Origin of the sequence: Pantoea sp. BS_8 (genome assembly GCF_041954965.1) — a bacterium.
Taxonomy (GTDB): Bacteria; Pseudomonadota; Gammaproteobacteria; order Enterobacterales; family Enterobacteriaceae; genus Pantoea; species Pantoea stewartii.
The window spans coordinates 1-115,343 of record NZ_JAVAXU010000007.1 but is presented as its reverse complement, the minus strand read 5'-3'; the positions used below and the strand labels follow the sequence as shown (position 1 = coordinate 115,343).

Here is a 115,343-nt window from a genome sequence, read left to right as displayed (position 1 = left end):
AACGTCTGCGTGTTCGGGGCGCTTTGCAGGTAATCCTCTTTACGCACCCAGGCTTTCCGCCACCGAAAAATCTGGCTGCTTTGCATGCTTTTTCAAAACCTTATGTTTAATAGGGCATTGATTACGCTTTTACCGATCATGAATTTAACTATAATGATACGACTGCTTACGCGGCACGTGCCGACATTGTCGTGCTGCTCAAACACTAAATGGAGAGGAAGAACATGAGTTATTCACTGCCATCCCTGCCTTACGCTTACGACGCACTGGAACCGCATTTTGACAAGCAGACGATGGAAATCCATCACACCAAACACCACCAGACTTATGTCAACAACGCCAATGCGGCGCTGGAAGGGACTGAATTTGCCGATCTGCCTGTCGATGAACTGATCACCAAACTGGATCAGCTGCCAGCAGATAAAAAAGGCCCGCTGCGCAATAACGCGGGTGGTCACGCTAACCACAGCCTGTTCTGGAAAGGCCTGAAAACCGGCACCACGCTGCAGGGCGAGCTGAAAGCCGCGATTGAAAAAGATTTCGGCAGCGTAGAAAAATTCCAGGAAGAGTTTGAAAAAGCGGCAGCGACCCGTTTCGGCTCCGGTTGGGCCTGGCTGGTTAAGAAAGGTGACAAACTGGCCGTGGTTTCAACCGCTAACCAGGACAACCCTCTGATGGGCGAAGCGATCGCTGGCGTATCGGGTTACCCTATCATCGGTCTGGATGTGTGGGAACACGCCTACTACCTGAAGTATCAAAACAAACGTCCGGATTACATCAAAGCTTTCTGGAACGTGGTTAACTGGGACGAGGCGGCAGCGCGCTTCGCATCCGCTAAGTAAGCGCTAAGCGCCACACGTACTTTCAACCGGCAGAATGGCTCTGCCGGTTTTTTTACGCCCGCAGGATGCTGTTCTTCCACCCTGCAACTTCTCAATGGTGCCTGCTCTGGCATTTTATTACCTTCAAACTACCTGCACACATGCAGTCGGGCTTAAGGGCCTAAACGAAAATTAAACGAAGCGTCAGTTTACCCCGCTAAATTTTTAACAATTTGAGTCATTAACCTGCCGTTGATGCCGGTCGTTTTATCATCAGTGTCATTATCAGACCAATAAGAATGTCGGCTATGTCTATTTATACTACACACGATGTGATGGCGGATTCATACGCCAGTTTATTTTTTCAATTACTTAGCGGAAAGTACGTCCCCAACAAAATCTGGCGGAGCCGGCGATTCCGGCTTAAATTTGCTTTAAGAACCCTTATTGCACCTGTTACGACTTTGCGTTATTTACAGCAACTTTCTGCGTTACCAAAAATCACCCAGTTAATGCACGTACAGGGGCTGTTACCCGCGAAGCTTCATCGCCCCTATCTGCGTGCGGGAATGAGCGTCGCGCAACGGGCGCAGGCGATTCTTGATCACTATAATCTGATGAACAACCTGGCGAATTTATCGCTTCGCCAGATTTTGCAAAGTGGTGAAGAGACTGTTCTGGCCAGACTTGTGGGTAAAAACGACGAAGACTTTGTTATTGCCTGCCGTTCTGGCTTTTACGATCGTGAGGGTGAAGTCACCTTAGTGCTGCGTTATCAGGGCGAGGGAATTGCCTCTCTGTCATTCACGATTTTGAATGAAGATAATGAACGCACCTTAGTGATTGGAGGATTACAGGGACCGCGAAAAACCATTAGTAATGAGGTGATTCGCGACGCAACGAAAGCGGCACATGGTTTATTTCCTAAGCGCTTGCTTATGGAGGTGGTCTTTATTTTGTCGCAGCAGTGTGATGTCAAAAAAATAGCCGCAGTAGGCGATGAAACGCATGTTTTTCGTAGTCTGCGTTATCGCCACAGTAAAAGCGATAAATTCTGTGCCAGCTACAGTGAATTCTGGCTGACGCTGAATGGTCAGGCCCGCGCTGACGGCATGTTTGCACTGCCGCTGATGTTGCCACGAAAAACGCTTGAGGAAATTGCCAGCAAGAAGCGGGCCGAATACCGCCGTCGTTATACGCTGCTGGATACGCTGGCAGAGCAGGTGAACACGGCTACTGGCCAGCATGCGGTGGATCAGGCGGCTGCCTGATCGCACACATCAAAAGGCGCTTTTGGCAAAGCCTGTCATGACCTGCAGGTTCATTTCTCGTCCCAGCGCGGTCATAGGGTGCACGACAACCAGGCCGCGTACACTTTTCTTTAAGGCACCCAGATTGGCCTGTTCTTTTTTGGTAATTTCGCGGCTGAACGGCAGTTTCTGCAGTTTTTGAGCTTCCTGGCTCAATTTGGCGTCGCGCTGATTGCGCAGACGTTCAATTTCCGTCACCAGCGTTTCTTTCTCTTTTAAAAGCGCGCCCAGCTTTTCAGCATCACCCGCTTCCAGTAGCTGAGGCTCTTTACGGTTCAGCGCGTCCAGTTGATCGCTGAGGCGTTTAATTTCGTTCTTTTCTTGCTCTTTCATGACAACAACTCGTTGAGGAAAACAGGCTAAGGATACACCAAATTCACGACAGATTCTCGGGAGAAGGGTGAAAGAGGGAGCGGTTCAGGCTCCCCGCAGGATTTAGCTGGATGCCTTCTTAAACGCCTGTTTCAGGCTGATACGGGAAATGAGTTCTGTCAGAGAAAGGACCATCGTGGAGCGCACCATTTGCAGGTAGCGTTGCTGCTGCATCGCCTGTAAGGCGGGATCGTCTGCCTGTAAGGTGGGAACCGGCGGCCAGGCTGAGACGCAATGCAATTCACCGAAAGGACCCAGAATTTCATCATCGGTAAAACGATAATCGCCCGCGTCGTGATTCAGCTCTTCGCGCAGGGCCAGCAGCAGTTCACAATCTTCATATTCATGACGACTAATCACCCCAAGGCCATAAATCAGCTTAAGCCTGACCGACAGCTCGCCGAGCGGGCCGTCGCCCAGCAACAGGGGCTCCACGGCGTATTTCACGGCGTAGTCATCTTTACGGAATACTTGTAACACCAGCACATTAACGGCTTCGGCCAGCAGTTCAACTGCGGCGAACAGAAAGCTCCGCACCGATCGCCCCGCGTTCAGACGTTCAAGCACACGATTTTCAAAAGCCTGCTTTTCTTCCATTATGGCCTGCGTCAATGTCGTACTGCTGTCGGAGGCGACGTCATCGCCCCCGATCTGGATTGCTAACATGGCGTTATTATGCCATGGCGTGCCAGGCGCTAACGGCTTCTTTTACAATCTCACTGTCAGCCTCCAGGCCAGATACCTGAGCCAGGGTTGCCTGTGGCCCTTTTTCCGCCAGCAGTGCAGCCAGCTCTTGCGCCTGCGGATCCTGGTCGCTGTGGTAGTGCATGGCGGCCGCAATCCCTTTCACCAAATTGGCATGCGGCAATCCGTATTCCAGTGTGCCCAGCGTTGGTTTAATCAGGCGATCGCCCGCACTTAACTTACGAAGTGGCTGCCGACCCACGCGTTCAACATCATCTTTTAAGTAAGGATTTTCAAAGCGGCCCAGGATTTTCTGGATATAGGCAGCATGTTTATCGGCGTCGAACCCATAACGTTTGATGAGCACCGCGCCACTCTCTTCCATGGCACCCTGAACGACGGCGCGAATACCCTCATCAAGAATGGCATCGCGGATGGTCTGGTGGCCAGCCCGTTGTCCCAGGTAGGCCGTAATCGCGTGGCCGGTGTTGAGTGTAAAAAGCTTACGCTCAACAAAGGCCATCAGGTTGTCAGTCAGTTCCATGCCCGGAATGGTGGGCAGATCGCCCTTAAACTGGGTCTTATCTACAATCCATTCGCTGAAGGTTTCCACGGTGACTTCCAGCGGATCCTCACTGCCAGCTTCAGAAGGCGGTACAATACGATCAACCGCAGAATCGACAAAGCCAACATGCGCCTCAAGCCAGGCGTGATACTGGGACGGTAGTGCCTGGAGCACATGCTGTTTGAGCTGACTGGTACCGCGAACCATATTTTCACAGGCGATAATATTTAGCGGCTGAACATTGCCGTTATCACTGCGTTTGGCCAGACCTTTGGCGACGCTGGTGGCGATGCGTTCCAGGATTTGCGGGCCAACCGCAGTGGTAACGAGATCAACTTCAGCGATCAGAGGGATAATATCGTCGCTGGTACTGTTAACGGCACTGACGCCTGTAACGATATCGACGTTGGCCTGTTCACCGACGACATGCACAGGATATTCATGACGTGCATTCAGGGCATCCAGTACCGTCTGATTCACATCTGCAAAAACCAGCTCAATACCTGCGTCTGCCAGCAGTTTACCAATAAAACCGCGACCAATATTACCCGCTCCAAAATGTAACGCTTTCATAATTTTGACCCATATCAAATGACAACGGGGCGGGCATGTCCGCCCCAACAAAGTGGGACGGGCATAACCGCCCCAGGGAAAATGTCGGACCGAATCAGGCTAACGCTGGCTTGCCTGATAACAGATCCAGCACATCTTGAACGCTGTTGGTATGAGCCAGTTTTTCAATGACCTGCTCATCGTCAAGTGCGTTGGTCAGGCTGGTGATCACCTGAATATGCTCGTTATTGCGGGCGGCGATACCAATGACCAGGCGCGCCACCTCATCGGGTTCATCACCAAACTGCACGCCAGCAGGGTACTGGCAGAAAACCACACCGGTTTTCAGCACACGGTCTTTAGCCTCAACCGTGCCGTGCGGGACCGCGATCGATTCGCCAAGGTATGTCGGCGTCAGCTTTTCCCGCTCCAGCATCGCATCAACGTACTCGGGCTGAACATAACCCCCTTTCACCAACTGCTCACCCGCAAAGCGGATGGCCTGCTCTTTATTACTGGCATTCAGTCCCAGGAACACATTGCTCGCCCCCAGTTTAAACAGGTTGGCACTGCCGTCATCATAGCTGTCACCCAATGTTTTCTGTACGACTTCCCGGTTCGCTTCACTCCGGTTTGCCGCCGCCAGGCGCTGGGTCAGCGTGCTGTACAGAGCACTGTCCAGAAAGTTATTCAGTGAAATGTGTTGGGCATGAGGAGCCTGACGAATGGCGCGTTCGGTCAAATCGCGATGCGTAATGACTAAGTCAACATCACCCGGCAGCGCGTTAATGGCGCTGTTGGTTACCGACACATGCGTTAAGCCTGCATCCTGAACTTTCTTACGCAGTACGCCTGCCCCCATAGCGCTTGACCCCATGCCGGCATCACAAGCCACGATGATTTTACGCACATGATTCAGGTCAACGCTCATCGCATCGCTGGCAATCGCGGCACCTGACACCGCCTGCCCTTTTGACTCAGCTTTCATGTCATGCATGCGCTGCGTAGCCGCTTCGATATCATCGTCTTCTTTCACTTTGCTGGTTTTGAGCAAAATAGCAGAGACCACGAAGGAAACAGCAAAAGCAGCGAAGACGGCGGCAATATTCGCAAAATAAGCGCCTTTTGGCGTCATGGCTAATACTGCCAGAATAGAACCCGGTGAGGCAGGAGAAACCAGGCCGCCATGCAGAACCGTCAGAGTAAACACGCCGGTCATACCGCCGAGGATCACGGCCAGCAGCAGCCGTGGTGCCATCAGGACATAAGGGAAGTAGATTTCGTGAATACCGCCCAGGAAGTGGATGATAGCCGCACCGCCGGCAGACTGCTTCGCACTACCACGACCAAAGAACATATAGGCCATCAGTACGCCCATACCCGGGCCTGGGTTGGCTTCAATCAGGAAGAAGATTGACTTACCGGCTTCGCTTGCCTGTTGAATCCCCAACGGTGAGAAGATGCCGTGGTTAATAGCATTATTAAGAAACAGGATTTTCGCCGGTTCGACAAAGACAGACGTCAATGGCAGCAGGTTATTTTGCACCATCAAATTGACGCCAGCGGACAGGATATGTGACAAACCTTCAACAAGGGGACCAATCGCCAGGAAGGCCAGCAACGCCAACAACATGCCGATGATCCCGGCAGAGAAGTTGTTAACCAGCATTTCGAAGCCGCTTTTGATTTTGCCGTCAACCATGCGGTCAAATGACTTAATTGCCCAGCCACCAAGCGGGCCTGCGATCATCGAGCCGAGGAACATCGGCATATCAGCACCGACAATCACGCCCATTGTCGTGATGGCACCCACCACACCGCCGCGATCGCCTCCCACCAGACGTCCACCTGTAAAGCCAATTAGCAATGGCAGCAGGTAAGTGATCATCGGGGCGACAAGTTTCGCCAGTGTTGCGTTTGGAATCCAGCCCGTTGGAATAAACAGCGCGGTGATAATACCCCAGGCGATAAACGCGCCGATGTTAGGCATCACCATATTACTCAAAAAGCGACCAAAGCTTTGAACTTTGACCTTTACTGATGAGGACATAAGCCCACCCCTTGTTGAGACGCGCTGCAACAGGAGCGCGCGTTTGTTTTTGTTTAGCCACTACGGCGATGCGCCGTCAGTATTACTGTATGCAGGCGGACTTTATCACGCGAATATTGGCCTGCGTAGTGGGTGACCTCATGAGTGATGCAGGTCACATTTATGACGGGGTGACAGGGGTGCTTTAAGTGATTTAGATCACAAAATAAGGGTCATACGGGAAAGTTATGACTAATCTTTGACCGTTTCTTTTTACTTTAAGTGATATTTATCACACTTTTATCATGCTGCTTTGTTTATAAAATGTGATTAAAGTCACAACTTAATTTAATAAAAAACGGGCCAGATCACATTTTGATCTGGCCCGTTTTTATGAAGCGCAAGCGCGTGGTGAAGTGATTATGAGGTGGACAGTCGCTAATCTGTCCGTGTGAAATTTATTGTCCCGTGCCCTGAACGGCATTCTTGGCCTGAGTCAGTGCCTGGACATTCGCTGATAAACTGGTCATCAGGCTGTTGTACTGGGTAGCCTGTTCCTGAGTAGGGAACTGGACTCCGCCATTATTAAAACTGACGCGTGTCCCCTGTGCCTGAAGAAATTCACCAGTTTTAACCGCATCCTGACTAAGCGCCTGGAGTTTAGGTAACAATGGGATCAACTGAGCGGCAGGCTGAGTGACGACCTTGTCATAGGCGGTATCGAAAACCTTTTTCAGATCGTCAGACTGTTTCAGACCGGCTTTGCTCTTATCCGCCTGCATTTTGGCGCTTTCGAGTTGTTGGGTGGCGACGGTCAGGGCGCTGGTGGCCTGAGCCAGAGAATCCCGGCGACTCAGGTAGTCCTGCGGCACGCGAATAGCAGAAAGCTCATCCACGACCGGGCGCATGCCCTGATCGACCGTCTTATTCACCTGTTGTGAGAAACCATACAAAATCGCGTAATCCCCAGCAAAGGGACCAAAACTCTGTTTCTGGTTTTCACTCAGACTCGGCAGATGTTCACCGCTACGCATAACGGTATTTTGCATGAAATCGATAAACGCTTTGCGTTGTTCGCCTTCTTTATCACCACACGCGGTGAGTTGCAGAACGATAAGCACGCCAGCCAGCATAATGCCGCTGCGTGCCAGGACGCGGGAAATTCCTGAAGCCATGGGTTCAACTCCTGTCAGTAAAACTGGCTGATGTCCGGGTAAGCAGTGGCCTAAAGAATAGAACAAACGTTAATGGCCACACAATGTGAAAGCGCGCTGTCAGGCCATTATGGGTAAGAAAAAAGAGGTTAAACGTAAAATCAGGGCCTCATCCGTTTACAAAGCCTGTTAAAGAGCAGTGAAAAAGCTTTTTTCCATACCCGATAAGGGGCGGCTCGTGCTGTAAAGGCAGTAAGAATAAACCCGGATCGGGGCCTGTTCAGACGCCCTTTGTTAAGCCTGCCCGGACCGCGCTCACTGCCTGAGCATCCCGTACCGGGTGCAGGCTGTATTAACAACTATCCTCTAAATGCCCTTTCATTGTTCAGTTGCCTTAAAGTAGTGCAACCCGTTGCTCTGGCTCGCTATGGGAAGGGCCTGTCCAGATGACAGAGCAGGATTAATCGTACTGGTGATTGCCTGATGACCGTTATGTCTTTGGGCGCTGGCGGCACGACAGCCACGGCATCGCCAGTGCGTAGCTTGATAAATTGCTGGTACTGACCGTTTTGTTGTAGAAAATCGAAAGATCTGGCGCATATTTTGCAAATTCTTTTGTTGTAAGCGCGTGCGGGGTTCTGACGATTTATTCACCGAAGAGGGTGAAGAAAAAAAGATCGGAACGCGAAGTGGATGCCGTATCAACAAAATCAATTGCATCAAACGGTTAGGGTTTTTAGCCTTTTTTCAGAATTGTAAAGTTAAAAAAAATGTTTAATTTGCACTGCAAATTGTCAGGTCTCTATCCATACTTAGTCTCCCGGCATATGTTGCATTGCGTTGTCATGTTTAAGCAGCGGTGCAGTACAGGCTGTGTCCCATAAGATTTTCATCATAAATACAAACTCTTATGGGATGCAGCTTGCTTAGTCCGGTTTCTGAACCTGATTTCAGGTTCGTGTACCTTCTTTCACGTGATTCATAGTGAGTTTTAAGGAGTTCTCTATGGAGTTAAAAGATCCTATGTTTGAATTGCTCAGCAGCCTTGAGCAGATTGTTTTGACACGTGATAACAGCCCTGTTGCGCTGCAAACTCAGCGTCAACCTGCAATGCCAGAGCCGCAACGTCTGCGCGAAATGGCGGGAATGCAGGTCGATGAGTTTGCAAAAATCATGGGTGTTAGCGTTTCTTCGGTTAAAAGTTGGGAAGCACAGCGTACGCGCCCTTCAGCAACGGCACAGAAATTGATGAAATTACTTCACGCCAATCCGTATCTTGGACGTCAGCTGCTTGATTAAGTTTTAAAACCCACCCGTTTACAGGTGAGGCCGGTCACAAGGGTGGCCGGCTGTTTAGCCTCCAGCACACAACGCCATCCGTATTTCCTGCCAGTGTCTTATCAGGCAAGCTTCGGTAACACGTCCAGTACGTTACCTACCCAGCAGACAATCACAACGACACCAAAAATGATGACCATGGCGGGAATGATTCTGCCACCCCACACGGTAAAAATTTGGTCGGGAAAGCGTCTCCGGGACTGCATTGCCAGTAGGGCAGGCACGATGACGGCCCACACTGTTGCGCATAAGCCTGCGCCGCCAATGCCATAGAGAAAGCCATTTGGAAAGATCAGGTACAAAAGGCTGGGGGGAAGAAAGGTGAGCAGCACCGTTTTGCCTCGCCCAACGGCGGTATTTTCTATGTTAAACAAGTCCGCCAGATAATCGAATAACCCCAACGTGACGCCAAAAAAAGAGCTGGCAACGGCAAGATTAGAAAAAACCAGCAGGAAAAAGGCAATAACTCTGTCGGGATGGGTGCCCATAAACGACTTCACCAGGGCGTCAACATTGCCCCCCGACGCAATAATGCCTTTAAAACTTTCGCGCGGGATATTGCCCATAGTGCAATACAACCAGAAAAGATAGACAAACAGCGCCAGTAAGGAGCCCATAACCAGGCTTTTCACCAGCTTGTCTTTCTGCTTGCCATAACAAATTATCAGGCTGGGAATATTGCCATGAAAACCAAATGAAGCAAGGCAGACAGGGATAGCCATAAAGATACAGGCGAAGTAAGAATGCGTGTCACTGAGGCTGCTGGCATCGCTGAGAATGGCATAGTCAACCTCAAAAAATAATGAACCGAAAACAATGATAAAGGCGAGGATTTTAACGCCGAGAAAGAGGGATGTAATCCGGCTTGTTGCCAGTGAGCTTATCCACAGCACGCCAGCAACACCTGCCGCGGTGCCGATGCCAACGACGCGGGCAGGCAAAGTCAGGCCCGTGTGAGCGGACAGCGTTTCGCTGATAATCGCACCATTGGCTGAGATATAGGCGTACGTCAGAATATACAGCACAAACGCAACGGTAATGCCGCTAACTACATTCCATTTTTGACCCAGTAGATCTTTGGTTAATGTATTAAAGCTTGAGCCTGGTGGGTAATTTAAATTGGCCTCCAGCAATAACAGACCGGAATGCAGCATGGAAAACCAGGCGATCACCAGGATAAAAGTGCCCCAGAAAAACCAGGCGCCGGCCAGATCGACGGGCAGTGCAAACATGCCGCCACCGATGACCGTGCCGGCAATAACCATCACGCCCCAAAAGGCGGAATGTTTTTGATGTGGATGATCGTCCATGGTGTCCTCTCAATACGGTATCTCATGTTTATCATTTTTATTGTTGTGAGGTTAACAGAGCGATGCGGCAGAGCGGCTGTCGCTGACAGCCGCTCACTTTACAGGTATGACGGTTAAATCTCTTTAAGTTTTGCAGTGAAGTGGCGCAATACCTCAGGCTCATAGATGAAGGTTAAGCCTTTTATGTTGGCCGCATTCTCTTTCACATGCCCGAATGCTTCAATGATGAAATCCATGTGCGTTTGCTTGTAGGTGGCCCTGGGAAGGGTCAGACGCAGCAATTCAGCCGGGCAGGGCAACTGTTTACCCGTTTTCGGATCGCGACCTAACAAAAATGATCCAATCTCTACCGCCCGAATGCCTGCCACCTTATACAGCTCACAGGCCAGGGCCTGAGCCGGAAACTGATCGGCGGGAATATGAGGCAATAATTTACCGGCGTCGACAAAAGCAGCATGCCCTCCAGCCTGCTGACAGATCACGCCTATGGATTCCAGCCCGTCTACCAGGTACTGAATCTGGCTGATGCGATAGGCCAGCCAGTCCTGACGCATCCCGTCGTAAAGCCCTACTGACAGCCGTTCCATCGCACCGCCTTCTAAGCCGCCATAGGTGGGAAAACCTTCCTGCACGACGCACAGTGTTCGGCAATCTGTATAGACGTCAAAGAAGCGGTCGTCCTTGAAGGAGAGCAAACCGCCCATTGGCACCATGGCATCTTTTTTGGCCGACATCGCCAGCATGTCGGCATATTGATAGCTTTCCCGGGTAATCGCGTCGATTGTCCAGCCCTGGTACTCTTTTTCACGTTGCTGGATAAAGTAGGCATTTTCAGCGAAACGGGCTGAATCCATGACCACAAGAATGTCATATTGCTTTGCGATTTGGTACATGGCTTTTAAGTTGGCCAGGGAGACAGGTTGTCCTCCAGCCGAGTTGCAGGTGATCGTCGCCACAATGTAAGGCACGTGACGGGCACCCACTTCCTTTATACCGTCTTCCAGACGTTGCAGGTCGAAATTGCCTTTAAAATCATGACGTAATGCGGTATCGAAAGCCTCTTTGATATAAACGTTTCGGACAGTGCAGCCGTTAATCTGGCTATGTCCTTGCGTGGTGTCGAAGAAGTAGTTAGAAAAAGCCACCATTTTGGTTCTGTCGAGGCCTTTTTCCTTTTCACGTTTTTTAATTAATACCGGGATATAAATTTGCTCTGCACCCCGGCCCTGATGAGTCGGAATGGTATATTCATACCCAAAGATGGCTTTCACGGCATCGGCTAATGCATAGTAACTGCGGCTTCCACTGTATGATTCGTCGCCCCGCATCATGGCTGCCTGCATGTTTTGTGTCACTGCGCCGGTGCCGCTGTCCGTGAGGAGATCAATAAAAACGTCTTCACTGTCCAGTAAAAAAGGATTCATACCCGCTTTTATTATCGCCGCCTCGCGATATTCGCGGCTCGTCCGTTTAACGGGTTCAATAACACGAATGCGAAAAGGTTCCGGTAAATGTTTAAAGTTATTCATTGCTCTTCCTTTTATTCAGGCATGCCGGTGCCGTGACTTTTGCAAATAAATAAAAATCAGGCGTGGCCATTCTTTTAAATTTAAATGTCCATGAATTTCGCTGAGACGGCAGGGTACGTAGCCTGTAAAAAGAGCGAGAAAAGCGATACAACAGGACGACACTATTTGTGCAGTCTTAATGAAATCAGGATGCGCGTGCGTGCACCCGCGACACCGGAGGTATAAGCCAGCGAGTGCTCAGAACGGTAAAAGGAAAGGATTAAGGGCGATGATTGACGATAATATTGTCAAGGTTAAACCATTTAGATAACAGGGCAGGATTGTTTAAGATAATCATAATGTTTCAACTCTCATTAAACATCATATTACCCTATTCTATTATCTTTATAAGTCCATCGTTTTTGTAGGCTATCGTGATTATTATCACAGTAATAAAAGTGTGCTCGTTAAAGGTAGATTATTACTGATTTAACCTGGATTTGGATCTCTTTCAAAAGCCTATTGCTGGCCCTGTCGTCGTTATTATTACACCGTTACGTTTCCACGGCGTCTGCCATCAGGAAAAAACAGCGGCGTACTCGCAGCACAGGGATTCGGACGACAGGCCCGGTGACGCATTTCGGGAACCGGAACAGCCAGCGCTGCGTCCAGATTCGACTATGGCTGGCGTTTACCTGCTGTGAGAAAGATACTCAGTCAGCGTCAACGTAACCCGCCGTACCGCGCTGCCTGCTTTATAAACCAGTTCTCGGGCACGCTGTACGGTGCCTGACTTAGCTGTGCAATGCCCTTTTCAATATTTGTCGAGGCCTGATGCCAGAGTACTTCACTGCCTTCTTTGAGCAGGCCAATCTGAATTTTCTTTTCAATCAGGTAAACGCGGGCGAAGTGCGGATCGAAGCGGACGATGGCCCGTGTGTTATCAATAATATCGGCCAGCTTAATAGTTTGCGCTTCAGGACTGGCCTGGGCAGTATGACGGAAATGCGCCATTTTTCTGGCTGCCCGATTTTTTGCCTGCGCGGGGGCGGTATCGGTCAGCATTTCAACCAGTCGGGCCACTTCCGGGCCGAAATGATTTTCAATATCGTTGAGTGTCGTCGCCGTATCTTCTACAGTATCGTGCAGCCAGGCAGCGGCCAGCATAACCGGGTCATCGGTTACGCTTCTGACCAACTCCACCACGGCTGTCGGATGAACAATATAGGGCTCATCGGTATATTTACGCCGCTGTCCTGATTCAGCATGGACCTGCGTGGCATAGCGTCGTGCCTGTTCTTCCAAAGAATCCTGCATGCACTACCCCCGGCTGTCATAAATTGCTTGCAATTAACTAGTGTGCTATCTATATTACTTCCATGAACAGTTATCAAGATGACAAAAAAGTGAAAGCAGCGCCACTGTTGCTCGATCAGCAACTTTGCTTCGCACTTTATTCCGCCAATCTGGCGATGCATAAAGTCTATCGCAAGTTACTTAGCCAGATGGATATTACCTATCCGCAATATCTGGTCATGCTGGTGCTGTGGCAACAGGATTCACTCACGGTGTCAGAAATAGGCGAACGGCTTTTTCTGGATTCAGCGACGCTGACGCCGCTGTTGAAACGTCTGGAAAATGCGGGCTTAATCAACCGTCAGCGTTCCCGTCAGGATGAACGTCAGGTGGTGGTCAGCTTAACGGATGCCGGGTGGGCTTTGCGTCAGAAGGCTGAAAGTATTCCTGATGACATTCAGTGTGCGTCAGACTGTAGCGAGGACGAGATGTATGCGCTTAAGCTACAGCTCAACCAGTTACGTGACAAACTGATGGCTCCGCGCTAAATTTTCTAATGAGTACAGGCAGTAAATTAACCTTCACTGTTCGACTACGTTGTGATGAGTAGCGAGCGATTAAATAGTGCAATGGAGAAAAGCGATGTCTTTAGAACAAGTGGTTTACCGTGCAAAAGCTAAAGCTACCGGTGGTCGTGATGGCCGCGCAACGTCTTCTGACGGCGTGCTGGATGTCAAACTGGGTGTGCCAAAAGAGATGGGCGGCGCAGGTGGCGAAGTCACTAACCCAGAGCAGCTTTTTGCAGCGGGATACTCAGCTTGCTTCCTGGGTGCGATGAAATTTGTTGCTGGCCGCGACAAGATTGCGATGCCAAAAGATGCATGGATTGAAGGTGAAGTCGGAATTGGTCCAATCCCAAATGGTTTTGGTATCGAAGCGACGCTGAATATCCACTTGCCTGACATGGATGAAGCAGAAGCACAGAAGCTGGTTGACGCCGCGCACATCGTGTGTCCTTACTCAAATGCCACACGTAACAATATTGACGTAACACTGAACATTATTCGCTAAGCGATCAAGGGCCTGGTTCCGGGCCCTTCCTTACTTTCTCTTCTGGCCCACTTCCCGGATCGTGCTGAACAGGATTATTTTCTGGTTTATAGCGTGGCCGCGTGCTTAACTGTGCCGCTTTATATCAGGGCATGTCAAAACGCTCAGAATTCTCTTCTTATTTAACCGGCTTGCTTAATTCGCGAACTCTGCAGAAATATGGCAGTCAGATTAACGTTTGGTTAAGCGCTTAGTCCGGGGAAACTCCATTTTTCATGAATTATATAAAATCATTAACACAGCAAAAGCTGTCGCTCTTGCTGGCTTTGTATCTCGGTATACTGCTGAATTTGCCGATTTTTTATCGCCGCTTTGCGGGACTGTTGACAACCTCAACCGTGACAGCCTGGCTCACCGCGCTTACAGAGGTTGTGGCTATCGTACTGTTAACGTTTTTCCTGATGCGGCTGTTATCGCTGGGTGGAAGAGTGTTTTACCGTATTCTGGCCACGTTGATCGTGCTGATTTCTGTCGCCGCCGCCTATTACATGGCCTTTTTTAATGTGGTTATCGGCTATGGCATTGTTGCATCCGTGATGACAACCGATACCGATCTGTCTAAAGAGGTCGTGGGCTATCACTTCATTTTGTGGATGGTCCTGGCCAGTGCGCTGCCGTTGTTCTTCATCTGGCGTAACAGTCTTAGCATGACGCTCAATGAGCAACTGCGCACACCAGGACAGCGTCTTAAGCCCACGCTTATCCTGCTGGCTTGCGTCGCCCTCGTCTGGCTGCCCATCCGCTACCTTGATAAGTTGCAAAAAAACAATGAGGAAGTGACCAATATCGATCTGCCCAGTTATGGCGGCGTAGTTGCGCACTCCTATTTACCCTCTAACTGGCTGGCCGCGCTGGGCCTGTTTACCTGGACGAAAGTCGACGAAACGCTGGAAAACCATGAACTGCTGGATCCTGCCCAAAAGTTTACCTATGTTGCGCCGCCGGGCTTAGATGATACTTACGTTGTATTTGTTATCGGCGAAACCACGCGCTGGGACCATATGGGATTGCTGGGCTACGAGCGTAATACCACGCCGAAGCTTTCTCAGGAGAAGAATCTGGTCGCATTCCGCGGTGAATCCTGTGATACCGCGACCAAGCTGTCTTTACGTTGTATGTTTGTACGTGAAGGCGGCACCATGGATAATCCTGGCCGGACGTTAAAAGAGCAAAATGTTTTCGCGGTAATGAAAGAGCTAGGCTTCACCTCAGAGCTGTTTGCGATGCAGAGTGAAGTCTGGTTCTACGATAACATCAACGCTAATAACTTCTCTTTCCGTGAGCAGATCGGTTCAGAACCACGCAATCAGGGCAAGTCAGTGGATGATATGCTGCTTGTACCTGAGCTGCAGGCATCATTGCAGCGTTATCCAAAAGGTAAGCATCTGGTTGTGTTACATACCAAAGGTTCCCATTACCTCTATTCGCAACGGTATCCGCGCAGTTTTGCGCGTTACCAGCCTGAATGCATGGGCGTGGATGAAACCTGTAGCAAAGCGCAGTTGATTAATGCCTATGATAATTCGGTACTCTACGTCGACAGCATGCTGGACAGCGTATTGGATCAGCTGCGTGATAAGAAAGTGATTGTTTTCTATGCCTCTGATCATGGTGAATCGATTAGCGACAATATGCATTTGCACGGCACGCCGCGTGAGATGGCACCACCAGAGCAGTTCCGCGTGCCGATGATGGTCTGGGCATCGGACAAATACCTGGCGGACTCTACGAATCGCGAAAACTTTGAACGACTGCAGGCGCAACAGCGTACGGGCAAAACCCATCGTCATGTTGAGCTGTTTGATACGATTCTGGGCTGCCTGGGTTATACCTCGCCCGATGGTGGAATTAAGCAGGCGAACAACTGGTGTCAGGCACCAGCCAGAACGGCGACTAAAACGCTGTAATCACACAGGGATTTTGGATTGATAACGCCGAGAAGCCGCTGACCGCCTGCTTTCCAGGCGATTGGCCTTAAAAGCGCAAAAAGCGGTTGACGCTTATCAGGGGGAGCAGTAACATGCGCCCCCATCGGCGAGTAGCGCAGCTTGGTAGCGCAACTGGTTTGGGACCAGTGGGTCGGAGGTTCGAATCCTCTCTCGCCGACCATATTTAAGAAACCTGTCTGCAAAGACAGGTTTTTTTTCGCCTGAATAAAAGAGGATGAGAACCTCCGGAGGCGGTTTGCGCCGGGCGAAGCGAGACAACGTTGCGAACGCAACGGCCCGAAGGGGGCTTACGCAGTAAGCCTAATCCTCTCTCGCCGACCCTGTTTAAGAAACCTGTCTGCAAAGACAGGTTTTTTTTCGCCTGAATAAAAGAGGATGGGAACCTCAGGAGGCGGTTTGCGCCGGGCGAAGCGAGACAACGTTGCGAACGCAACGGCCCGAAGGGGGCTTACGCAGTAAGCCTAATCCTCTCTCGCCGACCCTGTTTAAGAAACCTGTCTGCAAAGACAGGTTTTTTTTCGCCTGAATAAAAGAGGATGAGAACCTCCGGAGGCGGTTTGCGCCGGGCGAAGCGAGACAACGTTGCGAACGCAACGGCCTGAAGGGGGCTTACGCAGTAAGCCTAATCCTCTCTCGCCGACCCTGTTTAAGCAACCTGTCTGCAAAGACAGGTTTTTTTCGCCTGAATAAAAGCGGGGGAGAACCGCCGAAGGCAGCTTGCGCCGTGCACGCGCAGGGTTTCGTTAATAAAGGGGGCCATCTTTACTCTTTCTGTTTATTTTTTAACCCAATGATAAAACAGCTTTTTTGCTGCGGCCTGACATAGTCATCGTCACCTGTGTTTATGACGGGGCTTATAACGTGTTGTGAAAATTACGTCATCACAGCAAGCCTTTATGGGTTTGTTATTAGAAAATCTCATGTCAGTAATTTTGTGAAAAACCAATAACACATCCTTGCAGCGCAATTTCATGACAGACCGCTATTTTGCCGTCTCAATGCGATGCAGGCCTTGTTGTCTGAGGGATGCTGGCAGGCGAAATATAAGTTTTGGTTATACTGTAAAAAAGCAAAATGTTAAATTTTTGCGGGAAAATATCAGCATTTTCCGCTGTATGAACGTCATAACGCACAGGGAATCGTTCAGATATCCAACATTTGGCGCTAAATGATGTACGATTTTATTTAGTGGTAATGACTGCTTAACGATGACTGTGGTAGCAGAATGCGTGGAAATAAAGCCACGCCACTGTGCAATATAGGGCGTTAGCGCGCGCAGGGTTTTTTTTATCGTTGCTTGCTATTCCTCACACTCTGTGTAAATAACTAACCGTTGTATTGACGTTCTTTGCAACTGTTGACAAATTGATGCGTCAATAACGGTGCAGATACAGATTTTTCTGATGGGTACTTATCAATCAGCATTATCAAAACAAAAATATCTCACTCTTATCACCCGATCAGGGTGGACCGCCTGAACCGCATAAAAAAACCAGAGGTCGGGCAATGCACACAACAACACATCACAATGGAGCAAAAGCATGATCAACTCCCTGGCCAAATCCAGGATGCTGAAGGTCGGTCTGAGCCTCGTCGCCATGACCGTAGCCGCAGGTGTTCAGGCGAAAACCCTGGTTTATTGTTCTGAAGGTTCTCCGGAAGGGTTTAACCCGCAACTCTTTACGTCGGGTACGACGTACGATGCCAGCTCTGTTCCAATCTATAACCGTCTGGTTGAATTCAAAACGGGTACGACCGAACTGGTACCCGGACTGGCTGAAAAGTGGGACGTCAGCGCTGATGGCAAAACGTATACCTTCCATTTACGCAACGGCGTGAAATGGCAAACGACTAAAGATTTCAAACCTACGCGTGAATTTAACGCGGATGACGTCGTGTTTTCTTTTGAGCGTCAGTTAGACAAAAACAACAAGTACCACAACGTCTCTGGCGGCAGCTACGAGTACTTTGAAGGTATGGATATGCCAAAGCTGATCAGCAAAATCGAAAAAGTAGACGATCATACCGTTCGCTTTGTGCTGACGCGTCCTGAAGCGCCTTTCCTGGCTGATCTGGGCATGGATTTCGCCTCCATCATGTCCAAAGAATACGCTGACAACATGCTGAAAGCCGGCACGCCTGAAAAAATTGACCTGAATCCAGTGGGCACCGGGCCGTTTGTGCTTCAGCAGTACCAGAAAGACTCACGTATCCTGTACAAAGCCAACCCGGATTACTGGGGAACCAAGCCAAAAATCGATCGTCTGGTTTTCTCGATTACCCCCGATGCGTCAGTACGTTACGCCAAGCTGCAGAAAGGCGAATGTCAGATCATGCCGTATCCGAATCCGGCTGATATCGCCAGCATGAAGAAAGACAGCAAAATTAACCTGATGGAGCAGCCAGGTCTGAACGTCGGTTACCTGTCATTCAATACCGAGAAAAAACCGCTGGATAACGTGAAAGTGCGTCAGGCACTGACCATGGCGGTAAACAAGAAAGCCATCATTGATGCGGTTTATCAGGGCGCCGGCCAGCCAGCGAAAAACCTGATTCCACCGACAATGTGGAGCTATAACAACGATGTTAAAGACTATGCCTACGATCCAGAGAAAGCCAAAGCGTTGCTGAAAGAAGCCGGTATGCCGGATGGTTTCTCTATCGATCTGTGGGCAATGCCGGTTCAGCGTCCTTATAACCCGAACGCGCGCCGTATGGCAGAGATGATTCAGGCTGACTGGGCGAAAATTGGCGTGAAAGCCAAGATTGTCACCTATGAATGGGGCGAGTACCTGAAACGTGCCAAAGCGGGTGAGCACCAGACGGTCATGATGGGCTGGACTGGCGATAATGGGGATCCCGATAACTTCTTCGCAACGCTGTTCAGCTGTGCGGCGGCGAAAGACGGCTCTAACTATTCGCGCTGGTGCTACAAGCCGTTTGAAGATTTGATTCAGCCAGCACGTGCGGAATCCGATCACAACAAACGTATTGAGTACTACAAGCAGGCTCAGGTTGTAATGCATGACCAGGCGCCTGCGCTGATCATCGCTCACTCAACCGTTTATGAGCCTGTAAGCAAGAAAGTTACTGGTTATGTCGTTGATCCATTAGGTAAACATCACTTCGATACCGTCGATATTCAGGAATAACCTTTCGGATTACTGCAGTCAGGGCCGGTTTTACCGGCCCTCAGGCGACCGTGTCAGGTCGCCTGTTATCTGCTCTTTTTTTTCCGGCTAATTACTTTTACAAAAAGAAGCGCTTCCTGCGTCGCGTTCTGCTGTCGCGGGATGCGGTTAATGAGCAATGTTATCTCTGGCCAGGGCCAGAGGAAAACGACTGAGAATTACGCCTATGCTGCAGTTCATACTCCGGCGTCTGGGGCTTGTCATCCCAACGTTCATCGGTATTACATTATTGACCTTCGCGTTTGTGCATATGATCCCGGGCGATCCGGTGCTGATCATGGCAGGTGAACGCGGTATCTCCCCTGAGCGCCATGCTGAGTTAATGGCGATGATGGGGCTCGATCAGCCGCTGTGGAAACAGTATCTGCACTATATCAACGGTGTGCTGCACGGTGATTTAGGTATTTCACTGAAGAGCCGCATTCCTGTATGGACTGAATTCGTCCCGCGCTTTAAAGCCACCCTGGAACTGGGGATCTGCGCCATGATGTTTGCCGTCGCCGTGGGGATTCCGGTTGGCGTTCTGGCCGCAGTAAAACGTGGTTCTGTATTCGATCACACCGCGGTCGGGATTTCCCTGACCGGCTACTCGATGCCGATTTTCTGGTGGGGCATCATGTTGATTATGCTGGTGTCGGTCCAGCTCAATCTCACACCGGTTTCAGGTCGCGTGGCAGATACGGTGTTTCTGGACGACAGCCATCCGTTGACCGGTTTTATGCTGATTGACACGTTCATCTGGGGCGAGCCTGGCGACTTCAAAGATGCCGTCATGCATATGATTCTGCCCGCGATTGTGCTGGGCACCATTCCGCTGGCCGTCATCGTGCGCATGACGCGCTCTTCTATGCTGGAAGTGCTGGGTGAAGACTATATCCGCACCGCCCGGGCGAAAGGCCTGACGCGTATGCGCGTCATCGTCGTTCACGCTCTGCGTAATGCGATGTTGCCGGTTGTGACGGTCATCGGTTTGCAGGTGGGCACCTTGCTGGCTGGGGCCATCCTGACCGAAACCATCTTCTCCTGGCCGGGTTTGGGGCGCTGGCTGATCGAAGCGCTGCAACGCCGTGATTATCCGGTCGTGCAGGGCGGTGTGCTGCTGACGGCTATCCTGATTATCCTGGTCAACCTGTTGGTTGATCTGCTGTATGGCGTGGTGAACCCGCGCATACGTCATAAGAAATAAGGGGGCATCATGTCTGTCGTTGATCCCGCGAGTGTGAATGTCGCACCTAAGCCGATGACCCCGATTCAGGAGTTCTGGCACTACTTTAAACGTAACAAAGGCGCGGTTATCGGGCTGGTTTACATCATTCTGATGCTGTTGATTGCCATTTTTGCCGAGGTGCTGGCACCGCACGGCCCGGCGGAGCAGTTCCGTGATGCCCTGCTGCATCCACCTGTGTGGCAGGAGGGAGGAAGCTGGAGCTATATCCTGGGCACCGACGATGTGGGGCGCGATATCCTCTCGCGTTTGATGTACGGCGCGCGCCTCTCCTTGCTGGTGGGCTGCATGGTCGTTGTGTTGTCGCTGATTTTTGGCGTGATTTTCGGCCTGCTGGCGGGCTATATCGGTGGAGCGGTTGATGCCACGATTATGCGTCTGGTCGACATTATGCTGGCGCTGCCTAGCCTGCTGTTAGCCCTTGTTCTGGTCGCCATTTTTGGTCCGTCGATCGTCAATGCTTCTATTGCTCTGACCTTTGTCGCGCTGCCGCACTATATCCGTCTGACACGCGCGGCGGTACTGGTTGAGGTCAATCGTGACTATGTGACGGCCTCAGGTGTCGCCGGTGCCGGTATGCTGCGTCAGATGTTTGTGAACATTCTGCCTAACTGCCTGGCCCCGTTAATTGTTCAGGCCTCGTTAGGGTTTTCCAACGCCATTCTTGATATGGCGGCGTTGGGCTTTCTCGGTATGGGTGCGCAACCGCCTACGCCGGAGTGGGGCACTATGCTCTCCGACGTATTGCAGTACGCGCAAAGTGCCTGGTGGGTGGTGACGTTCCCCGGATTAGTCATTCTGCTGACCGTGCTGGCATTTAACCTGATGGGCGATGGTTTGCGTGATGCACTCGACCCGAAACTCAAGCAGTAAAGAGGCACCGAGATGGCGTTATTAAATGTAGATAAGTTATCGGTGCATTTCGGCGACGATAAGGCACCGTTCCGCGCAGTAGACCGCATCAGTTATCAGGTTGAACAGGGCCAGGTGGTGGGCATTGTCGGTGAGTCGGGTTCGGGTAAATCCGTCAGTTCTCTGGCTATCATGGGGTTGATCGATTTCCCCGGTAAGGTGATGGCGGAAAAACTCGAATTCAACCAACGCGATCTAAAGCGTATCTCTGAAAAAGAACGCCGTCAGCTGGTGGGCGCCGAAGTGGCCATGATTTTTCAGGATCCGATGACCAGCCTGAACCCCTGCTATACCGTGGGTTACCAAATCATGGAAGCCATTAAGGTCCATCAGGGCGGTAATAAAAGTACCCGCCGCCAGCGGGCGATTGATCTACTGAATCAGGTGGGGATTCCCGATCCGGCCTCGCGGCTGGATGTGTATCCGCATCAACTGTCTGGTGGGATGAGCCAGCGCGTGATGATCGCGATGGCGATCGCCTGTCGTCCAAAGCTGCTGATTGCCGATGAACCGACGACCGCGCTGGACGTAACGATTCAGGCGCAGATCATTGAACTGCTGCTGGACCTGCAAAAGCAGGAAAACATGGCGCTGATCCTGATCACACACGACCTGGCACTGGTGGCAGAAGCGGCCCACCATATCATTGTGATGTATGCCGGCCAGGTAGTAGAGAGCGGCAAAGCGTCCGATATCTTTAAAGCCCCCCGTCATCCTTACACGCAGGCGTTATTGCGTGCGCTGCCAGAATTCGCGGCCGATAAAGCACGCCTGGCCTCATTGCCGGGGGTGGTGCCAGGCAAATACGATCGTCCAATGGGCTGTCTGCTGAATCCACGCTGCCCTTATGCTAACGATCGCTGCCGTAAAGAAGAACCTGAACTGCGGACGATTCCGGGACGTCAGTCCAAATGTCACTATCCGCTGGACGATGCCGGGAGACCAACCTATGAGTCCTGAGAAAACGAAGCACGACTATCTGCTGCAGGCTATTGACCTGAAAAAACACTATCCGGTGAAAAAAGGCTTATTTGGTCAGGAGCGGCTGGTCAAAGCGCTGGATGGTGTCTCTTTTAACCTGGAGCGCGGAAAAACACTGGCCGTGGTGGGGGAGTCAGGCTGCGGCAAATCCACGTTAGGTCGTTTACTGACTATGATTGAAACGCCGACGGAAGGGCAGCTTTACTGGCATGGTCAGGATTTATTAAAACACGATCCGCAGGCGCAAAAGCTGCGTCGACAGAAAATTCAGATCGTGTTTCAAAATCCCTATGGTTCGCTAAACCCGCGTAAAAAAGTCAGCCAGATTCTGGAAGAGCCGCTGATCATTAACACTTCGCTCACTAAAGCCGAGCGGCGTGAAAAAACGCTGGAAATGATGGCCAAAGTCGGTCTGAAAACCGAGCACTATGACCGTTATCCCCATATGTTTTCCGGAGGACAACGTCAGCGTATTGCGATTGCGCGTGGCCTGATGCTCGATCCGGATGTCTTAATCGCAGATGAACCGGTTTCGGCGTTGGACGTGTCAGTGCGTGCGCAGGTGCTTAACCTGATGATGGATCTGCAGCAAGACATGGGGCTGTCTTATGTCTTCATCTCTCACGATCTGTCGGTGGTTGAACACATTGCAGATGACGTGATGGTGATGTACCTGGGACGCTGCGTTGAAAAGGGCAGTAAAGAGGCGATTTTTGCTCATCCCCGCCATCCTTACACCCAGGCGCTTCTGTCGGCCACGCCACGTCTGAATCCTGACGATCGTCGTGAACGTATCAAGCTGACCGGTGAACTCCCCAGCCCGCTCAATCCGCCTCCGGGTTGCGCGTTCAATGCGCGCTGCCGTCGCCGTTTTGGCACCTGTGTTCAGTTGCAGCCGAAACTGAAACAGTACGGTGAGCAGCAGATAGCCTGCTTTGCGGTTGATCAGGATGAAAACCAACTGATTGCGTCAGGTGATGTGACGCGCTAGAGATGTCCTGTCATGCGGAATCCTTGTAGGTAAACGACAGGTGATTCCGCTTGACTGTAGAAGCCCGCAACGCTGTCGTTACCTTCCTGGCGTCACTCATCGCCAAAAGCACCGCTGGTTAGTGGCACGTTCTTCCTCTGCCCGTTCGCGGCATTCATAAATCCTGGGATGTGACGTGCCGCCGGATTTGAAGAATACAGGTTTTGTTGGCCACGCATTCGCGTAGTAATACTTTACCAACCATAATTCAATATTCTCACAACCCTTAAGCACCAATGTCAGAATGCTGTAAAAACGACAGTACACGAGACAGCTTTTTTTTGCTTTCCAATACAAGGAGTTGTGTTAGCCATGCTCCCCGGGTTAGTAGATACTTAGATCTTAATCATTGAGGCTGATATTTTACTTAAGGCTGTCTCAATAATTTTACGAAATATATGTGAGTTAGTGCTCATTTTTTGCTAAACACAACTAATTAGCATTAATCTTTCTTATTTAATCTGTTGGTTTTGTAATCAGAATTATCTCACTGTGTTCAAATTATTATGATATATTCCTGGAAAAATTCTCCCTATGTTTTAGGTTGTGGTGTATGAAGAATTACGACGACTTACAGCGTTTTAAGGAAAAGACAAAAACGCTCGATATCGCCTTTCAGGATATGTCAGGCCAATCGCAGGAAGCGGCGGAGAAAAGTAAATGGTCTCTCATTCGTCAACTGGCGAGTGACGATCAGCAAATGCCGTTTAGTGGTGGCCAGCGTATTGATTTACCCCAGCCACAACCGATTCAGGGTGATGAGTTTAGTCTGGACATGGGTTCAGCGTTAACTCAGAGCGCGCAGGTGTCGACGCCTGCATCTGCCTCTTCCCGTTCCCTCATAAACAGCCTGTCAGCCAGCGAGCCGCTTCCTGACGTGACTGAGCCTGCTTCACACGCTTCCTCTTCCCTGTTCCCGACATCCTCAGCAACGCCTCAGGCCGGGGTCGCTGTACAGAAGACGCATGCGCCGGTAACGGCACCTGACACTGCCCCCTCAATCCCGGCACGTCCTGAAGCAGAGAACGGTCGCTTCAGCGATCTGTTCCGTGCGCGTAACAGCGCGTCAGAGAATTTACCTAAAGAAACGTTATTAAAACCGTTACTGGAGAAGATTGCCTTATGCCGTTAGTTTGTGTGTGCTCGCCCAAAGGTGGGGTGGGAAAAACTACGTTGGCAGCCAATCTGGCCTGGAGTCTGGCCCGATCGGGTAGCAAGGTATTGGCAATTGATTTTGATGTACAGAATGCATTGCGTCTTCATTTCGGCGTTCCCCTGAATGACGGACGGGGTTTCGTTGCTCGCTCAGAAGAGCAGGCTGACTGGAGCCAGTCTATTTTGACGACCGGAGGGAACATTTTTGTTCTGCCTTACGGCAATGTTACCGAAGCCCAGCGTGAGCGGTTCGAAGAGAATCTGACTAAAGACCCGCATTTTCTCAAGCGAGGCCTTGATACGTTACTGAACTATCCCGGCCTGGTGATGGTAGCGGACTTTCCTCCCGGACCCGGACCTGCGCTTAAAGCCATCAGGGCGTTAGCCGATATGCATTTGGTCGTTATGTTGGCGGATACCGCCTCCGTGTCACTGTTACCCCATATTGAAGAAAACCGCCTGATTGGGCAGCCGCTGAACAGCCGGCACGGTCACTATTTTGTCCTCAACCAGTGCGACAATCGCCGGAATATCAATCGCGATGTGACCGCTTTTCTTCAGCAACGGCTGGGCGATACGCTCCTGGGGCAGATTCATCGTGATGAAAGTGTGGGTGAGGCCAACGCCTCGCAGCAATCCGTTTATGATTTCAGCCCTGCCTCTGCTGCTGCCTTTGATATCGAACTGATCACCAAGCGTGTCGCCAGTATTCTGAATATCACGGTGGGGAATGGCGAAGTTCAGGCGCAAATTAACACCGGTAACTACTAAATGTAATGACCTGCTCCGGCAGGTTAAAAAAAACAGCTCTTTCAGGGTGGGTCATGGGTAAACTTGGGTTTTACCTGCTGCTGCTGGTGCTTGCACCTGTTGCTGCGGTGATTATTATCACGCCGATGGATAGTCAAAAACAGTATATTTTTGGCTTGATTAGCATTGGTATGGTGTTTTTATTGGGGTTCAGTAAAAGCCGTAAAATAACGGTAGTGATGGTTATTCTTTCTGCCCTGATGTCATCCCGCTATATATGGTGGCGGACGACGGAAACACTGTATTTTAATTCTGAAATCGAAGCGATTCTTGGCATTGGCTTATATATTGCGGAACTGTATGTCTGGCTGATCCTTATACTCGGCTTCCTGCAAACCACATGGCCATTAAAGCGAACGATTGAACCCCTGCCGGAGGACACCAGCCTGTGGCCAACGGTTGATGTCTATATCCCCACGTATAATGAAAGTCTTGATGTCGTACGTGACACTGTTCTGGCCGCACAGTGCATTGACTATCCGCGTGACAAGATAAAGGTTTACCTGCTTGACGATGGAAAACGCCGGGAGTTTGCTGTATTCGCGGCCGACGTGGGTGTGGGCTACATCACGCGCGACGATAACAGCCATGCCAAAGCCGGTAATCTTAATCACGCAATGAAGATCACAAAAGGTGAACTGATTTGCGTGTTTGACTGCGACCACGTAGCGACCCGCACATTTTTACAGGCAACGGTGGGCCCGTTCCTGAAAGATCCTAAGCTGGCGCTGTTACAGACGCCGCACTATTTTTATTCGCCCGATCCGTTTGAACGCAATCTGCGCGCAGCGCGCAGTATTCCTAATGAGGGTGCGCTGTTCTATGGTCCGGTGCAGCAGGGTAATGACAACTGGAACGCGACTTTCTTCTGCGGTTCCTGTGCCGTCATTCGTCGTTCTGCGCTGGAAGAGATTGGCGGTTTCGCCGTCGAAACGGTGACCGAAGATGCCCATACGGCGTTGAAAATGCAGCGTCGTGGGTGGGGATCGGCCTTTCTGGCCATTCCTCTGGCTGCAGGTCTGGCGACTGAACGTCTGGGCCTGCACGTAATACAACGTACCCGCTGGGCCCGCGGAATGACGCAGATTTTCCGCGTCGATAACCCACTTTTGGGTCGTGGCTTAAAGTGGCAACAGCGGCTTTGCTATCTCAATGCCATGCTGCATTTCCAGTTTGGTCTGCCGCGCGTCATCTTCCTGACCGCGCCGCTGGCTTATCTGTTGTTCAATCTGAATATTATCCATTCGTCAGCATCGCTTATTTTTGCTTATGTCCTGCCTCATCTGGTGCTGTCGTTGTCGGTAAACTCGCGTATGAATGGCCGTTTCCGCTACACCTTCTGGGGGGAAATTTATGAAACCGTCATGTGTTTCCACCTGGTGATTCCGACGATTTTGACATTGCTGTCACCTAAGCATGGCAAATTTAACGTAACGGACAAAGGCGGCGTACTGGATCAGGGCTTCTTCGATTTCCATATTGTTCGCCCGCACGTCATCGTTGCGCTATTGCTCAGCATTGGCATCGTAGCGGGTATCGTGCGTGCGACGATGCATGACTATTTTGGTGTCGATCCTTACGTGATTGCCCTTAACGTAGGCTGGGCGATCTTCAGCTTAATTATTTTAATGGCCGCGATTGCGGTCGCGCGTGAAACCAAGCAGGTACGAAAAACGATTCGTATCGAGGTGCAAATTCCGGCCATTATTCATTACGCCAGCGGTATTTCCTCGCGCACTATGACCAGCGATCTCTCAATGGGAGGCGCGCATCTGGACGCACCGGATAACCGTCATGAGCATGACACGATTGAAGAGATCGATCTGTTGCTGAAATCCGGCACGATTACTATCCCGGCAAGCAAAATTTCCGGCGATGAAGAGAGCATTCGTCTCAGCTTTGGCGCAATGCCGCTGTCGCGTCGTCGCGAACTGGTGCGTGTGGTACTGGCGCGAGCGGATGCATGGATTCAGCCTGAATATAAGCAAGATAATCCCCTTACTTCTTTGGGTACCATTATTCGTACTGTTTTCGAACTGTTCTGGCTGACCTGGTTAGATCGCCGTGAGAAACGTAAAGGCGGAGCGCAAAACGTGGCGGTGAAAGAGGACAGTGCAGTATGAGAATGTTGATACAGTCGATGCTTGCAGGGTCGCTTTCGGCTGCATTGTGGGCTCTGCCGGCGTCGGCAGAGGCGCCCGTTGCCGGTAATAACGCCAGCCTTACTGCGGTAAATAACGGCCAGACCACGGACAGCAATGCGGTGTTAAACAACAGCGCGGCACCGGAAAGTGGCGCGGTGCCGAATAACAGCGCAGTAATCAACAACAGCCCTGCGACAGGTAGCAGTGCTGCCCCGATCATGAGGACTGCAGCGGATGGTAATACCACCCTCAACAACAGCGCCGCACCTGGCAGCAACACAGTAATCAACAACAGCCCTGCGACAGGTAGTAGTGCTGCCCCGATCATGAGGACTGCAACGGATGGTAATACCATCCTCAACAACAGCGCCGCACCTGGCAGCAACGCAGTGATCAACAACAGCCCTGTGCCAGATAGCAGTGCTGCCCCGATCATGAGGACTGCACCGGATAGCAATACCACACCAAACAACAGCCCAGCGCCAGACAGCAATGCCGGGCTGAATAACAGCGCAGCCCCAGCAGCCAGCACCGGGGCAGAGAACCCTGCGGTATCAACCTCAACTCATGAGGCGGCTTCCGGATCGGCGATGCCGAATGGCGGGACAGCCGCTGCGCCGTCTGCCAGCAGCCCTGCTACCGTCACCCATGACAGCAGCGCGCTGTCGAGCGTACCGCCACCGGCGGGGCTTGATAACGCAGAACCGGCCCTGGAAGCGGCGGCGGGTGCAACCCCTTATGCACCGGGTCAGGCTACGGCGACCGCGATGGCCAGCAGCATGCTCAATCAGCCCGTCAGCAGCACGCTGAGCGTGGCGCAAATGGGGCAGCGACAGGGGATTACGCTGACCGGTGGTCAACTGCAATCGGGTATCCTGTTTACGTTGCCAGGCGATGAGGTAGTGACCAACGCACGCCTTAACCTGTCGCTGCGCGTTTCCCAGGCGCTGGCGGCACGTAATACCTCTCTGCAGTTAATGTTAAACGGCCAACCGCTCGGTACGCTGCCGTTAGGTTCGGGCGACAGTGATGAAAGCGATTACCAGCTGGACATTCCGGCGGCCATGATCGTGTCCAACAACAACCTGAGTTTTAAAATTAACGACGCCGATAAGCTGTTGTGCGAAAAAGACAGTGCGGAACAGTATCAGGTGACTATTCTGCCCAAAACGATGTTGAGCCTTGAAGGCCAGCAGTTAAATATTGGTACCAGCCTGCGTAACTTCCCGCGGCCATTTATTGACCCGCAACGTATGACCGCAGCGGATGTCACGTTCGCCTTTACCAACAGCGTCTCACCCGACACGGTCACTGCGGCAGTGCTGGTGGCATCCTGGTTGGGCATTCAAAGTGATTACCGCGGCATCAGCTTCCCGGTCGTCCGCGGTACGCTGCCGGAAAAAAACGGCATCTTGTTTGGTCATCCCGGTGACAAGATTGGCACACTGACCTTTCCTGCCGGTTCAGGGCCCACCCTGCAAATGGTCGATAATCCAGGCAATCCGGTATATAAGCTGCTGCTGGTGAGCGGCGCAGACGAAAATCAGTTGCGCCAGGCCGCGAATCGTCTGACAACCCAGCCCCTGACTACCGATGGCAGCATGTTACAGGTTAAGCCGCAATCCATTGCCAGTCGCAGTCCTTACGATGCGCCTCGCTGGATCAATACGCTCCATCCTGTCCGTCTGGGTCAGCTGTTGCGCAAAGATCAAAGCCTTACCGCGACCGGTATCTGGCACGATGCGATGCGGGTTAATTTCCGCGCAGCACCCGATCTGTTTTTGTGGGATGGGGATACGGTTCCGCTCCATTTGCATTACCGCTTTCCGTCAGAGACCTGGATTGATGAGAAAAACTCACTGCTCAATGTCACCCTGAACGGAACCTTCCTGCGTAATCTGACCGTCAATAAAGAGGGGCTTCTGGAAAACGTCTGGCACCGCCTGGGTGGCGATGCGCGTCAGGAGCATTACCAGATTAACCTCGATCCCTATCTGATTTATGGCGATAACCAGCTGGCGCTCTATTTTAATATTAAGCCCAAGGCGGATGCGCCCTGCGGCGTGTTACTCAACAACAATATTAAGAGCCGAATTGAAGAGGACTCCTGGATCGATCTGAGTCACACGCGGCACTTTAGCATGTTGCCTAACCTGTCCTATTTTGTGGGCGCTTCGTTTCCGTTTTCCCGTCTGGCGGACTTTTCACAAACCACACTACTGCTGCCCGGGCAGCCCAGCGATGCGGAAATTTCCACGCTGTTAAATCTGTCCGCTCGCGCGGGAAATGCGACGGGTGTTGTCCTGGCACAGAATCAGGTGTTGTTTGGTCTGCCAAACGGCGGCAATAACCTGGCACGGGTTCAGCAAACGGATTTACTGGCCGTGAGCACGACCGGAAACAGCGCATTCAATCAGGCAATGCTCGAAAACTCGCCTTATGACGCTAACGGCAGCGCGCTGGGTGTGAAAGAACCGACCACGCTTGAAAAACTGCGTAGCTGGCTGATGGGTGACTGGTATCGTCAACCACTGGATGCCGATCGCTATTTCTCTTCGAATGAGTCCTGGCGTGGTTTTCTGAGTTACCGCTCGACATGGAACCCGGATCGTCTGGTCGTGATGGCGGTTGCTACCAGTGACGACCAGTTGCTGAGATTACATGGTGACCTCAGCTCTGCCCGCATTAATGCGGCGGTAAGAGGCGATACTGCCATTATTACCGATGAGAATGGCATCCGAAGCTTCCGGGTTGGGCCGCAGTTTCCCAGTGGGGAAATGCCGTGGTACATGATGGTGGTATGGTATGCCAACCAGCACTCGGTATTAATGGCGCTGGCTGCACTGCTGTTTTCCGCCGTGGTGGGCAGTGCCGCGTGGGCCATGTTGAAACGACATGCCTCGCGTCGACTGCAGGCAAATGATAATCGCGATGCCGGTAAGAAGTAAGGGCCATAATAATGAATAAAAACCAAATCAGTGCCGGGATCTGTCGCGCGTTAGTGCTGGGCGGGACAATCGCCTTATCTCTGCCGCTTCAGGCAGCGGAGAGCAGCAATCCTGCGCTGCAGGCGTTATTTGATCAGGCAACCTACTGGCATCAAAAAGCGCACGATGATCTGGCGAAGGCGTCCCTGCAGAAAGTGTTAATGGTGGAGCCTGATAACACCCAGGCACTTTACCTGCTGGCGCTCTATTCTCAGCAAAGTGGCGATAATGCGGGCGCGATGCAGTATCGCGCGCGTCTCAGCCAGGTTTCGCCCAACGATCCGCACCTGGCTGAACTGGATAACGCTCGCCAGCTGCAAAGCATTCCTCAGGCACAGCTCTCCCTGGCTCGCCAGCAGGCGCGGAGTGGCAATATCGCGGCGGCCTTGCAAACCTGGCGCAATACCTTTAGCGGCAATGAGCCGCCCCCCAGCGTTGCTGCGGAATATTACCTGACCATGGCGGGTGACCGTGCCCTGCTGCCGCAGGCGATTGAAGCATTGCGCCAGTTTTCGGCTCAGCATCCGCAGGATATGGGGGCCAGACTGGCGCTGGGAAAAGCACTGACATATCAGGATTCAACCCGACGTGAAGGGATTGAGCTGCTCAGTACACTGGCCAGCGGCAATCAGGATGCCGATCGCTCTCTTCGCCAGGCACTTTTATGGCTGGGGCCCCAGGCTTCAGATGCGCCGCTTTACCAAACCTGGCAGCAGCGTCATCCCCAGGATACTGCGGTGATGGACTATTACCGTAAAAATGTCGGCGGCGCGGAGAAGGGGGCAGGTTTTAGCGCGCTGAACAGCGGTGATGTGAACAGCGCAGAAACCAGTTTTGGCAAAGTGCTGCAGGCGAACCCCCAGGATGCGGATGCGCTGGCTGGCATGGGTTATGTGGCTCAACGAGAAGGCCGTTATCAGGAGGCGGCGGACTACTTGCAGCGCGCGGCACAACTGGGCGGCGATCAGAGCGCCGATCGGCAGAAGCAGGCTGCTGATGCGCGTTTTTATGCCCAGTTAGCCAACGCCCAACAGGCATTTAAAAACGGTGACAGTGCGCAGGCACTGGCACTCAGCGCCCCCCTTACTCAGGCGGAAGGCGAAAAAGGCGTGGCAGCAGGCTTATTCCGCGCTGATGTGTTACGTCGAAGCAATCAACCTGAGCAGGCTGAGCAGGCTTATCGCACGATCTTAAAAAACGATCCGGATAACCGCAATGCGCGCGAAGGGCTGTTCTATGTGTTACGCCAGCAGAATCGCACTGCGGAGGCCAATACATTACTGGCTTCGCTGCCAGAAAGCGTCAGACAAAGTGTGGCGCCGCGTGGCAGCAGCGTCGATCCTGTTCGCCAGTTGGCGAAGCGGCAGGTAGCAGCGGGCAACATCAGTGCGGCTATCGCCACCTTGCAGCAGGGCATTCAGCGCTATCCGCAGGATGGCTGGTTACGCCTTGATTTGGCGCGACTTTATCGGCAGCAAGGTGATTCAATCCAGGCGGCGAGCGTGATGCAGCCAGTGATGCGCGACGGCGCCAGCACGGCTGAGCTTTATGCCGGTGCGTTAAACGCCAGCGAAAGTGGTGCCTGGCAGCAGGCAAGCGCATTGCTGTCCCGTATTCCCGCCAGTGCACAAACGCGTGATATGCGAGAACTGGCACAGCGGGTAAATTTTAATCTGCAAATGGCCACGGCCGATCAGTATCTGGCTCAAGGATCTGATGCGGCAGCGGCGAATACGTTAAAAGCCCTTGCCGTCAACCCGCCGGATAATCCGGTTGATGCGGGAAATCTGGCACAGAAACTGGCAAAAGCCGGCGATCTTGCCGGTGCCGTAGCGGTCGTGCGTGGCAATATGCAACGGGGTGTTCAGGGCAATGCCGGTGACTATGCTGCACAGGTGGCCGTGCTGAACCAGGCCGGACTTGAGAGTGAAGCACAACGTTTTCTGAGCACGCCTGCGCTGCAGGCACGCAGTACGCCTAAGCAACTGGCCGACTTGCGTGAAGGCTATTTGATTAACGAGGTGGATCGTCTGCGTCAGCAGAAACAGTACGCCGCCGCGTACGATAAGTTAATTGGCGCGCTGCAGCGCGATCCACAAAACCGCGATTTAATGTTTGCCATGGCCCGTCTCTATCAGGACGGCAAAATGAATAAAGACGCGGGCGTCGTCTATGACTACTTAATGACGCAGGATACGCCGTCGCAGGACGCGCGCGTTGGCGCGATCAATGTTGCCCTGGCGCAAAACGATGTGCAGCGTGCCAATGAACTGGCCCGTGGCCTGACGCCCGACCCGACGCCGCAACGTCAGTTGCTCCTCGCGCAGGTGGCAGAAGCCAATGGCGACCATAGCCAGGCCATGCGTTATCTGCGAACGGCGCGGGGACAAATTATCGGTCTGCAAGGTGCGCAGCCCGGCACCACGCCAACCATCGGCGGACTGGCACTCGCCGACAACCCATTTGTGAACCGCAGCACCTCGCCTGTTGGGCGCACGCCGTCGACGTATGGCACGGTATTACCCTGGCAGGTTGCGCCGGCCTCATCAGGCACATCGCCGGATGCCACCGTGGCCAGTACGACGAATGTTCCCTCTCAGCAGGCTCAGACGTTACATGATATTGATGCCATGATGGAAACCCTCCAGGAAAAAACGGGCACCTGGGCACAGGGCACGGTACAGGTACGCGGACGTGACGGTGAGTCGGGCCTGAGTCAGCTGACGGAAGCGAAAGCTCCACTCACTTTCTCAACTGTGCCGTTCGGCGACGCACGGTTCGACTTTACCATGACGCCAGTGTCACTGACGGCGGGCAGCGCTGCGGGCGATGCATGGCGGCGTTTCGGCACCAACGCGCTGGAACAAGGCAAAGTGGTGGCGGCCAATGGCGCAAAAGTGGACGATGTGCCGACGGCCTCGACCAATTCGCAAACGGCCTCTGGGGTTGAGCTAAGCCTGGCGCTTAAGGGCGACAGCTACAAAGTGGATTTAGGCAGTACGCCGCTGGGCCAGGACCTGAATACGCTGGTCGGTGGTGTGCAGTGGTCGCCCAAAATCACGGACTTCCTGACGCTTATCCTGACCGGGGAACGGCGTGCGATTACTGACAGTCTGCTGTCCTATGTCGGGACTGAAGATAAATCCAGCGGCAAGCGTTGGGGGAACGTCACCAAAAACGGCGGTAATGCCTTACTGAGCTACGATAATGGCGACGCCGGCATGTATGTCGGGGCTGGCGCTTACAGCTATGTAGGTGAAAACGTAGCCAGTAACAACAACCTGCAAGCCAATGCGGGCGTCTATGTTCGTCCATTCCATGCTGACGATCGTGAACTTAAAGTCGGTATGAGTTTATCGTGGATGGATTTCTCAAAAAATCTCAGCTACTTCAGCTACGGACAGGGTGGCTATTTTAGCCCGCAGGATTATGCGTCCATCTCCTTCCCGATCGACTTCACGCGCACCTTCGATGACCTGAAGGTGAATATTGGCGGCGCGTTGGGTTACCAGAGTTACAGCCAGGATAAGAGTGCGTACTTCCCGAACGATCCGTCCCGTCAGGCACAGCTGGAAGCGCTGGCCGCCAACGGGCATGTCAAAAGCGCCTTCTACGAGGGCAACAGTAAAAACGGTGTAGGTTACAACCTGCATGCAGGTGCCGATTATAAAATCGATAAAGATGTCACGATTGGCGGGCAACTGGGTTATGACACCTTTGGTGATTATAACGAAAGCAGCGCGCAGCTCTATTTCCGCTACCTGTTCGGAGACAACTAATGAGTGAAGCTTTGAGTGGGCCGAGCCACCCACATCAGCCTGGCTGGTTTGATCTGGTCAGCGTTCTGGTCGAAGGCATGATTGCCAACGCGGGCCAGGAGCAGGCCACGGCTTTTTTATATAACATGGGTGAATCACTTGCGGCACGTTATGCGTTGCCCGCAGCCCGTACCGTGCAGGATCTGGAGCGTGAATGTAACCTGCAACTGGCCCGCTTCAACTGGGGGTTTGTTCAGTTACAGCCGCAGGATAGTGCCATTTTAATTAAGCACCACGCTGCACCCGCAGGCGACAGTTATCAGCCTGCCGCCGACTGGCAGACGGCATTTGCTGCCATTCTCGCAGGGCTTTTCTCCGGCTGGCTTCAGGGACAGGGCGGCAGTAAAGCCGTACCGGTGACGCTGGAGCTTAATGACGGCAATACGTTGCATTTCCGATATCAATAAGGTGCTCTGATGAGACTTAAGTCAGTGTGGTCAGGAATTCTGGTCTGTTTTATGGTGATGTTTTTTAGTGCTCAGGCGATGGCCAACGGGTGGGATACCTACAAAAGCCGCTTCCTGCAGTCAGACGGGCGCATTATTGATACGGGAAATAATAATGTCAGCCATACCGAAGGGCAGGGTTACGGCATGTTGCTGGCGGTCGCCTACGATGACCGCGCGGCTTTTGACCGGCTCTGGAAATGGACGCGCACCACGTTGCGAAATCCGCAAAACGATCTGTTCTACTGGCGCTATATTCCCGGAGCACAGGACCCGGTAGCGGATAAAAACAATGCTTCTGATGGCGATGTGTTAATTGCCTGGGCGTTACAGCGTGCGGCGCAAAAGTGGAACGTCGCAGATTACCAACAGGAATCAGACCGCATTCAGCGTGCCATTGTAAAACTGGATGTGGCGAATTTCGGCGGTTACACCGTGTTGATGCCCGGTGCGCAGGGTTTCAACAAAAACAGCTATGTGGTGCTGAACCCGTCTTATTTTCTGTTTGTTGCCTGGCAGGAGTTTGGCCAGCGCAGCCATCTACAGGTATGGAATAAGCTGATTGACGGTGGAATGGCCTTGCTGGGCAAAATGCATTTCGGCAACAGCGACCTGCCGCTGGACTGGGTAGCGCTGAATGCGGATGGTTCCGTTGCGCCAGCAGTGGGCTATTCAAACCGATTCAGTTATGACGCGATTCGCGTCCCGCTCAACATCTGGTGGTACGATCCGCAAAGCCTGGCGCTGGGCCCCTTTCAGCGCCTCTGGCAAGGTTATAGTCGCACGAATACGCCAGCCTGGTTTGATGTTCTGGCCAATACGGCGGCCCCTTATAATATGGACGGCGGCTTACTGGCGGTACGGGATTTGGTGTTGAACCAAACCGGCTACCTGAGCGACAAGCTGTCGCCCGGGCAGAACTACTTTTCTGCCAGCCTCCAGTTGCTGACCTGGACAGCCTGGCAGGAGAAGCACTAAGCGCCTGATGCCCGCTCTGCGGCATGCTGTTCCGGCATGCCGCTTTTCTTATGGTCACTGACGTGACCGCAATTCCGATTCGTCTGCTTCCGCCCCCTTAAGCCACAAATACATCTTGCGATAGGATATACTTGACGCGCTTTTCTTTTCTGATGTCTACGCTCGTCACGAGCCGGGAGTGAATTTTTGCGCGTAAGCCGATCGCTGACGATAAAACAGATGGCGACAGTCTCGCTGATTGCGACAGTGACCATCAGCATTTTTATCGTTATCCAACTGTTTCATTTTGTGCAACAGCGCAGAATCGACTACGCCCAGCAGATGGAGAATATCGCGCATACCGTGCGTCAGCCGCTGTCTGAAGCGGTGCTGAAAGCGGACATCCCTCAGGCTGAACGCATTCTTAATTCGTTAAAACCCGCCGGGATTTTGTCGCGTGCTGATGTGGTGCTGCCGAATGCGTTCCAGGCGCTGCATGCGAACTTCGAAAACGAAAAACCCGTTCCCAGACTGATCGCCAGGATCTTTGAACTGCCGGTGCAAATCACCTTACCGCTCTACTCTGTTGAGCATACCGGTTTACCGAAGCCGCTGGCTTATCTGGTACTGCAGGCGAATTCATTTCGTGTTTACCAGTTTATTCTGAGCACGTTCTCCACGATGATCATCACCTATTTGCTGCTGGCACTCATCCTGGCCGTTTCAATTAGCTGGTGTATAAACCGGTTGGTGGTGCATCCGCTGCGCCGTATCTCCCGTGAAATACAGGAACTGCCACCGCAGGCGATTCTGACCCACAAACTGTCTGTGCCAGCCGATCACCGTGACGATGAAATCGGTATGTTGATTCGCAGCTATAACCGCAACCAGCAGGTGCTTGAGTCCATTCATGATCAGATGAGTCGGTTAACAACGCATTTCGACGTCACCGATCTGCCGAATCGGGCGCTGTTTTTAGCTTTACTGGAACAGTTTATCCGCGCTCGTCGCCATGCTTTTAGTGTGATGGTGATACGCATCGAAACCCTGCAGGAAGCGAATGGTGTACTCAGTGATGAACAGCGCGATACGTTGATGCTGACGCTGGCCGAGAAAATTCGCAGCACCATTGATGATCAGACATTGCTGGCACAGACTGCTACCAGTGATTTTGTCTTACTGATGAAATCAGCCAGCAACCCCTTTCGCGCGATGCGACTGGCCCGCAATCTGATGATTCGCCTTAATCAGCCTGTCACGCTGCATCAGCTACAACTGCGACCCAATGCCAGTATCGGTCTGGCGTTAAGCGAAGAAGACGAAACGACGGGGGCTAATGAGATGCTGGATCGTGCGACCTCCGCAATGATGTCAGCCCGTCGTCAGGGCAAAAATCAGATCCTGTTTTTTGATGCCGCCCTCACCGAACGGGCGCAAAAGCGCTTAACTCAGGAACACGATATCTTACAGGGCTTGCACGACGAGCAGTTTGCCCTCTATTTGCAACCCCAGATTGATATGCGCACCGGCAGGCTGGCGGGTGCGGAGGCACTACTGCGTATGCGTCAGGCGGACGGCCGGTACGGATTACCCGAAGAGTTCATCGCCAGCGCGGAAGAAATCGGGGTGATTTCAGCGATTGGCCGCTGGGTATTTGAAGAAGCATGCCGCATTCTGGCTGGCTGGCAGCGCCATGGGGTGAGGGTCCCGCTGAGTATCAATATTTCTGCCGTTCAGTTACGCGATGTCAGCATTGTGAATCATCTGCAATCCTTGCTGGCGCGCCATTCAATTGCGCCAGGCACATTAGTGCTGGAGATTACCGAAACCGCGCAAATGGGCGATGCTGAGCAGGCTATTTCCCTGCTGCGGATGTTGCAAAAAACCGGCGTTGCCGTTGCACTGGATGACTTTGGGATGGGCTATTCCAATCTTAACTACCTGCATCAGTTTAAAGCCTTACCGGTTAACAAACTGAAAATGGATCGCAGCTTTGTTGCCGCGTTGCCTGAGGACGACACGATGGTGCGTATCGTGGCGGCCATTGCTGACATTATTGACCTGGATGTCATTGCTGAAGGGGTAGAAACCAGTGAACAGCGTGACTGGCTGCTGGCCCGCGGTATCACGATTGGTCAGGGCTATCTTTATTCTGAAGCCGTGCCGCTGGCGCAATTTACTCATCAATGGCTGGATAATGCCCTGGAGGAGGAGTAACGCCCTGATTCCTTGATTTTGCGAGAAATTTAGTTACAAAACCCCTTGCTGAAGCGTTTCAGTTCAGAATTACGCGCCTATCATTTCCCCTGACTTTGCAGCCCTGTATTAATCACGTAAACAGAGTGTTATTTTCTGTCCACTGCCTGACCTGCCAGCCCTGTCAGACAGTCACAATAAAAAATCCGACAACATTACCTCTCGTTAGTGGATACCTGTTTATGAAACTATTTAAAAGCCTTTATTTCCAGGTTCTGGTCGCCATCGCCATCGGCGTGCTTCTGGGCCATTTCTATCCTGATTTAGGGACGCAGATGAAGCCGCTAGGGGATGGCTTTGTTAAACTGATCAAGATGATCATCGCCCCCGTGATTTTCTGCACAGTCGTTACCGGTATTGCCGGAATGGAAAGCATGAAAGCCGTGGGTCGCACCGGTGCGGTTGCGCTGCTTTACTTTGAAATCGTCAGTACCCTTGCGCTGATTATCGGCCTGATCGTCGTTAACGTTGTGCAACCTGGCGCGGGAATGAACGTTGATCCTGCGACGCTGGATGCCAAAGCGGTTGCCATCTATGCGCAACAGGCTGAGCAGCAAGGCATTGTGGCCTTTTTACTGGATGTGATTCCGGGTAGCGTGATTGGCGCCTTCGCCAGTGGCAATATCCTGCAGGTATTACTGTTTGCCGTGCTGTTTGGCTTCGCATTGCATCGTCTGGGCAACACGGGCACATTGATTTTCAATGTGATCGAGAGCTTCTCAAAGGTCATTTTCGGCATTATCAATATGATTATGCGCCTGGCGCCTATCGGGGCCTTTGGTGCCATGGCCTTTACCATTGGTAAATATGGCGTAGGTTCACTGGTGCAGCTTGGCCAGCTCATTATCTGTTTCTATATTACCTGTGTGCTGTTTGTCGTCGTTGTGCTGGGGCTGATTGCCCGCCTCTTCGGTGGCTTTAGCATCTTCAAATTCATTGCCTACATTAAAGAAGAACTGCTGATTGTTCTGGGAACGTCCTCATCCGAATCGGCGCTGCCGCGTATGCTGGATAAGATGGAGCGGCTGGGTTGTAAGAAATCCGTGGTGGGACTGGTCATTCCCACAGGTTACTCCTTTAACCTGGACGGTACCTCTATCTACCTGACGATGGCGGCCGTTTTCATTGCTCAGGCAACAAATGCGCATATGGATATCTTCCATCAGGTTACCCTGCTGGTGGTATTACTGCTCTCTTCTAAAGGGGCGGCGGGCGTTACAGGCAGCGGCTTTATAGTTCTGGCTGCAACACTGTCGGCAGTGGGACATTTACCCGTTGCCGGCCTGGCGCTGATTTTGGGTATCGACCGCTTTATGTCAGAAGCCCGTGCGCTGACGAACCTGGTAGGTAATGGCGTAGCAACCGTTGTGGTCGCGAAATGGGTTGATCAACTGGATAAAAAACAGTTGGGTGAGACATTAGCGGGCAAAAATGGCGCAAAAGACCCGTCTGAATCCACGATTTAATCCTTGAATGTGATTTAATCCTCTCAAATGCCCGCTGTCACTTGCCCTGACAGCGGGCATTTGGATAATAACCCCACTTGTTTTTTTTCAACGTTTTTCACTTCGTTGCGTGACATCCCGGTCTTCCTGTGGTCAAACCTGTTGTTAATGATCGGCAGCGCGAATCGGCAATGACCGGTTCGCTTATAAACGCGGCTAAACGTGCCAGTGATAACGATTTTTGAATTGTTTGAGTAGGGGTTCACATGCAGGGCACCAGAATTCGGCTTTTGGTTGGTGGACTAGTGCTGGCAGCGACCAGTTACGGTGCATCCGCTGAAACGCTGCAACCTGATCCAGCCTGGCAACAGGGAAAACTGGACAACGGATTTAGCTGGCAACTGTTGGCAACACCGCAACGGCCAAGCGACCGCATTGAATTGCGTATGGTGGTTAACACAGGCTCACTGGTAGAAAGTGCGCAGCAAACCGGTTTTAGCCACCTTTTGTCACGTCTGGCGCTGGTTCATAACACCGCACTGGATACAAATCAGCAGCGTGCTTTATGGCAGCAGGGCATCGATCCACAGCGCCCGTTACCGCCCGTCATCACATCGTATGATTACACGCAGTATAACTTAAGCTTACCCAATAACCGTCCAGACCTGTTAAAGGAAGCCCTGAACTGGCTGGCCGCGACGGCTGGCGATATGGCGATCACTAATCAGGTGGTGGACACCGCGTTATCTGCTTCCGATCCGGTTAAAACCTGGCCAACGGATACGCAGGATGTCTGGTGGCGCTACAGACTGAAAGGGTCCGCGCTATTAGCGCACGATCCGGCAGAGAAACCGCGCGCGCCGGTGGATATCGCACAGCTAAAAAGCTTTTATCAGCAGTGGTACACGCCGGATGCCATCACTCTGTATGTGGTCGGCAATGTCGACAGCCGTAGTTTTTCTGAGCAGATCAATAAAGCGTTCTCCTCGCTGGAAGGCAAGCGCAGTTCGGCTGCGCCGGTGCCGACCTTGTCCCCGTTACCGCATGATCCAGTGAATCTGGTAAGCGGCAGTGGCGCGCAGGACCGCCTTTCTCTGGTGTGGGATACACCCTGGCAGCCTATCCGCGATTCACAAAACCTCCAGCGTTACTGGCGGGGCGACCTGGCGCGTGAGGCGCTGTTCTGGCACGTTCAACGTGCGTTGAGCAACAGCAAAGCGCAGGGCGTTCAGGTTGGCTTTGATTGCCGGGTGCTTTATCAACGCGCCCAGTGTTCCATTAATATGGACACGCGCAACGACAGCCTGGAACAGAATATGAATCTGGTGGCACGTGAGCTGGCCGCCGTACGCGATAACGGTTTGCCTCAGGAAGAGTTTGACGCGCTGATGGCTCAGAAGCTGCTGGAACTGAATAAGCTGTTTACCACCTATGCCCGCACTGATACGGACGTGCTGATCAGTCAGCGCCTGCGCTCGCAACGTAATTCTGTGGTGGATATCGCGCCGGAACAGTATCAAAAGTTGCGGCAGGATTTCCTGGCAGGTCTGACACGTGATCAGATGAATCAGGAATTACGGCAGCAGCTCAGTCAGGAACTCATGATGGTGCTGATTCAGCCGGAAGGCGAAACAGAAACCAATGTGAAAAGCCTTAAAGCTGACTGGGACAAACTGATGGGGGAACCTGCTCCGTCGGCAGCGCAGTCAGGCGGCACTGACGTCAGCCAGCCGGAGAGCAGCCCCGCAGGTGACGCTGCCCCACCGGCCTCCTGATTGATCAGGTTTTTGCCCTGAGCCATTCGGTCACCAGCATCGGCCAACTGGCAAGGGGCAAATCCGCTACGCCACGAATGCCGAAGCCGTGCCCGCCTTTCTGATAAAAATGCACTTCCACGGGGACGTTATGTTCCCGTAACGCGCTAAAAAATACCATGCTGTTATTCACTGGCACGTCATCATCATCGGCGGCATGAATCAGCAACGTAGGCGGCACCTGACTGTGAACCCGGGTCTCGAGTGAATAGGCATCAATAGTTTTTTGATCGGGCCAGGCACCTAATAAGCGTGTGCGTGATCCTTCATGGGCCAGACCATCGCGCATACTGATGACCGGATAAACCAGAACCATTGCATCCGGCCGAGGCGACAGGTTTTCTGCACTGTCCTGAACGGGATAAAGTTTTTCGCCGAAACGCGTACCCAGGCTCGCGGTGACGTGGCCGCCAGCAGAAAAGCCCATCATCACAATATATTTTCCGTTTAGCCCGCGCTGTGCCCGTTCACGTAGTACGCGCACGGCGCGCTGTGCGTCGGCCAGCGGTGCATCTGGTCCTTCGTGATGTCCATCATAGGGCAGGCGATAAGTCATTACCGCCAGGGTATAACCCATCGAAGTAAAGAACGTTGCCAGCGCACTGCCTTCACGATCAATCATGATGCGCTGGTAGCCGCCCCCTGGCGCAACCAGCAAGGTGATGCCATTGGATTCAACAGGATGCCAGATAGCCATTTCCGGGCAGCGTACACCGGTTGCTACGCGGTCGTAGGGTTCATACTCTTTTGCGGTATCCACAATCTGGGGCTGAGCACGAGAATCGCTGGCGCCTGGCGCATCACCATTTGGCCAGATATTAATAATTTCTGTATTCATAGCAGTGTCCTGATGCGAGAGATGTTGTCGTTGTTTTGTTCGCGGCCGTGAGAACAGCATCCTGCTGTCGCTGTTTAAAAGATGGCCTGTTTTAATGTAATCGTCCAACCTAAAAGCGGTTTATACATGAGATTCGGACTATGCCTGGCGTTGAAGCTGCCTGGCTAACTTAATAATTTAAAAGGAATAAAATCGCATTAAGATTAGAAACTGTTAACAGATGAGGGCCAGAGGCGACGGCGTTAAAACGGCTGAGCTGACTTAAGCTAAATGAACGGTTTTTCATGTTGCCCTGGCGGAAATAGCAGGAATTTATTCCCCAGTGATGTTTCAGGAAACATAATGTCTGGATGCCGGACGGTACGATGCCATTGCGGCTCAATATATCGTCCCGCTTCATGGGGTCTCATTAATCGTCAGCGTATCCTGACCGTCAACTTTCCAGAAGGCGGTCCAGGTGACGTTTCAGTAACAGCCCTCCGGATCACGGAACTGTCCCCTTGATTTACCTTCGTGAACAGTTTTGGCGGCTTTACTACGGTGTCCCACGGTTTTCTGCCAGCGCTGTTAGCGCATCGACGTCATTCTGCGCCTTTGCGTTGATGGCAAAAGCCATGCCTTTGAAGCTGCCTTCAGCGAGCGCAGACGGTACCGTATCGTTGAATATCCTTTGCCTGCGGATAACGTCTGGGCTTCGTACCGCGGTTTTTGAAAAACAGGATGGGGGGATTTGGCTCAATAATCTGCGTCTTACACCCACTCGCTTTGTAAAAGCCTGACGCTTTTTCCCTGTCGCGTATACCAGACAGACCAGATTAATGTGCTTCGTATCCACCCCCGTTTTCCTTCAGGCACAGACATGCTGCCTGTACCGGTGTCCCCGTGATGAGCGACTGGCAATCATTCCGGCATTGCCGAACGCGGAATGATCGCACCGCGGTACTGAATCACTGTGCTGGCGGTGAGATGACCGCGCCGTGCCGCTTCTTCTGTCGTCGCGCCGACAAGTCGCCTGGCCAGGTAGCCCGCACTGAATGAATCGCCGGCGGCCGTGGTATCGACAATCTTTTCTTTTGGCAGTGCGACGGAAGGCACCTCGGCCAATGGCTGGTCTTCAAACGCAATCAGGCACGATTCTGCCCCGCGTTTGATGACGACTTCCTTTACGCCCGCATCACGTGCGCGGGCAATGACGTCCTCAACAGACTGTTCGCCCCATAACTGGTGCTCGTCATCCAGCGTCAGGAACGCCATATCCGTGTTTTCGAGCATTGTCTGGTAAGCCTGGCGAGTAGTGACCTTATCTTTCCACAAGCGCGGGCGGTAATTATTATCAAATATCACTTTCCCCCCGTTTGCCCGACAGTCTGCGAGCAGTTGCATGAGCCGGGCGCGACTGTCGTCAGGCAGGATAGCCAGGCTGATTCCGCTCAGATAAAGATAGTCGTAATGTTTAAGCTGTTGGCAAATGTCGTCGGCACCCGGGCCATCAAGCCAGTAACGGGCTGCCGCATCACTGCGCCAGTACCAAAAGGAGCGTTCGCCCTGATCGTCGGTTTGGATCATGTACAAACCCGGCATTTTGTTTTCAAGGCGCTGGATCAGTGCAGTATTGACGTTTTCCGCCTGCCAGCGAGTCATCATCTCTGCGCTAAAGGGATCAATGCCCAGTGCGGTGACATAATCAACCCGTACATCCTGTTGACTGACCTGCCGGGCCAGATAAACCGCAGTATTCAGCGTGTCACCGCCAAAGCCGCGTTTGAGGTTCTCACCCTTCTCGGACAACTCAATCATGCACTCACCAATAATAGCGATCTTTATCTGCGTCATGGTTTCAGGCCTGTAGTAAAAGTTCGCTTCAGTCTCGCGTTTGTAAGGCCTGTCGTCAACTTTTTAAAACAGTGTTTTAATTTAATTTAGGGCGCTAAAACATGATAATTAACCCGATAACGCGCCCTGTTTCGGCGATTGTCGTGTCAAAACTCGCGTAGACTCGTGGCTCCTATGTGGCCAGATTTTCACTATGTATCGAAATACAAACGATAATTGCCGCTAAGCCGCCCAAATGAAGGCGCTTACTATCAACCAGGAAAAGACCATGGTTATGGAGAATATTAGTCAATGGCTACCTTCTTCAGTTGACATCACTCCCCAGCAGAAAAAGCGCCTCTTCTGGCGACAGTGTCAACGCCAGTATACCTTTCAGCCTATCTACAAAGTCTCTGGGCGGCTGTTGGCGATTGAGTTGCTGACGGCGGTCATGCATCCGTCTGAACCTGAAAAAAAACTCTCCCCGGAAGCGTATTTTGCTGAGCTGGAGGTAGCAGAGCGCCTTGACGTTGTGCAGGAGCAGTTAACGTTGCTTAGCCAGTGGGAAGCTTTCTTTGCCGATAATGAGGTCATGGCATCAGTCAATATTGACGGCCCCTCTCTGTCATTAATACAACATCATCTGCCGATTCGCAGCCTTATCACCCGATTGCCCTGGGTGCGCTTTGAACTGACCGAGCACCACGTTTTGCCTCAGGAAGAGATGGTGGCGCAAATGCCGGAGTTGGGGCCGCTCTGGCTGGATGATTTCGGCTCAGGGATGGCAAATTTTTCTGCCCTGACGGAGCTGAAATACGACTACATCAAGTTGTCGCGCGAATTGTTTATTTTGTTGTGTGCCTCGGGGGAAGGGCGAACACTCTTTCCTATGCTGTTGTCGCTGATTAACCGCTACTGTAACGGCGTTATTGTTGAAGGCGTGGAAACGCAGGATGAATGGGAGCAGGTAAAAGCCTCTCCGGCCATTGCGGCGCAGGGATATTTTTTCTCACGCCCCGCCCCTTTTTCGGAACTGGCGTACCTGCCTGTCCAGCTTGATTGATCCCTTCCGGCTCGCTCTCGACTATCTTTAACGGAGACCGTGAAAGAGCAGGGAGGATGCCTAATGTCACGCGCTGGAAAAATAGTCAGTTGGATAGCGGGAATTTTAGTCCTGGTGATCGTCGTCGTGGTCATTGTCATTGCCACATTCGACTGGAATCGCCTGAAGCCGACCATCAACAAAAAAGTCTCAGCAGAACTGAACCGACCTTTTGCCATTCGTGGTGATTTGGGTATCGCGTGGCAACGACAACGCGACGAACCGGGATGGCGCAGTTTTATCCCCTGGCCGCATCTGCACGCCGAAGACATCATGCTGGGCAATCCGCCTGATATTCCCGATGTCACTATGATTCATCTCCAGCGCGTCGATGCAACGCTTGCGCCGCTGGCACTGCTGCACAAACAAGTCTTTATCCCCTGGATAAAGCTACAGCAGCCGGATGCCCGGTTGATTCAAACCGCCGACAAGAAAAACAACTGGACGTTTACGCTCGCTGAGAGTGACAGCAAAGACGACAATGCGCCGCCTTCCGCCTGGTCATTTCGGCTGGACAATATTCTGTTCGATCAGGGAACCCTGCTTTATCGCGATGCGGTTAACAAGGCTGATGTCACTGTAAAACTCAATTCGCTTGGCAAACCTGTGCCTTTCGCGCAAATCGCGGGTGGAGACGACAGCCAAAAAGGGGCGGGCGACTTTGTTTTCGGCTGGCAGGCCGAAGGGCGCTACGACAATGAAAAACTCACGGGCCAGGGTAAGCTCGGCGGCATGTTATCACTGCGAAGCCAGACGACACCGTTCCCGGTGCAGGCGGATGTCCGTAACGGTACTACACGGGTACAGCTTTCTGGCGGTGTGCAGGATCCGTTAAATCTGGGCGGACTGGATGTGCGTTTGCGTTTTTCTGGCGACACGCTGGCGAATCTGTATGGCCTGACGGGCGTGTTATTACCGGATACGCCGCCCTATGAAACAGATGGTCGCCTTATTGCTAAATTCACTGGTAAAGACGGGTTTGTTTTCCGCTATCAGGCATTCAATGGGCACATTGGCGATAGCGATATTCATGGCTCCCTGACCTACAGCCAGGGCAAACCTCGCCCTAAACTGGTAGGGGAACTGCGATCTGACCAATTGCGTATGGCAGATTTGGGGCCGCTTATTGGCGTTGACTCCGGCAAAGGCAGTGAGAAAACGCAACAGGCTAAGGCAAAGCGCGGCGAAAAATCGACACAGCCTGCCGATCGTGTTTTGCCTCATGATCAATTCGATACGAAAAACTGGTCGGTGATGGATGCTGACGTGAAGTTCAGTGGCAAACGTATCGAACACAGTAATTCCTTGCCGTTAAGCGATCTTTACACGCATTTGCAGCTTGATAACGGTAATCTACTGCTCGATCCGCTGCGTTTTGGCATGGCCGGGGGCAATCTGAACAGCACTATTCGTTTAGAAGGCGATCGCTCTCCCATGCGAGGCCGCGCGGATATTCATGCGCGCAAACTTCGCCTGCGCCAGTTGTTTCCCAATGTACAGGCAATGCAAAACAGTCTGGGACAGCTTAACGGTGATGCCAGCTTGACGGGCACGGGCAATTCTGTGGCTGACCTGCTCGCAACCAGTAACGGCCAACTCAAGCTGTTAATGAACGACGGACTGATTAGCCGCAATCTGATGGAGATTGCCGGATTAAATGTCGGTAACTATCTGGTTGGTAAGCTGTTCGGTGATGATGAGGTGCGCATCAACTGTGCGGCAACGGATCTGAAATTGCAAAACGGTCTGGCCACGCCAAACCTGTTTGTGTTCGATACGGAAAATGCGGTCATCAACGTGACGGGAAATGCGAATTTCGCCACTGAACGTCTGGACCTGTCTGTGAATCCAGAGAGTAAAGGCATTCGTATCGTGACCCTGCGCTCACCGCTTTACGTCCGTGGTACGTTTAAAAATCCGGATGCCGGTGTGAAGACCGGGCCACTACTGGCGCGTGGTGCGGCAGCCGTTGCCCTGGGTGCCGTGGTAGCACCGGCGGCGGCCTTACTGGCACTGATTTCCCCCAGCGATAATGATGAAAATCAGTGCAGCCGGGTATTGCAGCAGATGAAAAGCAAAAAATAATCAGTTGCGATAGAGCACTTTGATGATGTGGTAACCAAACGCGGTTTTCACCGGCCCAAAGGGTTGTAACAGTGGGCAGGTGAAGGCCGCTTTATCAAATGCAGCTACCATCTTTCCCCGCCGGAATTCACCCAGATCGCCGCCGTTTCGGCCTGAAGGGCAGATGGAGTGTTTTTTAGCAAGCTGCTGGAAATTCTCCCCTTTTTTCAACTTCTCCAGCAAGACTCTCGCCTCTGCCTCCTGTTTCACCAGAATATGTAAAGCCGCGGCAGTTTTCGCCATGATGGTGTCTCTGTTGTGTATAATTGCCCTCCATTATAAACCCGTCTTTTCAAATCGCAGAGACGTTAACGGCACCGCGTTCATGCCGTTGGCACGCGTGTGAGGCGAAGCGGGTATCTTATTCCAACAGAGCGATTCCCTATGCGTTTAAACTCCAGCCAACAACGTGCCGTCGAATTTGTCACCGGTCCCTGTCTGGTGCTGGCGGGGGCTGGCTCGGGTAAAACCCGCGTTATCACCAATAAGATCGCACATCTGATTCGGGAGTGCGGTTACCAGGCGCGCCACATTGCGGCCGTGACGTTCACGAATAAAGCCTCACGTGAAATGAAAGAGCGCGTCGCGCAAACGCTGGGGCGTAAGGAGGCGCGCGGCCTGATGATCTCGACATTCCATACCCTGGGACTGGAGATTATTAAGCGCGAATATGCGGCGCTGGGAATGAAGTCTAACTTTTCCCTGTTCGACGACCAGGATCAACTGGCCCTGCTTAAAGACCTGACCAGCCAGTGGCTGGAAGAGGACAAGACCTTACTGCAGCAGTTGATTTCCACCCTTTCCAACTGGAAAAATGATTTGGTTGATCCGCCCAAGGCGGCGGCATTAGCCCGTTCGGAGCGCGATAACGTTTTCGCGCACTGCTATGCCCTGTATGATCAGCACCTTAAAGCCTGTAATGTGCTGGATTTTGACGACCTGATCTTGTTGCCGACCCTTCTGCTACAGCGTAATCAGGAAGTGCGCGAGCGCTGGCAGCAACGTATTCGCTATCTGCTGGTCGATGAATATCAGGATACCAATACCAGCCAGTACGAACTGGTTAAATTGCTGGTGGGTGCCAGAGCGCGTTTTACTGTCGTTGGCGATGACGATCAGTCGATTTATTCCTGGCGCGGAGCGCGTCCGCAAAATCTGGTCCTGCTGAATGAGGATTTCCCGACGCTGGAAGTGGTGAAGCTTGAGCAGAATTACCGATCTTCACAGCGTATCCTTAAAGCTGCCAATATCCTGATTGCCAACAATCCGCACGTGTTCGAGAAGCGCCTGTTTTCTGAACTGGGTATCGGTAGTGAACTGAAAGTGCTGAGCGCAAACAGTGAAGAACACGAAGCCGAGCGGGTAACGGGTGAACTGATTGCTCATCACTTTATCAATAAAACGCAGTATAAAGATTACGCCATTCTGTACCGGGGGAATCACCAGTCCCGGGTATTCGAAAAATTCTTGATGCAGAACCGTATCCCTTACCGGATTTCAGGTGGCACCTCCTTTTTCTCACGGCCAGAAATAAAAGATCTGTTAGCGTATTTACGCGTACTCACTAACCCCGACGATGACAGCGCCTTTTTACGGATTGTGAATACTCCCCGGCGTGAAATTGGCCCGGCGACGCTGCAAAAACTGGGTGAATGGGCCACTATCCGCAGTAAAAGTCTTTTTAACGCCAGCTTCGATGTGGGACTGGGGCAGACCCTGACCGGCCGCGGTCTTGAGCATCTGCAGCGCTTCACTCACTGGCTCAATGAGATTATCCAGCTCAGTGAGCGGGAACCCGTTAACGCTGTCCGTGATTTGATTCGCGGCATCGATTATGAAAGCTGGCTGTTTGAAACCTCCGGTAGCCCTAAAGCCGCTGAAATGCGCATGAAAAACGTCAATACGCTGTTTCAATGGATGACGGAAATGCTGGAAGGGAGCGATCTGGATGAGCCGATGACGCTGGCCCAGGTCGTCACGCGGTTTACGTTGCGCGACATGATGGAGCGCGGCGAAAGTGACGACGAGTCAGATCAGGTGCAGCTGATGACGTTGCATGCGTCTAAAGGGCTGGAATTCCCCTATGTTTTCCTGGTTGGCATGGAAGAAGGATTGCTCCCGCATCAGAGCAGTATTGATGAAAATAACGTTGAAGAAGAGCGCCGTCTGGCCTATGTCGGTATCACCCGTGCGCAGAAAGAGCTGACGTTCACCTTATGCCGTGAGCGCCGTCAGTACGGTGAACTGGTTCGCCCCGAGCCCAGCCGCTTTTTGCTGGAGCTGCCGCAGGATGATGTGGTGTGGGAAACCGAGCGTAAGGTGGTCAGTGCTGAAGAGCGAATGAAAACCGGCCAGAGTCGGGTGGCCGGATTACGGGCGATGCTGGAAAAGGCGAAAAAGGGTTAATGCGCCGATCGGGCGTAACCGCAAGTACTCAGGTCAGCGATAACTGCCAGTGTACATAGGACTGGTAATGACTTTCCTGTTCAAGCAGTTCCGCCCGAAGCGGATGTACATCCAGCCAGCCCGCCGGCAATGTGACATTCAGCGCTTCATCATCGGCCTGCATACGTACGGCAGGCAGGGTGTCATCGCGACGGCGACTGGAAAAGATAATCGACAGGCGCAGCAGGCGACACAGGCGCTCAGCCAGACGCGGCGGTACGGCATTTTGTTGGGTCAGTAACGCAAGATCGATGCTGCCGCTTTGGTTTTGCAGTAAGCAGGCGATCAGCTTTTTTTGCGCGGGCGTAAAACCCGGCAGATCAAGATGGCGAACCAGGTAGGCAGCATGCTGAGGTGCCTGACGGAAATCGACGCTCAGCCCGATTTCGTGGATAGCACAGGCGCTCAGGAGTAATTCCCGACAGCGCTGATCCAGTTTCCAGACCACGCTGACCTGGCGAAAGAAACTTTCAGCCAGCTGACGTACCCGATCGGCCTGGCACACATCGATGTTGAACCTGCGCTGAACATTTTGCAGCGTACGGCTGCGAATATCACGATCAACAGGTAAGTGCAGCATTCCGTACACCAGCCCTTCGCGCAGTGCACCACCGGCCAGCGTCATGCTGTCGATATTGAGTTCCTGAAAAATGGCGATCAGGATTGAGAGCCCACTGGGGAACACAAGCGCACGTTCCAGCGTCAGTCCTTCGATTTCAAGCTCTTCCAGCTTGCCACATTGAATAGCGCGCTGCTTTAACTGCTGGAGTTTGCTCAGGGTGATGCGCTCATCCATGCCCTGCGCCACCATGATTTCCTGTAACGCCTGCACGGTGCCGGATGCACCGACGCAAACCTGCCAGCTCTGTTTGCGCAGTTCTGCCGAAATGGGCTGCAGCATGGCTTTGGCGGCCTGTTCTGCCTGGTCAAAATTTTCCTGCGCCAGGTGACGATCGCCAAAGAAGCGTTCCAGCCAGGTGACACAGCCCATCTGCAAACTAAACAGCACGCTGGCATGGGAGCCGTCACCGGTGGCTAACTCGGTACTGCCGCCGCCGATATCGACAACCAGACGTTGATCGGAGCCGCCGGTGGTGTGCGCCACGCCTTGATAAATCAGACGGGCTTCTTCTTCACCGCTAATCACATTGACGGCGCAGCCCAGAATCTGTTGAGCCTTATCCAGAAAGACCTGTGCATTTACTGCAATACGCAGCGTAGCCGTCGCCACCACCCGAATCTGGTCAGGCGGAATATCCTGAAGTTGTTCCGAGAAAAGCCGCAAACATTGCCAGCCCCGCGCCATCGCTTCAGCTGACAAATGATTGGCGCTGTCCAGGCCAGCAGCCAGGCGCACCTTGCGTTTGATTTTGGCGATAGTCTGAATACTGCCAGACACTTCGCTGACTACCAGCATGTGGAAGCTGTTAGATCCTAAATCAATCGCAGCATAGAGTGTCGATGCGCTTAGCATGGTGAACTTAACCCGAACGTTTACGGTTGTTATGACGTGGAGCACCGCGACGACTGGCGTTATTTCCGCCACGACGCTGACCGTTGCCTGTACGATTACGCGTCAGACGTTTCGGCGGCGGGAGTTCACTTAACAGCGCATCGCTGTTGTATTTGCTCACCGGAATACTGTGACCAATGTACTCTTCAATACCCGGCAGATTTAACGCGTACTCTTCGCATGCCAGGCTGATTGAGTGGCCGCTTGCCCCTGCGCGTCCTGTACGGCCAATGCGATGAACGTAGTCCTCGCGGTCATCAGGCAGATCGTAGTTAAAGACATGTGTCACTGCGGGAATATGCAGGCCACGTGCCGCAACATCGGTCGCCACCAGGATATCGATGTCACCTTTGGTAAAGTCATCCAGAATGCGTAAACGCTTCTTCTGAGCCACATCGCCGGTCAGCAAGCCGACACGGTGACCGTCCGCAGCCAGATGGCCCCAGATATCTTCACAGCGATGTTTCGTATTGGCGAAAATAATCGCGCGATCGGGCCATTCTTCTTCCACCAGCGTTTGCAGCAAACGCATTTTCTCTTCGTTGGAAGGATAGAAAAGCTCTTCTTTAATGCGGTGGCCCGTTTTTTGTTCCGGCTCGACTTCAACGTATTTGGCGCTGTTCATGTGCTCAAAGGCCAGTTCACGCACGCGATAAGAGAGCGTGGCCGAAAACAGCATGCTCAGGCGTTGAGTTGCGGGTGGCATGCGGCGGAACAACCAGCGAATATCTTTAATAAAGCCGAGATCGAACATGCGATCGGCTTCGTCCAGCACCATGACCTGTATGGCGCTGAGGTTGACGTGATTCTGCTTCGCATAATCAATTAAGCGACCCGTGGTGCCGACCAGAATATCGACACCGTTTTCCAGAACTTTTAACTGCTTGTCATAGCCGTCGCCACCGTAAGCCAGGCCTAGTTTCAGGCCGGTCGATGCCGCCAGCGGTTCTGCATCCGCATGAATTTGCACGGCAAGTTCACGCGTAGGTGCCAGAATTAACGCGCGTGGTTGGTTAACCTGGCGTCCCTCTGGTGCAGGGTGAGAAAGAAGATGATGAAACGTTGACGTTAAAAACGCCATCGTTTTGCCGGTACCGGTTTGCGCCTGACCTGCGACATCACGCCCTGAAAGCGTAAATGGCAGTGCTAACGCCTGAATAGGCGTGCAGTTATGAAACCCTTTTTTATCAAGGGCTTCCACTACCTGTGGGTGCAGGGCGAAGTCGGAAAACTTCTGTTCAGTTAAGTGTGTTTTGCTCATAGTGTGGTAGAATATCAGCTTACTATCGCTTTACGAAAGCGTATCCGATGAAATAAAGTCAACCAACATTGGTTTATATTACGCCAATTCGCCAGGCATAATCTTGTGGAGTAAAACATGAGCAGCGATAAAATCGTTCATCTGACCGATGACAGTTTCGACACCGACGTGCTGAAAGCCGACGGCGTTATACTGGTAGATTTCTGGGCTGAATGGTGTGGTCCTTGTAAAATGATCGCCCCAATCCTTGATGAAGTTGCAGAAGAGTATGATGGCAAGCTGACCATCGCTAAGCTGAATATTGACGATAACCCAGGTACCGCACCGAAATACGGCATTCGTGGCATCCCGACGCTGCTGCTGTTTAAAAACGGTGAAGTCGCTGCAACGAAAGTGGGCGCATTGTCCAAAGGTCAATTAAAAGAGTTCCTGAACGCCAACCTGGCGTAAGCGGGCTGAACGTTCGGCAGTGGTTAAATTTTTTCCTCCTGCTGGACGTTCGCTTTTAAGCGTGCTAACTTATTTTCACTGCACTATGATCATACCTTGTAGTTAGCATTCAAAGTTTTCCCTTGTTAAACCCTGTCGCACTGTACCTACCAGCGGTTTAGCAATCTAACGACTAGCTCTACTCTGACTTAAATCGACCGACTCCTCGCTTCCAGTCATCATTCAAGACAACGATCGTTGAGAAGAGTTGAAAAGTCATTAACAGAACAGGCATGGATTAACTGCCATACCATTCACGACAAACATTTCGAGTATTACCCCGAGTTTAAGAACCCATCACTATGAATCTTACCGAATTAAAAAATACGCCGGTTTCTGAGCTGATTACCCTCGGCGAGAATATGGGGCTGGAAAACCAGGCTCGTATGCGCAAGCAGGACATTATTTTCTCAATCCTGAAGCAGCACGCGAAAAGCGGCGAGGACATCTTCGGTGATGGTGTGCTGGAGATATTGCAGGATGGATTTGGATTCCTCCGCTCTGGAGACAGCTCCTACCTCGCCGGTCCTGATGACATCTACGTTTCTCCCAGCCAAATTCGCCGCTTTAACCTCCGCACTGGTGACACCATCGCCGGCAAAATTCGCCCACCAAAAGAAGGTGAACGCTATTTTGCGCTGCTGAAAGTTAATGAAGTCAACTACGACAAGCCTGAAAACTCGCGCAACAAAATTCTGTTTGAAAACCTTACGCCGCTGCACGCTAACAGCCGTCTGCGTATGGAGCGCGGTAATGGATCAACCGAAGACTTAACGGCGCGCGTACTGGACCTGGCGTCGCCCATTGGCCGCGGTCAGCGTGGCCTGATTGTTGCTCCGCCAAAAGCCGGTAAAACCATGCTGCTGCAGAACATCGCACAGAGCATTGCCTATAACCATCCTGACTGCGTGCTGATGGTGTTGCTGATCGATGAGCGTCCGGAAGAAGTGACAGAGATGCAACGCCTGGTCAAAGGCGAAGTGATTGCCTCAACCTTCGATGAGCCGGCTTCGCGTCACGTTCAGGTCGCAGAGATGGTGATCGAAAAAGCTAAGCGCCTGGTTGAGCATAAAAAAGACGTCATCATTCTTCTCGACTCCATTACGCGTCTGGCCCGTGCCTATAACACCGTGGTGCCGGCCTCCGGTAAAGTGCTGACAGGTGGTGTGGATGCTAACGCCCTGCATCGTCCTAAGCGTTTCTTTGGTGCGGCGCGTAACGTGGAAGAGGGCGGCAGCCTGACCATTATCGCGACTGCGCTGGTGGATACCGGTTCGAAAATGGACGAAGTGATTTACGAAGAGTTTAAAGGCACCGGTAACATGGAGCTTCATCTCTCACGTAAGATTGCGGAAAAACGCGTCTTCCCGGCCATTGATTACAACCGTTCCGGTACACGTAAAGAAGAGCTGTTAACCTCTCAGGAAGAACTGCAGAAAATGTGGATCCTGCGTAAAATTATTCACCCAATGGGCGAAATCGACGCGATGGAGTTCCTGATCAACAAGTTGGCCATGACCAAAACCAACGATGAATTCTTCGACATGATGAAGCGCTCTTGATCCTTTTAAGCGCCATCTGAGCAGGATGGCGTTTTTTACTTTAAAAGATCGTAAAATAGCTCTGACGCCACGTTCTGACGTGGCGTTTTTCATTTACGGGCTATAGGATTGTGGTCTGGCAGACGTAATAATAATGACGGTGAAAGTGGTGGACGGTTGACCGTTCGTACACCGCTTAATGCCGAATTCGGAATCTGGGACGGTAATATGCGCCTTCTTTCGCGTATTGTGTGTATCCAGGATGATAGCTGAGAGCGTTTAACGTGAATTTACTCACTATGAGTACTGAGCTTGGTTTAGTTTTTGTCTTTTCCCTGGCGTTTCTTTTCCTTGCTCGTAAAGCAGCCGAGAAAATTGGACTGGTTGACAAGCCCAATATGCGTAAGCGCCACCAGGGGGTAGTACCGCTGGTGGGGGGCATATCCGTTTATGCAGGTATCTGTTTCGCCTTTTACATTACTAATTATTACCTGCCGCACGCCATGCTTTACCTGGCCTGCGCGGGCGTACTGGTATTTGTCGGGGCGCTGGATGACAGGTTCGACATCAGCGTAAAAATTCGCGCGACAGTACAAGGTATTGTGGCTGTAGTGATGATGTTTTTTGGCAAGCTCTATTTGCTGAGCCTCGGATTTATCATAGGCCCGGTTGAATTGATTGTCGGGCCGTTTGGTTACGTCCTCACTCTTTTTGCTGTCTGGGCAGCAATTAATGCTTTCAATATGGTCGATGGCATCGATGGCCTTTTAGGGGGGCTTTCCATTGTGACCTTTGCGGCAATGGGAATTATTCTCTACCTTGATGGCCAACACAGCCTCGCAATGTGGTGCTTCGCGATGATCGCCGCCACATTACCCTATGTTTTTCTTAATCTCGGTTTTCTGGGCCGGCGCTACAAAGTCTTTATGGGGGATGCGGGCAGCACTATGATTGGTTTCACCATCATATGGATTTTGCTCGAAACGACTCAGGGCCTGAGTCATCCTATTACACCTGTTACGGCATTGTGGCTAATCGCCATTCCTTTAATGGATATGGTAGCCATCATGTATCGTCGTTTAAGCAAGGGAATGAGCCCCTTTTCTGCCGATCGTCAGCATATTCACCATTTAATTATGCGGGCCGGTTTTACTTCCCGTCAGGCTTTCGTCCTGATTACTTCCGCTGCGGCACTTCTTGCAGGTATTGGCGTACTGGGAGAATACCTTGCCTTTATACCTGAATGGGTGATGTTAATTCTGTTTCTGATTGCCTTCATGGGTTACGGCTATTGTTTGAAGCACGCATGGCGCGTGGCAAGAAAAATCAGACGCTTTAAACGCCGCCTGAATAATTTTAGAAATGCCAGGAAAAATGAACCCTGATGAGTCTTAAAAAGGATGACGCTGTGATGCCTGCAAACGTTGTGGAGAACGAACTGGATATTCGCGGCCTGTGCTGCCGCTTGTGGCGCGGAAAGCACTGGATAGTCGGTTGCGCAGTGCTGTTTGCAGTGGCAGCCTGGCTGGCGACGCTGCTGATGAAACAGGTATGGAGCACAACGGCGATTACAGGACGTCCAACAGTGAATATGCTGGGCTCGTACTATTCACAGCAGCAGTTTCTCAATAACCTGGATTTACGCAATGACGCCGTGACGTTAACCAGCGCGTCTCCCAACGTGATGGATGAGGTTTATCATGAGTTTCTGGTGCAGCTTTCCTCCTGGGATACTCGTCGCGAGTTCTGGCTGCAAACCGACTATTACAAAAGCCGGAAAAGCGGCAATGCGCACAATGATGCGGTCCTGTTAGATGAGCTAATTGATAACATCCAGTTTACGCCAGCGGATACCGCGCGTAACACGTTCGACAGCGTCAAACTGAAAGCGGAAACGGCGAGCGATGCCAACAACCTGTTGCGTCAGTACATTGCCTATGCCAGTGAGCGCGCAGCACGTCATCTCAACGCGGAGCTAAAAGGTGCGTGGCAGGCACGAGATGCGCAACTTCAGGCACAGGTCAGGCGTCAGGAAGCTGTGGCGAATGCCGTCTTCCAGCGTCGCATTCATCGTCTGGAACAGGCGCTGAAGGTGGCCAGCCAAAAAGGAATTACTGAAAAACAGACGAATGAAGTCAGTGAGAGTCTTGCTGACAGCGACCTGTTTTTAATCGGTCAGCCGCTATTGCAGGGGCAACTCGACACCCTGCGTGCGACGGGACCGAGCTTTGATATAAGCTACGATCAAAATAAAGCGATGCTGACGACACTGGATGCAGGACCTGCGTTAACCAACAAATTTCAGACCTACCGTTATTTACGTACACCGGAAGAGCCGGTGTCACGTGACAGCCCACGCCGGGTATTTATGATGGTGATGTGGGGCGCGGTAGGGGCACTGGTTGGCGCCGGTGTGGCACTGGCACGTCGTCGGCGACCCATGTCAGATACACAAGATTGAGAGAAACAGTGTGAAAGTTCTGACAGTTTTTGGCACCCGACCTGAAGCCATTAAGATGGCACCACTCGTTCAGGCCCTGGCACAGGATCCGGCTTTTGAATCACGGCTGTGCGTAACCGCACAGCACCGTGAAATGCTCGATCAGGTGCTGAGCTTATTTCAGCTTCAACCTGACTACGACCTCAATATTATGCGGCCTGAACAAGGATTAACGGAAATAACCTGCCGTATCCTGCAAGGCATGCACACCGTCCTTCTCGATTTCAAACCCGACATTGTTCTGGTTCACGGTGACACCACAACCACGCTGGCGGCCAGTCTGGCTGCGTTCTATCAACAAATACCTGTCGGCCATGTTGAAGCGGGTTTAAGGACAGGCGATCTGGCATCGCCGTGGCCTGAAGAGGGCAATCGTAAACTGACAGGCCATCTGGCACGGCTGCATTTCACGCCAACCTCCCGTTCCCGACAGAACCTGCTGGATGAAAATCTGCCCGATGACAGCATTGTGATTACCGGCAATACGGTGATTGATGCCCTGCTGTGGGTGCGCGATCGGGTACTGGATGATAACGCCATTAATGCGCAACTGGCTGCACGTTATCCGTTTCTGGATGAAAACAAAAAGCTGGTACTGGTAACGGGCCATCGGCGGGAAAGTTTTGGCGGGGGGTTTGAGCGTATTTGTAGCGCTTTAGCCGAAATTGCGCGTCAGCACCCTGAGGCGCAGATCGTTTATCCTGTGCATCTCAACCCGAATGTCCATGAGCCCGTTAACCGCATTCTGCGCGACATCAAGAACATAGTACTGATTGAGCCGCAGGAGTATCTGCCGTTTGTCTGGCTCATGAATCGTGCCTGGCTCATTCTCACCGATTCTGGCGGAATTCAGGAAGAAGCGCCTTCACTGGGTAAACCCGTTTTGGTGATGCGTGAAACCACGGAACGGCCAGAGGCGGTTGACGCGGGAACAGTAAAGCTGGTGGGAACGGATACGGCGAAGATTGTTGCCGAAGTCAGCGCATTACTGAATGACGACGAGGCCTGGCAGACCATGAGCCGCGCCCATAATCCCTATGGGGATGGCAATGCCTGCGGGCGAATCTTACAAGCCTTAAAAGATAACAGAGCCAACTTATGAGTTTTGAAACCATTTCCGTCATTGGACTGGGTTACATTGGGCTGCCTACCGCAGCCGTTTTTGCCTCAAAGGGAAAAAAAGTGGTGGGCGTTGATATCAATGCCCGGGCTGTTGACACCATCAACCGCGGTGCCATTCATATCGTCGAACCCGATCTGGAACAGGTGGTGCAGGCAGCCGTTGCGCGTGGCGATTTACGTGCCACCACGCAACCGGAAGCGGCGGATGCCTTTTTGATTGCCGTCCCTACGCCCTTCCAGGCCGATCGCCAGCCCGACTTACGTTTTGTGCAGGCGGCCGCAATATCCATCGCACCGGTTTTGAAAAAAGGCGATCTGGTGATTCTGGAGTCGACGTCTCCGGTAGGCAGTACCGAGCAGATGGCGGAGTGGCTGGCTGCCGCGCGGCCTGATTTACGTTTCCCCCAGCAGGGCGATGAACCGGACGTTTTTATTGCTTACTGCCCTGAGCGTGTTTTGCCCGGCCAGATCATGGTCGAGCTGATTAAAAACGATCGTGTTATTGGCGGCATGACGCCAGCCTGTTCTGCCCGTGCCAGCGCGTTATATCGTCTTTTTCTCCAGGGCGAGTGCGTGGAAACTCATGCCCGTACCGCCGAAATGTGCAAGCTGACCGAAAACAGCTTCCGGGACGTAAACATTGCGTTTGCCAATGAGCTGTCCCTGATCTGTGCTGAGCAGCAGATTAATGTCTGGGAGCTTATTGCGCTGGCAAACCGTCATCCTCGTGTGAATATTCTGCAACCCGGTCCCGGCGTAGGCGGACACTGCATTGCCGTCGACCCCTGGTTTATCGTGGCGCAGAACCCTGACTTAGCGCGACTGATCCGTACCGCCCGCGAAGTGAATGATGCCAAGCCACACTGGGTACTGGAGCAGGTAAAAAAAGCACTGGCAGACTGTCTGACGCAAACCGATAAGCGCGCCAGCGATCTGACGATTGCCTGTTTTGGCCTGGCGTTTAAGCCAAATATTGATGACCTGCGTGAAAGCCCGGCGATGGAAGTCGCCCATTTGATTGCAGACTGGCATCAGGGCCGTACCTGGGTGACTGAACCGCATATTGAGCAGATTCCCGAACGTCTGGAAACGCAGGCCACGCTGGTGTCAACAGAGCAGGCGCTGCAACAGGCCGATATTCTGGTGATGCTGGTCGATCATCAGGCGTTCCGCGCCATTGATGCGGCGCACGTGACCCAGCAATGGGTCGTTGATACGAAAGGTGTCTGGCGCTGAAAATAGACGCTGATTAACAAAGCTCTGAGGAACACATGTCCGTTCACGTTAAGGTCAATCCCCTCGACTGGGAGAGCCAGTTTTTCGGCATCCAGTCTGTCAGACTGGAAACGGGTGGAACATTGCCGCTGGAAAGCGCGCTTCAGCATCCTTGTGCGTTGTTTCAAATTAAAGTGCCCGCTGATCAGACCGCCACTATTGACGCCCTGAATCAACATCAGTTCCAGTTGGTGGAGGGCGAGGCGGAGTTGTCCCTCACGATTAAACGAACCGAGCGGCAAACGGGGGTTCGTATTGCCCGTCAAGGCCAGATCCCCGCACTGCGTGAGGCGGCTTCTCAGGCTTTCCGCCAGAGTCGGTTTCGTTCGCCGTGGTTTGCGCCAGATGAGAGCGGACGTTTTTACGCGCAGTGGATTGAAAATGCGGTACTTGGCACCTTTGATCATCAGTGTCTGGTGGCCTGCGATGACAGCGGTGCGCTGCAGGGATTCGTGTCTTTGCGTGAGGTAGATGGCGATGCCCGCATTGGCTTACTTGCTGTCGTGCCTGCGGCGCAGGGGCAAAGCATTGGTCAGCGCCTGATGCTGGCGGCAGCTGACTGGGGACGTGTACGCCAGCTCGATCGGCTGCGCGTCGCAACACAAATCAGCAATCTCACGGCGATGCGTCTTTATTTACGCAGTGGTGCACGACTGGAAAGCACGGCGTACTGGTTTTACAGGAGAGGTCATGATTCCCTTTAATGCGCCCCCGGTTGTGGGCAGCGAAATCGACTATATGCAGTCGGCCATGAGCAGCGGCAAGCTCTGCGGCGATGGTGGTTTTACGCGCCGTTGCCAGCAGTGGATGGAACAGCGTTTCGGCAGTGCAAAAGTGTTACTGACGCCTTCCTGTACCGCATCACTGGAAATGGCGGCATTGCTGATCGATATTCAACCCGGCGATGAGGTCATCATGCCGAGTTACACCTTTGTGTCCACTGCGAATGCCTTTGTACTCAGGGGCGCAAAAATCGTGTTTGTGGATGTGCGCCCTGACACGATGAATATGGATGAAACGCTCATCGAAGCCGCCATCACGGATAAAACGCGTGCTATCGTACCGGTACATTATGCCGGCGTTGCCTGTGAGATGGACACGATCATGGCGCTGGCGGCCCAGTACAAGCTGTTTGTCATTGAAGATGCTGCGCAGGGCGTGATGTCACGTTATAAAGGGCGGGCCTTAGGCACTATCGGTCATATCGGCTGCTTTAGTTTTCACGAAACCAAAAACTACACGGCGGGCGGAGAAGGCGGTGCAACGTTGATCAATGATGCCAGCCTGGTTGAGCGTGCGGAAATCATCCGTGAAAAAGGCACCAACCGCAGCCAGTTTTTTCGTGGTCAGGTAGATAAATATACCTGGCGCGATATGGGATCCAGTTATCTGATGGCGGATCTACAGGCGGCTTATCTTTGGGCGCAACTGGAAGCCTCCGAGCGTATTAACCAGCAGCGGTTGCGGTTATGGCAGCGCTACTATAATGCGCTAAAACCGCTGGCAGAAAGCGGCCACATTACCTTGCCCACGGTTCCGGCCGACTGCCAGCACAACGCGCACATGTTCTATATTAAACTGCGCGATCAGGAACATCGTCAGGCGTTGATTAACTGGCTTAAAGAGGCCGAAATCCTGGCCGTTTTCCATTATATTCCGCTGCACACTTCACCTGCTGGCCTGCAGTTTTCCCGTTTTGCGGGCGATGACCGCTTCACCACGGCCGAAAGTGAGCGCTTATTGCGGCTGCCGCTGTTTTTTAACCTGTCAGATAATAACCAGAGCACGGTTATCAGCTCACTGCTGAGCTTCTTTTCCTGATGTCATTAGCCAAAGCCTCTGTATGGACGGCCTCTTCAACTCTGGTCAAAATTGCCGTGGGCCTGCTGGTGGTCAAGCTGCTGGCGATCAGTTACGGCCCGGAAGGCGTTGGTCAGGCGGGGAATTTTCGACAGTTGATCACGGTGCTGGGCGTTCTGGCGGGGGCCGGGATTTTCAACGGCGTCACAACCTTTGTCGCGCAATATCGCCAGCAACCGCAGCCGTTGCGCGCGCTGGTTGGAACGGCCTCGGCGATGGTGACAGGCTTTTCAACACTGCTGGCGCTGGTTTTTTTGCTTGCTGCAGCCCCTGTCAGTACCGCCTTGTTTGGGCACGATCGCTATCAAAACGTTATCCGTATCGTTGCTTTTTTGCAGTTCGGCATTGCCTGGGCCAATCTCATTCTGGCTTTAATTAAAGGCTACCGGGATGCACAGGGTAATGCGTTGGCGCTGATGACAGGCAGCGTGACTGGCGTAGCCGGTTATATGCTGTGCTGGGGGCTGGGAGGGTACGCGGGCGCATTAACCGGTTTAGCGATGGTGCCGGCATTACTGGTTATTCCTGCCCTGGTGATATTCAGGTATCGTGTGCCGCTGCCCTTAAGCTGGCTGCGTCCGCAGTGGCAGCCTGAGATGGCGCGTCAGCTGGCAAAATATACGCTGATGGCACTGATCACCGCCGTCACGCTTCCGGTTGCCTGGGTCATGATGCGAAACCAACTTGCCGCTCACAACGGCTGGGCTCAGGTCGGTTTATGGCAGGGCGTGACCAGTATTTCCGATGCTTACCTGCAGTTTATTACCGCAACTTTTAGCGTCTGGCTGCTGCCCACGCTGGCCAGGTTAGAAAACAAAACAGAGATTGCACGAGAGATCGGACGGGCATTGCGCTTTGTGTTGCCGGCTGTCGCGGCGGCCAGCCTGATCGTGTGGATAATGCGGGATATCGCTATCCGCCTGCTGTTTTCTGCCGCATTCCATGATATGCGGGATCTGTTCGTCTGGCAGTTGTGTGGGGATGTTTTTAAAGTGGGGGCTTATGTTTTTGGCTATCTGGTCATCGCGAAAGCATCGTTACGTTTTTATGTGCTGACGGAAATCAGTCAGTTTGCGTTACTGACCCTGTTTTCCCGTTGGCTGATTCCGTTACACGGTGCCAGTGGCGCAGCGCAAGCCTATATGTTCACGTACATTACCTATTTCGCGCTCTGCTGTGGCGCCTTTATTCTCTACTGCCGAAGAAAATGACTTTGATTCACGTTTTGGGATCGGATATTCCCCATCACAATCTCACGGTGTTGCGTTTTTTTAATGACGTGATGAGTACCGAACTGCCTGCGCCTGTGGCGCGTCACTTTATGGTGGTCACCAGGCAGCCGGAAAGCCTTATTGGCTTTGATGCATTGCGCATTGAAACGTTTAGCAGCAAGAAAGCGCTCTCTGAAGCACTTTTACGCCGGGCTAAACAGCGCGAGCAGCGTTTCTTTTGCCATGGACAGTTTAATCCCTGGCTGTGGCTGGCGTTACTGAGTGGCAGGCTGCACCGGTCTCAGGTGTACTGGCACGTCTGGGGCGCCGATTTATATGAAGACTCGCGCAGCCTCAAATTCCGCCTGTTTTATTTTCTGCGTCGTATTGCGCAGGGGCGGATTGCTCGTGTCTTCGCGACTGAAGGCGATCTGTATCATTATCAGCAACGCCATCCTTCGGTACCGCGCACCTTACTTTACTTTCCAACCCGTTTACCCACCGCGGCGATAACGCCCCGCCCGGATGACATCCTGACGGTGCTGCTGGGGAATTCAGGCGATGCCAGTAATCGTCATACAGAAGGGCTGGAGGCGATTCGGGCGCAGTTTGGCCAGCATGTGCGTATTGCGGTGCCGCTTGGCTATCCGCCCAATAACGATGAGTATATTGCCCGGATTCAGAATGCCGCTGACAGACTTTTTCCTCAGGGGCAGGTAACGTTACTGCGTGAAAATTTGGCCTTCGATGATTATCTGGCATTGTTGGCGCGCTGCCATTTAGGCTATTTTATGTTCGAGCGGCAGCAGGGCGTAGGCACGTTGTGTTTGTTGATTCAAGCCAATATCCCCTTCGTGCTGACGCGTAAAAATCCTTTCTGGCGTGATGTCACCGCGCAACAGCTTCCGGTCCTGTTCAGCGATGATGCGCTGACGCCTGCTATCGTTGCAGAAGCGCGCCGACAGCTCATGGGATGCGACAAGCAGCACGTTGCGTTTCTGGCGCCGGGCTATCTCGTGGGTTGGCAGGCGGCGTTGCGCCTTTGCGAAGGAGAGCCTTCATGAGTCTACTGGCGTTTAGTGGTCTGCTGTTAGTCTATGTGCTGTCACTCATGATCATCGTCACGCTGAATGTACGCGAGATGAAACAGGAACGATTTAACTTTCACCTGTTTTTTACCTTGCTGTTTCTGCTGACCTTTTATTTTGGGTTTCCACTTACCAGCATTCTGGTGTTTCGTTTTGACACTCAGGTGGTGCCGGCCGATTTTTTACTGCAGGCGATGCTGTCTGCCACAGCGTTTTATGTCATTTACTTTGTCAGTTACAAGGTCCGTCTCAGGCCGATGGCGACATCACCTGCCCGGCCCTGGCTACAGATGAACCGTGTGGAGACGCATTTGACCTGTGGCCTGCTGGCGCTGGTCGCCATCGCGACCGTGACGGTTTTTTTCATCCATAACGGCTTTTTATTATTTCGCCTCACAGCCTATAACCAGATCTTTTCCAGTGAGGTTTCCGGTGTCGCTCTGAAGCGCTTTTTCTATTTCTTTATTCCGGCGATGTTGATCCCGTATTTTTTACATCCTACACGCCGTAACTGGCTGCTCTTTCTGATTGTCACCGTCAGTTTTGGCTTGCTGACCTATGCGCTGGTTGGCGGGACGCGTGCCAATATCATCATCGCTTTTGCGCTGTTTCTGTTTATCGGAATTACGCGTGGCTGGATAACCTTATGGATGCTGGCCGTCGCTGGCGTGATGGCCATTGCCGGTATGTTCTGGCTGGCGCTGCGACGCTATAACCTGGACGTAATGGGCGCAGAAGCGTTTTATACCTTTCTTTATCTGACCCGGGACACTTTTTCGCCTTGGGAAAATCTGGCGTTGCTGCTCGAAAATTACCATAAAATCGATTTTCAGGGTTTAGCGCCCATGTGGCGTGATTTCTATGTATTTATCCCGTCATGGCTGTGGCCCGATCGTCCTCTGACCGTCCTGAACAGTGCCAACTATTTCACATGGGAGGTGCTTAATAACCATTCAGGTCTGGCGATCTCTCCTACCTTGATCGGTTCACTGCTGGTGATGGGCGGTATTGGGGCGATAGTGCCAGGTGCTGTGGCTGTAGGCTTAATAATTAAAGGCTTTGATAGCTTGTATAAGCGCGGACGCAGTGAGTCGAATCACTATACGGGGGCCATTCTGCAAAGTTTTTGTTTTGGTGCGGTATTCAACATGATTGTACTGGCGCGTGAAGGGCTGGATGCATTTGGCTCCCGCGTGGTGTTTTTTTGCCTTATTTTTGCGGCCTGCCTGGCGGTGGCGAAACTGCTTTACGGATTACTGAATCATGTCGGTCTGATTCGCAGCCGTAGAGAACGTCCGCTGCATAGCCCATCCTGACGCTGATGCACCTCTGGTATGAAAGGGAAAAACAATAAAGATATGAGTACGCACACCGGTACACCACGCTACGAGATTCGCGGTATCACCCTGTACGGTTTCGACAGCATGACAGCGTTTGTCGATTTTTTGATGCCCCCATCCGGTATCCGTACAGGTACGTTGGTGGCCATTAATGCGGAAAAGGTTTTGAGTGCTGAACGGGATGCGGCGTTGAGCGCCCAAATCCAGCAGGCCGAATTCAATTATCCTGATGGCATCAGTATTGTACGGTCGATTCGAAAGAAATATCCCCAGGCCTCCGTGCAGCGCATCGCGGGTGCCGATCTGTGGGAAGCCTTAATGCAACGCGCTGGCCGCGAGGGGACACCGGTGTTTTTGATTGGTGGCCGTGAGGCGGTATTGGATGAAACGTGCGCGAAGCTGCGTCGTCAGTGGAACGTCAACATCGTCGGTGCCCAGAACGGTTATTTTGTCCCGTCTGAACGTGAGGCGCTGTGTGCCCGTATTGCAGCGAGCGGCGCAAAGCTGGTGACGGTAGCGATGGGCTCACCACGCCAGGAGCTTTTCATGGCGGATTGCCAGAGGCAGTGGCCAGAGGCGCTGTATATGGGCGTAGGCGGCACCTACGATGTCTTTACGGGACACGTAAAGCGTGCGCCTGTCTTCTGGCAAAAACTGGGGCTGGAGTGGCTCTATCGCTTGCTCGTGCAGCCCAGTCGCTTGCGCAGGCAGTTAAAGCTGGTGAAATACCTGCGTTATCACTGGCGTGGCGATCTGTGATATCGCTGATTAATGCCAGAATTTCGCGTCCGCACAGGCGTAAATGCGTTATTTGTCGACGAAATGCACAAAGCGTAATCAAACGCGCTATTTTCTTTAAAAAGCACTAGACAGGATGGGCGCTTATCTCTAGTATGCACATCCGCAACGGCGCTACGCGCCCGTAGCTCAGCTGGATAGAGCGCTGCCCTCCGGAGGCAGAGGTCTCAGGTTCGAATCCTGTCGGGCGCGCCATTTAGTTTGTGCGTATGAGCTTCGGTGGTATCAGTACCGCGTTAGGTAGAAAGATTTAAATGCTGTAGGTTTGACTTACAACATTCAGTACAGTGGTGGCTATAGCTCAGTTGGTAGAGCCCTGGATTGTGATTCCAGTTGTCGTGGGTTCGAGTCCCATTAGCCACCCCAGATTTTGCTGGGATACGCGAAGGTGGCGGAATTGGTAGACGCGCTAGCTTCAGGTGTTAGTGTCTTAACGGACGTGAGGGTTCAAGTCCCTCTCTTCGCACCAGGCAAAACAAATTAAAAAAATCGGCGAGTAGCGCAGCTTGGTAGCGCAACTGGTTTGGGACCAGTGGGTCGGAGGTTCGAATCCTCTCTCGCCGACCATTTTTAGAAACCTGTCTGAGAAGACAGGTTTTTTTTCGGCCGTACAAAAGAGGGTGAAGACCACCGAAGGCGGTTTGTGCCGGGCGAAGCGAGGCAACGTTGCGAATGCAAAAACCTGCACAGGAAGCATAGTCTTCTCTCACCAGAACGGTCTGCACAAACAGGTTTACCGTCTTGCCGAAAGGGCGATGTGCATCTGTGAGAGCGGTTTCTGGTCAGATGTGGTGAGAAAGAAATTTGGTTTGCGTTTCCGCCGTAAGCGGCGCTATTGCTCGTCTGTCCAGCCTGATTTGCTTACGGTAGTTCCGCGGAAACCGGCATTAAGCGGTTGTCGCAGAATTGAGACGCTTAACGCATTGTTTTAAATGAAGTTGACGCGCCTTTACTTTACGTGTCGCTTATTTGCGACGTAAAGCGAGTGCTGTGTCGCATTATCCCGACAATTCCCAGGCAGCGCGCAAAGAGTGATAAAATTATTTATTGCTAATTCCTTGTTTTAATTTAATAAAAAAATAAAAAGCGCAACTGGCATGGATTATGCAATAATTAATGCGTAGATGCTCATTCCACCTCTTATGTCTGCTTCGGCTACATAAACTTGGGAATGACGCAGAGCCAATTTTGGGTACCTGTTGTCTGCCTGCCTGTATCGCGAAAGCCTTACAGGATTAACAGACACCACGTTGAGTCGGGTACCTCTCGGTTGTCAAACCGACCTGATTTTACACCTGCTTTCGGCAGGTGTTTTTTTTTGTCTCAACCTGTGGGCGTAAAAAAACCGGGCGAACCCGGTTTTAACAGATCAGGCATCGGGATTGTTCTTCAGCGTCAGTAACAGACCTTCACGACGCATTTTTGCGGCGTCTTCCGGACGGCGCAGACGATCATACACATCCGCCAGCCAGGCGTAGTCAAAAGCGTCGGGGCGCTGCGCCAGCGCCTGTTGCAGGGCTTCCGCTGCCTGCTGCCATTCACCATGGCGCATCAGTAACTGACCCAGTGTGCTGTGCAGTAAAGGCGTGGCACCATGCTGCTTAATTTGCTGACGTAACGCTTTTTCCAGCGCTTCCGGGTTACCGCTTTTAAGGCGCGGCGTCAACAGGACAAGACGATCGTCGTAATGACGTTTCAGCCCATCCAGCAGAATCTCCTGAGCGGTATCGTGATCGTCACACTCAATCAAATGGTCAATCATCGCCACCTGCAACGAGGTCTCATGGCGTGTTTTACGGCTCAGATTTCCCCACCAGCGTTTTAATCCCTCACTGCCCTGATCGGCCATCGCCTGATTCATCAGACCCAGCCAGGCCTGTTGTTGCAGTGCAGCGCGGTGCTCTTCACTGCCAATCTGCGTTTTTTCCATGGACGGGAGGATATCGAGCAGGGCGCTCCAGGCACTGGTACGAATATAGGCCTGCTCGGCCAGGCGCAGGACTTCCGGATGACGCGGAGCCACTTCGAGTAAACGATCAATACTGTGGCGGGCAGCGTGATCTTCATGTCGCGCCAGCTGGATGCGGGTTCGGGTAATCTCGACCGGGATAACATCATTACCAGCCAGTTCAGCTGCCCGTTCAAGATGCTGATTAGCCCGCATTTCGTCGCCTCGTTGCTGAGCCGCTTCTGCCGCGAGCAAATAGTTTGCGACAGGAACATCAGCATGATCGGCGTCTTTGGACAGCAGCTTTTCTACCTGCCTGAAATCACCTTCTGCCAGTTTAAGCAGGGCGTTTTGTGTCTGGCGCTGTGCACGACGGCGCTTGCGTCCGGTAAACCAGCCACGGGTACGGGCACCCGTCCGAAACAGGCGACGCAGCAGCCACTCCACCGCCAGAATCACTAACAAACTGATAATCAGGATAATGGCAAGGCCGGTCACACTGGTTTCCACATTCCAGTTGTCGGTCTGGATCAGCACATAGCCCTGATGGCCGGCAATCATCGGCCCCAGCACAATCCCTGCAATCAACAGGACAAAGAGGATAAATACCTTAAGCATGATCAGCCTCCCTGCTGGTTTGCGGCGGCAGAGGGTTGTGCCATCAGGTTACGCACGCGCGTTTGCATCAGTTGTTCAAGCAACGGCTGGCTTTCCAGACTGTCTGGCAGATCCATATTGATATCTTGCTGGCTAAGTTCATCCAACTGGGCCAGAAACGCTTTTGTCGAGGCATCGTTCGTATCATACCAGGCACGCACCCATGTTGAGACGGTTTCCAGCGACTGCTTGTAGATCTCCTCCTGATGACGCGGCACGGCCTGGGCCGCGATCAGCAGACGAGAACGAATGTTTTCGCGAAGGTAAACGTCCTGATTCGGGGCCAGTAAGGGCTGGGCAGTGTTGTCCCGGCGACGGATGGTAATAAAGTCATCCATAAAATTGTGCCAGCTCTTCACCAGGTTCTGACGCCATTCGCGAATAGAGCCAGAAAGTTCACCGTTGTCGCTGTCCATCGGCGCGTCATCGCTGTCGTTATCGGCCAGACGTAAATTATCCACGTTGTTTGATAGCTGATTAAGCTTCAGGATAATGCCGTCGTAGTCCACCTGGGAGATAGCCGAAAGCGTACTGATATCCTGCGTCAACGCGCGACGCACATTCATGACGCTGGGATCGTTCATATCTGCCAGGCTGGCATCAGCGCTTTTCAGCAACGCTGCGGCCGTGGTGACATCCTGATCGCTCCACAACTTACGACCCGCCAGTTTCACCAGATAATCTGCCTGAGCCACCAGCCAGCTGCGCACGTCGTTTCCTGAAATGGAGGCTAACTTTTCGCGCAACGCCTGCAGCGCTTTCTCAGAAGCCACCTGTTGTGCCTGAGCGGTCTCTAACGCTTTTTCTGTGGTGCTCAGCTGCTGAGAAAGCTGCTGTTTATCGCTGTTTGCCTGCTGCTGTAGCTTGGCAAGCTGTTCGCTCAGACTCTGATTGGTTTGTGCCTGCAATTCGGCCTGGTGTTTATCGTTCAGGTATAAACCTGCGCCAATCGCCAGAGCGATGACGATCGCGACCGCTCCCAGGACCATGCCGCCGTTCTTTTGCTTGCGGGGTGGTTGTTCCTGAAGAGAAGCATCGCGATCAACCGCTGGTGTAGTTTCTTCAACCACGGCGGAGGTGTCTTTTTGTTCCGTCATATCTGGCACATCCCATTGTTAAGTTCAACATAACGCGCGCAGTAGCGCATCGTTATCGGCACCTTCGGCTACGTGAATATCCTGCCAACCAAGATTGGCGGCCACAGAAGCCAAACGTTCGCTGACGACAATCAGTCGGCAGCGGAGCAGCCATTCCTCGCGATCAACCTCGGGGAACAGCGAATACAGTTGATGCAACATTTCGCCGCTGGTGACGACCAGCGTAGAAACATGACGATCGCGCCAGCGGCGGCCTTCGATTGCACCGTCATAATGTTTTTGGCAGCGCTGATAACACTCGGCATAGAAGACCTGCGCGCCCCGTGCCGTCAACGTTTCTGACAGCAGTTCGCGGCCCTGATTGCCACGCAGGATAAGCGCGCGTTTACCTGACACCTGCTGCAACGTGGCCAGCTTGATCAGCGCCTCGCTGGTTTCCTGTGCATGAGGCCAGGTCACCTGTAAGCCACTCACTGTATGAAACGCTAACGCGGTACTGCGACCAATTGCATAATAGTCCAGGTCTGCGGGCCATGCTTTGACAGCATGCTGTGTATAGTGGATAACCTGCTGCGAGAGCAGAAAGACCATATCGCCCCGGCGCAGCGTGGTTAGCGAAGCCGGTAATGAGGGCAGGTCAGCTCCCGGCGCGAATTCGATCAGGGGCAGGCTCCACGCCTGTTTACCCTGGGCGTGCAGTCGGGAGACCAGCTCTGCCGCTGCGGGTTCCGGGCGCGTGACCAGAATCGTCATACGGGGGGTTGTCCCTGATAAACGTCGTGCAGAATTTCACGCGCGCCGTTGTTAAGCAGTTCTTCGGCCAGCGAGATTCCCATCTGCTCGGCCTGAGACCGTGGCCCGCGGCGCTCGCCGCTTACAACGGTACTGCCGTCCGGCGCGCCAACCAGACCCCGGAGCCAGAGCTCATCACCATTCAGCACCGCAAAACTGCCGATAGGTACCTGACAGCCGCCTTCCAGACGGGTATTCATGGCGCGCTCAGCTTTGACACAGACAGCCGTATCATCATGATTCAGTGCCTGTAGTAACCCAATTAAGGTGCTGTCATCCAGGCGGCATTCGATGCCCACCGCACCCTGGCCGACGGCTGGCAGTGAAATTTCAGCCGGCAGTAGCTGGCGAATTCGCGCTTCCAGCCCCAGGCGGTTAAGGCCGGCGGCGGCAAGGATAATGGCGTCATAGTCGCCAGCATCAAGCTTACTTAACCGCGTGCCGACATTGCCGCGCAGCGAGCGAATGACCAGGTCGGGACGGCGTGCACTGATCTGACACTGACGGCGCAGGCTGGACGTACCAATCACCGCGCCATGAGGAAGCTCGTCGATCGACGCGTAATGATTTGAGACAAAGGCGTCGCGTGGGTCATCACGCTGGCAAATGGTGACCAGGCCCAGGCCTGCCGGGAACGCTACGGGCACATCTTTCATCGAATGCACGGCCAAATCGGCACGGTTCTCCAGCATCGCCTGCTCAAGTTCTTTGACAAACAGCCCCTTACCGCCCACCTTAGCCAGCGGCGTATCCAGGATGATGTCGCCTTTGGTCACCATGGGCACCAGTTCAACCTGTAAACCCGGATGGGCGCTCATCAAACGCTGCTGTACATATTGTGCTTGCCACATGGCAAGAGGGCTTTGTCGTGTAGCAATTCTGAAAATTTTGTTTAACATGCCGTTAACCATTTAGATCGTTCATCGAATATCCTATCATCGTTGAGGGAAGGCTGTCAGTTTCAACGGATTGAAAAGAACCGCCCGCAGATTAAACCTGAGATATCAGGCAGTAATCGCAGGCCGCTCGTTGGGTGTGCGAAAAGTAGACGAAACCGTGCTAAAATAGCGGTAGCGTAACTTTCTTTACGGTCAATCCGGCGAGTGATAGATTGATCACGTTTCCAGCAATAATCTGCACGACATCTTTATAATAAGTGGCAGAGAGCGGAAGCAGGGTGCTTAACTCCAGGACAACCAGGCGAAACGTCTTGTACCTCTATATTGAGACACTGAAACAGAGACTGGATGCAATTAACCAGCTGCGCGTAGATCGCGCGCTGGCTGCAATGGGACCCGCTTTTCAGCGAGTCTACAGTCTGCTGCCGATCTTATTACATTATCAACATCCGCTGATGCCGGGTTACCTCAAAGGTAACGTTCCACATGGCATCAACGTCTTCACGCCTGATGAAAACCAACTGCAGCTACTGGCCGAGTTAACAGGCGAGCAAGAACTTACCCTGGTCGACGCGCCAAAAGGCGAACTGCCCATTACCGGTATTTACTCGATGGGCAGTACCTCCTCTGTTGGACAAAACAGCGTGTCCGATCTGGATATCTGGGTGTGCCATCAATCCTGGCTGGATAATGAAGAGCGCCTCAATCTGCAGCGCAAATGTGCGCTGTTGCAAAAATGGTGCGCCTCCATGGGCATCGAAGTCAGCTTCTTCCTGATCGATGAAAACCGCTTCCGCCATAACGAAAGCGGGAATCTTGGCGGTGAGGACTGCGGTTCCACTCAGCATATACTGCTGCTGGACGAGTTCTACCGCACAGCCGTGCGCATGGCAGGTAAACGTATCCTGTGGAATATGGTGCCGGGCGAAGAAGAGCATCACTATGATGACTATGTGATGTCGCTCTACGCGAAAGGCGTGCTCACGCCCAACGAGTGGCTTGATTTAGGCGGCCTCAGTACCCTGTCAGCGGAAGAGTATTTTGGTGCCAGCCTGTGGCAGTTGTATAAAAGTATCGACTCACCTTACAAAGCAGTCCTGAAAACGCTGCTGCTTGAAGCCTACAGCTGGGAATACCCGGACACTAAACTGCTGGCGATGGACATCAAACAGCGACTGCACGATGGCGAGATCGTCTGTTTCGGTCTGGATCCTTACTGCATGATGCTGGAGCGCGTTACGCATTATCTCACCAGTATCGACGATCAGCCGCGGCTCGATTTAGTACGCCGCTGCTTCTATCTGAAAGTATGCGAAAAACTCAGTACGGATGACCATCAGCAACGTAGCGGCTGGCGTCGTGAAATTCTGTCGCAGCTGGTGAAATCCTGGGGTTGGGACGATGAAAAGCTCGCCATTCTGGACAACCGTGCCGAATGGAAAATCGAACGCGTCCGCGAAGCGCATAATGAGTTGCTCGATGCCATGATGCAAAGCTATCGCAATCTTATCCGCTTTGCCCGCCGCAACAATTTAAGCGTCAGTGCCAGCCCGCAGGATATCGGCGTGCTGACCCGTAAATTGTACGCTGCCTTTGAGGCTTTGCCGGGCAAGGTGACGCTGGTTAATCCGCAGATTTCCCCCGACCTGTCCGAATCCAACCTGACCTTTATTCATGTGCCGGCGGGCCGCGCCAATCGTCCAGGCTGGTATCTGTATAATCAGGCGCCGGATATGAGCTCGATCATCAGTCACCAGCCACTGGAATATAACCGCTATCTCAATAAGCTGGTGGCCTGGGCATGGTTCAATGGTCTGCTGACCAGCAAAACCCGTCTGCATATCAAAGGCAACGAGTTGTGTGATCTGGCGCGCCTGCAGGAGCTGGTTGATGATGTCTCCAGCCATTTCCCGCTGCGCCTGCCTGCACCCACGCCCAAAGCGCTCTACAGCCCCTGTGAAATTCGTCACCTGGCGATCATCGTTAACCTTGAGCACGATCCGACCTCGGCGTTCCGTAACCAGGTGGTGCATTTTGATTTCCGTAAGCTCGATGTCTTCAGCTTTGGCCAGCAGCAGCAATGTTTAATTGGCAGCATTGACCTGCTGTACCGTAACTCATGGAATGAAGTGCGTACGCTGCACTTTAGTGGCGAACAGGCGATGATAGAAGGTCTGAAGACCATCCTGGGTAAAATGCATCAGGATGCCTCACCGCCAGATACGGTGGAGGTGTTCTGCTATAGCCAGCATTTGCGCGGCTTGATTCGTACCCGTGTGCAGCAACTGGTGTCTGAATGTATTGAACTGCGCCTTTCCAGTACGCGTCAGGAGCCGGGCCGGTTCAAGGCATTACGCATGGCCGGCCAGACCTGGGGTCTGTTCTTTGAACGCATGGGGGTTTCGGTGCAGAAACTGGAAAACGCCGTTGAGTTCTATGGCGCCATATCCAATAACAAGCTGCACGGTTTGTCGATCAAGGTTGAGTCCAATCAGACGCCTTTGCCGCCGGTGGTCAATGGCTACGCCAGCGAAGGGATCATTCAGTTCTTCTTTGAAGACACCACTGACGATCGCGGCTTCAATATCTATATCCTGGATGAAAGTAACCGCGTTGAGGTCTACCACCACTGTGAAGGCAGCAAAGAAGAGCTGGTGCGGGATGTCAGCCGTTTTTACTCGTCGTCACACGATCGTTTTACCTACGGCTCTAGCTTTATCAATTTCAACCTGCCGCAGTTTTACCAAATCGTGAATGTGGGTGACCGTTATCAGGTGATTCCCTTCAGGAATCAGACATTAACGGCGCTGTGCGCCTCACAGCCCGATAACGACAACAACGACTATCAACCACGCTATCAGATGCACTGAGTTCTGCCGGAGGCTTGTGGCGCTCTGCCAGGGCCTGCCACAAGGCTTGCGTGAATTGCTGGGATTTCCTGTTGCTTTTCCAACTTCAACTGCGATGATAAGCATCCAGGACACAGGACATGAAGAGCATAAAGAATGAAGAAAGCGATAAGCCTGTTAGCAATGACACTGGCATTAACAAGCCTTGCAGGCTGTGGATTGAAAGGACCGCTCTACTTCCCACCGCAGGAAACGCCAAAACAAGCCGCGCCCACGTCAGCGCCCACGCAAAAGCAGAAAGCCGAGGCCTCTAAAGCGGATGTGGGCGGTCTGGTGACCGGTGATTCAAGCTCACAAATGAAATAATTCTTATGGCGTATCCGGCGGAGCAAAAAATGCAGTTCTCCAAAATGCACGGTCTCGGCAACGATTTCATGGTTGTGGATGCTGTGACGCAAAACGTCTTTTTCTCGCCGGAACTGATCCGCCGGCTGGCCGATCGCCATTTAGGGGTGGGTTTTGATCAGCTACTGATCGTCGAACCGCCTTATGATCCCGATCTCGACTTCCACTACCGTATTTTCAATGCGGACGGAAGCGAGGTGGCGCAATGCGGTAACGGGGCGCGCTGTTTTGCCCGCTTTGTCCAGCTGAAAGGCCTGACCAATAAAAGCGACATTCGCGTCAGCACCCAGGCGGGCAGAATGGTGCTCAGCGTTACGCCCGACGAGCTGGTCCGCGTGAATATGGGGGAGCCCAATTTTGAGCCCCAGCAGGTGCCTTTCCGCGCTAACAAGGCTGAAAACCTGTACCTGCTTCGCGTGGCGGAGCAGACGGTCATGTTTGGTGCCGTCTCCATGGGAAATCCCCATTGCGTGATTCAGGTCGAAAGCACCAAAACCGCACAGGTCGAGCTGCTGGGACCGATACTGGAAAGCCACGAGCGTTTTCCTGAGCGCGTCAACGTTGGCTTTATGGAAATCATCAACCCTGAACATATCCGGCTGCGTGTTTACGAACGTGGTGCGGGCGAAACGCAGGCGTGCGGCAGCGGTGCCTGTGCAGCGGTGGCCTGTGGCATTCAGCAGGGGATTCTGAGCCAGAAAGTGCGCGTTGATTTGCCAGGCGGTACGTTACACATCGCCTGGAAAGGTGCCGGACAGCCGCTGTTTATGACCGGCCCGGCCACACATGTCTACGATGGGTTTATTCACTTATGAAAAATGTCGAAGAGCAGGTGGAAAACACACCTCTGCTGGACGATGAGGCCGTCAGTGATTATCTGCGACAGCATCCTGATTTCTTTATGCGTAATGCGCGCCAGGTCGAACAGATGGCCGTACCGCATCCGGTTCGCGGCAGTGTTTCGCTGGTGGAATGGCACATGGCGCGCCAGCGCAACCATATTCAACGGCTGGAAGAAGAAATCACCTTGCTGATGGAGCAGGCCACGGCGAACCAGCAACTTTTTGCCCGCCTGCTTGCACTGCAAAGCCATCTTGCCGCCGCGAGTTCACTGCAGGATATGCTGAACCGCTTGCATCGCTGGGCGCGTGAGCTGGGCCTGGCCGGGGCCAATATCCGCCTGTTTAACGATAAGTGGCGGCTGGGTGCGCCCTCTGATTTTGTGCAGCTTGGCCTGGCGCGCCAGGCCTTTGAACCGCTGCGCATTCAGCGCTTCGGTAATGAACAGCACTATCTCGGCAGTATTAATGGCCCCGAACTGCTGCTACTGCTGCCCCAGGCGAAAGCCATCGGCTCGGTGGCCATGTCACTGATGGGCGAACAGGGTGAACTCGGCATCATCATGTTCAGCAGTCGCGACAGCCTGCATTATCAGTCGGGCATGGGAACCTTACTGCTACAGCATCTTTCGCAGATGATGCCGGAATTACTGGAACGTTGGGTGGAGCGCGCATGAGCAGCGTGCTGCAGGAGGCCGTTGACGGATTTCTGCGCTACCTGAAGGTTGAGCGCCAGCTCAGCCCGTTAACGCTGAGCAGCTATGCGCGCCAGCTAGAGGCGTTGGTGAGCATCGCCGATGAAATGAAGGTCGGCGCATGGTCGCAACTCGATCCCGCCATGGTACGCAGTATGGCTGCCCGCAGCCGTCGGGCAGGCCTGGCCTCCAGCAGTCTGGCGCTACGGCTTTCGGCGCTACGCAGTTTTCTTGACTGGCAGGTGAGCCAGGACATGCTGCCCGCCAATCCGGCGAAAGGCATTGCCACACCGCGTAATGGCCGCCATCTGCCCAAAAATATCGACGTCGATGAAGTTAATCAACTGCTGGAAATCGATCTTAACGATCCGCTGGCAATACGCGATCGTACCATGCTGGAAGTGATGTACGGCGGAGGGCTTCGCCTGTCCGAACTGGTCAATATGGACTGCCGCCATGTTGATCTTGAGGCGGGAGAAGTCTGGGTATCAGGAAAAGGCAATAAAGAGCGGCGCGTACCGATTGGACGCACGGCGGTCAACTGGATTCAGCAATGGCTGCCGCACCGTCTCGCCTTTAACGCCGACGACGATGCGCTGTTTCTCTCCAGCCGGGGCAAGCGCATCTCTGCCCGTAATGTTCAAAAACGTTTTGCCGAATGGGGCATTAAACAGGGCGTGAACAGCCATATTCATCCGCACAAGCTGCGTCACTCCTTTGCAACCCATCTGCTGGAATCCAGTGGCGATCTGCGCGCGGTGCAGGAACTCCTTGGTCATGCCAACCTGTCGACGACGCAAATTTATACCCACCTTGATTTCCAGCACCTGGCTTCGGTGTATGATGCTGCGCATCCCCGCGCCAAACGAGGAAAGAGTGAATGAAGTTCTATCGCCCGCTGCGTGCCATCAAAGCGATTACCTTTGATTTAGACGACACGCTGTATGACAACTATCCGGTCATACGTAAAACCACAGAAGCATCGCATGCCGCTCTGCAGGCTTTTCATCCTGCACTGCGTGACGTGACGCCGGATGATGTGGCGACGCTGCGCAATCAACTGCGACTTCGTGAACCTGACATTTATCACGATGTGACAGAATGGCGCCGTCGTACGATAGAGCTGCTTATGACTGACGCGGGCTTAACGGCAGCAGACGCGACAGCGGGCGCCGCCCAGATCATGGAGGTGTTCCATCACTGGCGCAGCCAGGTGGCGATGCCGGCGGAAACCCATGACACGTTGAAAGCGCTGGCGAAAAAAGTCCCGCTGGTAGCGATTACGAATGGTAACGCGCAGCCTGAAAAGCTCGGCCTGTCAGCCTACTTCCAGTTTTCACTGCGTGCTGGCCCAGACGGGCGCGCGAAGCCGTGGCAGGATATGTATCACCTTGCCGCGCAACGCCTGAATATCGCCCCGGGCAGTATTCTTCACGTCGGTGACGATCTCACTACGGATGTGGCAGGCGCGTTACGTTATGGCATGCAAGCCTGCTGGATTAACCTGCGTGAGGGGAATCTGATGCACATTGACGATGCCCGTCTTCTGCCCCACGTTGAAATTTCACAGTTGGCATCACTGACCTCGCTGCTATAATGGCTGTGAATTTATCCAGTCTTATGCTTCGCATTCTCTGACTTATTGGTGCTTATGGACGTTTCTGAACTGCTCGACGGGTTGAATGACAAACAGCGTGCTGCCGTTGCGGCACCGCGCAGCAACCTGCTGGTGCTGGCGGGCGCGGGCAGTGGAAAAACACGCGTTCTGGTGCACCGCATCGCCTGGCTGCTGTCCGTTGAAAACTGTTCACCTTATTCCATTATGGCGGTGACCTTTACCAACAAGGCGGCGGCAGAGATGCGTCACCGTATTGAGCACCTGATCGGCACCAGTCAGGGCGGTATGTGGATTGGCACGTTTCACGGCCTTGCGCACCGTCTGCTGCGTGCGCATCATCTCGACGCGGGCCTGCCGCAGGATTTCCAAATCCTCGACAGTGAAGATCAACTGCGCCTGCTCAAACGCCTGATTAAGGCGATGAATCTGGATGAGAAGCAGTGGCCTGCGCGTCAGGGCATGTGGTACATCAACGGCAAGAAAGATGAAGGTTTACGGCCGAAGCACATTGAAAGCTATGGCAACCCGGTAGAACAGACCTGGCTGCGCATTTATCAGGCCTATCAGGAAGCCTGCGATCGTGCCGGGCTGGTCGATTTTGCCGAGTTGCTGCTGCGGGCCCATGAACTGTGGTTAAACAAGCCCCCTATCCTGAATCACTACCGTGAGCGTTTCAGCAATATTTTGGTGGATGAATTTCAGGATACGAACAACATTCAGTATGCCTGGATTCGTATGCTGGCGGGCGACAGCAGCAAAGTCATTATCGTCGGTGATGACGATCAGTCCATCTATGGCTGGCGGGGGGCGCAGGTTGAAAATATTCAGCGCTTCCTGACGGATTTTCCCGGTGCCGATACCATTCGTCTTGAGCAGAATTACCGCTCCACCAACACGATTCTGAAAGCCGCTAACGCCCTGATTGCCAATAATAATGGCCGACTCGGCAAAGAGCTGTGGACCGATGGCAGCGATGGCGAACCGGTCTCGGTTTACTGCGCCTTCAACGAGCTGGATGAGTCGCGCTTTGTCGTCAATCGCATTAAAGCCTGGATGGAAAATGGCAATGCGCTGGCCGATTGCGCGATTCTTTACCGCAGTAACGCCCAGTCGCGCGTGCTGGAAGAAGCCCTGCTGCAGGCCAGTATGCCCTACCGGATTTACGGCGGCATGCGCTTCTTCGAGCGCCAGGAAATTAAAGATGCGCTGGCCTATCTGCGTCTGATAGCCAACCGCAACGACGATGCGGCCTTCGAGCGCGTTGTCAATACGCCCACACGTGGCGTGGGCGATCGTACGCTGGATGTGGTGCGTCAGACGGCCCGCGAACAGCAGATCACCTTATGGCAGGCAACGCGTGAACTCCTTCAGTCACGCGCGCTCGCCGGCCGTGCCGCCTCTGCCCTGCAACGTTTCTGTGAGCTGGTGGATTCACTGGCAAGCGAAACCGCCGAAATGCCACTGCACGTACAGACCGATCGGGTCATCAAGGATTCCGGTCTGTGGCTGATGTACGAGCAGGAAAAGGGTGAAAAGGGCCAGGCGCGTATCGAAAACCTTGAGGAGCTGGTGACAGCCACGCGCCAGTTTAGCTATCAGGATGAAGATGAAGACCTGATGCCGCTTCAGGCCTTCCTGTCGCATGCCGCGCTGGAAGCCGGCGAAGGGCAGGCGGACAAATGGCAGGATGCGGTACAACTGATGACGCTGCACTCTGCGAAAGGGCTGGAGTTCAGTCAGGTATTTATCGTCGGCATGGAAGAAGGCATGTTCCCCAGCCAGATGGCGCTGGACGAAGGTGGACGGCTGGAAGAAGAGCGCCGCCTGGCTTACGTTGGCGTCACACGTGCCATGATGAAACTGACGCTGACGTACGCGGAAACCCGCCGTCTGTACGGAAAAGAAGTTTACCATCGCCCCTCGCGATTCATTGGTGAGCTGCCCGAAGACTGTATTGAAGAAGTCCGGTTACGCGCCAGCGTTACGCGGCCGGTCAGCCATCAGCGCATGGGCACACCGATCAGCAAAAGCGACACAGGGTTCTCTCTGGGACAGCGCGTTCGTCACGCGAAGTTTGGTGAAGGCACCATCGTGAATCTGGAAGGTAGCGGGGAACACAGCCGCCTTCAGGTGGCATTTCAGGGGCAGGGGATCAAGTGGCTGGTAGCTGCCTACGCCAAACTGGAAACCGTCTAGCCGCCGGTTGACGACTTTTTCGTCTCAGCGTAACATGCGCGCACTATTATCATGAGAGGACAATGCCTTGGACACGCCCAGTCGATGCTGGCTCATTAACCTGGTTTTCAGGAATAACATCTAAGGCTATCTCATTACGCTGGTAGCCTTAGCGGTTATCAGCGACCTCCCTTTTTGATCCGTCGCACGAGTCAGCACTGATTTATCGTTTCTCCGTGTTCAGGTTCGCGGTTATCTGTTCCGACCGCCTTACAGCGTTGTCCCATAAAGTCTGCAATGGGGAGTCTTGCTATGCTGAGCGCATTTAAACTTGATAACAGTCGCCTGACGCGTCTGGAACTGGAAGAAGAAAACGATAAACTGACCACGTCAGTGTGGGTTGACCTGGTCGAGCCTGAGGAAGGCGAGCGCGACCGTGTTCAGTCCGAGCTGGGGCAGAGCCTGGCCACGCGCCCTGAGCTGGAAGATATCGAAGCCTCAGCGCGTTTCTTCGAAGATGAAGATGGCCTGCACATCCACTCCTTTTTCTTTTTTGAAGATGCCGAAGATCATGCCGGCAACTCGACGGTCGCCTTTACGATTCGCGAAGGACGCTTATATACACTGCGCGAGCGGGAGCTTCCTGCCTTTCGTCTTTACCGCATGCGAGCCCGCAACCAGACGCTGATTGACGGTAACGCCTACGAGCTGCTACTCGACCTGTTTGAGACCAAAATTGAACAGCTGGCGGATGAGATTGAAAACATCTATAGCGCGCTGGAAAAGCTTAGCCGCGTGATTATGGAAGGTCAGCAGGGCGAGGAGTACGATCAGGCGCTGTCGCGGTTAGCTGAGCTGGAAGATATCGGCTGGAAAGTGCGCCTGTGCCTGATGGATACGCAGCGAGCGCTTAACTTCCTGGTACGAAAAGCCCGTTTGCCAGGCAATCAACTGGAGCAGGCGCGCGAAATCCTGCGGGATATCGAATCGCTGCTGCCTCACAATGAGTCCCTGTTCCAGAAGGTCAACTTCCTGATGCAGGCGGCGATGGGCTTTATTAATATCGAGCAGAACCGCATCATCAAGATCTTCTCGGTGGTTTCCGTGGTTTTCCTGCCGCCAACGCTGGTGGCCTCCAGCTACGGCATGAACTTTGAGTTTATGCCTGAACTGAAATGGAGCTTTGGCTATCCCGGTGCGATTTGTCTGATGATGCTTGCCGGTCTGGCGCCTTATCTTTATTTCAAACGCAAGAACTGGCTGTAATCGTCTGTCAGGGCCGGTCCAACCGGCCCATTTCGCTGGCCTGCTGGCACAATTCTGCGTAATCTACCCGCTCCATTTTCACAAAAAATTAACTTTTATGGCCTCTCTTTCATTGCGCGTGCAGTGGTTACTGTTGTTGGTCGCATCGGTATTACTTGGCGCGCTCTTCCAGTATTTTCATGTTCCGGCCGCCCTGTTACTGGGCCCGATGATTGTGGGCGTGATGATGGGGTTATCCGGTGCCACATTGCGCATCCACAAGCGGCTGTTCCTGCTGTCGCAGGCGGTACTGGGCTGTATGATTGCACAGAGCCTGTCACCGTCCATTTTAACGCCGCTGTTACAGGACTGGCCCGTCGTGGTAGCGGTACTGCTGCTGACTCTGGCGGCCAGCGGTGTGTCGGGCTTTTTGCTGGTTCGGTTTAGTCAGCTTCCCGGCCCGACCGGCGCGTGGGGATCGTCACCTGGTGGTGCTTCTGCCATGGTGGCGATGGCGGGAGAATTCGGCGCGGATGTGCGTCTGGTCGCCTTTATGCAGTATCTGCGCGTTCTGTTTGTGGCGGGCGCGGCAGCAATGGTGGCTCGCATCGGCCTGGGCGATGGCGCTCATGCGGGATCACTGGTGTGGTTTCCTGCACTGAACAGCGGTTTTCTGCTGACGATTTGCCTGGTGATCGGCAGCGCCTGGCTGGGCCCCTGGTTACGCATTCCGTCCGGCGCGTTGCTGGTGCCTGCGCTGATTGGCGCTACGCTGCACGCTACCGGAACAGCCGTGCTTCAGATGCCTGAATGGTTGCTTGCCCTGGCGTACGCCCTGATCGGCTGGAGTGTAGGGCTGCGCTTCACCCGACCCATTTTCAAACTGGCGCTGAGTACCCTGCCGCAAATGCTGCTGTCCATTTTCGGCCTGATGCTGCTGTGTGGCGGACTGGCGTGGATGTTGACGCGCGTACTCCATATTGACCTGATGACCGCCTATCTCGCCACCAGTCCAGGTGGCCTGGACACCGTGGCGATCATTGCGGCCGGAAGCGGAGTGGATATGGCGTTTGTGATGGCAATGCAAACCCTGCGGTTATTCACCATTCTCCTGACCGGCCCGGCAATGGCGCGTTTTCTGTCACGCTTTGCGCAGTCGGCCCCGCGCTGAAAACACGACGGCATCCAGAATGAAGACCAGCAATGCCAGCCAGATAAAGCCAAACGTCAGCATTTTATCCGGCGTGATGGTCTCGCCATAAAACAGCACCGCCAGTAAGAACATCAGCGTTGGGCCAAGATACTGAAAGAAGCCAACCGTCGACAGGCGCAGCCGGGCACAGGCTGCGGCAAAGAACATCAGCGGAATGGTGGTCACAATACCTGCGGCGATCAGCAACAGATTCAGGCTGGCGGGATTGGCGGTAAGATGGCTGGTACTGCTGTCTGCAAAACCAAATAAATACAGCGCGGCCAGCGGAAACAGCCACAGCGTTTCAATCAGCATACCGCTCTGGGCATCGACCTGAATTTTCTTCCTCATGAGGCCGTAAAACGCAAAGCTGAAGGCCAGGCCTAATGCAATCACCGGCACCGAACCAAACTGCCACAGCTGCAAAAGGACGCCAGCGGTAGCGAGCGCCACAGCCAGCCACTGCAGACGACGAAAACGTTCGCGCAGGAAAACCATACCAAACACAACGTTAATCAAAGGGTTAATAAAATAGCCCAGACTGGCTTCTAGCATATGCTGGTTATTCACCGCCCAGATAAACAGCAGCCAGTTACCGCCCACCGTGACGGCGGTCAGCGCCAGTAGCAAGACCTTTTTGGGTTGGCGCACGACGCTTCTGACCTGCCCCCAGCTGCGGCTAAGCGTAATCAACAGCAGCATAAACAAGGCTGACCAGATTACCCGGTGCGTCATGATTTCAGTCGCAGGGACGGCTTTAACTAATTTGAAGTAGGCAGGTGCAATGCCCCATATGAAATAAGCGCCAAGCGCAAAACCTATTCCCTGACGGGTTTGCTGGGTATCCATAAATCATCCTGAAAGTTCGTTCTGTACCAAAAGTCACTGAGAGAAAGCGGCGTGACAGAGGGCCGCAATGTTACCGCAGTCCCCGTCATGTCTGTAGCCCGATCTGGCAACAGGCAGGGTCAGGCTTTGTCCTGCTCACGGGCACGCTGGCGGGAAAGACAAATGGCCTGATGATTGCCATCCGCCCACGCAATCAGTTGCTGCATCGGTTTAAGAAAAGAACGACCTAACTCTGTCAGACTGTACTCAACCCGTGGCGGCACTTCCGGATAAAGAGTCCGCAGGATATAGCCGTCCACCTCCAGCCGTTTCAGCGTTCGTGACAGCACCTGACGAGCGACATCGCCAATATGGCGGTGCAGCTCATTGAAGCGCAGCGTGCGCTCGGCCAGCGCCTCAAGAATCAGCAAACTCCATTTATCGCCAATCCGGTCAAGTACATCCCGAATGGGGCAAGGCTGTTCATAACTGAATGTGTTAGGGGATGACACAGACATGGAAAGGGTTCCTGCACGTAGTAATAGTCACTTTCATGTGACTGAGTCAGCACAAAGTGACGTCTTGTTATCCATTTTGCGCGAATGTACCATCCGCAGCGACAACAGTCTATTTTTGTGACCTGGTGTGATATCAAAACCTGATGGCGCGTCCGGGCCATGCCCGGCACCCTGTATAAAGTGATCCTCTGGCGCGGAGCGGTTAGCGCTGTAACGAATGAGCAAGGAGAAAAATGATGGCAACCTTTCTGAAAACCCTGCTGCTGACGGCAGGTATCCTGACAGCGAGCGCTGGGTACGCCGTACAACCGAAAGAAGGCCGCGATCTTAACGTGGAAGAGGCCAATCGTGCGCTGGTGATCAACTTTTATAATCAATTTTTCAATCAGCACAAGGTGACAGAAGCGGCCCGGGTCGTGGCGGACGATTACCGCCAGCACAATCCCGGGGTGCCGAATGGCAAGGCACCGCTGGTTAACTTTTTCAGCGATTTTTTAAGCAAAAACCCACAGTCAAAAGCGCGCATCGTTCGCAGTGCAACCGACGGTGATCTGGTATGGCTGCATGTTCACTCGACCAATGGTGAACACGATCGTGGTCAGGCTGTTACGGATATTTTCCGCGTGAAAAACGGCAAAATTGTCGAGCACTGGGATGTGATTCAGGCCGTACCGGCGACCTCGGCGAATACCAATACGATGTTCTGAGGCAGTCAGGATACTGCGTGGCAGGGCCTGAACGGTGCCACGCGTCGATTCGCTTAACCGGTCAGGTAGGTCGCGGTTGCGGTGGCAATGTAAAGGCCCTGCTCATTATGTAATTCCACCCGCGCCACAGAGACTTTATTGCCGGCACGCAGTAAACGGCTGCTGGCAATAAAGCGCTCGCCCCGTCCGGGACGGAGATAATCCACCCGCATATCAATCGTTCCCATACGGGACAGTCGCTGGCGCAGCACGTCTTCACTTATCTGCTCATCACGTGTCAAGGCATGGCTCACGCACACCATGCCCGCGGCGACATCCAGTACCGCTGCTGTTACACCACCATGAAGAATGTGCTGGGCGGCATTGCCCACCAGCATGGTTTTGTTGGCAAAACTGATTTCTGCGTAATCGGGTTCCAGGCGATCCAGTTCCAGACCCAGCGCCTGATTAAACGGCATGTGATAAATAAAAATTTCACCGACGAGGCGGCGAGCGTCCTGCTGAGTCAATAGCACGGATGACATGGTGTTTAGTCCTGAACAGCTGGTAATTGAACTGTAGATGTTAATAAGATGTTTATTCTATGCTTCGCTCGACAGGGTTTCCAGTTTAGGAAATCAGCGCTGATGTTCACCCACTTTTGTGTGTAGAATGTCCTGCTTTTTACAACACCCATTCGCTTTTATGAATACGCAGTTTTCACCGGAGAATCCTATGCGTAAGCATCGCGCCTTGCTGGCGGCAATGTTACTTCCTGCTTTGGCGCAGGCGGACGAAGCCACAATTAAACATGTTCACGATGCACCGCAGGTGCGAGGCAGCATCATTGCCAACCTGCTGGAGCAGCACGACAACCCGTTTGTGCTTTATCCTTACGAAAATAATTATCTGCTTTACACCTATACCAGCGACATAAATAAAGAGGCGATTTCCTCTTACAACTGGGCAAAAAACGCACGTAAAGATGAAGTGAAATTCCAGCTCAGCCTGGCATTTCCGTTGTGGCGTGGCATCGTCGGTGACAACTCCGTATTAGCGGCGTCTTATACTCAGCGCTCATGGTGGCAGTTATCCAATAAAAAAGAGTCGTCGCCTTTCCGTGAGACGAACTATGAGCCACAGATTTTCCTGGGCTGGGCGACCGATTACTCGTTTGCCGGCTGGACACTGCGTGACGTTGAGGTCGGTGTGAATCATCAGTCTAACGGCCGCAGCGATCCGACCTCACGCAGCTGGAACCGTGTTTATACTCGTCTGATGGCGCAGAACGGTAACTTCCTGGCCGAGATCAAGCCCTGGTTCCGTATTTCAGAAAGCGCGAATAATGACGACAACCCCGATATCACCAAATACATGGGTTATTATCGTGCGAAGTTAGGTTACGCCATGGGCGACAGTATTTTCAGCGTTGAAGGCAACTATAACTGGAATAGCGGCTACGGCGGCGCTACGCTGGGCTGGAGTTATCCGATCACCCAACACGTTCGTTTCTATACGCAACTGTTTAGCGGCTATGGCGAATCCCTTATTGACTACAACCATCGTCAGACACGCGTCGGTGTGGGCGTGACACTCAACGATTTATTTTAATTAACCATCAAGTCAGGATCACAGTGGCAACCTCGGCAGTTCTTAATCAGGAAGCGTTGGCGCAGCAGGTATTACAGGATACCTTCGGCTACCAGCAGTTTCGTCCCGGTCAGCAGGCCATTATCAATGAAGCGCTGAATGGGCGAGACTGCCTGGTGGTGATGCCAACCGGCGGCGGGAAATCACTCTGCTATCAGATCCCCGCGCTGGTGCGTGAAGGGCTGACACTGGTCGTCTCGCCCTTGATCTCGCTGATGAAAGATCAGGTGGATCAGCTGCTGGCAAATGGTGTTGCGGCGGCGTGTCTCAATTCGACCATGACCCGCGAGCAACAGCAAAACGTCATGGCGGACTGCCGAAACGGACGCGTAAAGTTGCTCTATATTGCGCCCGAACGCCTGATGATGGATAACTTCCTGGAAAGCCTGGCGCACTGGCAGCCTGCGATGCTGGCGGTGGATGAGGCGCACTGCATTTCTCAGTGGGGACACGATTTCCGGCCCGAGTACGGCGCACTGGGGCAGATGCGTCAGCGCTTTCCCGATCTGCCGGTTATGGCGCTCACGGCGACCGCCGACGAAACCACCCGCCTTGATATCGTCAACCTGCTGCATATGCAGGACCCGCTGATTCAAATCAGCAGTTTTGATCGACCTAATATACGCTATACGCTGGTGGAAAAATTCAAACCCACCGAACAGTTACTGCGTTACGTACAGGATCAGCGGGGCAAGTGCGGCATCATTTACTGCAACAGCCGGGCAAAAGTTGAGGACACGGCCGCGCGCCTGCAGAGCCGCGGTCTCAGCGTGGGTGCCTATCATGCCGGTATCGACAGCGCGCAGCGCGCCCGCGTGCAGGAAGCGTTTCAGCGCGACGATCTGCAAATTGTGGTCGCCACCGTGGCGTTTGGCATGGGCATTAACAAACCCAATGTGCGGTTTGTGGTCCATTTCGACATTCCCCGCAATATCGAATCCTACTATCAGGAAACCGGCCGTGCGGGTCGTGATGGCCTGCCTGCGGAAGCGATGATGCTTTATGATCCTGCAGATATGGCCTGGTTACGTAAATGTCTCGAAGAGAAACAGCCCGGCCCGCTGCAGGACATAGAGCGGCATAAATTGAATGCCATGAACGCCTTTGCTGAAGCGCAGACCTGTCGCCGTCTGGTGCTGCTGAACTACTTTGGTGAAGGGCGGCAGCAACCTTGTGGTAACTGCGATATCTGTCTCGATCCGCCTAAGCGCTATGACGGTCTGGTTGAAGCCCAGAAAGCGCTTTCGAGTATTTACCGTGTCGGCCAGCGCTTTGGCATGGGTTACATCGTTGAAGTTTTGCGCGGCGCGAACAATCATCGTATCCGTGAACAGGGTCACGACAAGCTGCCGGTTTATGGGCTGGGTAAAGAGAACAGCCATGAGCATTGGGTGAGTGTGCTGCGTCAGCTGATTCATCTGGGGTTAGTCACCCAAAATATTGCCATGCATTCTGCACTGCAACTTACCGAAGCGGCCCGACCGGTGCTGCGCGGTGAAGTCCCGCTGATGCTGGCGGTACCACGGCTCATTACAACCAGACCGAAAAGCAGCAGTTCGGCAAAAGTCTACGGGGGTAACTATGACCGTAAGCTGTTTGCCAAACTCCGCAAGCTGCGTAAGGCGATAGCGGATGAAGAGAACATTCCACCCTATGTGGTCTTTAACGACGCCACATTGCTGGAGATGGCGGAACAGATGCCGGTCAGTGCGTCAGACATGTTGAGCGTGAATGGGGTCGGTCACCGTAAACTCGAACGTTTCGGTAAGCCCTTTTTGCTGATGATTAAAGAGCATCTTGATGAAGAGTAAAGAGGCATTACCATGTTGATATTGTTTGGCACGATTGCGTTGGTCCACCTTGTTGCGCTCATGAGCCCCGGCCCGGATTTCTTTTTCGTTTCGCAAACGGCGGCCAGCCGTTCGCGCAAAGAAGCGATGTTGGGTGTGTTGGGCATTACGCTGGCGGTCATGATCTGGGCAGCGGTGGCGTTAATGGGCCTGCATTTGATCCTGCAAAAAATGGCCTGGCTGCATCAAATCATCATGGTCGGTGGCGGGCTTTACCTGTTATGGATGGGATGGCAGCTGATCCGTTCCGCGCGTCAACGCCATAAGCAGCCGGTACAGCAGGAGCCTGTCGTCGATCTGCCAAAGAAAGGCATGAGCTTTATCAAAGGGTTGTTAACCAATCTCTCTAACCCCAAAGCGGTGATCTATTTTGGTAGCGTCTTCTCATTATTTATCGGTAACGATGTCGGTGGGCTGGAGCGCTGGGGATTGTTTGTGTTGATTAGCGTCGAAACCTTTGCATGGTTTTCTCTGGTCGCCGCAATTTTTGCTTTGCCATGGATGCGGGATAAATATCAGCGTGCCGCGAAGTGGGTGGATGGCATGGCGGGCGTACTGTTCGCCGGATTTGGCATTCATCTTATCCTGTCACGCTAAGGTCGCCAGACCGGCTTTATGCGGCCGCCGACAGTATGCTCTGTCGTGCGGCTGCAGGTGTACATCAGGCCATTCGCCTTGCGCTGGCCAGCAGTCCGCCAATCGCAATAAATAATCCCCCGAAAATACGGTTCATCAGCTTCATCTGTTTAGGGCCTTTGATCCAGCCCGCAATGCGCGTCGCTAAGGTGGCGTAACCAATCATCACCACGATATCCACCAGTACGGTGGTTATGCCCAGAACCAGATACTGCAGCATAAGGGGTTGGTGAGGCAGGATAAACTGCGGAAACAGCGCGGCCAGAAACACAATACTTTTGGGATTGGTGAGGTTCACCATGACAGCCCGTTTAAACAGGCGACGACGCGGCATCGCTTTTGACATCGCGTTGAGATCAATGGCGCCGGCAGCCCGCCACTGTTGAATACCCAGCCAGACCAGATAGCCGGCACCGGCCCATTTCAGAATCTCAAACGCCAGCAGCGACTGAGAAAACAGCGCGCCAAGACCCACCCCTACCAGGGCGATATGCAGCGCGAGCCCTACCTGCAGCCCGGAGATGGAGGCGACGGCACCACGATAACCGTGGCTGATGCCGGTGCTCATGGTGTTAATCGCGCCTGAGCCGGGTGAGAGGCTCAGAATTGTGGTGGTAAGAAGGTAGGTCAGCCACCATTCGATGGTCATGGGTTGTACTCCCGGTCTCGTCTGAAGTGTGACACAATACGCCAGAATGCTGCGCAGAGCCATGGACATCATGCGGCCGTTCAGACTCTTTTTTCCGGCAATCAGGAGGGCGGATGAAGCAACACAGGGCAAGCTGGCTGCGACGCGAAAAGGCCTTTGCCGCCTTTGCTACTGGTCCACTGCTTGATTTCTGGCACAGCCGTGAAGAGTGCGAATTCACTGGCGTTGGAAACCTGACATTGCGCTATGTCCGGTTCATTTCACCGCAACATAAACGCGTCATCCTTATCGTGCCGGGGCGCATCGAAAGCTACGTTAAGTATCCCGAACTGGCTTACGATCTTTTTCACTGCGGCTTTGATGTGATCGTGCTCGATCATCGCGGTCAGGGGCGATCGGATCGTCTGCTGGATGACTCTCACCGCGGGCATGTGGTGGAGTTCAGCCATTATGTTGATGACCTCGAAACGCTCTATCTCAAAGAGATTGTGAGCCGTCATTATCAACAGCGCTATGCACTGGCTCATTCGATGGGCGGCGCGATTTTGACGCTCTTCCTGGCGCGTCAGCCCGGTGCATTTCATGCCGCCGCGCTGGTGGCTCCCATGTTTGGGATTGCGTTGCCGTTACCCGCTTTTCTGGCGCATAAGATTCTTGACTGGGCGGAAAAGCGCCCCGCTGTGCGTGAGGGTTATGCATTAGGCACAGGGCGCTGGCGGGCGCACCCTTTCGGCATCAACCGGTTAACGCACAGCCATGAGCGCTACCGCCGCAGTCTGCGCTTTTATGCGGATGATCCGGCTATTCGCGTGGGCGGACCTACGTATCACTGGGTCAGAGAAGGTATTCATGCCGGGCGCAATATTCTGAGCCAGGTGGATAACATTACGACTCCGTTGCTGGTGCTGCAGGCCAGTGAAGACAGCGTGGTGGATAATCGCTCGCAGGATCTGTTTTGTGACGCGATGGCGGCAGCCGGTCACCCCTGTCAGGGCCGGACACCGCAGGTTATCAGCGGCGCGCGCCACGAGATCCTGTTTGAAAAGGACAGCATGCGCGCCGAAGCGCTCAATACCATCGTCGATTTCTTTTTATCGCAGCATTAGTTCGCAATTTACATTACCGGCTACGGCCAACCGACACCGATACCCGAGGTTTTCATGTACCACATTGTTGTGTCCGATCTGGATGGCACACTGCTTTCTCCCGAACATCGCCTGACCGCCAATGCGCGCGAAACGCTTCAGCAACTGGTCGCGCAGGGCATTCACTTTATTTTTGCCACAGGCCGTCATCACATCGATGTCGGGCAAATGCGTGACAAGCTGGGGATTCCGGCTTACATGATTACGTCAAACGGCGCGCGCGTTCACAATCCGGCAGGGGAGCTGGTTTTTAGCCACAATCTGGACGCGGACATCGCCCACGATCTGTTTGGTCTGCAGTATCATCATCCGGACGTGCTGACGCATGTTTATCGCGACGATGAGTGGTTTGTCAGCCGCTGCAGTCCGGCGGAGAAGGATTATTTTCGCGAGTCCGATTTTCACTATCAGGTTTATGAGCCGGGCATGCTGCCGACGGATGGCATCAGCAAAGTCTTTTTTACCTGTGAAGAACCGGAACACCTTGTCCCTATGGAGCAGGCCATCGAAGCACGCTGGGGCGACAGGGTTAACGTGAGTTTTTCGCTGCCGACCTGCCTCGAAGTGATGGCAGGCGGCGTGTCAAAAGGCCATGCCCTGGAAGCGGTGGCAAAACAGTTAGGCTTTACGCTTAAAGACTGTATTGCGTTTGGTGATGGTATGAATGATGTCGAAATGCTGAGTATGGCAGGCAAAGGCTGCATTATGGCTAACGCCCATCAGCGTCTGAAAGACACCTTACCTGAACTGGAAGTGATTGGCAGTAATGCCCAGGATGCCGTCCCGGAGACGCTGAGAACACTCTATCTGTCGTAATCCGAAAAGAAGGCCGGTAAGCCGGCCTTCTGGCAAAGCCGTTATGCCCTTTTTTGCTTATGCCGGTGCTCAGTGATCATGGTTAACAGCAGCAGCACTACCGCCATAACGGCGCCGGCAATCATCACGATGAATCCGCCATCCCAGCCGAAGTAATCGACGGTATAACCCACAATGGCGCTGGCCGCGACTGAGCCACCCAGATAACCGAACAGCCCCGTAAACCCGGCAGCCGTGCCAGCCGCTTTTTTGGGTGCCAGCTCCAGCGCATGCAGACCAATGAGCATTACCGGTCCATAAATCAGAAAGCCAATCGCGATCATGCAGGCCATGTCCACACCGGGATTGCCCGGCGGATTTAGCCAGTAGATGACGGTAGCAGCGGTAACCAGCGTCATAAAAAACACCCCTGTCGCACCACGGTTGCCGCGAAAGACCTTGTCTGACATCCAGCCGCATAACAGCGTACCGGGAATGCCCGCATACTCATAAAAGAAGTAGGTCCAGGAGGACTTATCAAGCGTGAAATGCTTTACTTCTTTCAGGTAGGTCGGTGACCAGTCGAGGATGCCGTAACGCAGCAGGTAGACAAACACATTTGCCAGAGCGATGTACCACAGCAGTTTGTTGGGCAGGACATACTTCATAAAGATTTGTCTGGCAGTGAACTCTTCCTCATGACTTTCGTTGTAATCCACTGGATAGTCGTTTTTATAGGCCTCAATCGGCGGTAATCCACAAGATTGCGGCGTATCGCGCATCAGGGCAAAGGCCAGAATCGCAATGGCGATCGCCCCGAAGGCGGGCATATATAGCGCGGCTTTCCAGTCGTTGAACCACGCCATCCCCAGCAGAAACAGCAGGGGCGGAATCCCGCCGCCGACGTTATGCGCACAGTTCCACACAGAAACGATGCCGCCGCGCTCCTTTTGTGACCACCAGTGGACCATAGTGCGTCCGCAGGGCGGCCAGCCCATTCCCTGAAACCAGCCACAGATGAACAGCAGTACGAACATCACCATAATGCTGGAGGTTGCCCAGGGCACAAACCCCATAATCAGCATTACGGCAGCCGCCAGCGTTAAGCCGGCAGGTAAGAAGACCCGTGGATTCGACCGGTCTGACACCGAACCCATAATAAATTTGGAAAAGCCATAGGCGATGGAGATGCCTGAAAGCGCAAAACCCAGATCGCCGCGTGAGAAGCCTTGTTCAACCAGGTAGGGCATCGCCAGGGCGAAATTCTTTCGAACCAGATAGTAGGCCGCATAGCCAACGAAAATTCCGATAAAGATTTGCCAGCGCAGGCGACGGTAGCGTGGATCGATACGATGATCTTCGACCCGGGGCTGGTGTGGTGCAGGTTTAAAAATACTCAACATAGCGGTGGCCCTCCAGGGCGCATTATGATTTTGATTCCCGGCAGGTTGGGCAAAACTCAAGAAAACGGCGATCGGGATGCGCCATTTCGCGCAGAGAATAGACAGAGATACGTGGCTTTACTGTGATGAATGACAAATATGTTACAGATTTATGACAGACTGGAGCGAAAAGCTCAGGCCGATGCGCTGATGCGCACATTTTTCTGCTGACAGGATATGCCCGATAAGAAGGTAAAAAGCCTGACCGGCAGATTAATGCGTAACTGCCTGGTTAATGCACAGATGTCAACCAGATAAATCTCCCTGCTGTGCGGACATTGTTTACACTGTCGCTCTGTTTATTTCGGGGTTGTTACCGTGCTTTTATTGATTGTTACTACCATTCTGTGGGCTTTTTCATTCAGCCTGATTGGCGAGTATCTTGCCGGTCAGGTTGACAGCTGGTTTTCGGTGCTGATGCGCCTGGCGCTGGCGGCCGTGGTATTTTTGCCTTTCCTGCGCTGGCGCGGCTATCGCCCCTCTACGCTCCTGCTGTATATGCTGGTAGGTATGCTGCAACTGGGCATCATGTATTTACTGAGTTTCGAAGCCTATCTCTATCTGAGCGTGTCTGAATTCCTGCTGTTTACCGTGATGACGCCGCTGTACGTCACGTTGATCTACGACGTGATCAGTCGACGGCCTCTGCGCGCAGGGTACATTTTCAGTGCGTTGCTGGCTGTGGCGGGCGCGGCAATCATTCGTTATGACAAAGTCAGCGATAACTTCTGGTTCGGCCTGTTGCTGGTACAGTTAGCCAATATTTGCTTTGCAGCAGGTATGGTGGGCTACAAACGTTTGCAGGAAACCCGTCCTGTGCCGCAGCACACGGCCTTTTCGTGGTTCTATCTGGGCGCGGTGCTGATTGCGGTGGTGGCCTGGGCCGTCTGGGGCAACCCGCATAAACTCCCGACCACCTCACTGCAGTGGGGCATTCTGGTCTGGCTGGGCGTGGTGGCGTCCGGACTGGGTTACTTTATGTGGAACTACGGTGCTACGCAGGTCGATGCTGGCACGTTGGGCATCATGAACAACATGCATGTGCCGGCAGGCTTGCTGGTCAACCTGGCGATATGGCAGCAAAAGCCACACTGGCCAAGCTTTATTGCCGGTGCGCTCGTGATAGTAGCGTCCTTGTGGGTCCATAAGCGCTGGGTGGTCGGTAAGAACAATCAACAGTGAAGAAACAAGGCATCGCCGCGCACCGGCGCCAAAAGTAGCAGGCCGCTCAGTCTGTTGCGATCCAATGGCGGACGGGGCGCGCGTCGGCAGAAGGCGAGCAAGACGACGTCTGCTCGCCCGGCAGAGCGGACCGCATTGTTATCCCGGTGCGCTTTCTCCGGCGGGACGAGCGTAAGTCGGAGGCTGGTTTAAGCGGGCTTAACTGGCGCAGGGCGATGAATCATCGTCAGCCCCTTGAGGAAATTACGCAGAATCTGGTCACCGCATTCACGATAGTTTTTGTGATCCGGTTTACGGAAGATCGCGCCAATCTCCGCCTGAGAGACGGTGAAGTTGGCTTTTTTCAGGATATCAGGGATGTCGGTCGTTTTCAGATCAAATGCAATACGCAGCTTTTTCATGAAAATGTTGTTATTCATCTTACGCTCGATGGAAGGCGCAGGGGCATCCTCACTTTTCCCACGGCGATGAAAGATTAAGCCATTCAGGAAATAGCCCATCAGGACATCGGGGCAGGGGCGAAATGCCGCATCCTCATCTTTTTTCAGCCAACTGGTGATATCGGCCTGAGGAACCTCGCACTCCGCTAAGGCAAAAATCGCCACCATTTTGGCATCGTTCAGATCGAGCATATAGCGCACGCTGCGCAAAATATCGTTGTTAGTCATGGTGAGATCGTCTCAAGGTCAGTCAACAGGCTGCGCATTATAGGGGATTTTGCCCGCCGCCGCGCAGCTTTGTCGCTCATGCGGCTAAACGGCTGCAGGATGCGCGGCATTCCTGACAAAAGGCAAATGTTCACAGGCATGCTGACGGGCAAAATGGATAAAGGCTTCCAGCACAGGCTGACGCTGCTCGCCGTCACGCACGGCGGCATAAAGCCGACTCCATAATCCCTCTCCCAGTGTTTTCGTGATCACTAACCCCTGTTTTTCAAAGCTCTCCACTACCCAGTGTGGCAGCGCGGCAATGCCCATGCGCGCCGACACCATCTGAATCATCAACAGCGTGTTATCCACATTCTTCAGTGCAGGACTGATGCCCGCGGGCTGAAGGAAATGACGCCAGATATCCAGCCGCTGACGCTGCACCGGGTAAATCATCAACACTTCGTCGGCCAGTGCGTCAGGGGATATATGTTCGACCTGAGCCAGAGGATGATCGGGTGCCAGCACCAGGCGCACTTCGAAATCGAACATCGGTGAATAGAACAGGCCCGAGCGCGGCAGAATATCGGACGTTAAAACGATATCCAGCTCACCCTGTTGCAGTGCAGGTTGCGGATCGAAGGTCACACCTGATTTAAAATCCATCACCACCTGTGGCCAGCTCTGACGAAACTTATCCAGTGCCGGCGTAAGCCACTGAATGCAGCTATGACATTCAATGGCAACACGAAGCGTAGTCTGTTGCGGCTCATGGCAGGCCTGAAGCGCCTGCTGAATTTGCGGCAGAATCTGTTCCGCCAGCTGCAACAGAATTTCGCCCTGCGGCGTGAAGCGCAATGGCTGGCTTTTGCGTACAAACAGGCGGAATCCCAGCCGCTGTTCCAGATCGCTGAACTGATGTGACAACGCCGACTGCGTCTGGTGAAGCTGGGCGGCCGCGGCGGCCAGCGAGCCGGTATTCCGCAGAGCCTGAAGCGTCCGGAGATGTTTGAATTCGATCATGAGGGTCCTTCACATCGAAACTGAATAATTTGCGCTTGAGAGACATACAGTATCCGCAGAATATAGCGGTGTAAACATCTGGACGGCTAAACGTGACTGGCGATCAGACTGACCCAGGCATTTCTGGAGAATAGCAAATACCAATCCATAACCCTACTCCCGGCTTTTCACGTACAGGTGTGCGGCGCGAGCTGAAAAATGAGTATTTGCTTATCCAAACGGAACGGACCGGAGGGTGACGACATTCACTCAAGAAATAGCAGAAAAAATGAGGCGCGTTATGTTGCTGCAGAACGGCTATGGGACGACACTCCGCAATCCAGCCTGAAAACCCACCAGGCTTGTGAGCAGGGTTAACGCGGAAAAGCTCTCAGATTTGCGGGTGTTAGATGGCGACGTCGGGAGTTTGGGCGCTTACGCGCCCTTTTTTTATCACTCAGTGGATGCGACACCGTACTGCTTAAACCAGGCTAACATACGTGCCCAGCCGTCTTTTGCCGATTCGGCATGGTAGCTCGGACGATAGTCGGCGTTAAAAGCATGCCCGGCATCGGGATACACAATGATCTCTGCCTTTGCGTTTGCAGCATGTAAGGCCTGGCGCATCTGCTCCACGCTTTCCAGCGGAATGCCGTCATCCTGACCACCATACAAACCCAGCACAGGCGCGTTCAGATCCACAGCAATATCGATAGGATGTTTTTGCTGCTTCATGGTTTTTTCCCCTACCAGGCGACCATACCAGGCCACGGCAGCGCGAAGTTGCGGGTTGTGTGCCGCATAAAGCCAACTGATGCGTCCGCCCCAACAGAAACCGGTAATTCCCATCCGCCGGATGTCGCCACCGTTGCGGGCCGCCCAGTTAGCGGCATGATCGAGATCCGCCAGTACCTGGCTGTCAGGCACCTTGCTGACCAGTTCTTTAAACAGCGTAGGAATATCGTTGTAGTCGTTGGGGTCGCCTTCGCGGAAGTAAAGCTCTGGCGCGACAGCCAGATAGCCTTCCAGCGCCAGACGACGACAAATGTCGCGAATGTGTTCATGAACGCCGAAAATTTCCTGCACGACCAGCACAACAGGCAACGGCCCGTCTGCTGACTGCGGTTTCGCGTAAAAAGCCGGAAGATTTTCACCCTGACTCGGAATAGACGTCTCACCGGCGTGGATGGCCGGGCTGTCGGTAATAATGGTGGTCGAAGCCGTGGGCTGAACTGCCGGAGCAAACGCGCCTGCGGCTGATTTTTGTGTCATATTATCGTCGGTTTTCATCGTTATCTCCGTGCAAGCGTATGCGCAATCACGTAACTATAGCCTGGGCATTTATTACTGGTTCCGGGCAATTCGTAACAGAGCTTATAACCTTTAAAATACACTTCTCTTTAACATTCTCATGCTGCCTTCCACATCACCATATGTAGCATTACGGAAGGTCTAAGATAAATGTGTGATATTAATCACTAAAAATTTCATCGAAAATGTAACTTTCATTTTCTTGAGTGAAACCAGTCACACATTTAACCCGTCGGGTAACGTAAAGTGGCGTACTGTTTTTCCTTAACCCGGAGTCTGATATGACACAGTCTGACGTTTTCCATCTTGGCCTGACGAAAGCCGACCTGCAGGGGGCGACACTGGCCATTGTTCCTGGCGATCCGGAACGTGTAAAAAAAATTGCCGGACTGATGGACGATCCCCGGCACCTGGCTTCCCATCGTGAGTTCACCAGCTGGCTGGCTAAGCTTGACGGTAAACCCGTCGTGGTCTGTTCTACCGGGATTGGCGGACCTTCCACCTCCATTGCCGTCGAGGAGCTTGCTCAGCTTGGCGTGCGCACTTTCCTGCGTGTAGGGACAACGGGCGCCATCCAGCCGCATATCAATGTCGGCGACGTTCTGGTTACGACGGCGTCTGTACGCCTGGACGGTGCCAGCCTGCACTTCGCACCAATGGAATTTCCGGCCGTCGCCGATTTCACCTGCACAACGGCCTTAGTGGCTGCGGCAGAAGCCTGCGGTGCCAAAACCCATATCGGGATTACCGCCTCATCTGATACCTTCTACCCCGGCCAGGAGCGCTACGACACCTTCTCGGGCCGCGTCGTGAACCGTTTTCAGGGCTCTATGCAGGAGTGGCAGCAGATGGGCGTCCTGAACTATGAGATGGAATCGGCGACGCTGTTAACCATGTGCGCCAGTCAGGGCCTGCGCGCAGGCATGGTGGCGGGCGTGATTGTTAACCGCACGCAAAAAGAGATTCCCGATGCAGTGACGATGAAGCAGACCGAAAGCGATGCCGTCAAAATAGTAGTTGAAGCGGCGCGTCGCTTACTCTAGCCCTTCGTTTGACAGACAGGCCGGCTGTCCGGCCTGTCATGGCCTTGTCTTTACGTCTCGTCTTCCCCCTTCAGTAAATATATCTGGACATTCATACAGTGCGAATTTACCTTTTTCCTCAATAGCCTGACCAGCGGGGAGAATATGGATCAGCACATCATTATCAGCATCTGCCTTGGGCTCGCCGGCCTGGGTGTTGGCTGGATACTGGCGCAAATGCGTGTCAGCCATCAGTTAGCCAGCTTTTCCACAGAGCGCCGTCTGCTTAACGAAGCACAACAACGTCAGCAACAGCACATCGAGCAGCTCCAGCAGCAGCTGCAACAGCGCGAACAGGAGCTGAGACAGCTTCATGGATCATTAAGCGGAGCCAATGAGCGCCTGCAACAGCTGGATTACTGGCGTAATGAGAGCGAGCAACTGGCACGAGAGCTGCGCAATCAGCTGGAGGTGAACAGCGCGCAGGAAGCCGAGCTGCGTGAAGTGACGATCCGTCTTGAGGAAACCCGTTTTGCAGCGGAAGAGAAGCAGCGCCTGTTGACCAACAGCGAGCAGCGGCTTAGCGCGCAGTTTGAAAACCTGGCTAACCGAATTTTTGAAAACAGCGGTCGCCGCGTTGATGAGCAAAACCGTCAAAGTCTGAACAGCCTGATTGGGCCGTTGCGTGAACAGCTCGATGGCTTTCGGCGTCAGGTTAATGAGAGCTTTGGCGCGGAAGCGCGTGAACGCCATACACTGACCCACGAGATTCGTCAGCTACAGCAACTGAACGCGCAGATGGCCCAGGAAGCGCTCAACCTGACCAAAGCGCTCAAAGGCGACAACAAAATCCAGGGCAACTGGGGCGAGGTGGTGCTGAGCCGGGTACTGGAAGCGTCAGGATTGCGTGAAGGCTATGAATACGATATCCAGGTCAGCATGCAGAACGAGCAGCAAAGCCGCATGCAGCCCGATGTCATCGTCCGGCTTCCCCAGGGGAAAGATGTGGTGATCGACGCCAAAATGACGCTGGTTGCCTACGAGCGGTATTTCAACGCGGATGACGACATTGAACGTGAACAGGCCATTCAGGCGCATATCAGTGCCGTACGCGGCCATATCCGTTTGCTGGGCCGTAAAGATTATCAACAATTGCCCGGTTTACGCTCACTGGATTATGTGTTGATGTTTATCCCGGTTGAACCGGCGTTTTTACTGGCAATCGATCGGCAGCCAGAATTGATCGGCGAAGCGCTCCAGCAAAATATCATGCTGGTCAGTCCGACCACGCTGCTGGTTGCACTGCGTACCATCAACAATCTCTGGCGCTACGAGCATCAAAGCCGCAATGCGCAGCGGATTGCCGAGCGCGCAGCCAGACTTTACGACAAAATGCGCCTGTTTGTTGATGATATGAGCGGTATTGGTCACAGCCTTGATAAGGCCCAAAACAGCTATCGTGAAGCGATGAAGAAGCTGGCAGAAGGGCGGGGGAATTTGATCGCACAAACGGAAGGCTTCCGTGACTTAGGTGTAGAGGTTAAACGCGCTATCAATCCCCATCTGGTCGAACGCGCGATGCCCGAAAATGAGCACGACAGTATGCCCGGTAACGACCAAAACGCAGACGAAAGTTGTGAGCGGGTTCGGCACCTCCACGAATAAGCAGGTCGCCAACGTGCCTGACCTCCGTGACTCTGATACACTTCCATAAGTATTGTTTGTGGAGCAGGTAAAACCGATGGCAGATGAATCACAGCAGGAAACTACCCATTTTGGCTTTCAGACCGTCGCCAAGAGCGAGAAAGCCGACAAAGTCGCGGACGTGTTTCATTCCGTAGCGGCGAAATATGACCTGATGAACGACTTAATGTCGTTTGGCGTCCATCGCGTCTGGAAGCGTTTTACCATCGACAGCAGCGGTGTGCGTCGCGGTCAGCGTGTCCTGGATCTGGCCGGTGGAACCGGCGATTTAACCGCAAAATTTTCACGGCTGGTGGGCGAGACCGGGCAGGTTGTTCTGGCTGATATTAACAGCTCTATGCTGAAAATGGGCCGGGAGAAGCTACGAAACCTCGGTATCGTTGGCAATGTCAGTTATGTTCAGGCCAACGCCGAAGCGCTGCCGTTTCCTGACAACTACTTCGACTGCATTACGATCTCTTTTGGCCTGCGTAACGTTACGGAAAAAGAGAAGGCGCTGGCGTCGATGTTCCGCGTGCTGAAACCGGGTGGACGTTTGCTGGTGCTGGAGTTCTCGAAACCTGTTATTGAGCCGCTGAGCAAAGCCTACGATGCCTACTCGTTCCATATTCTGCCGCGCATCGGCCAACTGGTTGCTCAGGATGCAGAAAGTTATCGCTATCTGGCCGAGTCCATCCGCATGCATCCCGACCAGGAAACCCTGAAAGCGATGATGAACGATGTGGGATTCGAAAACACCACCTATTCAAATATGACGGGCGGCATCGTGGCACTTCATCGTGGGTTTAAATTTTAACCATTATGGCCATGACCTTAACCCCCGTCATCACTGCCGGTATTGAAACGGCGCTAAACCGTATTCTCTACTGCGATCGTGGTCTGAAAAGCGCACGTCAGCGTTTAGCAGGCAAGGTACTGATGTTGCGTTTGAGTGAGCTATCCTGGCCGCTGGTGCTGGTGTTCAGTGAGCAACAGCTGGATGTCCTTAGTGACTGGCAGGACAGCAGCGACTGCACGGTCATTACGCAGCTTAAGTCGCTGCCGAAGCTACGTGATCGCCAGCAACTGACGACGCTGATTCGCAGCGGTGAGTTACAGGTCGAAGGGGATTTGCAGGTGGTGCAGCAATTCTCTGCGTTGATGGATCTGGCTGAGCTGGATCCTGCCGAATACCTGGCCCCCTGGATCGGTGATATCGCCGCGCAAGGGATCAGCCAGGGTGCGCAGCGCGCATTTCGCTTGTTTAAAGCAGAAACGCAGCGACGTCAGGATTATCTCGGTCAGGCGTTGACGGAAGAGTGGCGCGTTGCGCCAGGTGCGCTGGAATTTGCCTGGTTCGCTGAGGAAGTTAGCGCGATGGAACGTTCGCTTGAGGCGCTTAATGCGCGTCTGGCACAGCTGGAGGCGAAATGAGTTTTGGAGAGATCCGCCGGTTATATTTCATTATCAAGGTGTTTCTGACATACGGACTTGATGAACTGATTCCCCAAATGCGCATTACTCTGCCGCTTCGGCTGTGGCGGCGGTGCGTGTTTTGGATTCCTAACCAGCACAAACACGAACAGATGGGCATTCGGCTGCGTCTGGCGATGGAACAGCTGGGCCCCGTCTGGATCAAGTTTGGTCAGATGCTGTCCACGCGGCGTGACCTGTTTCCCCCGCAGATCGCCGATGAACTGGCTATTTTGCAGGACCGGGTTGCGCCCTTCGACGGCGTGAAAGCCAAAGCACAAATCGAAGCTTCCATGGGGGCACCGATTGAGTCCTGGTTTGATGACTTCGATATCACCCCACTGGCTTCTGCCTCTATTGCGCAGGTTCACACGGCAACACTGAAATCCAACGGCAAAAAGGTTGTCATTAAGGTTATCCGCCCGGATATTCTGCCGGTGATCAAAGCCGATATGAAGCTGATCTACCGCATCGCCCGTTGGGTACCGCGCCTGCTGCCGGATGGTCGCCGTCTGCGTCCGGTTGAGGTGGTGCGCGATTATGAAAAAACGCTGATCGACGAATTAAACCTGCTGCGCGAAGCGGCCAATGCCATCCAGCTGCGGCGTAACTTCGAAAACAGCCGCATGCTGTATGTTCCCGAGGTTTACTCCGACTACTGCAGCGAAACCATGATGGTGATGGAACGCATCTACGGTATTCCTATCTCCGATGTGGCGACGCTGGAGCAGCATGGCGTTAACATGAAACTGTTAGCCGAACGCGGCGTACAGGTGTTCTTCACACAGGTTTTCCGCGACAGCTTCTTCCATGCAGACATGCACCCTGGCAACATCTTTGTCAGCTATGAGCATCCAGAAGACCCGCAATATATCGGCATCGACTGCGGGATTGTCGGCTCGTTGAACAAAGAAGATAAGCGCTATCTGGCCGAAAACTTTATCGCCTTCTTTAACCGGGATTACCGCAAAGTTGCAGAGCTGCATGTTGACTCTGGCTGGGTACCGGCAGATACCAACGTGGAAGACTTTGAGTTTGCCATTCGTACGGTGTGCGAACCCATCTTTGAAAAACCGCTGGCTGAAATTTCATTTGGTCATGTGCTGCTAAACCTGTTTAACACGGCGCGACGTTTCAATATGGAAGTGCAGCCACAGTTGGTGCTGTTGCAAAAAACGTTGCTCTATATCGAAGGGATTGGCCGGCAGCTCTATCCGCAACTGGACTTATGGAAAACGGCGAAACCGTTCCTTGAAGACTGGATTAAAGATCAGATTGGTATTCCGGCGATCATTCGCGCAGTGAAAGAAAAAGCGCCCTACTGGGCAGAGAAACTGCCCGAGCTGCCCGAGTTGTTCTATGACAGCATGCAGCAGCATAAGCAGTTACGTCTTAGCGTCGATAAACTCGTGAACGATTTGAGTGTCCAACGTACACGTCAGCATCAGGCGCGTTTCCTGTTTGGCGTCGGTGCCACGCTGCTGATTAGCGGTACAGCGGTACTCCTCAGCAGGCCTGAGTGGGACCTGTTTCCGGCGGCATTAATGGCGGCAGGTTTTGTCAGTTGGTTAATCGGCTGGCGCAAGACAAACTGATTGTCACTCGCGGCTGAAACGCGGTAATGTCGCTGACTGAGACCCGAATTAACAAGGGTTTAGGTTGTGCTTCATTCCGCAGTTTTTAACAAAAAAATCGAGGCTATCTCATGGGCGGTATCAGTATTTGGCAGTTATTAATTATTGCCGTGATTGTGGTGCTTTTGTTCGGTACCAATAAGTTACGTAATCTGGGGTCGGATTTGGGTTCGTCTATCCGTGGTTTCAAGAAAGCCATGAGTGATGAAGACGACAAAAAAGATCAGCCAAAAGAGCAGGACGCGGATTTCCATGCGAAAACGCTGGCGGACAAACAGCCAACGTCTGCTCAGAAAGACGACATTAAGAACGACAAGCAGGTGTAAACCGTGTTCGATATTGGTTTTGGTGAGTTGCTATTAGTCTTCGTGATCGGGCTGATTGTCCTGGGTCCGCAACGTTTGCCGCATGCGGTTAAAACGGTTGTCGGATGGATTCGGGCGGTCCGTTCACTGGCGGCCAATGTTCAGAGTGAGCTGGCGCAAGAGCTGAAACTGCAGGAACTGCAGGACAGCCTGAAAAAGGTGGAGGAAGCCAGCCACGGCACATTGTCGCCTGAGCTGAAAGAATCCATGGAAGCGTTGCGTAAAACCGCAGATTCAATGAAACGCTCGGTTCAACAGAGCATTGATATCGAAAGAGAAGAAGACGAAGCAAACACCATCCATTCCCCGTTACACCAGACGGGGAGTGACTCGCCGAAACCGGTGACGCCTGCGGCCAGTGAGCAGCAGGCACAGTCACCCGCACACGCACCTGTTGAACCCCATGTCGAGGCTGCGGTTGCACCGGCACAGGACAGCAACACGGCGACCACGCCGGTCCCGCCGCGGCCTGTGTCCGGCTACGCCAGTGCTCCGCCGCAATCGCCGGGTCGGGCAGACGCATCGCCTGCGGAAAAACCGGGCAACGCCGCGCCGTCGCTCAACCCAGCTTCTCCTCCTTCTGCAAGTGATGAACGATAATGGCCGTTGAAGATACCCAACCACTTATCAGCCATCTGATTGAGCTGCGTAAACGTCTGCTGAACTGCATAATTGCTGTGTTAGTTATTTTTCTGGCACTGATCTACTTTGCTAATGACATCTACCATGCCGTGGCGTCGCCACTGATCAATCAGATGCCAGCGGGTGCCAGCATGATCGCGACGGATGTCGCCTCACCTTTCTTCACGCCGATAAAGCTGACGATGATCGTGTCGGTGTTCCTTGCCGTGCCGGTTATTCTTTATCAGGTCTGGGCGTTTATTGCGCCAGCGCTTTATCGCCACGAACGTAAGCTGGTCATGCCGCTGCTGTTTTCCAGTACGCTACTGTTTTATGTTGGCGTGGCCTTTGCCTATTTCATTGTTTTTCCACTGGCTTTCGGCTTTTTTGCGAAAACCGCGCCGCAGGGCGTCACTATCGCGACAGATATCACCAACTATCTCGATTTTGTCATGACCTTGTTTATGGCGTTTGGTGTGGCATTTGAAGTGCCGGTAGCCATTGTGCTGCTGTGCTGGACCGGTATTACCAGCCCTGAGGATTTAAAAAAGAAGCGTCCTTACATCCTGGTCGGCGCGTTTGTTGTCGGGATGTTGCTCACACCACCGGACGTTTTTTCTCAAACTTTGCTCGCTATTCCGATGTACTGCCTGTTTGAAGTCGGCGTATTCTTTTCACGGTACTATGTGGGAAAAGGCCGTCAGACAGAGGATGAGGAACAGAACACCGAATCCTGATGTCGTATTCAGTACACCCGCAGAAGCGGGAGACACAAGCCAAAAACCGCCGTCAGGCGGTTTTTTGTTTAGGATGTTTTTGACAGAGAGTAAAAATATGTTTGATATCGGTGTAAACCTGACCAGCACGCAGTTCGCCTCCGATCGGAAAAAGGTGATTACGCGCGCCCGTGACGCGGGCGTCACCGGCATGTTGATTACCGGTACCAATGCGCTGGAAAGTCAGCAGGCGCAGCGGCTGGCCGAGGCTCATCCGGGTTACTGCTGGTCCACCGCGGGCGTGCATCCCCATCATGCCAGTGAGTGGTCACAAGAGGTCGCGAATACGCTGCGCCGGCTGGCGGAAAAAGCCCAGGTTGTGGCGATAGGTGAATGCGGGCTGGATTTCAATCGTAACCTGTCCGCACATCAGCAGCAGGAATATGCGTTTGACGCGCAACTGGCATTAGCTGCGGAACTGAATATGCCCGTGTTTCTTCACTGTCGGGAAGCGCATGAACGCTTTGCTGCGGTACTTGAACCCTGGTTGCCCAAATTACCCGCCGCCGTGATTCACTGTTTTACCGGTACCCGGGAAGAGTTAGCGGCCTGCCTGGAAATGGGCTTATCGGTAGGCATTACCGGTTGGGTATGCGATGAACGCCGGGGAATTGCCCTGCGTGAGATGTTGCCGTTGATTCCCGCCGAACGGTTGCTACTGGAAACGGATGCGCCCTATCTGTTACCGCGGGATATGCGCCCACGGCCAACTTCCCGGCGCAATGAACCCTGTTTTTTACCGCATATCCTGCAGCAGGTCGCGAACTGGCGAGGCGAGGAACCAGAGGCGCTGGCAGCCCAGGTGGATCATAATGCGCGCACGCTGTTCGGGCTGCGTTAGGCTTTACGGAATTGTCGGTTATCCACGCTACGGACAACCTGTTTGTTTAGCAGATTCAGCAACAGGATGGAGCGTGCTTCTCCATCGGGCTCTGAGAAGATAGCCCGCAGACCTTCAAACGTCCCTTCGGTGATGATGACTTCATCGCCGTTTTGCGGCGTTTCAGGATCGATCAGCGTTTGTGGCACATCAGTCTGCAGTGCATCAATAACGACAGCAGGTACGGTGGCCGGCGTCGCGCCAAAGCGCACGAAATGGCTGACGCCACGTGTACTGCTGATGGTTGTGGTGTGAATGGCTTCGGGGTCAAACTCAATGAACAGGTAGTTTGGGAACAGCGGTTCACTTACGGTAGTTCGCTTGCCACGCACAATTTTCTCAAGCGCGATCATGGGGCTCAGGCAATTTACGGCTTGCCGCTCAAGATGCTCTTTCGCACGCAATAGCTGCCCACGTTTGCAATAGAGTAAGTACCAGGATTCCATAACTGCTCCCAATGAATGGACGCTAAGAATAGCAAACCTCCACTCAGAGTTATAGCGCATTGGGGTCTGTTACGCGGCGTTGCCTGGAAAATAAACTAAGATTGTTCTGAATGACGAATGCCATCGCATAAAATGAAAAAATAGCCATTATGCGGTAAGGTTCAGCACGAAAACTAAGCGACATTATTCGTCTGATGGTTGCCCGTGACGGGCAAGATAAGCCATGCGGTGCATAAAGCTCCACACATTCATGTAATCAGCCCTATAATGGCAAATTCACTCTGGCCGGAAAGTTGAAGCCGCATGAAATATCAGGATTTAAGAGACTTTATTGCGCTGCTTGAACAGCGTGGTGAACTCAAGCGTATCTCGCACGTGATCGACCCCGAACTGGAAATGACCGAAATTGCCGATCGCACCCTGCGTGCAGGCGGTCCGGCATTGCTGTTTGAGAACCCAAAAGGTTACGACATGCCTGTACTGTGTAACCTGTTCGGTACGCCAAAACGCGTGGCCATGGGCATGGGCCAGGAAGAGGTCAGTGCACTGCGTGAAGTGGGTGAGTTGCTGGCCTTTTTAAAAGAACCTGAGCCACCGAGAGGTTTCCGCGATCTGTTCAGTAAAATGCCGCAGTTTAAGCAAGTACTGAATATGCCGACCAAAAGGTTGCGCAATGCGCCCTGTCAGGAGGTGGTTTTCAGTGGTGATGAGGTCGACCTGACCCAAATCCCGGTCATGAAATGCTGGCCCGGCGACGCTGCCCCGCTGATTACATGGGGATTAACCGTAACGCGCGGCCCGCATAAAGAGCGACAAAATTTAGGCATCTATCGTCAGCAGGTGATTGGCAAAAATCGCCTGATCATGCGCTGGCTTTCTCATCGTGGTGGTGCCCTGGATTATCTTGAATGGTGCAAGGCACATCCTGGCGAACGTTTCCCGGTGTCCGTTGCACTGGGCGCCGATCCGGCGACCATTCTGGGGGCTGTCACGCCCGTCCCTGACACGTTGTCAGAGTATGCGTTTGCCGGTCTGCTGCGCGGCAACAAGACCGAAGTCGTCAAGTGCCTCTCAAACGATCTGGAAGTGCCTGCGAGCGCCGAAATTGTGCTGGAAGGCTATATCGAACCCGGTGACATGGCACCTGAAGGTCCCTATGGCGATCACACCGGTTACTATAATGAAGTCGACAATTTCCCGGTGTTTACCGTTACGCACATCACGCAGCGTCATCAGGCGATCTACCATTCTACCTATACCGGAAGGCCACCGGATGAACCCGCCGTCCTGGGCGTGGCGCTGAATGAAGTGCTTGTACCGATTCTGATTAAACAGTTCCCGGAAATCGTCGATTTCTATTTGCCACCAGAAGGATGCTCTTACCGACTGGCGGTCGTGACGATTAAAAAACAGTACGCGGGACATGCCAAGCGCGTGATGTTTGGCGTCTGGTCATTTTTACGGCAGTTCATGTACACCAAATTTGTTATTGTGTGTGATGATGACGTTAATGCCCGCGACTGGAACGACGTCATCTGGGCAATCACGACGCGTATGGACCCGGCACGCGATACCGTATTGGTAGAAAACACGCCAATCGATTATCTTGATTTTGCGTCTCCGGTTTCCGGACTAGGGTCAAAGATGGGCCTCGACGCCACGAATAAATGGCCAGGTGAGACGCAACGAGAGTGGGGCACGCCGATTGTCAAAGATCCGGCCGTTACCGCACGTATCGACGCTATCTGGGATGACCTCGGTATTTTTGATCAACCATCACAGCGTTGATGGTGAGCAATAACCATAAAGACGACCCGACAGAGGGACCGCATGACAACGTTAAGCTGTAAAGTAACTTCAGTTGAGGCGATTACCGACACGGTGTATCGCGTTCGCCTGATTCCGGAAGCAGATTTTAGTTTTCGCGCAGGGCAGTACCTGATGGTCGTAATGGATGAGCGTGACAAGCGCCCGTTTTCATTAGCCTCCACGCCAATGGAAACTGAAATCATTGAACTGCATATCGGTGCCTCAGAGCTGAATCTCTACGCCATGGCGGTGATGGATCGTATTCAGCAGGAAGGGCAAATTGTGGTGGACATCCCACATGGTGATGCCTGGTTGCGTGAAGAGAGTGACAAGCCGTTAATCCTGATCGCGGGTGGCACAGGCTTTTCCTATGTGCGTTCCATTTTACTCACTGCGCTTGCCGAACAACCCAACCGTGATATTGCGGTTTACTGGGGCGGGCGCGAACTGAAGCATTTGTATGATTTGGACGAGCTGGAAGCACTGGCGATTAAGCATCCGAATCTGAAAGTGATTCCGGTTGTCGAACAGCCTGAAGCAGGCTGGCCGGGCCGTTCTGGTACGGTGCTGACAGCCGTCATGCAGGACTTTGCGACCCTGAGCGAGCATGAGATTTATATTGCCGGCCGCTTCGAAATGGCGAAAATCGCCCGTGAACGCTTTTGTTCAGAACGAGGTGCCGTTGAAGCACAAATGTATGGCGATGCGTTTGCTTTTATCTGACGTGACAGCACAAGAAAAAACCCGCCCCTGACAGGCGGGTAAATCTCACACTATAACGTTCCAACGTATTAAACGCGTTCAATAACGGTAGCGATGCCCTGACCCAAACCAATACACATGGAGGCCAGGCCGAACTGCGCATCGCGACGTTCCATAATGTTCAGCAACGTCGTGCTGATGCGTGCGCCTGAGCAGCCTAACGGATGGCCCAACGCGATGGCGCCGCCATTGAGGTTGACCTTGTCATCGAGCCTGTCTGACAGGCCGAGATCGTTGATGCAGGGCAGAACCTGCGCGGCAAAAGCCTCGTTAAGTTCAAAAACATCAATGTCATTTACGCTCAGCCCGGCGCGCTTCAGTGCCAGCTTGCTGGCCGGGACCGGGCCGTATCCCATAATGGAAGGATCGCATCCCACTACTGCCATACTTTTAATGCGTGCACGGGGTTTCAGGCCCTGCTCTCGTGCGTGGCTTTCACTCATGATCAACATGCCCGCCGCCCCGTCTGATAACGCTGACGAACTGCCCGCAGTGACTGTTCCGTTCACCGGATCGAAGGCAGGCCGCAGTGCTGCCAGTCCTTCCAGGCTGGTATCTTCACGGATGACTTCGTCAACGTCATAGCGTTTCAGGACGCCATCGGCATCGTGACCATGCAGCGCAACAATTTCATTGGCAAAATCGCCACGCTGCGTGGCCTGCCAGGCACGCTGATGAGAGCGCAAAGCAAAAGCGTCCTGCTGCTCGCGGCTGATATGGTGCATGCGCGCCAGCATCTCTGCCGTTAGCCCCATCATCCCTGCGGCTTTCGCAACGGTACGGCCTAAACCCGGATGAAAATCGACGCCATGGTTCATGGGGACATGCCCCATATGTTCGACACCGCCAATTAAACAGGTCTGAGCATCGCCGACCATGATTGCGCGTGCGGCGTCATGTAAGGCCTGCATTGAAGAACCGCAAAGACGGTTAACCGTTGTCGCCGGAACGCGGTGCGGGATTTCAGCCAGCAGCGCGGCGTTGCGGGCAATGTTGAAGCCTTGCTCCAGCGTTTGCTGCACGCAACCCCAGATAATGTCGTCCAGCGTGGCGGCATTCACCCCCGGATTGCGGTTCAACAGAGCACGCATGACATGCGCGGACAGGTCCTCGGCGCGTACATGGCGAAATGCCCCACCTTTTGAACGGCCCATCGGCGTACGCACCGCGTCAATAATTACCACATTTTCCATTTTGATTACCTCAGGCGCTTCTGAACGCGGCTTCATCGATCGGTTTGACGGCGGGATACCAGCTTTCGTGTTGGCGCGCTTTCTCAAGCAGCAGGGCAGGGAGCGCATACAGCCCACCCAATGACGAATAACGTTTCGCCTGATCCACCACGTTGCCGTTACCCAAAGTGTCGAGATAACGGAAAGCGCCGCCACGGAAAGGCGGGAATCCCAGACCATAGACCAGCGCCATGTCTGCTTCAGCAGGTGAGGCGATAATCTTCTCTTCCAGGCAGCGAACCACTTCATTCAACATCGGCAGCATCATGCGATTCAGAATCTCTTCATCGCTGAATATCCGTTTAGGCTGGCAGGCGGGTTCGAGTAAGGCATCGACCTCTGCATCGGACACTTTTTTCGGTTTCCCTTTTTTGTCTTCTTCCCAGCGCCAGAAACCCAGACCATTTTTCTGACCAAAACGCTTCGCCTCAAACAGAATATCGATCGCATCGCGATAGTCTTTTTTCATCCGTTCAGGAAAACCGTCCGCCATGACGCTTTGCGCATGATGCGCGGTATCAATGCCCACGACATCCAGCAGCCATGAAGGCCCCATCGGCCAGCCAAACTGTTTTTCCATTACCTTGTCGATCTGGCGGAAGTCCGCACCATCACGCAACAGCATGCCGAAGGCAGCGAAGTAGGGGAACAAAACGCGGTTAACAAAGAAACCCGGACAGTCATTCACCACCACCGGGGTTTTACCCATTTTACTGGCCCAGGCGACAACTTTACCCAGCGTGGCCTCACTGGTTTTCTCTCCACGGATCACCTCTACCAGCGGCATACGTGGAACCGGGTTAAAGAAGTGCATGCCACAAAAATTTTCTGGACGCTGCAACGCCTGCGCCAGATGGCTGATGGGGATGGTTGAGGTGTTTGACGCCAGAATGGCATCAGCGCGCATATGGGTTTCGGTTTCAGCCAGAACGCTGGCCTTGATTTTCGGATTTTCGACGACGGCTTCTACCACGATGTCGGCCTGGTCGAAACCGGCATAATCGAGGGTAGGCTGAATAGTGGCAATGACGCTGGCCAGCTTGTTTCCGTCTATTTTACCGCGTTCCAGTTGCTTATTCAGAAGCTTACTGGCTTCATTCATGCCCAGCGTCAGCGCCTGCGGATTGATATCCTTCATTTTAACCGGCACGCCTTTCCATGCCGATTGATAGCTGATTCCACCGCCCATAATACCGGCGCCCAGCACGGCGGCCTGTCTGGGCGTGCCGCTTTCACTACTGCGTTTTTTGGCCAGACTTTTGATGTACTGATCGTTGAGGAAAATCCCGACGAGCGCGCGGGCCACATCTGACTGTGCCAGCGGAACAAACGCTGCGGTTTCCAGCTTTAGCGCATCATCACGGCCCAGCGCTGCTGCCGCTTCAATGGTTTTAACGGCAGTGACTGGCGCAGGGTAGTGTTTCCCCGCCATTTGCATCACCATGCCTTTGGCTATCGTAAAGCTCATCGCGGCTTCAACGGGGCTGAGTTTCAACGGAGCCAGTTTAGGGACGCGACGGGCACGCCAGCTGCCGTCGTGGGCGGCCGCTTTTAGCATGGTTAACGCAGCATCACGCAGCTTATCGTTGCTGACAACCGCATCCACCAGACCCAGTTTCAGCGCTTCAGCACCGTCAACATCTTTGCCTGCGGCAATGATTTCCATTGCACTGTCGGCACCTAACAGACGAGGAAGACGCACGCTGCCGCCAAAACCCGGCATGATGCCCAGCTTCGTTTCCGGTAACCCCAGGCGGGCCATCGGTGTGGCAACGCGCAAATCCGTGGCCAGTACACATTCACAGCCACCGCCCAGCGCATAGCCCTCAATCGCCGAGATCGTGGGCACCGGCAAATCTTCCAGACGATTGAAGATACTGTTGGCGAAGGTCAGCCACTGGCTCAGTTTCTCTGTCGGCGCATCAAAGAGCGCCAGGAATTCAGTAATGTCCGCACCCACAATAAAGGCGGGTTTTGCTGATCGCAGAAGCACACCGCGCAGGCCGGCATGTTTTTCCAGCACCGTTACCGCATCGCCAAGACTGGCCACGGTTTGCGTATCCAGCTTGTTAACGGAGCCGGGGGCATCAAATACCAGCTCGACAATACCATCGTCCAGCTGGTGAAGAGTGAGGTTAGCGCCTTGGTAGAGCATGTACGTCTCCTGAAACCGCGAAAGGTGATCTGGTCATACCAGATGATCGTGAGTTTGGGAGGGATGTTAATTTTTTGCAAACAGCTCTTTGTTTATTTGCTAACAAGATCACAGCCACGGGGAACCCGGCATCCGGATTTTGCCTGTGATAAACTGCGGCTTTTCCGGATACTGGAGAGGCGGCAATGGATTCACTTAAGAGCTTGTATCACGCGCATATTACGACCTTGCAACAACGTGCTCAGCAGGTATTGGCACGTCATAAACTGGACGCCATGCTGATCCATTCCGGCGAGCTACTCACCGTATTTCTGGACGACCACACGTATCCGTTTAAGGTCAACCCGCAGTTCAAGTCCTGGGTGCCGGTAACACAGGTACCTAACTGTTGGCTGTGGATCGATGGCGTGAACAAACCGAAATTGTGGTTCTATTCGCCGGTGGATTACTGGCACAACGTTGAACCGCTTCCGCACAGTTTCTGGACCGACGACATTGAGATTATCGGGCTGGCAAACGCGAATGCCATTGGCGATCTCCTGCCTGCTCAGCGCGAAAATGTTGCCTATATTGGCCCGGTCGTCGAACGCGCTGCGCAGTTAGGCATTACGGCAGGCAACATCAATCCTAAAGCGGTGATCGATTTCCTGCATTATCACCGCAGTATTAAAACTGACTACGAACTGAGCTGTATGCGTCAGGCGCAGAAAATTGCCGTGGCAGGACATCGCGCTGCCAAAGAAGCGTTTGCGGCAGGTCTGAGTGAATTCGATATTAATCAGGCGTACCTGACCGCGACTGGTCATCGCGATACGGATGTCCCTTACGGCAACATTATTGCATTGAACGAACATGCTGCCGTGTTGCATTACACCAAACTGGATCATCAGCCACCGGCTAAGCGCTACAGTTTCCTGATTGATGCCGGGGCGGAATATCAGGGATATGCCGCTGACCTGACCCGCAGCTATGCCGCACAAAGCGGATCGCTGTATGCCAAAATGGTGGAGGCGATGAATGCGGAAGAGCTGGCCTTGATTGCGACGTTGAAAGCGGGCGTGCGCTACACCGATTACCATCTGCAAATGCATCAGCGCATTGCAAAATTGCTGGTGAAGTTTGATTTGGTCCACGGCATCAGTGAAGAGGCGTTGGTGGCCGAAGACCTGACCGGTCCGTTTATGCCACACGGTTTAGGTCATCCGCTGGGCCTGCAGGTTCATGATGTCGCCGGATTTATGCAGGATGAAAGCGGGACGCACCTGGCTGCGCCAGCGCAATATCCTTACCTGCGTTGCACCCGTGTCATCCAGCCGGGGATGGTGTTAACCATCGAGCCAGGCTTCTACATTATTGATTCACTGCTGGCACCGCTGCGCGCTGGCAAATTCAGTGCGCATTTTAACTGGCAGGCACTGGATGCGCTTAAGCCTTACGGCGGCATTCGCATTGAAGATAACGTGGTTATTCATGCTAATCGCGTTGAAAACATGACGCGCGACCTGCACCTCGCCTGATGGAGGCTTACGATATTCCTGCGCAAGCGCTAAGCGTGAGCGAGGAGACCATCAAAAAGAGCCGGTTTATTACGTTACTGGCGCACACGGACGGTGTCGAAGCCGCGCGGGCTTTTGTCCAGCAGGTAAAACAGGATCATCCGACGGCCCGGCATCATTGCTGGGCCTGGGTGGCGGGCGCGCCGGATGATTCGCAGCAGTTGGGGTTTTCCGATGACGGCGAACCTTCGGGAACGGCGGGGAAACCTATGCTGGCGCAGTTGATGGGGGCGGGCATAGGGGAAATCACCGCCGTCGTCGTGCGTTACTACGGCGGCATCATGCTGGGGACGGGCGGTCTGGTAAAGGCTTATGGCGGCGGTGTCCAGCAAGGGCTGAAACAGCTTGAGCGCCAGCGAAAAGTCCCGGTAAGGTTGTTCACGTTGCAGTGTGACTACGCCCAGTTGAGCGACATTGAGCGTCTGGTGCAGCGCTACGACGGCAGCATTACTGAAAGTCATTATTGCGACCGTATCGCGATGACGCTGGCTTTGCCTTATGGACAAATTGAGGGATTTAAGCAAAATCTGTCAGACTTCAGCCGGGGTGCGTTAACGCTTCTTCCGCTTATACCATGATGTTCTTCTCTTTAACTAAAGGAACGGCTTAATGCATTTTCGCGCCATTACCCGCATTGTCGGTCTGCTGGTGATCCTCTTCTCGGTGACGATGATTGTACCCGGCCTCGTTGCGCTGATTTATCGGGATGGTGCCGGCCGCGCCTTCAGCCAGACGTTTATGATGGCTCTGGTGATTGGTTCATTATTGTGGTGGCCAAACCGTAAGAAGAAAACGGAGCTTAAGCCGCGCGAAGGGTTTCTGATCGTGGTGCTGTTCTGGACCGTGCTGGGCAGCGTCGGGGCCATGCCGTTTATCTTTGCCGAACAGCCGCATCTGTCGGTTACCGATGCCTTTTTTGAATCCTTTTCCGGGTTAACCACCACCGGTGCGACGACGCTGGTGGGGCTGGACTCTTTGCCTAAAGCGATTCTGTTCTATCGCCAGATGCTGCAGTGGCTTGGCGGTATGGGAATCATTGTGCTCGCGGTGGCGATTCTGCCGATTCTGGGCGTCGGTGGGATGCAGCTTTACCGTGCCGAAATGCCCGGTCCGTTGAAAGACAATAAGATGCGTCCGCGTATTGCCGAAACGGCCAAGACGCTATGGCTTATCTATGTATTACTGACGTTGGCCTGCGCACTGGCATTATGGTTTGCCGGAATGCCCGCCTTCGATGCCATTGGGCACAGCTTTTCGACGATTGCTATTGGGGGATTTTCAACCCACGATGCCAGTATCGGCTATTTCCAGAGCGGCACCATTAATACGATTGTGGCCGTGTTCCTGCTGATCTCCGGCTGTAACTACGGCCTGCACTTCTCTTTACTGAGTAACCGCAATCTTCGGGTGTACTTACGCGATCCCGAATTTCGTATGTTTATCGGTGTGCAACTGACGCTGGTACTGATCTGTACGGTGGTACTGTGGTTCCATAATGTTTATGACAGTGGCTGGCAAACGTTGAATCAGGCGTTTTTCCAGGTTGTCTCGATGGCGACGACAGCGGGATTTACCACAGACAGTATTGCGCGCTGGCCGCTGTTCCTGCCGGTTTTGCTGCTGTGCTCTGCGTTCATTGGCGGCTGTGCCGGTTCGACGGGCGGTGGCCTGAAAGTGATCCGCATCCTGCTGCTGTGTAAACAGGGGAATCGCGAACTCAAACGCCTTGTCCATCCCAATGCGGTTTACACCATTAAGCTGGGTAATCGCGCGTTGCCAGAACGCATCCTGGAAGCGGTCTGGGGATTCTTCTCTGCGTATGCGCTGGTCTTCCTGATCAGTATGCTGGCCATTATTGCCACCGGCGTGGATGATTTTTCTGCGTTTGCCGCGGTCGCCGCAACGTTAAACAACCTGGGGCCCGGTCTGGGTGTTGTAGCGGATAACTTCACCTCAATGAACGATGTGGCAAAGTGGATTTTAATTTCGACTATGCTGTTTGGTCGCCTTGAGGTATTCACGTTGCTGGTGTTATTCACGCCAACCTTCTGGCGAGAATAACTAATAAGGATGCAGATGATGAAAGCATTAATTCTCTTTTCGACCCGTGACGGTCAGACGCAAAAAATCGCTTCCGCTATGGCGGAGGCGATTAAGGGCGAGCAAGCGTGCGATGTGATGAATATTCAGGATGCAGACGCGATTGACTGGCAGCAATATGATCGGGTGCTGATTGGGGCTTCAATCCGTTATGGTCACTTTCAGCCCGCTGTAAACGAATTTGTTAAGCAGAACCTGGCCGCATTGCAGCAGCGCGTCAGCGGCTTCTTCTCCGTGAATCTTACGGCGCGTAAGCCAGAGAAGCGGACGCCGGAAACCAATGCCTATACCGTTAAGTTTTTAGCGCAGTCGCCCTGGAAGCCCGATTGCTGTGCGGTTTTTGCTGGTGCACTGTATTATCCCCGCTATCGTTGGTTTGATCGGGTCATGATTAAGTTGATTATGCGCATGACCGGCGGCGAAACGGATACGACGAAGGAAGTTGAGTATACGGACTGGGAGCAGGTGCGCGGTTTCGCCAGAGATTTTGCACAGTTACCAGGCAAATCGTACTGAAATAACGCGATCTGGCGAAATTTGAGACGAACAGTAATATTTTTGCAATTAACCCTTGTCAGGCCGCGCGAAC

At 53.2% G+C, this 115,343-nt stretch carries 98 protein-coding genes, 5 tRNA genes and 3 other RNA genes (1 of these 106 running past the window's edge); 77 read left to right on the top strand and 29 right to left on the bottom strand.

Going from position 1 to position 115,343, the window contains the following annotated elements; translation table 11 throughout:
• The 3 genes from fdhD to RAC65_RS14490 all read left to right on the top strand — a co-directional run.
• Positions 1-2 carry a 2-nt sliver of a formate dehydrogenase accessory sulfurtransferase FdhD gene (gene fdhD / locus RAC65_RS14500; protein WP_226374606.1) on the top strand. It extends 772 nt beyond the left edge of the window, so just 2 of its 774 coding nucleotides fall inside the window; the start codon falls outside the window, past its left edge; only part of the stop codon is in view: it crosses the left edge, with 2 bases visible at positions 1-2.
• Positions 3-224: 222 nt separating this feature from the next.
• Entirely contained in the window at positions 225-842 is a 618-nt protein-coding gene (gene sodA / locus RAC65_RS14495) for a superoxide dismutase [Mn] (protein ID WP_006121393.1), read from the top strand.
• A gap of 287 nt (positions 843-1,129) precedes the next feature.
• Positions 1,130-2,092 carry a VirK/YbjX family protein gene (locus RAC65_RS14490; RefSeq protein WP_375096824.1) on the top strand — a complete coding sequence of 321 codons (963 nt, stop codon included), beginning with the start codon at positions 1,130-1,132 and terminating at the stop codon, positions 2,090-2,092.
• Positions 2,093-2,101: 9 nt separating this feature from the next.
• On the opposite strand, the gene RAC65_RS14485 is transcribed toward RAC65_RS14490, so the two are convergent.
• The 5 genes from RAC65_RS14485 to RAC65_RS14465 all read right to left on the bottom strand — a co-directional run bounded on the left by RAC65_RS14485 (position 2,102) and on the right by RAC65_RS14465 (position 7,508).
• Positions 2,102-2,464, bottom strand: a complete 363-nt coding sequence (locus RAC65_RS14485; RefSeq protein WP_006121395.1) for a YibL family ribosome-associated protein — start codon at positions 2,462-2,464, stop codon at positions 2,102-2,104.
• A gap of 102 nt (positions 2,465-2,566) precedes the next feature.
• Positions 2,567-3,169, bottom strand: a complete 603-nt coding sequence (locus RAC65_RS14480) for an MltR family transcriptional regulator (RefSeq protein ID WP_172677666.1) — start codon at positions 3,167-3,169, stop codon at positions 2,567-2,569.
• A gap of 7 nt (positions 3,170-3,176) precedes the next feature.
• Entirely contained in the window at positions 3,177-4,325 is a 1,149-nt protein-coding gene (gene mtlD, locus RAC65_RS14475; protein ID WP_033737311.1) for a mannitol-1-phosphate 5-dehydrogenase, read from the bottom strand.
• 94 nt (positions 4,326-4,419) lie between these two features.
• Positions 4,420-6,354: a PTS mannitol transporter subunit IICBA gene (locus tag RAC65_RS14470; RefSeq protein ID WP_205957101.1), complete on the bottom strand. Its 1,935-nt coding sequence runs from the start codon at positions 6,352-6,354 to the stop codon at positions 4,420-4,422.
• 437 nt (positions 6,355-6,791) lie between these two features.
• Positions 6,792-7,508 carry a DUF3053 domain-containing protein gene (locus RAC65_RS14465; protein ID WP_006121399.1) on the bottom strand — a complete coding sequence of 239 codons (717 nt, stop codon included), beginning with the start codon at positions 7,506-7,508 and terminating at the stop codon, positions 6,792-6,794.
• A gap of 984 nt (positions 7,509-8,492) precedes the next feature.
• Here RAC65_RS14465 and RAC65_RS14460 point away from each other — a divergent pair.
• The gene (locus tag RAC65_RS14460; RefSeq protein ID WP_006121400.1) at positions 8,493-8,786 is read left to right on the top strand and encodes an HTH-type transcriptional regulator; all 294 of its coding nucleotides are present in this window, start codon (positions 8,493-8,495) and stop codon (positions 8,784-8,786) included.
• A 101-nt stretch (positions 8,787-8,887) separates the two neighbouring features.
• Here the strand turns inward: RAC65_RS14460 and tnaB are convergent, their stop codons facing one another.
• The 4 genes from tnaB to RAC65_RS14440 all read right to left on the bottom strand — a co-directional run bounded on the left by tnaB (position 8,888) and on the right by RAC65_RS14440 (position 12,960).
• The gene (gene tnaB, locus RAC65_RS14455; protein ID WP_375096823.1) at positions 8,888-10,135 is read right to left on the bottom strand and encodes a low affinity tryptophan permease TnaB; all 1,248 of its coding nucleotides are present in this window, start codon (positions 10,133-10,135) and stop codon (positions 8,888-8,890) included.
• A 113-nt stretch (positions 10,136-10,248) separates the two neighbouring features.
• The gene (gene tnaA / locus RAC65_RS14450; RefSeq protein WP_375096822.1) at positions 10,249-11,664 is read right to left on the bottom strand and encodes a tryptophanase; all 1,416 of its coding nucleotides are present in this window, start codon (positions 11,662-11,664) and stop codon (positions 10,249-10,251) included.
• A 259-nt stretch (positions 11,665-11,923) separates the two neighbouring features.
• Complete coding sequence (gene tnaC / locus RAC65_RS14445; RefSeq protein WP_071988795.1) at positions 11,924-12,001, bottom strand: tryptophanase leader peptide; 78 nt, start codon at positions 11,999-12,001, stop codon at positions 11,924-11,926.
• Between the two features lie 365 nt (positions 12,002-12,366).
• Positions 12,367-12,960, bottom strand: a complete 594-nt coding sequence (locus tag RAC65_RS14440) for an HD domain-containing protein (RefSeq protein WP_375093965.1) — start codon at positions 12,958-12,960, stop codon at positions 12,367-12,369.
• A 62-nt stretch (positions 12,961-13,022) separates the two neighbouring features.
• Here RAC65_RS14440 and RAC65_RS14435 point away from each other — a divergent pair, with 62 nt between their 5' ends.
• The 22 genes from RAC65_RS14435 (at position 13,023) to RAC65_RS14330 (ending at position 41,130) form a co-directional block, all read left to right on the top strand.
• Positions 13,023-13,487 (top strand): MarR family winged helix-turn-helix transcriptional regulator, encoded by a 465-nt coding sequence (locus RAC65_RS14435; protein ID WP_172913520.1) that lies wholly within the window; start codon positions 13,023-13,025, stop codon positions 13,485-13,487.
• 94 nt (positions 13,488-13,581) lie between these two features.
• Complete coding sequence (locus RAC65_RS14430) at positions 13,582-14,010, top strand: organic hydroperoxide resistance protein (protein WP_006121405.1); 429 nt, start codon at positions 13,582-13,584, stop codon at positions 14,008-14,010.
• Between the two features lie 254 nt (positions 14,011-14,264).
• Positions 14,265-15,956, top strand: coding sequence for a kdo(2)-lipid A phosphoethanolamine 7''-transferase (gene eptB / locus RAC65_RS14425; RefSeq protein WP_375096821.1), 1,692 nt, complete (start codon positions 14,265-14,267; stop codon positions 15,954-15,956).
• Positions 15,957-16,081: 125 nt separating this feature from the next.
• Positions 16,082-16,158 (top strand) — tRNA-Pro (locus RAC65_RS14420).
• A gap of 33 nt (positions 16,159-16,191) precedes the next feature.
• Positions 16,192-16,319: non-coding RNA, RtT sRNA (locus RAC65_RS14415), on the top strand.
• A gap of 33 nt (positions 16,320-16,352) precedes the next feature.
• Positions 16,353-16,480: non-coding RNA, RtT sRNA (locus tag RAC65_RS14410), on the top strand.
• 33 nt (positions 16,481-16,513) lie between these two features.
• Positions 16,514-16,641, top strand: a non-coding RNA gene (locus tag RAC65_RS14405) — RtT sRNA.
• An 898-nt stretch (positions 16,642-17,539) separates the two neighbouring features.
• The gene (gene dppA, locus RAC65_RS14400; protein ID WP_006121407.1) at positions 17,540-19,150 is read left to right on the top strand and encodes a dipeptide ABC transporter periplasmic-binding protein DppA; all 1,611 of its coding nucleotides are present in this window, start codon (positions 17,540-17,542) and stop codon (positions 19,148-19,150) included.
• 205 nt (positions 19,151-19,355) lie between these two features.
• The gene (gene dppB, locus RAC65_RS14395) at positions 19,356-20,375 is read left to right on the top strand and encodes a dipeptide ABC transporter permease DppB (RefSeq protein WP_033737316.1); all 1,020 of its coding nucleotides are present in this window, start codon (positions 19,356-19,358) and stop codon (positions 20,373-20,375) included.
• A 9-nt stretch (positions 20,376-20,384) separates the two neighbouring features.
• Positions 20,385-21,287 carry a dipeptide ABC transporter permease DppC gene (gene dppC, locus RAC65_RS14390; RefSeq protein ID WP_006121409.1) on the top strand — a complete coding sequence of 301 codons (903 nt, stop codon included), beginning with the start codon at positions 20,385-20,387 and terminating at the stop codon, positions 21,285-21,287.
• 12 nt (positions 21,288-21,299) lie between these two features.
• A complete protein-coding gene (gene dppD / locus RAC65_RS14385; RefSeq protein WP_006121410.1) occupies positions 21,300-22,286 on the top strand; it encodes a dipeptide ABC transporter ATP-binding protein in 987 nt (328 codons plus the stop codon).
• Complete coding sequence (dppF, locus tag RAC65_RS14380) at positions 22,276-23,298, top strand: dipeptide ABC transporter ATP-binding subunit DppF (protein WP_033737317.1); 1,023 nt, start codon at positions 22,276-22,278, stop codon at positions 23,296-23,298. Before dppD ends, dppF begins: the two co-directional genes overlap by 11 nt.
• 592 nt (positions 23,299-23,890) lie before the next feature.
• On the top strand, positions 23,891-24,469 hold the full coding sequence (gene bcsO, locus RAC65_RS14375) for a cellulose biosynthesis protein BcsO (protein WP_006121412.1): 579 nt from the start codon (positions 23,891-23,893) through the stop codon (positions 24,467-24,469).
• Positions 24,460-25,263, top strand: coding sequence for a cellulose biosynthesis protein BcsQ (bcsQ, locus tag RAC65_RS14370; protein ID WP_033737319.1), 804 nt, complete (start codon positions 24,460-24,462; stop codon positions 25,261-25,263). The genes bcsO and bcsQ overlap by 10 nt, the downstream gene beginning before the upstream one ends.
• A gap of 53 nt (positions 25,264-25,316) precedes the next feature.
• The gene (bcsA, locus tag RAC65_RS14365; protein ID WP_006121414.1) at positions 25,317-27,425 is read left to right on the top strand and encodes a UDP-forming cellulose synthase catalytic subunit; all 2,109 of its coding nucleotides are present in this window, start codon (positions 25,317-25,319) and stop codon (positions 27,423-27,425) included.
• On the top strand, positions 27,422-30,394 hold the full coding sequence (bcsB, locus tag RAC65_RS14360) for a cellulose biosynthesis cyclic di-GMP-binding regulatory protein BcsB (RefSeq protein ID WP_375096820.1): 2,973 nt from the start codon (positions 27,422-27,424) through the stop codon (positions 30,392-30,394). The genes bcsA and bcsB overlap by 4 nt, the downstream gene beginning before the upstream one ends.
• A gap of 11 nt (positions 30,395-30,405) precedes the next feature.
• Positions 30,406-34,212, top strand: coding sequence for a cellulose synthase subunit BcsC-related outer membrane protein (locus RAC65_RS14355; RefSeq protein ID WP_375096819.1), 3,807 nt, complete (start codon positions 30,406-30,408; stop codon positions 34,210-34,212).
• The gene (bcsD, locus tag RAC65_RS14350; protein ID WP_039339205.1) at positions 34,212-34,658 is read left to right on the top strand and encodes a cellulose biosynthesis protein BcsD; all 447 of its coding nucleotides are present in this window, start codon (positions 34,212-34,214) and stop codon (positions 34,656-34,658) included. The genes RAC65_RS14355 and bcsD overlap by 1 nt, the downstream gene beginning before the upstream one ends.
• A 9-nt stretch (positions 34,659-34,667) precedes the next feature.
• A complete protein-coding gene (locus RAC65_RS14345) occupies positions 34,668-35,675 on the top strand; it encodes a glycosyl hydrolase family 8 (protein ID WP_033737323.1) in 1,008 nt (335 codons plus the stop codon).
• A gap of 186 nt (positions 35,676-35,861) precedes the next feature.
• A complete protein-coding gene (gene hmsP / locus RAC65_RS14340) occupies positions 35,862-37,871 on the top strand; it encodes a biofilm formation regulator HmsP (RefSeq protein WP_375096818.1) in 2,010 nt (669 codons plus the stop codon).
• A gap of 215 nt (positions 37,872-38,086) precedes the next feature.
• Complete coding sequence (locus RAC65_RS14335) at positions 38,087-39,376, top strand: dicarboxylate/amino acid:cation symporter (RefSeq protein ID WP_172677667.1); 1,290 nt, start codon at positions 38,087-38,089, stop codon at positions 39,374-39,376.
• Between the two features lie 245 nt (positions 39,377-39,621).
• Positions 39,622-41,130 carry a pitrilysin family protein gene (locus RAC65_RS14330; RefSeq protein ID WP_033737328.1) on the top strand — a complete coding sequence of 503 codons (1,509 nt, stop codon included), beginning with the start codon at positions 39,622-39,624 and terminating at the stop codon, positions 41,128-41,130.
• Between the two features lie 4 nt (positions 41,131-41,134).
• Here RAC65_RS14330 and RAC65_RS14325 read toward each other — a convergent pair whose 3' ends face one another.
• Together RAC65_RS14325 and RAC65_RS14320 are read right to left on the bottom strand one after the other, a co-directional pair.
• Positions 41,135-42,007 carry an alpha/beta hydrolase gene (locus tag RAC65_RS14325; protein WP_006121422.1) on the bottom strand — a complete coding sequence of 291 codons (873 nt, stop codon included), beginning with the start codon at positions 42,005-42,007 and terminating at the stop codon, positions 41,135-41,137.
• Positions 42,008-42,907: 900 nt separating this feature from the next.
• Complete coding sequence (locus RAC65_RS14320; RefSeq protein WP_058701520.1) at positions 42,908-43,840, bottom strand: sugar kinase; 933 nt, start codon at positions 43,838-43,840, stop codon at positions 42,908-42,910.
• 268 nt (positions 43,841-44,108) lie between these two features.
• Between RAC65_RS14320 and pdeH the strand changes: the two genes are divergently transcribed.
• Positions 44,109-44,882, top strand: coding sequence for a cyclic-guanylate-specific phosphodiesterase (pdeH, locus tag RAC65_RS14315; RefSeq protein WP_058701519.1), 774 nt, complete (start codon positions 44,109-44,111; stop codon positions 44,880-44,882).
• A 63-nt stretch (positions 44,883-44,945) separates the two neighbouring features.
• Positions 44,946-47,006, top strand: a complete 2,061-nt coding sequence (locus RAC65_RS14310) for an AsmA family protein (RefSeq protein WP_375096817.1) — start codon at positions 44,946-44,948, stop codon at positions 47,004-47,006.
• Here RAC65_RS14310 and ppiC read toward each other — a convergent pair whose 3' ends face one another.
• Positions 47,007-47,288: a peptidylprolyl isomerase PpiC gene (gene ppiC, locus RAC65_RS14305; protein WP_039339212.1), complete on the bottom strand. Its 282-nt coding sequence runs from the start codon at positions 47,286-47,288 to the stop codon at positions 47,007-47,009.
• A 141-nt stretch (positions 47,289-47,429) separates the two neighbouring features.
• Here ppiC and rep point away from each other — a divergent pair, with 141 nt between their 5' ends.
• Positions 47,430-49,451: a DNA helicase Rep gene (rep, locus tag RAC65_RS14300; protein ID WP_033737343.1), complete on the top strand. Its 2,022-nt coding sequence runs from the start codon at positions 47,430-47,432 to the stop codon at positions 49,449-49,451.
• Positions 49,452-49,479: 28 nt separating this feature from the next.
• Here rep and gppA read toward each other — a convergent pair whose 3' ends face one another.
• Together gppA and rhlB are read right to left on the bottom strand one after the other, a co-directional pair.
• Positions 49,480-50,964: a guanosine-5'-triphosphate,3'-diphosphate diphosphatase gene (gene gppA / locus RAC65_RS14295; protein ID WP_058701516.1), complete on the bottom strand. Its 1,485-nt coding sequence runs from the start codon at positions 50,962-50,964 to the stop codon at positions 49,480-49,482.
• Positions 50,965-50,971: 7 nt separating this feature from the next.
• Positions 50,972-52,264, bottom strand: a complete 1,293-nt coding sequence (gene rhlB / locus RAC65_RS14290; protein WP_375096816.1) for an ATP-dependent RNA helicase RhlB — start codon at positions 52,262-52,264, stop codon at positions 50,972-50,974.
• Positions 52,265-52,381: 117 nt separating this feature from the next.
• On the opposite strand from rhlB, the gene trxA reads away from it, so the two are divergent.
• The 16 genes from trxA (at position 52,382) to RAC65_RS14210 (ending at position 66,055) form a co-directional block, all read left to right on the top strand.
• A complete protein-coding gene (gene trxA / locus RAC65_RS14285; RefSeq protein ID WP_006121430.1) occupies positions 52,382-52,714 on the top strand; it encodes a thioredoxin TrxA in 333 nt (110 codons plus the stop codon).
• 341 nt (positions 52,715-53,055) lie between these two features.
• Positions 53,056-54,315: a transcription termination factor Rho gene (gene rho, locus RAC65_RS14280; protein ID WP_006121431.1), complete on the top strand. Its 1,260-nt coding sequence runs from the start codon at positions 53,056-53,058 to the stop codon at positions 54,313-54,315.
• 278 nt (positions 54,316-54,593) lie between these two features.
• Positions 54,594-55,679, top strand: coding sequence for a UDP-N-acetylglucosamine--undecaprenyl-phosphate N-acetylglucosaminephosphotransferase (wecA, locus tag RAC65_RS14275; protein ID WP_033737346.1), 1,086 nt, complete (start codon positions 54,594-54,596; stop codon positions 55,677-55,679).
• Positions 55,680-55,705: 26 nt separating this feature from the next.
• Positions 55,706-56,755, top strand: a complete 1,050-nt coding sequence (gene wzzE, locus RAC65_RS14270) for an ECA polysaccharide chain length modulation protein (protein WP_375096844.1) — start codon at positions 55,706-55,708, stop codon at positions 56,753-56,755.
• A 10-nt stretch (positions 56,756-56,765) separates the two neighbouring features.
• Complete coding sequence (gene wecB / locus RAC65_RS14265; RefSeq protein WP_033737347.1) at positions 56,766-57,896, top strand: non-hydrolyzing UDP-N-acetylglucosamine 2-epimerase; 1,131 nt, start codon at positions 56,766-56,768, stop codon at positions 57,894-57,896.
• Positions 57,893-59,152 (top strand): UDP-N-acetyl-D-mannosamine dehydrogenase, encoded by a 1,260-nt coding sequence (wecC, locus tag RAC65_RS14260; RefSeq protein ID WP_110268648.1) that lies wholly within the window; start codon positions 57,893-57,895, stop codon positions 59,150-59,152. Before wecB ends, wecC begins: the two co-directional genes overlap by 4 nt.
• A gap of 35 nt (positions 59,153-59,187) precedes the next feature.
• A complete protein-coding gene (gene rffC, locus RAC65_RS14255) occupies positions 59,188-59,895 on the top strand; it encodes a dTDP-4-amino-4,6-dideoxy-D-galactose acyltransferase (RefSeq protein ID WP_133745812.1) in 708 nt (235 codons plus the stop codon).
• Entirely contained in the window at positions 59,882-61,012 is a 1,131-nt protein-coding gene (gene rffA, locus RAC65_RS14250; RefSeq protein ID WP_205958934.1) for a dTDP-4-amino-4,6-dideoxygalactose transaminase, read from the top strand. The genes rffC and rffA overlap by 14 nt, the downstream gene beginning before the upstream one ends.
• Positions 61,012-62,262 (top strand): lipid III flippase WzxE, encoded by a 1,251-nt coding sequence (gene wzxE / locus RAC65_RS14245; RefSeq protein ID WP_039339227.1) that lies wholly within the window; start codon positions 61,012-61,014, stop codon positions 62,260-62,262. The genes rffA and wzxE overlap by 1 nt, the downstream gene beginning before the upstream one ends.
• The gene (locus RAC65_RS14240; protein WP_375096815.1) at positions 62,259-63,326 is read left to right on the top strand and encodes a TDP-N-acetylfucosamine:lipid II N-acetylfucosaminyltransferase; all 1,068 of its coding nucleotides are present in this window, start codon (positions 62,259-62,261) and stop codon (positions 63,324-63,326) included. Before wzxE ends, RAC65_RS14240 begins: the two co-directional genes overlap by 4 nt.
• A complete protein-coding gene (gene wzyE / locus RAC65_RS14235) occupies positions 63,323-64,666 on the top strand; it encodes an ECA oligosaccharide polymerase (protein WP_164482730.1) in 1,344 nt (447 codons plus the stop codon). The genes RAC65_RS14240 and wzyE overlap by 4 nt, the downstream gene beginning before the upstream one ends.
• A gap of 42 nt (positions 64,667-64,708) precedes the next feature.
• Positions 64,709-65,449 (top strand): lipopolysaccharide N-acetylmannosaminouronosyltransferase, encoded by a 741-nt coding sequence (gene wecG / locus RAC65_RS14230; protein WP_006121441.1) that lies wholly within the window; start codon positions 64,709-64,711, stop codon positions 65,447-65,449.
• 157 nt (positions 65,450-65,606) lie between these two features.
• Positions 65,607-65,683, top strand: a tRNA-Arg gene (locus RAC65_RS14225).
• Positions 65,684-65,778: 95 nt separating this feature from the next.
• Positions 65,779-65,854: transfer RNA gene (locus RAC65_RS14220), tRNA-His, on the top strand.
• Positions 65,855-65,870: 16 nt separating this feature from the next.
• A tRNA-Leu gene (locus RAC65_RS14215) sits at positions 65,871-65,957 on the top strand.
• 21 nt (positions 65,958-65,978) lie between these two features.
• Positions 65,979-66,055, top strand: a tRNA-Pro gene (locus RAC65_RS14210).
• An 802-nt stretch (positions 66,056-66,857) separates the two neighbouring features.
• Here RAC65_RS14210 and hemY read toward each other — a convergent pair.
• From hemY to hemC, 4 genes are read right to left on the bottom strand one after another with little or no spacing between them, the layout of a single operon-like run.
• Positions 66,858-68,054 (bottom strand): protoheme IX biogenesis protein HemY, encoded by a 1,197-nt coding sequence (gene hemY / locus RAC65_RS14205; protein WP_375096814.1) that lies wholly within the window; start codon positions 68,052-68,054, stop codon positions 66,858-66,860.
• Positions 68,055-68,056: 2 nt separating this feature from the next.
• Positions 68,057-69,190, bottom strand: coding sequence for a uroporphyrinogen-III C-methyltransferase (hemX, locus tag RAC65_RS14200; RefSeq protein WP_058701511.1), 1,134 nt, complete (start codon positions 69,188-69,190; stop codon positions 68,057-68,059).
• 24 nt (positions 69,191-69,214) lie between these two features.
• Complete coding sequence (gene hemD / locus RAC65_RS14195; protein ID WP_006121445.1) at positions 69,215-69,943, bottom strand: uroporphyrinogen-III synthase; 729 nt, start codon at positions 69,941-69,943, stop codon at positions 69,215-69,217.
• On the bottom strand, positions 69,940-70,881 hold the full coding sequence (hemC, locus tag RAC65_RS14190) for a hydroxymethylbilane synthase (protein ID WP_033737410.1): 942 nt from the start codon (positions 70,879-70,881) through the stop codon (positions 69,940-69,942). The genes hemD and hemC overlap by 4 nt, the downstream gene beginning before the upstream one ends.
• Before the next feature lie 311 nt (positions 70,882-71,192).
• Between hemC and RAC65_RS14185 the strand changes: the two genes are divergently transcribed.
• The 10 genes from RAC65_RS14185 to RAC65_RS14140 all read left to right on the top strand — a co-directional run bounded on the left by RAC65_RS14185 (position 71,193) and on the right by RAC65_RS14140 (position 81,878).
• Entirely contained in the window at positions 71,193-73,751 is a 2,559-nt protein-coding gene (locus RAC65_RS14185; protein ID WP_033737355.1) for a class I adenylate cyclase, read from the top strand.
• A 135-nt stretch (positions 73,752-73,886) separates the two neighbouring features.
• A complete protein-coding gene (locus RAC65_RS14180; protein ID WP_033737356.1) occupies positions 73,887-74,096 on the top strand; it encodes a lipoprotein in 210 nt (69 codons plus the stop codon).
• 29 nt (positions 74,097-74,125) lie between these two features.
• On the top strand, positions 74,126-74,950 hold the full coding sequence (dapF, locus tag RAC65_RS14175) for a diaminopimelate epimerase (protein ID WP_033737412.1): 825 nt from the start codon (positions 74,126-74,128) through the stop codon (positions 74,948-74,950).
• Positions 74,947-75,651 carry a DUF484 domain-containing protein gene (locus RAC65_RS14170; RefSeq protein WP_006121450.1) on the top strand — a complete coding sequence of 235 codons (705 nt, stop codon included), beginning with the start codon at positions 74,947-74,949 and terminating at the stop codon, positions 75,649-75,651. Before dapF ends, RAC65_RS14170 begins: the two co-directional genes overlap by 4 nt.
• Complete coding sequence (gene xerC, locus RAC65_RS14165) at positions 75,648-76,553, top strand: tyrosine recombinase XerC (RefSeq protein ID WP_375096813.1); 906 nt, start codon at positions 75,648-75,650, stop codon at positions 76,551-76,553. The genes RAC65_RS14170 and xerC overlap by 4 nt, the downstream gene beginning before the upstream one ends.
• Complete coding sequence (gene yigB / locus RAC65_RS14160; RefSeq protein WP_033737361.1) at positions 76,550-77,266, top strand: 5-amino-6-(5-phospho-D-ribitylamino)uracil phosphatase YigB; 717 nt, start codon at positions 76,550-76,552, stop codon at positions 77,264-77,266. Before xerC ends, yigB begins: the two co-directional genes overlap by 4 nt.
• Before the next feature lie 54 nt (positions 77,267-77,320).
• The gene (gene uvrD / locus RAC65_RS14155; protein WP_039339236.1) at positions 77,321-79,483 is read left to right on the top strand and encodes a DNA helicase II; all 2,163 of its coding nucleotides are present in this window, start codon (positions 77,321-77,323) and stop codon (positions 79,481-79,483) included.
• Positions 79,484-79,550: 67 nt separating this feature from the next.
• Positions 79,551-79,607, top strand: a complete 57-nt coding sequence (gene ysgD, locus RAC65_RS14150) for a YsgD/CorL family protein (RefSeq protein ID WP_349887138.1) — start codon at positions 79,551-79,553, stop codon at positions 79,605-79,607.
• A 167-nt stretch (positions 79,608-79,774) separates the two neighbouring features.
• Complete coding sequence (corA, locus tag RAC65_RS14145; protein WP_058701510.1) at positions 79,775-80,728, top strand: magnesium/cobalt transporter CorA; 954 nt, start codon at positions 79,775-79,777, stop codon at positions 80,726-80,728.
• 97 nt (positions 80,729-80,825) lie between these two features.
• On the top strand, positions 80,826-81,878 hold the full coding sequence (locus tag RAC65_RS14140; RefSeq protein WP_054688546.1) for an AbrB family transcriptional regulator: 1,053 nt from the start codon (positions 80,826-80,828) through the stop codon (positions 81,876-81,878).
• Here RAC65_RS14140 and rarD read toward each other — a convergent pair.
• Both rarD and RAC65_RS14130 read right to left on the bottom strand, forming a co-directional pair.
• A complete protein-coding gene (rarD, locus tag RAC65_RS14135) occupies positions 81,849-82,748 on the bottom strand; it encodes an EamA family transporter RarD (RefSeq protein ID WP_054688544.1) in 900 nt (299 codons plus the stop codon). The two genes, RAC65_RS14140 and rarD, sit on opposite strands and share 30 nt — an antisense overlap.
• A 119-nt stretch (positions 82,749-82,867) precedes the next feature.
• The gene (locus RAC65_RS14130; protein ID WP_058701509.1) at positions 82,868-83,245 is read right to left on the bottom strand and encodes a helix-turn-helix domain-containing protein; all 378 of its coding nucleotides are present in this window, start codon (positions 83,243-83,245) and stop codon (positions 82,868-82,870) included.
• Positions 83,246-83,478: 233 nt separating this feature from the next.
• Between RAC65_RS14130 and RAC65_RS14125 the strand changes: the two genes are divergently transcribed.
• Positions 83,479-83,952: an ester cyclase gene (locus RAC65_RS14125; protein ID WP_263757213.1), complete on the top strand. Its 474-nt coding sequence runs from the start codon at positions 83,479-83,481 to the stop codon at positions 83,950-83,952.
• Positions 83,953-84,005: 53 nt separating this feature from the next.
• Here RAC65_RS14125 and RAC65_RS14120 read toward each other — a convergent pair whose 3' ends face one another.
• Positions 84,006-84,476, bottom strand: a complete 471-nt coding sequence (locus tag RAC65_RS14120; protein WP_006121457.1) for a thioesterase family protein — start codon at positions 84,474-84,476, stop codon at positions 84,006-84,008.
• Positions 84,477-84,666: 190 nt separating this feature from the next.
• Between RAC65_RS14120 and pldA the strand changes: the two genes are divergently transcribed.
• The 3 genes from pldA to rhtC are packed head-to-tail and all read left to right on the top strand — an operon-like array spanning position 84,667 to position 88,028.
• On the top strand, positions 84,667-85,542 hold the full coding sequence (gene pldA / locus RAC65_RS14115; protein WP_033737373.1) for a phospholipase A: 876 nt from the start codon (positions 84,667-84,669) through the stop codon (positions 85,540-85,542).
• Positions 85,543-85,565: 23 nt separating this feature from the next.
• Entirely contained in the window at positions 85,566-87,392 is a 1,827-nt protein-coding gene (recQ, locus tag RAC65_RS14110) for an ATP-dependent DNA helicase RecQ (protein WP_006121459.1), read from the top strand.
• 12 nt (positions 87,393-87,404) lie between these two features.
• On the top strand, positions 87,405-88,028 hold the full coding sequence (gene rhtC / locus RAC65_RS14105) for a threonine export protein RhtC (RefSeq protein WP_006121460.1): 624 nt from the start codon (positions 87,405-87,407) through the stop codon (positions 88,026-88,028).
• Positions 88,029-88,092: 64 nt separating this feature from the next.
• Here the strand turns inward: rhtC and rhtB are convergent, their stop codons facing one another.
• Positions 88,093-88,716 (bottom strand): homoserine/homoserine lactone efflux protein, encoded by a 624-nt coding sequence (gene rhtB / locus RAC65_RS14100; protein ID WP_033737374.1) that lies wholly within the window; start codon positions 88,714-88,716, stop codon positions 88,093-88,095.
• 113 nt (positions 88,717-88,829) lie between these two features.
• On the opposite strand from rhtB, the gene pldB reads away from it, so the two are divergent.
• On the top strand, positions 88,830-89,822 hold the full coding sequence (gene pldB, locus RAC65_RS14095) for a lysophospholipase L2 (protein WP_006121462.1): 993 nt from the start codon (positions 88,830-88,832) through the stop codon (positions 89,820-89,822).
• A 54-nt stretch (positions 89,823-89,876) separates the two neighbouring features.
• Complete coding sequence (yigL, locus tag RAC65_RS14090; RefSeq protein ID WP_033737375.1) at positions 89,877-90,677, top strand: sugar/pyridoxal phosphate phosphatase YigL; 801 nt, start codon at positions 89,877-89,879, stop codon at positions 90,675-90,677.
• A gap of 41 nt (positions 90,678-90,718) precedes the next feature.
• Here yigL and glpT read toward each other — a convergent pair whose 3' ends face one another.
• Entirely contained in the window at positions 90,719-92,059 is a 1,341-nt protein-coding gene (glpT, locus tag RAC65_RS14085; protein WP_058701508.1) for a glycerol-3-phosphate transporter, read from the bottom strand.
• Positions 92,060-92,416: 357 nt separating this feature from the next.
• On the opposite strand from glpT, the gene RAC65_RS14080 reads away from it, so the two are divergent.
• Complete coding sequence (locus tag RAC65_RS14080; RefSeq protein ID WP_006121466.1) at positions 92,417-93,280, top strand: carboxylate/amino acid/amine transporter; 864 nt, start codon at positions 92,417-92,419, stop codon at positions 93,278-93,280.
• 188 nt (positions 93,281-93,468) lie between these two features.
• On the opposite strand, the gene RAC65_RS14075 is transcribed toward RAC65_RS14080, so the two are convergent.
• The 3 genes from RAC65_RS14075 to RAC65_RS14065 all read right to left on the bottom strand — a co-directional run bounded on the left by RAC65_RS14075 (position 93,469) and on the right by RAC65_RS14065 (position 96,219).
• Positions 93,469-93,948 carry a DUF1456 family protein gene (locus RAC65_RS14075; RefSeq protein WP_033737377.1) on the bottom strand — a complete coding sequence of 160 codons (480 nt, stop codon included), beginning with the start codon at positions 93,946-93,948 and terminating at the stop codon, positions 93,469-93,471.
• A gap of 84 nt (positions 93,949-94,032) precedes the next feature.
• Positions 94,033-94,950, bottom strand: coding sequence for an HTH-type transcriptional regulator MetR (gene metR / locus RAC65_RS14070; RefSeq protein ID WP_006121468.1), 918 nt, complete (start codon positions 94,948-94,950; stop codon positions 94,033-94,035).
• Positions 94,951-95,382: 432 nt separating this feature from the next.
• The gene (locus RAC65_RS14065) at positions 95,383-96,219 is read right to left on the bottom strand and encodes a dienelactone hydrolase family protein (RefSeq protein ID WP_006121469.1); all 837 of its coding nucleotides are present in this window, start codon (positions 96,217-96,219) and stop codon (positions 95,383-95,385) included.
• Positions 96,220-96,521: 302 nt separating this feature from the next.
• On the opposite strand from RAC65_RS14065, the gene udp reads away from it, so the two are divergent.
• From udp to tatD, 9 genes are all read left to right on the top strand, one after another.
• The gene (gene udp, locus RAC65_RS14060) at positions 96,522-97,283 is read left to right on the top strand and encodes a uridine phosphorylase (RefSeq protein WP_006121470.1); all 762 of its coding nucleotides are present in this window, start codon (positions 96,522-96,524) and stop codon (positions 97,281-97,283) included.
• A gap of 144 nt (positions 97,284-97,427) precedes the next feature.
• On the top strand, positions 97,428-98,927 hold the full coding sequence (gene rmuC / locus RAC65_RS14055) for a DNA recombination protein RmuC (protein WP_058701506.1): 1,500 nt from the start codon (positions 97,428-97,430) through the stop codon (positions 98,925-98,927).
• A 76-nt stretch (positions 98,928-99,003) separates the two neighbouring features.
• Positions 99,004-99,762 carry a bifunctional demethylmenaquinone methyltransferase/2-methoxy-6-polyprenyl-1,4-benzoquinol methylase UbiE gene (gene ubiE, locus RAC65_RS14050; protein WP_033737381.1) on the top strand — a complete coding sequence of 253 codons (759 nt, stop codon included), beginning with the start codon at positions 99,004-99,006 and terminating at the stop codon, positions 99,760-99,762.
• Positions 99,763-99,773: 11 nt separating this feature from the next.
• Positions 99,774-100,379: an SCP2 domain-containing protein gene (locus RAC65_RS14045; RefSeq protein WP_375096812.1), complete on the top strand. Its 606-nt coding sequence runs from the start codon at positions 99,774-99,776 to the stop codon at positions 100,377-100,379.
• Complete coding sequence (ubiB, locus tag RAC65_RS14040; RefSeq protein WP_006121474.1) at positions 100,376-102,013, top strand: ubiquinone biosynthesis regulatory protein kinase UbiB; 1,638 nt, start codon at positions 100,376-100,378, stop codon at positions 102,011-102,013. The genes RAC65_RS14045 and ubiB overlap by 4 nt, the downstream gene beginning before the upstream one ends.
• A gap of 110 nt (positions 102,014-102,123) precedes the next feature.
• Positions 102,124-102,378 carry a Sec-independent protein translocase subunit TatA gene (gene tatA / locus RAC65_RS14035; protein ID WP_033737383.1) on the top strand — a complete coding sequence of 85 codons (255 nt, stop codon included), beginning with the start codon at positions 102,124-102,126 and terminating at the stop codon, positions 102,376-102,378.
• A 3-nt stretch (positions 102,379-102,381) separates the two neighbouring features.
• Positions 102,382-103,017, top strand: coding sequence for a Sec-independent protein translocase protein TatB (tatB, locus tag RAC65_RS14030; RefSeq protein WP_058701505.1), 636 nt, complete (start codon positions 102,382-102,384; stop codon positions 103,015-103,017).
• A complete protein-coding gene (tatC, locus tag RAC65_RS14025) occupies positions 103,017-103,775 on the top strand; it encodes a Sec-independent protein translocase subunit TatC (protein WP_006121477.1) in 759 nt (252 codons plus the stop codon). Before tatB ends, tatC begins: the two co-directional genes overlap by 1 nt.
• A gap of 97 nt (positions 103,776-103,872) precedes the next feature.
• Complete coding sequence (gene tatD / locus RAC65_RS14020) at positions 103,873-104,655, top strand: 3'-5' ssDNA/RNA exonuclease TatD (protein WP_006121478.1); 783 nt, start codon at positions 103,873-103,875, stop codon at positions 104,653-104,655.
• Here tatD and rfaH read toward each other — a convergent pair.
• Positions 104,652-105,140, bottom strand: coding sequence for a transcription/translation regulatory transformer protein RfaH (gene rfaH, locus RAC65_RS14015; protein WP_006121479.1), 489 nt, complete (start codon positions 105,138-105,140; stop codon positions 104,652-104,654). The two genes, tatD and rfaH, sit on opposite strands and share 4 nt — an antisense overlap.
• Before the next feature lie 303 nt (positions 105,141-105,443).
• Between rfaH and ubiD the strand changes: the two genes are divergently transcribed.
• Together ubiD and fre are read left to right on the top strand one after the other, a co-directional pair.
• Positions 105,444-106,928 carry a 4-hydroxy-3-polyprenylbenzoate decarboxylase gene (ubiD, locus tag RAC65_RS14010; RefSeq protein ID WP_033737385.1) on the top strand — a complete coding sequence of 495 codons (1,485 nt, stop codon included), beginning with the start codon at positions 105,444-105,446 and terminating at the stop codon, positions 106,926-106,928.
• 42 nt (positions 106,929-106,970) lie between these two features.
• Complete coding sequence (gene fre, locus RAC65_RS14005) at positions 106,971-107,672, top strand: NAD(P)H-flavin reductase (RefSeq protein WP_033737387.1); 702 nt, start codon at positions 106,971-106,973, stop codon at positions 107,670-107,672.
• A gap of 68 nt (positions 107,673-107,740) precedes the next feature.
• On the opposite strand, the gene fadA is transcribed toward fre, so the two are convergent.
• The gene (gene fadA, locus RAC65_RS14000; protein WP_006121482.1) at positions 107,741-108,904 is read right to left on the bottom strand and encodes an acetyl-CoA C-acyltransferase FadA; all 1,164 of its coding nucleotides are present in this window, start codon (positions 108,902-108,904) and stop codon (positions 107,741-107,743) included.
• Between the two features lie 10 nt (positions 108,905-108,914).
• Complete coding sequence (gene fadB, locus RAC65_RS13995; RefSeq protein WP_058701504.1) at positions 108,915-111,098, bottom strand: fatty acid oxidation complex subunit alpha FadB; 2,184 nt, start codon at positions 111,096-111,098, stop codon at positions 108,915-108,917.
• Between the two features lie 185 nt (positions 111,099-111,283).
• Between fadB and pepQ the strand changes: the two genes are divergently transcribed.
• Genes pepQ through hemG form a run of 4 tightly spaced genes read left to right on the top strand, consistent with a single transcriptional unit; the run spans position 111,284 to position 115,270 of the window.
• On the top strand, positions 111,284-112,615 hold the full coding sequence (pepQ, locus tag RAC65_RS13990) for a Xaa-Pro dipeptidase (RefSeq protein ID WP_054634710.1): 1,332 nt from the start codon (positions 111,284-111,286) through the stop codon (positions 112,613-112,615).
• Positions 112,615-113,232 (top strand): IMPACT family protein, encoded by a 618-nt coding sequence (locus RAC65_RS13985; RefSeq protein WP_054634709.1) that lies wholly within the window; start codon positions 112,615-112,617, stop codon positions 113,230-113,232. Before pepQ ends, RAC65_RS13985 begins: the two co-directional genes overlap by 1 nt.
• Before the next feature lie 31 nt (positions 113,233-113,263).
• On the top strand, positions 113,264-114,715 hold the full coding sequence (gene trkH / locus RAC65_RS13980; RefSeq protein WP_375096811.1) for a Trk system potassium transporter TrkH: 1,452 nt from the start codon (positions 113,264-113,266) through the stop codon (positions 114,713-114,715).
• Positions 114,716-114,733: 18 nt separating this feature from the next.
• Positions 114,734-115,270, top strand: a complete 537-nt coding sequence (gene hemG, locus RAC65_RS13975) for a menaquinone-dependent protoporphyrinogen IX dehydrogenase (protein WP_033737395.1) — start codon at positions 114,734-114,736, stop codon at positions 115,268-115,270.
• Positions 115,271-115,343: the final 73 nt, after the last annotated feature.

Bases quoted from the DNA above. Each gene is read 5' to 3' on its own strand.
- sodA (WP_006121393.1), top strand. From the start codon at position 225: ATGAGTTATTCACTGCCATCCCTGCCTTACGCTTACGACGCACTGGAA.
- RAC65_RS14490 (WP_375096824.1), top strand. From the start codon at position 1,130: ATGTCTATTTATACTACACACGATGTGATGGCGGATTCATACGCCAGT.
- RAC65_RS14485 (WP_006121395.1), bottom strand. From the start codon at position 2,464: ATGAAAGAGCAAGAAAAGAACGAAATTAAACGCCTCAGCGATCAACTG.
- RAC65_RS14480 (WP_172677666.1), bottom strand. From the start codon at position 3,169: ATGTTAGCAATCCAGATCGGGGGCGATGACGTCGCCTCCGACAGCAGT.
- mtlD (WP_033737311.1), bottom strand. From the start codon at position 4,325: ATGAAAGCGTTACATTTTGGAGCGGGTAATATTGGTCGCGGTTTTATT.
- RAC65_RS14470 (WP_205957101.1), bottom strand. From the start codon at position 6,354: ATGTCCTCATCAGTAAAGGTCAAAGTTCAAAGCTTTGGTCGCTTTTTG.
- RAC65_RS14465 (WP_006121399.1), bottom strand. From the start codon at position 7,508: ATGGCTTCAGGAATTTCCCGCGTCCTGGCACGCAGCGGCATTATGCTG.
- RAC65_RS14460 (WP_006121400.1), top strand. From the start codon at position 8,493: ATGGAGTTAAAAGATCCTATGTTTGAATTGCTCAGCAGCCTTGAGCAG.
- tnaB (WP_375096823.1), bottom strand. From the start codon at position 10,135: ATGGACGATCATCCACATCAAAAACATTCCGCCTTTTGGGGCGTGATG.
- tnaA (WP_375096822.1), bottom strand. From the start codon at position 11,664: ATGAATAACTTTAAACATTTACCGGAACCTTTTCGCATTCGTGTTATT.
- tnaC (WP_071988795.1), bottom strand. From the start codon at position 12,001: ATGATTATCTTAAACAATCCTGCCCTGTTATCTAAATGGTTTAACCTT.
- RAC65_RS14440 (WP_375093965.1), bottom strand. From the start codon at position 12,960: ATGCAGGATTCTTTGGAAGAACAGGCACGACGCTATGCCACGCAGGTC.
- RAC65_RS14435 (WP_172913520.1), top strand. From the start codon at position 13,023: ATGAACAGTTATCAAGATGACAAAAAAGTGAAAGCAGCGCCACTGTTG.
- RAC65_RS14430 (WP_006121405.1), top strand. From the start codon at position 13,582: ATGTCTTTAGAACAAGTGGTTTACCGTGCAAAAGCTAAAGCTACCGGT.
- eptB (WP_375096821.1), top strand. From the start codon at position 14,265: ATGAATTATATAAAATCATTAACACAGCAAAAGCTGTCGCTCTTGCTG.
- dppA (WP_006121407.1), top strand. From the start codon at position 17,540: ATGATCAACTCCCTGGCCAAATCCAGGATGCTGAAGGTCGGTCTGAGC.
- dppB (WP_033737316.1), top strand. From the start codon at position 19,356: ATGCTGCAGTTCATACTCCGGCGTCTGGGGCTTGTCATCCCAACGTTC.
- dppC (WP_006121409.1), top strand. From the start codon at position 20,385: ATGTCTGTCGTTGATCCCGCGAGTGTGAATGTCGCACCTAAGCCGATG.
- dppD (WP_006121410.1), top strand. From the start codon at position 21,300: ATGGCGTTATTAAATGTAGATAAGTTATCGGTGCATTTCGGCGACGAT.
- dppF (WP_033737317.1), top strand. From the start codon at position 22,276: ATGAGTCCTGAGAAAACGAAGCACGACTATCTGCTGCAGGCTATTGAC.
- bcsO (WP_006121412.1), top strand. From the start codon at position 23,891: ATGAAGAATTACGACGACTTACAGCGTTTTAAGGAAAAGACAAAAACG.
- bcsQ (WP_033737319.1), top strand. From the start codon at position 24,460: ATGCCGTTAGTTTGTGTGTGCTCGCCCAAAGGTGGGGTGGGAAAAACT.
- bcsA (WP_006121414.1), top strand. From the start codon at position 25,317: ATGGGTAAACTTGGGTTTTACCTGCTGCTGCTGGTGCTTGCACCTGTT.
- bcsB (WP_375096820.1), top strand. From the start codon at position 27,422: ATGAGAATGTTGATACAGTCGATGCTTGCAGGGTCGCTTTCGGCTGCA.
- RAC65_RS14355 (WP_375096819.1), top strand. From the start codon at position 30,406: ATGAATAAAAACCAAATCAGTGCCGGGATCTGTCGCGCGTTAGTGCTG.
- bcsD (WP_039339205.1), top strand. From the start codon at position 34,212: ATGAGTGAAGCTTTGAGTGGGCCGAGCCACCCACATCAGCCTGGCTGG.
- RAC65_RS14345 (WP_033737323.1), top strand. From the start codon at position 34,668: ATGAGACTTAAGTCAGTGTGGTCAGGAATTCTGGTCTGTTTTATGGTG.
- RAC65_RS14330 (WP_033737328.1), top strand. From the start codon at position 39,622: ATGCAGGGCACCAGAATTCGGCTTTTGGTTGGTGGACTAGTGCTGGCA.
- RAC65_RS14325 (WP_006121422.1), bottom strand. From the start codon at position 42,007: ATGAATACAGAAATTATTAATATCTGGCCAAATGGTGATGCGCCAGGC.
- RAC65_RS14320 (WP_058701520.1), bottom strand. From the start codon at position 43,840: ATGACGCAGATAAAGATCGCTATTATTGGTGAGTGCATGATTGAGTTG.
- pdeH (WP_058701519.1), top strand. From the start codon at position 44,109: ATGGTTATGGAGAATATTAGTCAATGGCTACCTTCTTCAGTTGACATC.
- RAC65_RS14310 (WP_375096817.1), top strand. From the start codon at position 44,946: ATGTCACGCGCTGGAAAAATAGTCAGTTGGATAGCGGGAATTTTAGTC.
- ppiC (WP_039339212.1), bottom strand. From the start codon at position 47,288: ATGGCGAAAACTGCCGCGGCTTTACATATTCTGGTGAAACAGGAGGCA.
- rep (WP_033737343.1), top strand. From the start codon at position 47,430: ATGCGTTTAAACTCCAGCCAACAACGTGCCGTCGAATTTGTCACCGGT.
- gppA (WP_058701516.1), bottom strand. From the start codon at position 50,964: ATGCTAAGCGCATCGACACTCTATGCTGCGATTGATTTAGGATCTAAC.
- rhlB (WP_375096816.1), bottom strand. From the start codon at position 52,264: ATGAGCAAAACACACTTAACTGAACAGAAGTTTTCCGACTTCGCCCTG.
- trxA (WP_006121430.1), top strand. From the start codon at position 52,382: ATGAGCAGCGATAAAATCGTTCATCTGACCGATGACAGTTTCGACACC.
- rho (WP_006121431.1), top strand. From the start codon at position 53,056: ATGAATCTTACCGAATTAAAAAATACGCCGGTTTCTGAGCTGATTACC.
- wecA (WP_033737346.1), top strand. From the start codon at position 54,594: ATGAGTACTGAGCTTGGTTTAGTTTTTGTCTTTTCCCTGGCGTTTCTT.
- wzzE (WP_375096844.1), top strand. From the start codon at position 55,706: ATGCCTGCAAACGTTGTGGAGAACGAACTGGATATTCGCGGCCTGTGC.
- wecC (WP_110268648.1), top strand. From the start codon at position 57,893: ATGAGTTTTGAAACCATTTCCGTCATTGGACTGGGTTACATTGGGCTG.
- rffC (WP_133745812.1), top strand. From the start codon at position 59,188: ATGTCCGTTCACGTTAAGGTCAATCCCCTCGACTGGGAGAGCCAGTTT.
- rffA (WP_205958934.1), top strand. From the start codon at position 59,882: ATGATTCCCTTTAATGCGCCCCCGGTTGTGGGCAGCGAAATCGACTAT.
- wzxE (WP_039339227.1), top strand. From the start codon at position 61,012: ATGTCATTAGCCAAAGCCTCTGTATGGACGGCCTCTTCAACTCTGGTC.
- RAC65_RS14240 (WP_375096815.1), top strand. From the start codon at position 62,259: ATGACTTTGATTCACGTTTTGGGATCGGATATTCCCCATCACAATCTC.
- wzyE (WP_164482730.1), top strand. From the start codon at position 63,323: ATGAGTCTACTGGCGTTTAGTGGTCTGCTGTTAGTCTATGTGCTGTCA.
- wecG (WP_006121441.1), top strand. From the start codon at position 64,709: ATGAGTACGCACACCGGTACACCACGCTACGAGATTCGCGGTATCACC.
- hemY (WP_375096814.1), bottom strand. From the start codon at position 68,054: ATGCTTAAGGTATTTATCCTCTTTGTCCTGTTGATTGCAGGGATTGTG.
- hemX (WP_058701511.1), bottom strand. From the start codon at position 69,190: ATGACGGAACAAAAAGACACCTCCGCCGTGGTTGAAGAAACTACACCA.
- hemD (WP_006121445.1), bottom strand. From the start codon at position 69,943: ATGACGATTCTGGTCACGCGCCCGGAACCCGCAGCGGCAGAGCTGGTC.
- hemC (WP_033737410.1), bottom strand. From the start codon at position 70,881: ATGTTAAACAAAATTTTCAGAATTGCTACACGACAAAGCCCTCTTGCC.
- RAC65_RS14180 (WP_033737356.1), top strand. From the start codon at position 73,887: ATGAAGAAAGCGATAAGCCTGTTAGCAATGACACTGGCATTAACAAGC.
- dapF (WP_033737412.1), top strand. From the start codon at position 74,126: ATGCAGTTCTCCAAAATGCACGGTCTCGGCAACGATTTCATGGTTGTG.
- RAC65_RS14170 (WP_006121450.1), top strand. From the start codon at position 74,947: ATGAAAAATGTCGAAGAGCAGGTGGAAAACACACCTCTGCTGGACGAT.
- xerC (WP_375096813.1), top strand. From the start codon at position 75,648: ATGAGCAGCGTGCTGCAGGAGGCCGTTGACGGATTTCTGCGCTACCTG.
- yigB (WP_033737361.1), top strand. From the start codon at position 76,550: ATGAAGTTCTATCGCCCGCTGCGTGCCATCAAAGCGATTACCTTTGAT.
- uvrD (WP_039339236.1), top strand. From the start codon at position 77,321: ATGGACGTTTCTGAACTGCTCGACGGGTTGAATGACAAACAGCGTGCT.
- corA (WP_058701510.1), top strand. From the start codon at position 79,775: ATGCTGAGCGCATTTAAACTTGATAACAGTCGCCTGACGCGTCTGGAA.
- RAC65_RS14140 (WP_054688546.1), top strand. From the start codon at position 80,826: ATGGCCTCTCTTTCATTGCGCGTGCAGTGGTTACTGTTGTTGGTCGCA.
- rarD (WP_054688544.1), bottom strand. From the start codon at position 82,748: ATGGATACCCAGCAAACCCGTCAGGGAATAGGTTTTGCGCTTGGCGCT.
- RAC65_RS14130 (WP_058701509.1), bottom strand. From the start codon at position 83,245: ATGTCTGTGTCATCCCCTAACACATTCAGTTATGAACAGCCTTGCCCC.
- RAC65_RS14125 (WP_263757213.1), top strand. From the start codon at position 83,479: ATGATGGCAACCTTTCTGAAAACCCTGCTGCTGACGGCAGGTATCCTG.
- RAC65_RS14120 (WP_006121457.1), bottom strand. From the start codon at position 84,476: ATGTCATCCGTGCTATTGACTCAGCAGGACGCTCGCCGCCTCGTCGGT.
- pldA (WP_033737373.1), top strand. From the start codon at position 84,667: ATGCGTAAGCATCGCGCCTTGCTGGCGGCAATGTTACTTCCTGCTTTG.
- rhtC (WP_006121460.1), top strand. From the start codon at position 87,405: ATGTTGATATTGTTTGGCACGATTGCGTTGGTCCACCTTGTTGCGCTC.
- rhtB (WP_033737374.1), bottom strand. From the start codon at position 88,716: ATGACCATCGAATGGTGGCTGACCTACCTTCTTACCACCACAATTCTG.
- pldB (WP_006121462.1), top strand. From the start codon at position 88,830: ATGAAGCAACACAGGGCAAGCTGGCTGCGACGCGAAAAGGCCTTTGCC.
- yigL (WP_033737375.1), top strand. From the start codon at position 89,877: ATGTACCACATTGTTGTGTCCGATCTGGATGGCACACTGCTTTCTCCC.
- glpT (WP_058701508.1), bottom strand. From the start codon at position 92,059: ATGTTGAGTATTTTTAAACCTGCACCACACCAGCCCCGGGTCGAAGAT.
- RAC65_RS14075 (WP_033737377.1), bottom strand. From the start codon at position 93,948: ATGACTAACAACGATATTTTGCGCAGCGTGCGCTATATGCTCGATCTG.
- metR (WP_006121468.1), bottom strand. From the start codon at position 94,950: ATGATCGAATTCAAACATCTCCGGACGCTTCAGGCTCTGCGGAATACC.
- RAC65_RS14065 (WP_006121469.1), bottom strand. From the start codon at position 96,219: ATGAAAACCGACGATAATATGACACAAAAATCAGCCGCAGGCGCGTTT.
- udp (WP_006121470.1), top strand. From the start codon at position 96,522: ATGACACAGTCTGACGTTTTCCATCTTGGCCTGACGAAAGCCGACCTG.
- rmuC (WP_058701506.1), top strand. From the start codon at position 97,428: ATGGATCAGCACATCATTATCAGCATCTGCCTTGGGCTCGCCGGCCTG.
- ubiE (WP_033737381.1), top strand. From the start codon at position 99,004: ATGGCAGATGAATCACAGCAGGAAACTACCCATTTTGGCTTTCAGACC.
- RAC65_RS14045 (WP_375096812.1), top strand. From the start codon at position 99,774: ATGACCTTAACCCCCGTCATCACTGCCGGTATTGAAACGGCGCTAAAC.
- ubiB (WP_006121474.1), top strand. From the start codon at position 100,376: ATGAGTTTTGGAGAGATCCGCCGGTTATATTTCATTATCAAGGTGTTT.
- tatA (WP_033737383.1), top strand. From the start codon at position 102,124: ATGGGCGGTATCAGTATTTGGCAGTTATTAATTATTGCCGTGATTGTG.
- tatC (WP_006121477.1), top strand. From the start codon at position 103,017: ATGGCCGTTGAAGATACCCAACCACTTATCAGCCATCTGATTGAGCTG.
- tatD (WP_006121478.1), top strand. From the start codon at position 103,873: ATGTTTGATATCGGTGTAAACCTGACCAGCACGCAGTTCGCCTCCGAT.
- rfaH (WP_006121479.1), bottom strand. From the start codon at position 105,140: ATGGAATCCTGGTACTTACTCTATTGCAAACGTGGGCAGCTATTGCGT.
- ubiD (WP_033737385.1), top strand. From the start codon at position 105,444: ATGAAATATCAGGATTTAAGAGACTTTATTGCGCTGCTTGAACAGCGT.
- fre (WP_033737387.1), top strand. From the start codon at position 106,971: ATGACAACGTTAAGCTGTAAAGTAACTTCAGTTGAGGCGATTACCGAC.
- fadA (WP_006121482.1), bottom strand. From the start codon at position 108,904: ATGGAAAATGTGGTAATTATTGACGCGGTGCGTACGCCGATGGGCCGT.
- fadB (WP_058701504.1), bottom strand. From the start codon at position 111,098: ATGCTCTACCAAGGCGCTAACCTCACTCTTCACCAGCTGGACGATGGT.
- pepQ (WP_054634710.1), top strand. From the start codon at position 111,284: ATGGATTCACTTAAGAGCTTGTATCACGCGCATATTACGACCTTGCAA.
- RAC65_RS13985 (WP_054634709.1), top strand. From the start codon at position 112,615: ATGGAGGCTTACGATATTCCTGCGCAAGCGCTAAGCGTGAGCGAGGAG.
- trkH (WP_375096811.1), top strand. From the start codon at position 113,264: ATGCATTTTCGCGCCATTACCCGCATTGTCGGTCTGCTGGTGATCCTC.
- hemG (WP_033737395.1), top strand. From the start codon at position 114,734: ATGAAAGCATTAATTCTCTTTTCGACCCGTGACGGTCAGACGCAAAAA.